Origin of the sequence: Neoroseomonas terrae (assembly GCF_018129025.1) — a bacterium.
GTDB lineage: Bacteria > Pseudomonadota > Alphaproteobacteria > Acetobacterales > Acetobacteraceae > Neoroseomonas > Neoroseomonas terrae.
In genome coordinates this window covers 1-110511 of sequence record NZ_JAAEDI010000012.1, presented here as the reverse complement: position 1 = coordinate 110511, position 110511 = coordinate 1, and the positions used below count along the sequence as shown (strand labels likewise).

Here is a 110511-nt window from a genome sequence, read left to right as displayed (position 1 = left end):
GCCGCCGAGGTAGATGACATCGATGTTCGCAGCCTTCATGCGGCTGACGATCGCGGTGTAGTCGCGCTCGCCCGGCGTGTAGGCGGCGTACATCGTCTCCTGCATGCCGCCGGCGTTCATCGCCTTCTTGGTCTCGTCCGCGAGGCCTTTGCCGTAGGCGGTGTTGTCGTGAAGGATCGCAACGCGCTTGCCGGCGAAGTTCTGCAGGATGTAGCGCCCGGCCACCTGGCCCTGCTGGTCGTCGCGCCCGCAGGTGCGGAAGGTGTTCCACTTGCCTTCGTCGGTGAAGCGCGGGTTGGTCGAGGCCGGGCTGATTTGCAGCACGCCTTCCTCGGCATAGACGTCGCGGGCGGGGATCGAGGAGCCGGAGCAGAAATGCCCGGCGACGAACTGCACGCGGCGGCTCGCGAGCTGGTTCGCGACGGACACAGCCTGGCGCGGGTCGCAGGCATCGTCGCCGATCTCGAGCACGAGCTGCCGGCCGAGCACGCCGCCGGCTGCGTTGATGTCCGTGACCGCCTGGGTTGCGCCTTCGCGCATCTGCGTCCCGAAGGCCGCGTATTGGCCGGTCATCGGGCCGGCCGTCGCGATGCGGATGGGGCCCGAGGCGCCCTGGGCGAAGGCGCCGCGCCCGGCCGCCAGCGTGCCTGCGCCGGCACCGAGCAGCAGCCTGCGTGTCAGCCTGGGAGACTTGAACATTCCGTGTTCCCTTCGTCGAAGCCGGCCGCCCGCAGCGTGATGGCGCAGGCGCCCCGTGCCGCAAGGTTAGGGCAGTTTTCGGTCGGCTGGGAATCATGTGATGCCCGCTGCAACCCTGTCGGCTGGCGTGATCTTGCGCACCGCGAACCATGCGGCGCTCTGGCATAGACTGTTTCGGCCTGATACCCTGTCTCGCGAACTTGCTTCGGGAGTTTTTTTGATGCGTTCCGCCCTTCGTCGACCGATCGCCAGCGTTACTGCTGCCGTCCTGCTTGCTGGCTGCGTCTCGACCCAGGCGGGCCGCATCGGCGTAGATGACGGGCGGGATGCGTGCCGGGCGTATGTCGTCCAGCTCGATTCGACCGGCGATTTCTATGGCGAGGACATTCTGCGCGGTGCGGCGATCGGCGCCGGCACCGGTGCGCTTGCGGGCGGCCTGCTGGCCGCGGCGACGGGGCGGCGCGGCAGCGACATCCTCGCCGGCGCCGCGATCGGCGCGGTGGCCGGCGGCGTCGTCGGCGGCACCGCCGGCTACATCACCGCGCGGCAGCGCCAGGCGCAGAATCAGTCGGCGCTGGTGCAGGCCGTCGGTGGCGACCTCCAGAACGAGAACCGCCAGCTCGCCGCGACGCAGCTCGCCTTCGACCAGGTCGTGGATTGCCGCGTGAATGCGGCGAACGGCATCCGCGCCGATGTGCGGGCGGGTCGCATCACCCAGGCGCAGGGCATGGCGCTGATGACCTATCAGCGCGACATGATGCGCCGCGACGTGGCGCTGGCCCGCACCATCAACGAGAAGATCGGCACCCGCGGCGCAGAATTCGACAGCGCCATCGAGACCATCGCGCCCGGCGTGAAGGGCCAGGTCCAGGCCCGCCGGGCCGTGAGCGTCCGCCCGACCACCGCGCGCGTGTCCGCGCCCATCCGCATCCGCCCCGACGCCGGTGCGGCCCAGGTGGGCCAGCTGAACCGCAACGAGTCCGTGAGCGTCACCCCGGCGCAGGGCAACTTCGCCCGCGTGGAGACCTCGTCCGGCGTGGTCGGATACGTGCCGGCGAGCTCGGTGGGCGTGCGCGGCCTCGGCTCGCCGGAGGCAAGCGTCGGCGGCCGCGGCGCGGATGGCGAGTTCCGCCAGCTCGCCGCGTCGAACATCGCGCGCCGCGACAACTTCTCGGAGAGCGTGCAGAACGCCGATCGTCTGGCGCAGGGCCAGGGCTTCGAACTGGCCAGCAGCTAACGCCATGGCCGGTCGCCGCCTGCTGCGGGCGCTGTGGCTCGCGGCGACTTGCTGCCTGTTCGTCCCCGCCTTCGCCCAGGCGCCGAACGAACCGCCGCAGCAGCCCTTCCTGCGGATCGAGGCCGGGGCGCATATCGCCCCGGTCGCGCGCCTTGCGACCGATGCGGCGGGCGGCACCCTCGCCACCGTCTCCGACGACAAGACGCTGCGGCTGTGGAACCTGCCGGAAGGCACGCAGCGGCTGGTGATCCGCCCGCCGATGGGGGCGGAGGCGGAGGGCGAGCTCTACGCCGTCGCGCTGACGCCGGATGGCGCGCGCGTCGCCGCCGCGGGCTTCACCGCGCGATCCTGGGACAGCAGCTTCGCGCTCTACATCTTCGATGCCGCCACCGGGCGGCTGCTTGCGCGCCTGCCCGGGCTGGCGGCGCCGGTGCAGCATTTGGCCTTCTCGGCGGACGGGACACGGCTCGCGGCCGCCCTCGGCGGGCGTGCCGGCATCAAGGTCTGGGATGCCCGAAACGGCCGGCTGCAATTCGAGGACACGGCCTTCACCGGCCCCGCCCGCATGGTGGCCTTCGACCGCACGGGGCGGCTCGCCGCGAGTTCGGCGGACGGGTCGGTGCGGCTCTACGCACCGGACGGGCGGCGGCTGGCGCAGCGGACGCCGGTGCAGGGCGCGCGGCCCTATGGCATTGCCTTTTCGCCCGAGGGCTCGCTGCTCGTCCTGGGCTTCGAGGACCGGCTGCGCGTCGAAGTGCTGTCCACCGCCGACCTTCGCACCGTGTTGGTGCCGGATGTCGCGGGGCTGGCGGGCGAGGGGCTTCCCGCCGTCGCCTGGGCGCATGACGGACGGGGCGGGCTGCAGCTCTATGCCAGCGGCTATGCGCGGCATACCCGGGCGCCGGCGCCGCAGGGCGGCACGCGCGTCGCACCGCCGGCCAATGCGCCCCAACAGCAGCCGGCGGGGCCGGCCTCGTCATCCTCCTCCTCAGCGCCGGCTCCCGGCAGCCGCGGGCTGGTGGTGCGGCAGCAGCAGCCGTCGGCGGAGGCGATGCTGGACCCGGCGCTGGTCTCCCCGCCAGACACGCAGCGCGAGTTCCTGATCCGACGCTGGGCGGATTTCGGCTTTGGCGCGGCCACCGACATCCCGGCGGCGCGTGACGCGATTTCCCACATGCTGCCCCTGCCGCAGGGCGGGCTTGTCTATGCCGCGGCCGATCCGGGCTGGGGGCGCATCGCGCCCGAGGGAACGCTGGCCGCCGCGCCACGGCCGCCGGGTGGGGATTTCCGCAATACCGGCGTGACGCTGGCGCTGTCGGCCGACGGGACGCAGGTGCAGTTCAGCCTGCGCGCGAATGGCGTGCCTGTCGTCTTCGACCCGCTGACCGGCAGCCTGAGTGCCTGGCGGGGCGAGGGCGGCTTCGCCACCGCGCGTACGGAGACTCCGCGCATCCGTGTGCTGGACTGGCGCAATTCCAACCGCCCGCGGCTGAACAACGTGCCGTTGCGCCTGGGTGAGGGCGAGTTCGCCCGCAGCCTCGCGATCCTGGTGCGGGAGGACGGGTTCCTGCTCGGCACCGACACGCATATCCGGCTGTTCGATGCGCAGGGGCGGCTGGTCGATTCCATCCCGACGCCGGGCGCCGTGTGGGGGCTGACGGTGGCAGGCGACATGGGCATCGCCGCGCTCGGCGATGGCACCATCCGCTGGTACCGCTTCGAGGCTGGTGCGCTGCGCGAGCAGGCGGCGCTGTTCGTCCACGCCGAGACGCTGCGTTGGGCGCTGTGGACGCCGGAGGGGCTATTCGACCACGGCGCCAATGGCGGGCAGGAGATGGTCGGTGTCCATCTCAATGGCGGGCGGAACCAGACGCCGGAATGGGCGTCCTTCCAGCAGGCTTATCGCGCGCTGTATGCGCCGCGGGCGGTGCGAGCGCGCATCGCGGGGGATTTCCAGGCGGCGCAGGAACGCCTTGCGCAGCTTGGTGAAGTGCGCAGCCGCATCGGCCGATTGCCCTCCCTGGCGCCGGGGTCGCTCTGCGTCGTGGTGGGCGGGGATTGCCGCGAGCTGGCATGGGATGCGCGGGCGCTGCCCGAGGGTTCCACGGCGCTGCGCATGAGCTTCACGGCAACGGATCGCGGCCTGGGATTCGGGCCGCTCGACGTGCTGGTGAATGACCGCATCGCGGCGCGGGCGGAGCCATCGGCGGGAGATACCGCCGTCGAGGTGCCGCTCGACCCCGGCAGCAACCGCATCGTGACGCGGCTCTATGGCAGCGACGGCACGCTGTTCGCCGAAGGCCCGACGATGGCGCTGCGCCGCCCGGGCGAACCCGATGCGCCGCAGGGCGCGGGGCGCCTGGTGGTGCTGGCGATCGGCGTGAACGACTATGCCAATTCGGAGCTGAACCTACGCTACGCCGAGCCGGATGCGCGCTCAGTCGGCGATGTGCTGCGTGCCGCCGGCGGTGGGCTGTTCCGCGACGTGGACCTGCGCTTCCTGCCGAGTTCGCGCGCCACGCGCCAGGGCGTGCTGGAGGCGCTGGCCGCTGTCGCGCGGGACACTGGGCCGGCGGATACCTTCATCCTGTATCTGGCGGGGCACGGCATCGTCTCGCAGCCCGGCAACCACTTCCTGTTCCTGCCGTCGGATGTGCGGGACACGAGCAACTTCCAGGTGCTGCGGCAGCAATCGCTGGACGACACGACGCTGGTCGCGGCCCTCGCACGCATCCGGGCACGCGACGCCTTCATCCTGATCGACACCTGCTATGCCGGTCAGATCGACATCGACCAGCTCGCCGCGATCGGCAACGACACCGGTCGCTTCCTGCTCGCGGCGTCGTCCTCGGTGCAGGAAGCGCTGGATTCCTACGACGACCGCAACGGCGTCTTCGCCTACGCCCTGATGGAGGGGCTGCGCGGGCGTGCGGCCGTCGATGCGGAAGGGCGGGTGACCGCGCTGGCGCTCGGCGAATGGGTGATGCGGCGCGTGCCGCAGCTCGCGCGTGAGAAGGGGCACCAGCAGAATGCGGTGTTCCGCGCGGCGCAGCGGGACCTCAGGTCCTTCCCGCTGGCGGTGGTGCAGCGGTAGCGGGCGCCGGGTCGGGTTCGGTTGCGACGCAGCCGCCGCCGGCGCGGGTGAAGGACATCACGCGGTCGGCGCGGATCTCGAAGGTCACGCGGCACGGTGGTGGCGGCGCGTAGCCCGGATAGCCGAGACCCCAGCCCCAGCCCCAGCCGCCCGCATAGGGCCCCCGCCAGCCGAAGCCGCCAAGGCCGATGCCCATGGTGGGTGCAGGCGTCGGCGCACTGGTACCAAGGCGTTCGTATTGCAGGAAGCGGCGGCCTTCCGGCGTCGTGAAGTCGCTGTCGGGGACACCGATGCGTTGCACAAGGTCGCCGACCGGCAGGCCCACGAGAGACTGCATTCGTGCATCGAAGCCGGCCTGGCTGGCGCAGGCGCCGAGCATCAGTCCGGCGAGGAGAGTCACCTTGCGCATGCATTGAGAATGGGATGCGAGTGCGGCGGTTTCTAGGCGGCCTCGCCGGCGGCCCAGCCGCTCGACCAGGCCCACTGGAAATTGTAGCCGCCGAGCCAGCCCGTGACGTCCACGGCTTCGCCGATCACGAACAGGCCGGGGACGGCCGTGGCGGCCATGGTCTTGGATGAAAGCGCGGCGGTGTCGATGCCGCCCAGCGTCACCTCGGCCTTGGCGTAGCCCTCGGTGCCGGCGGGCTCCAACCGCCAGGACCGCAGCAGCGCGCCAAGCGCCTTCAGCGCTGCGTCGCCGAGCTCGCCCATGATGCGCGGCGGCAGATGGGACGCAGCCATGGACTGGGCGAGACGCTGCGGCAGCCAGTCGGCGAGGATGGTGCGGGGTTCCGCCTTTGGCCGCGCGCGCTTCGCCGAAAGCAGCAATGTCGTCGCGTCCTGCCCGGGCAGCAGGTCGATGGTCATGGGCCCGCCGGGTTGCCAGTAGGAGGAGGCCTGGAGGATCGCCGGGCCGGACAGGCCGCGATGAGTGAACAGCATCGCCTCGGGGAAGGCGGCGCGGCCGGCGCGCGCGACCACGGGCAGGGCGACCCCGGCGAGGGGGCGCATCAGGTCCAGCGCGCTGCCGTCGAAGGTGAGCGGCACCAATCCTGGCGCCGGTGTCACGATCGGCAACCCGAAGCGGCGCGCGACGTCATGCGCGAAGCCCGTCGCGCCCATCTTCGGGATGGACAGGCCGCCGGTCGCCAGCACCAGCGATTCCGCGCGGAAGGTGCCGTGGTCGGTGGCGATGGTGAAGCGGTCGGCGCGCGCGACGTCGGTGACGCGGTGCCGCAGGCGCAGATCGACGCCGGCGGCCTCGCATTCCGCCAGCAGCATCTGCACGATCTGCCGCGCCGATCCGTCGCAGAACAATTGGCCGAGCGTCTTCTCGTGGAAGGCGATGCCGTGCTTGCGCACCAATGCGATGAAGTCGTGCTGCGTGAAGCGCGCCAGCGCGGAGCGCGCGAAATGCCGGTTCGCCGAGATGAAGCGGTCCGGCACGCAGCCGGTATTCGTGAAGTTGCAGCGCCCGCCGCCGGAGATCAGGATCTTCTTGCCCGGCTCCTCCGCATGGTCCAGCAGCAACACGCGCCGCCCGCGCTGCCCCGCCCGCATCGCGGCGAACAGCCCGGCCGCGCCGGCGCCGAGCACCACCACATCGAAATCGCTCACGCCGCGGCTGCGCTCCGGCCCGCCATGTCCCGGCCAACCGCCTCCGCCACGCGGATGCCGTCCACGGCGGCGGAGAAGATGCCGCCTGCATACCCGGCGCCTTCGCCGGCCGGGTACAGGCCGACGGTGTTCACGCTGTGGAAATCCGCGCCGCGGCGGATGCGGATGGGGGAGGAGGTGCGCGTCTCCACCCCCGTCATCACCGCATCCTCCATGTCGAAGCCGCGGATCTGGCGGCCGAATTCGGGCAGCGCCTCGCGGATCGCGGCGACGGCGAAATCGGGCAGGCAGCGCGCGAGATCGGTCGGGGTCACCCCCGGCTTGTAGGACGGCACGACGTCGCCGAGCGCGGTGGAGGGATGTCCCGCCAGGAAATCCCCCACGCGCTGCGCGGGTGCGCTGTAGTCGCCGCCGCCGGCGATGAAGGCCTGTTCCTCCCAGTGGCGCTGGAAGGCGATGCCGGCGAGCGGATGGCCGGGATAGTCGCGCTCCGGCGTGATGCCCACCACGATGCCGGCATTCGCGTTGCGTTCGGCGCGCGAATACTGGCTCATCCCGTTCGTCACGACGCGGCCCGGTTCCGATGTTGCGGCGACGACCGTGCCGCCGGGGCACATGCAGAAGGAATAGACGTCGCGCCCCGTCCGACCGTGATGCACCAGCTTGTAGTCCGCAGCGCCGAGGATCGGGTTCTTCTCGAGATCCCCGAAGCGGGCGCGGTCGATGATGGATTGCGGGTGCTCGATGCGCACGCCGATGGAAAAGGGCTTGGCCTCGACGAGGACGCCGCGGTCGTGCAGCGTCTGGAACGTGTCGCGGGACGAATGGCCGATCGCCAGCACGACGTGGTCGGTCTCGATGGTCTCGCCGGCTTCGGTGACGACACCGCGGATCATGCCGCGATCGATGAGGAAATCCGTCACCTTCGTGCCGAAGCGGTACTCGCCGCCCAATGCGGTGATCTTCTCGCGCAGGGATTCCACCATCGTCACCAGGCGGAAGGTGCCGATATGCGGCTTCGCCACATACAGGATCTCCTCCGGCGCGCCGGCCGCGACGAACTCGGTCAGCACCTTCCGCGTCACCGCCTCCGGCGCCTTGATGCCGGAATAGAGCTTGCCGTCCGAGAAGGTGCCGGCACCGCCTTCGCCGAACTGCACGTTGCTCTCGGGCGTCAGCTCGCGCCGCCGCCACAGCGCCCAGGTGTCCTTGGTGCGTTCGCGCACCACCTTGCCGCGGTCGAGGATGATCGGGCGAAAGCCCATCTCGGCGAGGATCAGAGCGGCGAGCAGGCCGCAGGGGCCGGTGCCGATGACGACCGGACGCTTCCATCCGCCCGACGGCGCGCGGGCGACGTGCCGGTAGGTCGTGTCCGGCGTGAGGCCGAGCGTGCGCGCCAGCACCTTGTCCCGCGCTGCGTGGCGCAGCAGGGCGGCCTCGTCGGCGACCTCGATATCGACGGAATAGACGAGGATGATGTTCGACCGCTTGCGGGCATCCCAGGCCCGACGCGCGATGTGCATGGCGCGAAGCTCGTCGCCGCGCAGGCCGAGGCGCGCGCGCACCGCCGCTTCGAGCGCGTCGGGCGGGTGGTCGAGCGGGAGCTTCAGTTCGGTCAGGCGCAGCATGAGGGGCGTATAGCACGCGTTGGTTCTTGGACGATGTGCGCAGGTGGCGACCGCACAGGGCCTTGTTCCTCTTTGGACCTCTCCTCATCGGGGAATGGTGCGTGAGAGCCGGCGGTGGTCTTCCGACTGCCCGTCGCGCACGGCGCCAGGTCAAGGTTTCCAAAGGCCTTTCGGCCTTTGGCGGGGAGGGTTCGGGAGGGGCGGAGCTCCTCCCGTCTCCGTCAGTGCCCGCCGCCGAGGTAGGCGTCGCGCACCTCCGGCATCGCCAGCAGTTCCCGTCCCGCGCCGCGCAGCGTGATCCGCCCGTTCACCAGCACGTAACCGCGATGTGCCAGCCGCAGCGCCTGGTTCGCGTTCTGCTCCACCAGCAGAACGGTCAGGCCTTCCTTCTCGTTCAGCTCGCGAATGGCGGCGAAGATCTGGCGTACGATCAGGGGTGCGAGGCCGAGGGAGGGCTCATCCAGCAGCAGCAGCCGCGGCTTCGACATCAGCGCGCGGCCGATGGCCAGCATCTGCTGCTCGCCGCCGGACAGCGTGCCGCCGCGCTGCGTCTGGCGCTCCTGCAGCCGGGGGAACAGGGCAAAGACCTGGTGCAGCAGTGGCGCCGGGTCGTGGCCCGCGACTTGCGCGCCCATCAGCAGGTTCTCCAGCACAGACATGCGCGGGAAGACCCGGCGGCCTTCCGGCACCTGGGCGAGGCCGAGGCGCATGATCTCGTGCGTCGGCAGGCGGGTGATGTCGCGGCCTTCGAAGACCACCTGGCCGGTGCGCGCGCGCGGGTCGCCGCAGATCGTCATCAGCAGGGTGGATTTGCCGGCGCCGTTCGCGCCGACGAGGGTGACGATCTCCCCCTGCGCGACCTCGATCGACACATCGCGCAGCGCCTGCACCGCGCCGTAGCCCGTGGAGACGGCATCGACCCTCAGCATTCGTCGTCGCCCTCGCCGAGATAGGCCGCGATGACGCGAGGATCGGCGCGGACCTCGGCGGGCGTGCCGTCGGCGATCTTGCGGCCGTGGTCGAGGACGACCACGCGGTTGGAGATGCCCATCACCACGCCCATGTCGTGTTCGATCAGCAGCAGCGAGCAGCCGCCGTCGCGGATGCCGCGCAGCAGGGTGGAGAGTTCCTCCGATTCCCGAGGGTTCAGCCCCGCGGCCGGCTCGTCGAGGCACAACAGGACAGGATCGGTGCACATGGCGCGCGCGATCTCGAGCCGCCGCTGCTGGCCATAGGGCAGGGCACCGGCGGGGTCGTCCGCGCGGGCGATCAGCGCGGTGCGTTCCAGCCAGTGGACCGCCCTGGCGATCGCGGCCTTCTCCGCCCGGCGATAGGATGGCGCACCGAGCAGTGCACCGATGCCGAAGCCGGTGGCTGCCATCAGCGTGTTGTGCTGCGCGACGAGCAGGTTCTCCAGCGCCGTCATGCCCGGAAACAGCCGGATGTTCTGGAAGGTGCGGGCGACGCCCGCACGGGCGATGCGATGGCCGGCGAGGCGGTGCAGGTCGACCGGCGCGCCGTCCCGCTGCAGGCGCAGCGCGCCACCGCTGGGGCGGTAGAACCCGGTGATGCAGTTGAACAGCGTCGTCTTGCCGGCCCCGTTCGGACCGATGATCGCGGTGATGTCGCCGTGATGCGCCGTGAAGGATACGGCATCGACGGCGACCAGGCCGCCGAAGCGCATGGTGAGGTTCTCGGCTTGCAGGATCGGCGCGGCCATCAGCCATGGCCCTCGGCGACGTGCTCGGCGCTGATCATGCGCCGCTCGCCCAGCGCGACCGAGGGCGTGCGGTGGCCGACCAGCCCACGCGGGCGCAGCACCATGATCATCACCATGACGAGGCCGAAGACGAGCATCCGCCATTCGTCGAGGTCGCGGAACACCTCGAACCCGCCGATCATCACCAGTGCGGCGATGGCGATGCCGATCTGGCTGCCCATGCCGCCGAGCACGACGATGGCGAGGATGATCGCGCTCTCGATGAAGGTGAAGGATTCCGGGCTGATGAAGCCCTGCCGCGTGGCGAAGAAGGATCCGGCGATGCCGGCGAACATGGCACCCAGCGCGAAAGCGGTCAGCTTCGTCGTGGTGATGTTGATGCCGAGGGCGCGGCAGGCGATCTCATCCTCCCGCAGTGCTTCCCAGGCACGGCCGAGGGGCTGGCGCCGCAGGCGGATGCTGATGACGTTCGTGATCAGCGCGAGCGCGAGGATGAGGTAGTAGAGGAAGATCACGCGATGCGAGGGTGAGGGCTCGAGGCCGAAAAAATCGGCGAAGGAGCCAGGCCCGCCGCCGGCGCTGAAGGTCAGGCCAAAGAAGGTCGGGCGCGGGATGCCGCTGACGCCGTTCGGCCCGTTGGTCAGGCTGACCCAGTTCAGCAGCACGATGCGGATGATCTCGCCGAAGGCCAGCGTGACGATGGCGAGGTAGTCGCCGCGCAGCCGCAGCACCGGGAAGCCCAGCAGGATGCCCCAGAAGGCGGCCAGGATGCCGGCAAGCGGCAGGCAGACCCAGAAGGACAGGCCGAAGGTGGTGGCGAGCAACGCGTAGGAATAGGCGCCAACCGCATAGAAGGCGACGTAGCCGAGGTCGAGAAGGCCGGCGAGCCCGACTACGATGTTCAGCCCCCAGCCGAGCATGACGTAGGTGAGCACGAGGATGCCGAGGTCGAGTTCATAGCGGCCCGTGCCGGGCATGAAGGGCAGCAGCACGGCGACGGCAAGCAGCAGCGGCGCGACCAGCCTGCCGGCGCGGCGGATCGCCTCCGCGCGGGCCGTCGATTGCGGGCGCGGTTCGCCGCGCGCGGCGCGCCAGGCCAGCAGCGCAAGCCGCCCCGCGAAGGCGAGGCCGACCAGGATTGCCACATCCCCCCAGCGCTGCCGCAGCACCAATGCGCCGCTCGGCCCGACATCGGTCCGCAGGCCGACCATCGGCGCGAACAGGCCGAAAGCCACCAGTGCCGTCAGCACCGCATCCTTCAGCGCCTGTGGCATCATACCTTCTCGACCTCGGCCCGGCCGAGCAGGCCGGTCGGCATGAAGATCAGCACGATGGCAAGGATCGAGAAGGCCGCGACATCCTTGTATTCCACGCTGAAATAGGCGGACCAGAAGGTCTCGATCAGCCCGATCAGCAATCCGCCCAGCACTGCGCCGGGCAGTGACCCGATGCCGCCGAGCACCGCCGCGGTGAAGGCTTTCACCCCGGCGAGGAAGCCGATGTAGAAGTCGATCACGCCATAGCGGAACAGGTACATCGTGCCCGCCACGGCGGCGAGCGACGCGCCGATGACGAAGGTCAGGCTGATCGTGCGGTCGGTGTCGATGCCGAGCAGCGAGGCCATCTTGCGGTCCTGCTCGCAGGCGCGCATCGCGCGGCCGAGCGGCGTTCGCGTGACCAGCCAGGTGAACACCGCGAGCACGCCCAGCGTCAGCGCGATGATCAGCATCTGCATGTAGGAGAACTGCACGACGAAGGATTCCGCGCGCAGCACGGTGACGCCGCCGGGCAGCACGGAGTCGATCGGCTTCACCCGCGCGCCCTGCGCGACCTGCACGTAGTTCTGCAGCACGATCGACATGCCGATCGCCGAGATCAGCGGCGCGAGGCGGAAGGAGCCGCGCAGCGGGCGGTAGGCAACGCGTTCGACCGTCCAGCCATACAGCGCGGTGACGCACATCGAGACGAGCAACACGATGAGGATCGCCGCAGGGCCATCCATGATGCCACCTGAGATCAGCATCACGACGGAGATCAGCGCGATGAAGGCGCCGATCATGAAGATATCGCCATGGGCGAAGTTGATCATCCCGATGATGCCGTAGACCATCGTGTAGCCCACGGCGATCAGCCCGTAGATCATCCCGAGGCTGATCCCGTTGATCAGCTGTTGCAGCGCATAGGCCACGGGCCCCCCAACTTCTTTCCCAGCGAAGGGACGCTAGGGCAGGGATGCCGAGGCCGGAAGCGGATTCGCGCTCTGCAACTTGATTCCATGCATGGCGTTCGTTCCGTGAAGACGAGACACGGAGGTGAAAATGCGACGGATTGCCCTGGCCGGCGTGGCCATGCTCGCGGTGGCGGCCTGTACCCAGACGGCACCTGGCGTTTCCCGCGCGGCAGAGCAGACGGTGGTGGTCCCAGGCGCGATTCCCGGCACCAGCCAGCAGGCCGTGGTTTCGGGCGAGATGAACACGCTCCGCGTTCCGGTCCAGGGCAACACGGCGCCTCGGCATGACCTCTACATCCGGGTGAACGGTCAGCCGGCGGTACAGGGTACGCTCGTGACATATGGCGCGACGACATTGCAGGGCTACGCCGGGACGATGCCGGTCACCGCGGTGTGCCAGTCGCGGGAGCTCGCCAAGGCCGACCGCCAGTTCGACTGCAACATCACGCTGAATAACCGGCAGACGGTGCCGATGTCGTTCCGCGCGACGCCGACCGGCCCGCAGCAGCCGGTCGACCGGAGCTGACGAGAGCCGCGCCACCGGCCGGCGGCGTGCTGCAGGTCACGTTCTGGACGCGGAAGGTCTTGCGCGTCGCCGGCAGGGTTGTAGGAGGGCGGTCCCGAGCTGTCCGGAGCCGCCATGATCCGCCGCCTTGCCGTCGATGTTCCTCGTGTCCTGCTGGGATTGCTGTTCCTGGTGGGCGCGCTGGACGGATTCTACTGGATGGCCACCGGGCAGAGCCTGGTGCAGCCGCCGACTTCCGCCGCCGGTCTGCGCTTCGAGGATGCGCTGAAGGACAGTGGCTTCCTCTGGCCCCTGATGAAGGTGGTCGACCTGATCGCCGCGATCGGCCTGCTGACCAACCGCGCACCGGCTGCGGCGCTGCTGCTGCTGTTGCCGATCATCACGGTCATCATCCTGTTCCACATCGTGCTGAACCCGCAGGGCATGCCGGTGGCTATCCTGCTGGCCTTGATGACCGGCACGATGCTCTACGCCTATCGTGATCGCTACGCGGCGCTGCTGCGGTAGCTACTGCGCGTATCCGCCGACGACCGGCAGGATCTCGCCCGTGATGTAACTCGACATCTGGGGGGAGGCGAGGAAGACATAGGCTGGCGCAAGCTCCTCGGGCTGCGCCGGTCTTTTCATCGCGGTTTTCGAGCCGAAGCTCTTCGCCTTCTCAACATTGTCGCTGGGGTTTAGCGGGGTCTAGACCGGCCCGGGGGCCACGGCGTTCACGCGGATGCCCTTGGGCAGCAGGCTGCCGGACAGGGCTCGGGTGAAGGCGTGTATACCGCCCTTCGTCATCGAGTAGTCGACGATCGCCGAGCTGCCCTCGAAGCCGGTCACCGATCCGGTATTCACGATCGAGGACCCCGGCCGGAGGTGCGGCAGGCAGGCCTGCACCATATGGAAGTAGCCGTAGAGGTTGGTCTTGATGGTGAGGTCGAAATGCTCGGCCGTCAGGTCCTCGAAGCGCGAGACATGAAGCTGGAAGGCGGCGTTGTTGACCAGGATGTCGATCCCGCCGAGTTCCGCAGCGACGCGCCGCGCGGCTTCCATGCAGAACTGCCTATCCGTGACGTCACCGACAATGCCGAGGAAGCGACGCCCTTCGCCCTCCACAGCAACGCGCGTCGCGTCAGCGTCGGCCTGTTCCTCCTCCAGATGGATGATGGCGACGTCCGCGCCCTCGCGTGCGAAGAGAACCGATACCGCGCGGCCGATGCCGGAATCGCCACCGGTCACGATCGCCTTCATGCCATCGAGCTTGCCCGAACCGCGATAATAGGGCGCCTCATACATCGGAGGGAGCTGCTGCTCGGCTTCAATCCCCGGCTTCCGCAGTTGCTGATCCGGGAAGGGCGGCTCGGGGTAACGTCGCGCCCCGGCCTGCATCGCAGCCGCCATCTCCTCGCGCGGCCGCGCTTCATCGGCCTTGCGCACCTGCTCCTGCACCGCGCGCTGCTGTTCGGTCACCTTCATCATGGTCCTCCTGCCCGGCGGAGGGGCCGCGCCCGCCGCCGGCGATGCAATCACCGCTTAACGCTGCGGGACTGCGTGGCGGCCGACCGCTTCTCGGCATTGTCATCGTTGCCCGCCGCCGTGGATGAAGGCTTCACGCGCAGCGGACGTGCTTTACGCCGGAGACTGTCTCCGCGACGTCCTCAGCGCTACCGACGGTTCTGCCAGCTGCGGCGCCACGCGGAATGGCCTTCCGAATCACCGAAGCAGCCGCCCTGGCCGCGGGAACAATCATCGTCGTCGCGAAAGCGTCCGCCCCCGCCGCACCGGCCCTCCCAACCCATTCGAGAGGCGACAGCGGCTCCGGCTGCCGCCGCACTGCTTCACCACATCGTCCGCGCGGCGCGGGCCGGCCATTCGCGGTCATAGACCTCGCCGCCGGTTTCGCCGCGGCTCATCACGGCGAGGATGCGTCCAGGCGTCGGCAGGCTGCCCGGCGGGACGTGGCGGTCGGCATCCCACAGCCCGGCGCGCACCACAGCGCGGGCGCACTGGAAGAACAGCTCCTGCACCTCGATGACCGCGACGGATCGCGGCGTGGCGCCCTCGACCGCGAAGGATGCCAGCAGGTCGGGGTCGATCGACAGATGGGCGCGCCCGTTGACACGCAGCGTGGTGCCGGAGCCGGGGATCAGGAACAGCAGGCCGACGCGCGGGTCGCGCACGATGTTGCGCAGACTGTCCACGCGGTTGTTGCCGCGGCGGTCGGGCAGCAGCAGCGTGCGGTCGTCGGCCAGGCGCACCAGGCCACGGGCATCCCCGCGCGGCGAGGCGTCCAGCCCCTCCGGCCCGACCGTGGCCAGGACGAGGAAGGGGGATGCCTCGATCAGCCGGCGGTACTCGGGGGTGATGCGATCCGCGACCTTCGCCGTGGAGGCGAGGTTCGGCGCGCCGTAGATCGCTTCCAACGCGTCCACCGTCTCGATCCGCATGGCCGGGTCTCCCTTGCTGCCGTCGCGGCGATACGCCCCGGGGTCGGCCGTCGGTAGACGGAGGACCGTGCCACCTCTCCACGTTCATCGAGGCTTCATGCAGCGGCGCAGGACTGGCGGCATCGGGTTGGCCCTCCCGCGGCTGCCTGCGGTCCGTGGCGCTACGGCGGGCCTGCCGCATAGCGACGGCGCTCGTGATGTGATCGGAAGGCGAGCGCGATCCCGCACGGATGCGGCAGGATGCGCCCCGGCGACGGTGCTGCGCGGGCCGCGACCGCTCGGGGGATGATCGATGGCGCGGGGTTGGGTGGCGATCGGTTGGGCATTGACGCTGGCAGCGCTGCCGGTGGCGGCGCAACGTGCGCCCGACCCGGCGCGGCCCCTACCGGCCGAACGTGCCTGGCTCGAAGCGTGCGTGCTGGGCGCGCTGGCGCATCCGCCGCGCGCGGCCTTTGGTCGCTGCGCCTGGCGGCTCGCCGCGGTCTGCCAGGGCGAGCCGGGAGAGGGGCTGCTAATCGCGCGCCTGCCGGCGCTGCCTGGGCGGCCGCAATCCGCCGCCATCTGCGCCCAGGTCGAGACGGCGCTGTGGCAGCAGCAGATGGAACGCTGGGCTCGCGAGGTCGCGCTGCTTGCGCCGACTGCGCAGCAGGAAACGCTGCGGCGGCTGCAACGCGCCTTCATCGGCTATCGGGACGCTGCCTGCGCGCTGGAAGGAACATTGTCGCCGCCGGCCGAGGCGGAAGCGAACCGGCTTTCCTGCCGGCTGGAGCAGACGGCGATCCGCGCGCTGGAGCTGAAGCGGTTGCGTGACGAGATGTGGCTGGCGGTCGGCTTCGCTTCGGTCGAGGGGCCCTGACCGGTGCAGGCCGGGAGAGGGACTCCCCCCTCTCGGCCTCACCGTCGCGCCCTTGGCTCAAGCGGCCTTGCGCGCCTTGATCGTCAGGCGCTCGGCGATCTGCACCGCATTCAGCGCGGCGCCCTTCAGCAGCTGATCGCCGCAGAGGAAGAAGTCGAGCCCGCGATCCCCGAACACCGGGTTCGCCCGGATGCGGCCGGCCTCGACGTCGTCCTGGCCCGTCGCGTTGATCGGCATCGGGTAGAGGCCCTGCTCGGGGTCATCCACCAGCTTCACGCCCGGGGCATTGCGCAGCACCTCGCGCGCCGCTTCCGGCGTGATGGGGCGTTCCGTCTCGATAGTCACCGCTTCCGCATGCACGCGCATGGTCGGGATGCGGACCGCGGTGCACGAGATCGGGAGATCGGGCATGCCCATGATCTTCCGGCTCTCCCACGTCACCTTCATCTCCTCCTTCGTGTAGCCGTTCGGCTGGAAGGCATCGATCTGCGGGATGACGTTGAAGGCGAGCGGCCAGCGGAACACCTCGTTCTCCGGCTTCACGCCCTCGACCAGCACGCGGCGCGTCTCACGCTCGAGTTCCGCCATGCCCTCCGCCCCGGCACCCGAGGCCGCCTGGTAGGTGGACACGATCACGCGCTTCAGGCCGAAGGCCTTGCGCAGCGGTTCCAGGGCGACGACCAGGATCGCGGTCGTGCAGTTGGGGTTCGCGATCAGCCGGGCGTCGCCCGCGGCCGCCGCATTCACCTCGGGCACCACCAGCGGAACGTCGTCCTGCAGGCGGAAGGCGGAGGAATTGTCGACCACCGTGACGCCCGCCGCGACCATCGCCGGCGCATGGGCCTTGGCGAAGTCACCGGACACAGCGAGCAAAGCGAGGTCGAGGTCGCGCACGGCGGCGTCCGAGAATTCCTCGATCGTGACGTCGCCGAAGGGCGTTTTCGTTTTCGTGCCGGCGCTGCGGGCGGAGGCGAACAGCCTCAGGGAGGTGACCGGGAAGGCCCGGCGCCCCAGAACATCCACAAGCTCGCGGCCCACCGCCCCGGTGGCGCCGACAATACCGACACGCATGTCCCTCTTTGTCCTTTCGACGGTTGGAAGGGGGCGGGATGCTTAGCGCAAAGCCGGCTGAGGACCAAAGCATTGTTGCCGGGCGCGGGTGCCCCGGCCCGTCAGCGCGGCATCCCGAGAGCGATCAGCCCATCCAGGATGCGCCCCTCGGCAACGCGCTCGGCCTCCTCGCAAAGGGGAGGCCGCGCCATCGTGATCTGCGCGAGCGTGAGGCGTGGGTGGGCCTCGCGAAGCCGTCTGACCGACGCGGCGGCAGCCGTGCGGTCGCCAAGGGCCAGATAGCAGGGCGCCAGGTTGCGGTTGAGCCAGACGGCGCCGGGGTTCTCGGTGAGGGCGCGATTGATCCAGCGGGCGGCCTCCGCAAAGCGGCCCGCGCTGAAATACGCAGCCCCGATGCCGGCCAGGCAGTTGCCGATCGGCGCGCGCGGTCCTTTCAGCGGCAGGGCGCGGCGGAACTGCCCGAGGGCTCCTTCGCCGTTGCCCTGGTTCGCCAGCACCCAGGCGCTGCGCTCCCAGGCCCAGCCGAAGCCGGGATCGATCGCCTTGGCACGCGCCAGCAGGACCAGCGCTTCATCGCGGCGGCCTTCCGCCATGGTGACGCCGCTGCGCGCCGTGAGCACCCACGGATCCGCGAGGTGATCGAGCGCCGCCGCGCGATCGGCCAGTTGCCGGGCCCGCCTGCGTTCCGCGGCCGGATCGGCGACGCCGTCGTAGAGGACACGCTGGCTGCGGCACCACGCCGCCAGCGCGACGGGTCGCGCATCGTCGGGATCGAGGCCCATGGCGTCTTCGAGCATGCCGAGCGCCAGCGTCGCGCTGGTCGGGTCGGCCGCCAGGACGAGGGGCAGGGCGCGCAACACGAGGTCGCCGGCGCGCGGAACAGCTGGCGGACCTCGCCGCGCGCATTCGATTGCCGTCCCGTCGGTGCCTGGCTGCACCGCGCTGACCACGTCGCTGACCACACGACCCAGCAAGCCGGCGAGATCGTCGATCGTCCCATGATGGGCGTCGCCCCAAACGTGACATTCGCCATCCGGACGGTCGCGCAGCTGCGTCACGACCCGCACCGTGCCATCCGCAAGGCGCGCAACATGTCCGGTCAGGCAATAGCGGTCGCTTCGCCCGGCGCCGCCGAGGCGGGCCGCGAATCCGTGAAACCGCCTCAACCCGGCGGTCATCTGCTCGGTCAGCGATTCTGCGAATCTCGCCAGATCGGGATCGGCGGTATCGGCGCGGAAGTGGAGCACCGCGAGCTCTGCTGCGATGCGCCTCGGCGAGGGGCAGAACAAGGCGTCGTCCATCCGTTCCGGTCGTGCGCCGAGCGCATTGCCGGCGGCGCCCGAATCGGCCACGGCCGCCCTGGCCCGCGAGAGCGTCGCCGACGGCGGCTCGCCGAATTGCTGCCGGTATTCCGCTGCGAAGCGCCCCAGATGCAGAAACCCGAAACCAGTCGCGACCCGGGTGACCGTTGCGCCGCCATCCGGGGCGAGCAGTGCGTCGCGCACCGCCGACAGGCGCATCCGACGGAGGTGCTCGAGCGGCGGCCGGCCGACGAAAGCGACGAAATGACGATGCAAGGTACGTTCGGGCACCCCGCAGAGCTGGGCCAATTCAGGCATCGTCATGCGCAGCGCCAGCGCCCGGCGCAGGTAGGCGAGCGCGATCCTGACGTCGCGCGGCGCGGCGATGCTCGGCGTCGGTGCCTCGGCAGGATGCTCGTATGGCGCCATGCGATGCTGCTCCAGGCGCGGTCTCGCAACCACATGGCAGGATAGCGCTCTCAGCCCCAGATCTGCGTGGGAATCCTCCGGATGGCCGATCCGAATGGCTGGAACCGGATAGGCCGCCGCCGCGCGGATGTTGTCCCCTACGCATCCGCTGGCGGGCCGGCTGAGCCGGTCGGCTGCCCGAGGGGAGGGAGGCCGAGGGAGATGCTGCGCAGGAGTTTTGTCGCGACTGCACTGGCGGGCGCATCGTCGTCCCGGCCCGCCGTTGCCCGGAGTGCGGGCGGCGCCGTGGACCTGCTGCTGGCGCTTGCCATGGACGTTTCCGGCAGCCTCAGCGATGAAAGGCTGACGCTTCAGCGCTCTGGCCACGCGCGGGCCGTCGCGAGCGACGCCTTCCTCGATGCGGTAGCGTCCGGGTTTCATGGCAGGGTCGCTCTCGCCGCGATCGAGTGGACCGATCGTGAGCGCCAGTCACTGGTCGTTCCCTGGAGCGTCGTCGAGACCGGCGCCGACGCGCGGCAATTCGCCACCGCGCTCCTGCGCGCATCCCGGCCGATCCCGGGCTACACATCGATCAGCGGCGGCATCGACTTCGCGGTGGCGTTGCTCGACCGGGCACCTTATGCGGCGATGCGCCGCGTGATCGATGTTTCCGGCAATGGACCGAATAATGACGGCCGGCTGGCGAGCGAGGCGCGCGACGACGCGGTCGCCGCGGGCGCGACCGTGAACGGCCTGCCCATGCTGGATGTCGTGAGCGATCTCGCCGGCTATTTCGCTCAGAACGTCATCGGGGGGCCGGGCGCCTTCATGGTCGTGGCGCAGGACGCAGGGAGTTTCGAGCGGGCCATCCTTCGGAAGCTGGTGCTCGAAGTCGCGCACGTGCCGGGGGAGGGCCCGCGCGATCCCATATTCGCGGGGAGCCCCATGCGGCCCGGCTCATAGGCTGCCCATGGTCCGGAAAAACCCGTCCTTCGCCCGGGGCGCCGGACCTTCGGCCGTCCTGCCGGAACGACGCCCCGGGGGGCTCAGGGGTCGCGCGGTCCCGCCTATCACCGTATAAACCCCGGCCTTATCTGCCGTTGAGTTCAGCCATCGTGACGATCCCCACCGTTCCCGACCTCACGACCGTGAAGGCATGGCCTTTCGAGGAAGCGCGCAAGGTCGCCGCGCGGCTGGCGAAATCGGGCAAGGACGTCGCGTTGTTCGAGACGGGCTACGGCCCGTCCGGCCTGCCGCATATCGGTACCTTCGGGGAGGTCGCGCGCACCTCCTGGGTCCGGCATGCCTTCACCCTGCTGACGGGGCTTCCGTCCCGGCTGATCGCCTTCAGCGACGACATGGACGGGCTGCGCAAGGTGCCGGACAACGTGCCGAACAAGGAGATGCTGGCCGAGCATCTCGGCCGGTCGGTCACCGCCATCCCCGACCCCTTCGGCACGCATGAGAGCTTCGGGCACCACAACAATGCCCGGCTGCGGGCGTTCCTCGACGCCTTCGGCTTCGACTACGAATTCGCGAGCTCGTCCGACTACTACAAGTCCGGACGCTTCGACGACGCCCTGATCCGCATGGCGGAGAAGCATGAGAAGGTCCGCGCGGTCATCCTGCCGACGCTGGGCCCGGACCGCCGCGCGACCTACTCGCCATTCCTGCCGATCCACCCGAAGACCGGCGTTGTGATGCAGGTGCCGATGGAGGAGGTGCGCCCCTCCGAGGACCTGCTGATCTGGCGCGACCCGGCGGATGGCACGCGCCACGCGACGCGGATCACGGGCGGGCATTGCAAGGCGCAGTGGAAGGCCGATTGGGCACTGCGCTGGTACGCGCTCGGCGTCGACTATGAGATGTCGGGCAAGGACCTGATCGATTCCGTGCGGCTATCCTCGGCGATCTGCCGGGTGCTCGGCGCCGAGCCGCCCGATGCCTTCACCTACGAGCATTTCCTGGACGAGCAGGGCCAGAAGATCAGCAAGTCGAAGGGCAACGGGCTGACCATCGACGAATGGCTGCGCTACGCGCCGGCGGAAAGCCTGTCGCAATACATGTACAACCAGCCGCAGCGGGCGAAGCGGCTGTTCTTCGACCAGATCCCCCGCGCGGTGGACGAATACCTCCAGCACCGGGCGCGGCTGCGCACGGCGCCGGATGCGACGAATCCGGCTTGGCACATCCACGCCGGGGCGGTGCCGAACGACCCGGAGCCGCCCGTCTCCTTCACCATGCTGCTGAACCTCGCCTCAGTGGTGAACGCGGATGATCCGGCGATCCTGTGGGGGTTCCTCGCGCGCTACGCGCCGGGGGCGACGCCGGCGACGCAACCGCTGCTCGGCAAGCTCGTTGAGCATGCCGTGCACTATTACCGGGACTTCGTCGCACCGACGAAGCGCTTCCGCCTGCCGACCGAGCCGGAGCGCGAGGCCCTGTCAGCGTTGATGAGCGCGTTGCGCGACCGTGCCGTGGACCTCGAAGCCATGCCGCCCGAGCAGCGCGCGAAGGAGATCCAGGACCTGGTCTACGATGCCGGCCGTCGCGAGCCCTTCCAGCAGCCGAACAAGGACGGCTCGATGGGCGTTTCGCGCGCCTGGTTCAACGCGCTGTACCAAGTTCTGCTCGGGCAGGAGGAAGGGCCGCGCTTCGGCGGCTTCGTGGCGCTCTACGGCATCGCCGGCACGATCGGGTTGATCGAGACGGCCCTGGCGCGGCGGCAGGAGAACCCGGCCGCGTGAGCATGGGTGCGCGCCTGCTCGCCCTCGTGAAGCGGCACGGGCCGACCGTCTTCGGCCTTCTGCTGCTTGGCGGCGCCCTCTATGTCGTGCAGCGCGAGTTCCGCACGCTCTCCTGGGCGGACATCAAGGGTGCGCTCGATGCCACGCCGGCGGTCGCGCTCTGGGCGGCCGCGGGCTTCACGCTGACAGCCTACATCGTGCTGACGGCCTATGACCGGCTGGGCTCGGTGTATGCGGGGCATCCGGTGTCCTATGCACGGACCTCGCTGGCCTCCTTTGTCGCCTATTCGCTGGCGAACAACCTCGGCTTCGCGACCGTGTCGGGGGCGGCGGTGCGGTACCGCTTCTACGCGGCCTGGGGGCTGCCGCCGCTTGCCATTGCCAAGGTCGTCGCCTTCACTTCGCTCACCTTCGGCCTCGGTGGCTTCGCGCTCGGCGGCCTGGTGCTGATCGTCGAGCCGGAGGTGCTGCCCTTCTTCGGAGACGGTACGCCGCGCTGGATGATGCAGGCGGTCGGCGCCGTGATGTGGATCATCGTCTGTTCCTACATCCTCGCGGCGCGCTTCGTGTCGCATTTCCGGCTGTTCGGGCACCAGATCGACCTGCCGGGCTTCCGCATGGCGGTGGGCCAGACGGCGCTGGCCTCGGCGGATGTCGCGGTGACGGCGCTGATCTTCTGGACGCTGCTGCCGCATGCGGAGGGGCTGACCTTCCTGCACTTCCTTGCGATCTACGTGCTCGCGCTGTCGGCCGGCATCATCGCCAATGTCCCCGGCGGCATCGGCGTCTTCGACGGGGCCATCCTGATCGGCCTTGCGAACTACCTGCCGGCGCCGGTCGTGATCGGCGCGCTGCTGCTGTTCCGGCTGTATTACTACATCGTGCCGCTGTTCATCGCCGGGCTGATGTTTGCGGCCTTCGAGATCAGTCAGCGGCGTCACCTGATGGAACGCATCGCGCCCGAGCGCGGCGTCGCGATTTCCTTCGAGGTGCCGGCAATGGCCGCGCTCACCGGCCTCGCGGCGATGACGATGATCATCATCGGCGCGCTGCCGCCGAAGCCGAACGCGCTCGACGGCGTCTTCGACTTGCTGGACGACGCGGCGAGCCATTTCGCCGCCTCGGTGGTCGGCTGCCTGCTGCTGGTCGCAGCCTATGGGCTGATGCGGCGGCTCGCCATTGCCTGGTGGGCGGCGCTGCTGCTGCTGCTGAATGGCGCCTTGGTGGTCTGGCTGCGGGGGGAGCCCTGGTGGCTGACCGGCGGTTTCCTGCTGCTGATGCTGCTGCTGACGACGGTGCGCCCGGCCTTTTATCGCCGCGCGCGGCTGACCTCGGAGGCGCTGGCGGGCGAGACGGTCGCCGCCCTCGCCGCCCTGTCGTTCAGCGGCCTGACCCTCGCGGGCATCGCCTATGCCGGCCCCTATGCGGATCTGTCCTGGTGGGGCGTGGTGCTCTCGGCCGAGGTGCCGGATTCGCTGCGCTTCGCGGTCGGCCTCGCCGCGGTGCTACTGATCGCGGCGGCCGCATCGCTGCTGCGGCCGGCCCGCATCGCGGTGCTGCCCTATGATGAGGCGGTTCGGCAGCGCCTGATCGCGCTGGGCGCCACGGCGCCGGTGGTGGGCGGTGCGGACGGCGCGATCTTCGGGGAGGCCGGCCGTGCCGGCTTCGCCTTTGTGAAGCGGGAGGAGACTTGGCTCGCCCTTGGCGATCCGGCCGGGGAGGAGCGGGACCGAATCTCCGCGATCTGGCGTTTCCGGGACCTGTGCGAGAGAAACCGCGTCGACCCCGCCTTCTGGCGCGCCGGGCCCGCCCTGCTGCGCGTCTATGCCGATATCGGCCTGACGCCGTTTCCGCTGAAGCCGGGCCCGACCGGGCCACTCTATCTTCTTTGCCGTCCGGAGCGGGACATGGAAGGGCTGCTGTCCCTTCTGCCCGCCGAGGACGAGGTCGCGTGATCCGCTTGCAAGACCTATCGCGACGCGTCATTCCAGCCGTGCCTCACCCCATCCGCGAGGGATCCTCATGCGAATCGCCATGATCGGCGCTGGCTATGTCGGACTCGTCTCAGGCGCCTGCTTCGCCGAGTTCGGCGTCGATGTGGCGGTGGTGGACGTCGATCCCGACAAGATCGAGGGGCTGAAGGCCGGCCGGATGCCGATCTACGAGCCCGGCCTCGACAATCTGGTCGCCGAGAATGTGCGGGACGGCCGGCTGACCTTCACGACCGACCTCGTGGCGGCGGTGAAGGGGGCGGATGCGGTGTTTCTTGCCGTCGGCACGCCGACCCGGCGGGGGGATGGCCACGCCGACCTGTCCTATGTCTACGCGGCAGCCGAGCAGGTGGCGCGGGCCGCCGAGGGGCCGCTGGTGCTGGTGACGAAGTCGACCGTGCCGGTCGGCACGGGCCGGGAGGTGCAGGCGATCGTCCGCCGCGCCCGGCCCGATGCGCCGATTTCCGTCGCATCGAATCCGGAATTCCTGCGCGAGGGCAACGCGATCGGCGACTTCATGCGGCCCGACCGCGTGGTGATCGGCGTCGATGACGACCACGCGACGACCGTGCTGAAGCGGCTGTACCGGCCACTCTACCTGATCGAGACGCCGGTTCTCGCCGTCTCGCTCGAGAGCGCGGAACTGATCAAGTACGCTGCCAACGCCTTCCTCGCCGTCAAGATCACCTTCATCAACGAGATCGCGGACCTGTGCGAGAAGGTCGGTGCGGACGTGCACGACGTGGCGCGCGGCATGGGCCTCGACGGGCGGATCGGGCGGAAGTTCCTGCATCCCGGCCCGGGCTATGGCGGGTCCTGCTTCCCCAAGGACACGCTGGCGCTGGCGCGGACGGCGCAGGATGCCGGCAGCCCGATCCGGCTGGTCGAGACCACCATCGCGGTGAATGACGCACGCAAGGTGCAGATGGCCGAGCGCATCCTGGCGGCGTTGGGGCCGGACCCGAAGGGCCGGCGCGTCGGTGTGCTCGGCGTGACCTTCAAGCCCGAGACGGACGACATGCGCGATGCACCGTCCCTCGTCATCCTGCCGGCGCTCGTCGCGGCGGGGGTGGACGTGCGCGCCTACGACCCGCAGCCGGGCCACGCGCGGCAGGCGCTACCGGCGGCGGTGGACTTCGCCGGCACCGCGCTCGCCGCGGCCGAGGGGGCGGACGCCGTGGTGGTGCTGACGGAATGGAACGAATTCCGTGCATTGTCACCTGACCGCCTCAAGGCCGCCATGAAGGGCGACGTTGTTCTCGACCTGCGCAACGTGTGGGACCCGGCGGCGATGCGCGCTGCCGGCATCACCTATTCTTCCATCGGCCGCCCGTGAACGGAGTGACCATGCCCGCCTTCAACCACCGCTTCGACCCGACCGTTCTTCGTGAGTACGACATCCGCGGGATCGTCGGAAAAACGCTGAAGCCCGAGGATGCCTTCGCGATCGGCCGTTGCTTCGGGTCCGTGGTCGTCCGCGCCGGCGGCAAGCGCGTCGCGGTGGGCTATGATGGGCGGCTGCATTCGCCGGAGCTGGAGGCGCAACTCGTCGCCGGCCTGCGCACCTGTGGGCTGGAGGTCGTGCGCATCGGGCTGTGCGCGACGCCGATGCTGTATTTCGCGGCCTACGACCAGGAGGCCGACGGCGCCGCGATGGTCACCGGCAGCCACAACCCGCCGGACTACAACGGCTTCAAGATGATGATCGGCAAGAAGCCGTTCTACGGCAGCGCGATCCAGGAGATCGGCCGCATGGCAGCCGAGGGCGACGTGGTGCCCGAGGCTGTCGGCACAGACCGCGCCGTGGACATCGCCGGTGCCTATGCCGACCGCGTGCTGCGGGACTGGGATGGTGGCGACCGCAAGCTGAAGGTGGTGTGGGACCCCGGCAACGGTTCGGCCGGGCCGATCGTGAAGGCCCTGACCGCCCGGCTGCCCGGCACGCACTACGTCATCAACGGCGATGTGGACGGCACCTTTCCCAGCCATCACCCCGACCCGACGGTGGCGAAGAACCTCGAGCAGATCATCACCGAAGTGGCGCGGGAGAAGGCCGATCTCGGCATCGCCTTCGACGGCGATGGCGACCGAATCGGCGTGGTGGACAATGAGGGCCACATCCTGTTCGGCGACCAGCTGCTGATCGTGCTGGCGCGGGATGTCCTGAAGTCGAAGCCGGGCGCGACGGTCATCGCCGACGTGAAGGCATCGCAGGTGCTGTTCGATGAGGTGGCGAAAGCTGGCGGCGATCCGCTGATGTGGAAGACCGGCCACTCGCTGATCAAGGCGAAGATGGCCGAGACCGGCAGCCCGCTGGCCGGCGAGATGTCGGGCCACATCTTCTTCGCGGACAAGTGGTACGGCTTCGATGACGCACCCTATTCCGCCGTCCGCCTGCTCGGCATCGTCGCACGGATGCAGGAGAGGCTTTCCGCCGTGCGCGCTGCCCTGCCGCAGGTGATCAATACGCCCGAGCTGCGCTTCAACTGCGAGGAGCAGCGGAAGTTCGCCGTGGTGAAGGAAGTGAAGGACCGCCTCGCCACCGAAGGTGCCAAGGTTCAGGACGTGGACGGCGTCCGGGTCCTGACCGAGGACGGCTGGTGGCTGCTACGGGCCTCCAACACCCAGGCGGTGCTGGTCGCGCGCTGCGAGGCGAAGACCGAGGCCGGGCTGGAACGGCTGAAGGGGCAGCTCGTGAAGCAGCTCGTGGCCAGCGGCCTGGAAGCCCCGGACTTTTCGGCGGAGAACGCAGGGCACTGAAAGGGAGGGGGCTCCGCCCCCATTCCCCGCAGCCGGCGTATCGAAGCATCCCTTGCGCAGCCGCCCGGCTCGCGCCAGATGTTTTCGATGGCTTCCTCCATCGACCCATCGGCTGACAAAGACGGCACCTACCTCACCGGCCACCTGCTGATTGCCATGCCGGGCATGCAGGACCCGCGCTTCGACCACTCCGTCGTTTGCCTGTGTGCGCATTCGGCGGATGGCGCCATGGGGCTGGTGGTTAACCGGCCGTTGCCGGGCATGGTGTTCGACGATCTGCTGCGCCAGCTCGAGGTCGCGCCGATGCCTCCGCAGCGGCGCATCCGCATGCTGGAAGGCGGGCCGGTCGAGACCGGTCGCGGCTTCGTGCTGCACAGCGACGACTGGTCGACCGATGGCAGCCTGCCGGTGATGAAGGGGCTGACGCTGACGGCCAGCGTGGACATCCTGAAGGCGATCGCCGGCGGTGGCGGGCCGCGGGATTGCGTGCTCGCCCTCGGCTATGCCGGTTGGGCGCCCGGGCAGTTGGAGGATGAGATCCAGCGCAATGCCTGGCTGAACGTGCAGGCCGATGCCTCGCTGGTGTTCCATGGTGACACCAGCCATACCTGGGGGGCGGCGCTCGCCAAGCTGCGCGTCGACCCGGCCCTGCTGTCAGGTACGGCCGGCCACGCCTGAGGAAGACCTGCCCGATGCAAATGGCTGAGATCCCGTTCGACACGACCGACTGGTCGGCGGTGGAGCCCAGCCGCCATGCGGGGGATGTGGGAGAGGCGCTGTGGCGCACCCGGCATGTCGGGCCGGCGGAGAACCCCATCCGCGTCCGCATGGTCGAGTATTCGCCCGGCTACGTCTCGGACCATTGGTGCCAGAAGGGGCATGTCCTGCTGGTGCTGGACGGCGAGCTGGAGACGACGCTCGCCGATGGCCGCGTTTTCACGCTGAAGCCCGGCATGTCCTACCAGGTGGCGGATGGCGCCGAGCCGCACCGGTCGCGCACCGCGACCGGGGCCAAGCTGTTCATCGTCGACTGACTACTGGCGGACGCTGTCGCGCGTCACGCCGTTCGCCCAGGCGATGCCGATCACCGCGCCCTTGATGAAGGGCAGGGTGCCCAGGGTGATGCCCACGATGATCGGCATCCAGATGGCGAATTGCAGCCACAGCGCCGGCGCCCAGACTTTGTCCGACCAGAAGACGAAGGGGAATACGATGTGCCCCACGAGCAGGAGTGACAGGTAGGGCGGCGCATCGTCGGACGGGAAGACGCTGTTGTCCTCGCCGCAGACTTCGCAATGGGCGCGGACCTTGAGAAACCCGGCGAAGAGGCGGCCTTCGCCGCAATGCGGGCAGCGGAGCCGCGCGCCCCTCAACACGCCCTCGACGATCCTCGATCTCCCGGCCATCGCGTGTCTCCATCCGGCGGTTCCGGCTGCATCGCGTGCTTGCCATACAATCCACATTGATATACATACAATCAATGCCGCCTTGCGCGATTTATATGGATTGCATGGCTCGATGACAAGATGAGTTCTATCTGGCTGCCGCACCTCGGGGGACATGACGGCCCGATCTATCGCGCCATCGCGGATGCGATCGGGGCGGCCGTGGCCGACGGCACGCTGCGGCCGGGCCAGCGACTGCCGACGCACCGCGCGCTGTCGGAGGCGCTGGGCCTCGACCTGACGACCGTCACACGCGCCTATGCGGAGGCACGGCAACGCGGATTGCTCGATGCCACCGTCGGTCGCGGCACCTTCATCCGCGGCGCCGCGATGCCTCGCGCGGAGGCTGCGGAAGGGCCGGTCGATCTTGGCATGAACCTGCCGCCGATCCCGGCCGATCCGTCCCTGCCGGACCTGCTGCAGCGTGGAGTCGCGCGGCTGCTGGCGGGGCCGGAGGCGGCGGGGGTGCTCACCTACCGCACCGGCGCCGGCAGCGGGCCGGAGAAGGCGGCCGGCGCGGCCTGGCTGGCGCCGACGCTCGGCGCCGTGGCACCGGAGCGCGTGCTGCTGTCCCCCGGCGCGCAACCGGCGCTGGCGGCGGTGCTCGGCGCCCTCGCGGCCCGCGGGGATGTCGTGCTCACGGATGCGCTGACCTATCCCGGGCTGCGCGCCGCGGCGGCGCATCTGGGCTTGCGGCTGCACGCCATCGCCGGGGATGCGGAGGGAATGTTGCCGGCCGCCTTGGACGAGGCCTGCCGGGATCACGCACCGAAGGCCGTTTACCTGGTGCCGACCATGCACAACCCGACCGCGATCACCATGCCGATGGCGCGGCGGGAGGCGATCGCGGCCGTCGCGCTGCGCCGTGGCCTGCCGATCATCGAGGACGATGCCTACGGCCTGCTGCCGTCGCACTCCATTCCGGCGGTCTCCAGCTTCGCGCCGGCACTCGGCTTCCATATCGCGACGCTGTCGAAGGTTCTGTCGCCCGCGCTGCGGCTGGCCTGGATCGTCGTGCCCGATGCGCGTTGGGCGGCGACCCTGACGGCGGCGCTGCGGGCGAGCGTGCTGATGGCCTCCCCGCTGGCGGCCGGCGTGGTCATGGGCTGGGTCGGGGACGGCACGGCAGCGGCGATCGTGGGTGCCATCCGGCGCGAATGCGCGGCAAGGCAGCGCCTGGCGCGCGAGATTCTGCCGGGGGCGGCAATCAGCGCCCATCCCGAAGGCATCCATGTCTGGCTCGCGCTGCCGCCGCATTGGGACCGGCTGCATTTCGCCACGCAGCTTCGCCGACAGGGGCTCGCGGTGGTGCCGAGCGACGCCTTTGCGGTGGATGCGGCAGTGCCGCCGCCGGGGGCGGTCCGGCTTTCCCTTGGGGCCGCGTCGAGCCGGGCCTCGCTGCGGGCGGCGTTGCGGGCCGTGGCCGAGACGCTGAGCATCGAACCGGGCACGGCCTTCGCCGGGATCGTCTAGGTCAGCCTTCTGGCAGCGTGGCCGCCACCCGCTTCGGGGCTGTCATCCGCCACGACCGCGTGACCAGCGCGGCGACCTCCTTCCAATCGGTGGCCCGGTCGAGCACAAGCCCGATCCAGCCCTTGGGCCCGACATAGGGCGGGCGGAAGAATCGCGCCGGGTCGGCCTCCACCAGCATCTCCTGCACGCCGCGCGGCGCCTTGCACCACAGCGCGCCGGTGCCGTCATCCATCGGGCGCCACATGCAGAAGATCTTGCCGCGGATGCGCCAGGTCGGTGCTTCCCAGGTTTCCTGTTCCGCTGCCTCGGGCAGGGCGAGGCAGATTGCGCGCAGACGCTTCTGCGCGGCGGCACTCACCAGCGCAGGCTCCGCAGCGCGGCGATGGGGCGCACGCCTTCCTCATGCGCGACCTCGGCGAGGCGTGCCGGCGCCGGGTCGTCGCCATGCGCCTCGGCGGCGAGGCCGGTCAGCGCCCAGAGCGCATCAAGCCCGGCGGCCTGCGCGCCGGCGAGGTCGGTGTGCGGCGTGTCGCCGATGGCGACGACGCGATGCCGCTGCGGGTTGCCCAGCACCTCCAGCACCGGCTCGTAGACGGCGGGGTCGGGCTTGCCGATTTCCATCACCTTCTGGCCGAGCTCCAGATAGATGTCGGCCAGCGCGCCGGCGCAGATCACCTTCCGCCCGGCGACCATCACGGCGCGGTCGGGGTTCACGCAGATCATCGGTAGGCGCGCCTTGGCGCAGGCCTCGAGCATCGGGCGATACGGCTCGCTGCTGGTCGGGCCGAGCCGATCGTCCGGGCCGGTGTTCAGCAGGAAATCGGCCTGGTCGGGATCGGTGACGATCTCGGCAACGTCTTCCTCGACGACGGAGAGGTCGCGCTCCGGCCCGATATGGATGCAGCGGTGGCCGAGCGCTGCGAACCAGGGGTGCTTCCGGTCCTTCAGCATCCGCCAGGACGCCTCGCCCGAGGACATGATCCCGTCATACAGCGCGCGGTCGAGGCCCATGCGGTCAAGCATCTCCGCCACGACCCAGGCGCGCCGCGGCGCGTTGGTCAGGAAGCAGATCGCCTTGCCGCGCGCCTTCAGTTCGGCGAGCGCCTCGGGCACGCCGGGATAGGGCTTGCGCCCGTCATGCACGACGCCCCAGAGGTCGAGCACGTAGCCATCGTAGCGGTCGGCGATCGGCGCGATGCCGTCGAGGATTTCCATCACGCATCCTTGCCGACGGCGTCGGCGACAGAAGTGAAGCCGTCGCGCTTCAGCAGCACGGCGAGGCCATCGGCGATCCGCCTCGGCAGCGCCGGCCCGGCATAGGCGAAGGCGGAATAGAACTGCACCAGCGAGGCGCCGGCGCGGATCTTCGCGTAGGCCTGCTCGGCGGTCGCGATGCCGCCGACGCCGATCAGCACCAGCCGCCCGCGCGCGATGCGGAACACCTTGCGCAGCACCTCGGTGGAGGGTGCGAAGAGCGGGGCGCCGGACAGCCCGCCCGCTTCCTTTGCGTGCGGGGAGGTCAGCGGAGGCCGTGCGATGGTGGTGTTGGACACGATCAGCCCCGCCACACCGCGCGTCAGGCAGGCCTGCACGATCGGCGGCAGCGCGTCGTCGGCGAGGTCCGGCGCGATCTTCACCAGCAGCGGCGGGGTGCGCGGCAGCGTCGCGCGCGTTGCCGCAATGGCATCAAGAATCGCGGCCAGCTTCTCCTCCCCCTGCAGGTCCCGCAGGCCCGGCGTGTTGGGGGAGGACACATTCATGGTGACGTAATCAGCGAACGGCGCGACGGCGGCATACAGCGCCGGGTAGTCGCGTTCCGGATCGGCGCCTTCCTTGTTGATGCCGATGTTCGCACCGAACACCGCGGGGCGTTCCGCCGGCAGGTCGCGCAGCCGCGCGACATAGCCGTCCAGCCCGCCATTGTTGAAGCCCATGCGGTTGATCACCGCCTGGTCCTCGGTCAGCCGGAACAGGCGCGGGCGGGGATTGCCGGGCTGCGGGCGCGGCGTGACGGTGCCGGCCTCGACGAAGCCGAAGCCGAGCCGCATCAGCGGCAGCACCGCCACCGCATCCTTGTCGAAGCCGGCGGCCAGGCCGATCGGATTGCGGAAGCGCAGGCCGAGCGCCTCCGTCGCCAGCACCGGGTCGTCGCGGCCCGAATCACGACCGGCAAGCCCCGCGGCGAGCGCTTTCAGCGCGATCCCATGTGCGGTTTCGGCGTCGAGGCCGCGCATCAACGGCATGAGGGCGGAGGCGAGGGAAGGGATCATGGCGGCTGTCTTGTGCCTCGGCACGCCGCGCGGGGAAAGCCCGGTTGACGCCGGCCGCGGCCCGCGGCGAGAAGCCAATGGTCACACCAAGAAAGCACGCCGGTGCCACCCGCCCCCAGACCCCGGCCCGATGCCGCGCATCGGGCCGCGAGCGCACAGCGCGAGCGCCCAGACCGCATACCGCGCCGGACGCGACAGTGCAGGGCGCGCAAGCCAGGCCGCCGGATGTTGAGGCGAAAAGAATGAAAGGCCCCGCCTTCATCGTCGTCGCGATGGCGCTGTTCGCGCTGCTGGACGCCAATTCCAAGCTGCTGTCAGGGCGCTACCCTGCGGACCAAGTGATCGTGGTGCGCTACGCGACGCTGCTGCTGGCGCTGTTCGCCGCGCGCGCCGTCCTGCCCGGCCTCGGCGGCCGGCTCTCCACCGCGCACCCCTGGCTGCACCTGACGCGCGCCGCGATGATGATCGGCTCCGGCTTCGGCTTCTTCCTCGCCCTGCGCGAGATTCCGATGGCCGAGGGCTACCTCGTCTACTTCACGGCGCCCTTCATGACGCTGGGGCTGGCGGCGCTGGTGCTCAAGGAGCGCACCGGGCGGGCCGTCTGGGCCTGGTCCCTGCTAGGCTTCGCAGGGGTACTGGTCGCGATGTGGCCGGGGCTCGCCGCCGGCGGGCCGGTGCGAGCCTATCTCTGGGCGTTCTTCGCTACGGTCTGCTACGCGATGGTGCTGACGGCGAACCGGCTGCTGCGGCATGAGACGGGCGTCGCCGTGCTGATCCTGTGGTCCTCGCTGCCGGGGCTGATCCTGGTCTCGCCCTTCGCGGCGATGTCCTGGGTCGCGCCATCCGCGCTCGATCTCGCTGCGCTGGCGGTGAACGGGGTGTTGGCGGGAGGCGCGACGCTGTGCCTTGCCATCGCCTTCCGCCACGACTCCGCGGCGCGGCTCGCGCCGCTGGAATTCAGCGCGCTGGTCTTCGCGCTCAGCTTCGACCTCGCCATCTGGGGCGTGTGGCCGAGCGCCTGGACCATGGTGGGCGCCATGATCGTCGTCTTCGCCTGCCTGATGAGCCAGCGAGCGGCTCAGGCGAAGCCGTCGGGAAAAACGTGACTTCCGTCGGCGCCGAGCGGCAGTGCCACCACGCGCCGCACCGTCGACAGCGGCAGCGGCGCATACAGATGCGGGAACAGTCCCGGCCGCGACCCGCCGGCGGCCGGTTCCCAGCGCAGCGCCTCGCCGAGCACGGCTGCCTCCGCCTCGACCAGCAGCAGGTCGGCGATGCCCGCGCGATGCTTCGCCGCGCTCGCCCGCACCTGCCCGGCGGTCGAGAAATGCAGGAAGCCGTCCCGCCGGTCGTCCGCGCTGCCGGCATAGGCGCCGGCCGCTTCCGCCGCGCGCCAATCCGCTTCGCGCACCAATGTGTAGATGAAGGGTTCCATGCCCGGTCTCTAGCCTAGGTCTTCAGCCCGGTAGAAGCACAGCCCGCCGATCTCGGCCGCTGCCGGCCGGCCGAGGGCCCATCCCGGCAGCGCCAGCGCATCGTGGAAATGCGTCGCGCCGCCGGTGGGGTCCGGCAGCGACCCCGCGATCGCCCGCGCCGCCACCCGCCGGCAGATCGCCAGCGCTCCGTCACCCGCCGGCACCTCCCGCAGCGCGGCATGGCGCGGGTGGTTGCGGTTCCAGCACGTCTGCGGGAAGTATGGTCTACTAAATTGAAATAATGGATTTTTCTGACAGGCGACCATTGCTTGTCCACAATCCTGTCCACGGCCGGCCGGTCTCCTGGGGCGCGGCTGGATCAGGCGGGCGGCTGGGCGGGCTCAGCGGCAGCTCAGGGCACTCTAGGCGGTGCTGGGGTGCTCTGGCGGGCGCTGGGGCGGCTCGGGCGGGGCGCTGCGGGACACGGCTCGGCTCGTCAGGCAGGCGCATGGACGGCTGCGGCGGGCTGGGGAGGGCGCTACAGGGCAACAGGCGGGGGCGGGTCGGCAGCAGGGTCCGCGACCTGTCCAGGCGGCACAGGCGCCCACGGATTGTCAGGCCAGGGCGACAGAGGCGGGGGCAGGACGGGCGACGCGCTAGTGCGGCGGAGGGAACGGAACCTCATCGAATTCGATCTCGACCCCGTCACGTTCCTCGGTAACGGGGATGACCCCCCAATCGGACCAGTCCGTTCGCTCGGGCTGGTTCGCCATGATGGCGCGTGCTGTTTCGCGAGCCACCTGCTCGACATGTGCTTCGTCGCGCACAACGGTCCCAATATCGTCAGACACGCTCGCCTCGCCATCTGTGGCGTAAAAGAACACGCGGACCGGGAACTCCGGCTCTGTGCTGTCGAAGTCCATGCTGCCCCCCCGACTGGCATCGACGTCCGATCCATCCTAGCCGCGAGGGCGGCATGGGGGGCAAGACGCGGAACGTGCCGCCAATCTCGCAGGCGCTGATTGCGAGGTCGGACCTCATGGTCCGCGGCGCCTATGATAGGCAGGTAAGGGTTGCCTCCTAGGTCGGGTCCAGCGTGCCCGGCCGGGGCGGCCAGCGTGCCTTCACGGCCGACAACTCGGTGTGCAGCTTCAGGATGTCCTGTTCCCCCAGCGCGTTGCCGAAGATGTCCCTGGAACCGAGAAGTAGCCCGAGGGTCATGTTGGTGGCGGTGGCGGCCGTGTGACACGCCTCCGATACTGACGGCTCGGGGTAGGGGATGAGTTCTCTGGCGCCAGACTGCTGAAGGAGGATGTGGCGGGCAAGTGAAGCGACGGTGGCATGCGCCGCATCGTCCGACAGAAGGCTGTATGTCGCCATGGCCCCTTCCGCGAATGTATCCGCGGCGAGCCGTGTCTGATTTAGGTAGCTGGTCTTCGGGTGCCGCCCTCTGAGGTCTGAAGCGAATGCCTGTAGTCGGGCCAGTTGCTCCGGCTCGATCACGTCACTTCCTCCCTTGGCGAGGATGTCCGCGCGCACGACCCGGCTTTTGACGAAATCCCGCTGAAGCTCTTCCAGCGTCCGGTCCGGCCGAGCGTAGATGCTGGCCAACAAGACTAAGTTCTCGACGAGGCATCGGGTGATGGTCCGCGCCTCCACAATCCGCTCGGCCCGGAGCAGCAGGTCCACACCTTGAAGATTTCCCACTGATCGGGCGACCAGCCCGAAGACGGTCTGCTTCGGCACCGAGAAGTCGTTTAGGTCCGTGGCCCCCATCGCGTCGATCATCGCGAGGCAGGCTACGCGAGCCTGAGGAACAAGGTTCAGGTGTGCGCGCAATCGCTCCACTTCGTTGGGGTCAACCTTCGGCGGCGGAGGATGATCGGAAGCCATTGCGCCAGGGTACTCAATCGGGCCCCATACGAAAACGAATAGGCAGGGTGCCCATGGACCTCGCGAAGAGCACCATCGGCCTCCATCGCCGCCGCTAAAGGCATCCTGATGTGACGGAAGCAGTAGCGGGTGTGCCCGGCCGCTAAGAGCGCGTTACTCTTGATGATCGTCAGTCGGCGTTTCCAACTTCGCGAACAGCTTGCCTCGCTGCTGCTCCGCCCATTTGAGGTAGAGCGCGCCCAGCGGCCTGGCAAAGATCGACTTAGCCATCGTTAACCAGCTCTCAAACTCGTCTTTCGGCAGGCAACTCGCCCCCCAGACGAAGCAGGATTGCTCCATATCGGACAACTGCCCGAAGCCGGTCTTCCCTCGCCGGAAATACAGGCGATCGCGGATACGCCCACGGATCAGGTGGAGTTGGCGGCGATCTAGCGGCGAAGAGAGTGTCTCCAACCTCTTCACGCCGGAAGCGTCTATCGGAACCACCCCACGCACGAAGAGCTCCATAAGCCAAGTTTTGATTGTTTGAATGCTTGATGAAGGGGGCGACAATATAGTATCTATCACCGTTTCGGTAAGATCCGCAAAGCACCCGCGATTGTCATTCTGTAGAGCCTGCATTAATATCGTCATTTCTTTCGCGAATACCACAAGTTCAGTAAAATTATCTCGGATATATTCCACGGCTTCAGATGGCTTTGCGAGGGTCAGGGCGCGAAAAATGACCTTGATGCGCCCCATATCGAAGGCTTCTTCGCCTACTTCCTCCTGCAGGAACCCTAAGAGGTTCATGCTCTTTAGTGCCTCGAGGTCCGCCGCATCAGGTTCATCATCGAAGTAGATATCGCTAGTAAGAGCCTCGAGCGCAGCTCCTTCGGCTTCTTCCGCAACGTCCGCCACAAGATGCCGGAGGCGCGCAAGAAACTCGGCCCGCGTTTCCACTTTAGTTTTCGCCGCGTTTAACGATAGGCCTTCGCTCAGTCCCAGTTGCTCTGCCAGCAACGCCAGAGCGTCATAAGGATCCTCATGCGCTTGTAGGAAAATCCGAAAATCATCGACAAACCGCGTTGAAAGTAGACCTTCCTGCCTGATCGCGAGGTCTGTGTCGGCGAGCGCGAGTTCAGCCAATAATCGCGCAGCACTTCCGCCGACCGGAACCCCGAACGACTGCTTCGCTCGAATGACTTTGATGTGCTTCAAAATGTATCTCGCTGCACCGTGCTTTGGTGCAACTTCGGCAAGCAGGTTCTCAAGTCGATGGTAGTTTACCCGCGCGTAGAAGTCCGAAATGTCCGTGCTGATGATATTTCGGATCTTCAAATTGGCCTTCACAAGTGCAAGCTGAGCTTGAAGCCAAGCCCTGAACGTCCGGTCCGGGCTGAAGATAGCTCCGTTGCCGTCCAATGCGAAGCGATACGAGAAGGCACGGTGTTCCTCGGGAGGCTGCCGATGTGCCTCAATGGACGGGCCGATCTCAACGACGGCCGCGAGGAGCAACACGGTATCGAGCAGCGGCATCTGGTGCACGATCCGGAAGCTAAAGCGGCTCTTGGGTCCCAGGGCCTCAATGGCGCCGACCGGATCAAATGTATCGAGGTCCAATTGAGCTAGCTCTTTTACTACCGCATTTTCTTGTTCTCTAAGAAAAGCCAACTCGGGCAAGTGAGGGAACACGTCCGTGTCGCCATAGCGACAGAGATGTTTGATGGCGTTCGTCAGGGACGCTTCACTAAGACGAAAGGTCACGTTCCCTCCGACATGCTTCGTAGCGATGCTATCAGTCCACCCGGATAGAGCGATAGAGCGGCCACTCCGGCGGCGGCGCCGTCTATTTCTGGTTAGGGTTTCCGGCCCTCGTCCGGGGGCAATGCCTTACTCGTCAATGCAGTGGAGATGGATCGACCAAGACCCATCCATGTCGGTGTTCCAGCGTGCCCTTCACGCGGATTGCCTGCCCCTCCTGATGTGCGCGGATGGCAGCTAGATAGTCTTCGGCGCTGACCCGGACCTGCGTCCTGATCTCGCCGTGCTTCGGGCTCGTCCACTTCACCGTAAGGACCTGACTGCCGCGCGGGTCCAGCAACTGCGGATTTTGCTCGCTTCGTAGCGTCACGACCATTCCCACGATCTCAACGAACTCCGGCGTCAGGCGCCTCCTCAACGCTCTTCCCGCTTCACGCGCAACCTCCGCATGGATGGGGGCGAGAGATACGCTTGCTTGCTTGCCAATGTCCGGTGGCGCCAGCCATTCGGGGCTCAGGCTTACGTCTATCGCGAAACCCACACCCGACGTCTCGATCAGGCTCGCAACAGCCTCGTAGGCGTTAGCGCCGAACCCATGTTCTGGGCCGTCCATCAACGGTTCCAGATCTCTCGTTGAGCCAGCAGCCGCCACCGCGCGAAGACCTCGCACGAAGCGCGCTACAACTCGTCTCTCAAACGGAGGCGTCGGTTCTACATCCGCCAACAGCGGATCACCGTCACGCCGTTCCAGCGGGCTTTCGATGCTGAACCCGAAGCTTCCCCGGAACGTGTGTCCGAACCGACAGGCCTCCGCGTAGTCCGTCGCGGCCTTGCTCGGCTGATCATAATGCGAGACGGGACGATGCTCTGTCATAGCCGTGCTAACGAGCGCGGACTTGAAGGCAGCAATATGATCCGTTGCTGTCTTCAGGCTCACGGTGTCGCTTTGGACCATGATGTCCGGCAGGCGACTGAACATTGCATCGAACCCGACCGAACGGATCGCGCGTGCCACCACGCCGGCTGCGCGACCCTCAATCGCGGCGAGAAGCCGAACAGCCCGGTCGATGCGAGACAGGAAATCCGGGCCCTTCGTATCGACAGGTACAACCAACTTGACGCCCGCTAGACCGTCCGCTGGGTTGACCATCAACCGATAGTCCACGTGGGCCGCACTACGTGCCTCTAGGAAGCTACGGAAGGCTTCTTCCCCATCGCGAGACACCTCAGGTGACGCTACCTCCGCACGCGTCGCGTTTCGCCAGCCCTGCGCGCGGACATACCGCTGGAGTAGCTCCAGCGGCACCGTCGCGGGGTCTATGCGATCACTGTCGCTCATGGGGAGGTCGTTGAGCAGCGCGCCTGCTCTAGCGCCAGAAGTTTCTTCAGCGCCTCCGGAGAAAACCGCTGGCTGGTTGGCACCTTGATGCGCACCGATGATGTGTTTCCGGTTTCCGGTCCGGGAGGGAGAACGAACCAGTAGCAGTGATCTCGAAGCACGGTCCCGGCGGTCGTTAGCTCATGCCAATCCGACCGGCTGCGCGGCAGACAAAGCAATATGAGGATGAGGGTGGTTCGGTAGGTCCCCCGCCGGACAAGGTTGTTGTATGCGCGAGCGTCCAGATCATAGGCGATGTGGTTCTGCTCCCGCGTGAATACCGTCGTCGCCTTCGCCTGAAAATCCAGCGATACACCCGCATCGACATGCTGGCCATTTGGCAGCACCTGCACTTCTCTAAAGTGCCCATCGACACCGTAGTCGTGATCAGTTTTGCCTACCAAGACGCCGGCCATTGCAGCGACGGCTGCAATGTGGGCCCGCGACATTCCCTCCTTGGCGTGTTCTTCCGTGATAGGCACTTCGCGCCTAAATCCCCGCACCCTGTATTCGCAACCGTATGCGGCGGCATTCGCAGTATCAAGGGTCTCACGCGATGGCCCGCATCCTTCTCCGGGCCCTCATCACTGCGGTTCGCGCTCTGCACGGATGGCGGTCAGCATGCCGATCAGGCGGTGCCGATCCTCGATCAATCGGCATGCCGCCTCGATGTGGCCGACCCGGCCGGCGAAGGCGGCGGGGAGCACCGCGGCCAACAGCCTGTCCAGCCTGCCTAGGTCGAGTGTGGCTTCCTCCATCCGCAGCGCTGGTGACGCATGCGACCGGGCCGATCGAAGCGCCTCATGCACGCCCTGCCGGCCGGCGTAACCCAGGGCCGCCGCGATCTCGTCCAGCGTGAAGCCGGCGATCCTCAGCCGCAGCGCCTCGGCCTGACGCAGCCGGGCGCGAACATGCACCGGGTGCGACAGGCCGAATGGATGGCCACCGGTGCGGCGGCGGCGCGGGGCGGTGGTCATTCGCGGATCGCCATGCCGCCGATCGAGAACGCTGCAAGCTCCCCGGCCTTCACTCGCGCCCAGGTGGCGTCGTCCGAGACGTACATCGTGACCAACCAGCCCGTGCGGCCGAAATCCACGCCCAAGGCCTTCTGCACCGCTTCGTCGGCAACGAAGGTCTCGACCACCTCCGCCACAGCCTCACCGGCGTGGTTCAGGAGAGCGGGTCGCGACCCCCGGATATAGTCGTGTGCGGCTGCGCGGATTTCCTCGATCGACAGGACGTCACCCTGAAGGTCGATCACGTCCTTCCCACCCATCGTGGCGACGCTGGCCCAGCCGGTGATCAGGCGCTTCTCCGTGTTCACCGCCGTCTTGGTGACGCTCAACACGGCGGCGGCCCTGGCGGTGCGTCGTGCGTCATGGGCAGCAAGGACATCGAGGAACATCTTTGGGCCGGACTTCCGGGTTGACCGCGGGTATAGCCGCGCCATCGTCTGAGCGAACATCTCCATCACGCGGCCTCCTTATGCTGGCTGGTGCTGCCGGCGGCGGCGGTGCGCGCCGTGTCGAGGAGGCGACGCAGGTCGGCGGCCTGCTCGCTGGTCGGACTGGCGACGGGCGGCGTCATGCCCAGCATGGAGCCGATCTCCATGACGCCCTCCCCGCTGTCCAGTAGTGATCGGACAAGGCGGAGCCGTATCGCTGCTTCAGTCAGGTGCAGCGCACCTGCCTGGTCCGCCACCGCTACGAACCGGGCGATGATCGACATGGTCGCGTCGGCCGCCGCGCGGTACTCCCGGTCGATCGCTACAAGCTCGGTATCGAGCCATTCGATGCTCCCGACACGGCCGACTTCGATTAGTGGCCCCAGGGCAGCGCGCGCCGTCTCTGCCTGCTCCCCCAGCGCCGCGGTGATCCGGCTCATGCGTGCCGCCTCGACCTCGGCTGCGTTCAGACGATCGCCGGCTGCTACGGTGACATCCACGCTGCGGCCGTTGCCGTCGATCGGGCCTGCGGCTTCTTCCCGGGCCAAAGCTGCACGCGCATCCGCAACCTCGCGCCGCACGACGAGCAGCCGATCCTGCGCATGACGGTGGCGCTGCTCAACATCGCGGAGGGCACCAAGGGCGGCGCGCAACGGCATCACCCAGGCGGGATCAGGCGGAGGCTTGGGCGCGGCCTTGACCGCGTCGAGCGGGGCGGCGGCGGGCGCGCCTACCGGCGCCGTGATGCGCCTGCTGGTGGCCGGCGTCCTGCGCGGCATGATCCGCGAGGCGTTGCTGGTCGGCGTGGTGTTGGGCGGCATGGTCGGGCTCCTTGGTGTGGATGGGCTCGGGGTCGTCCGCTTCGGGAGGCACGCATCGACTGGCGAAACTGCAACCGCGCGCGATGCGCCAGCCGGTGACGGCCAGTTCCTCGCGGGGGGCGCGGCGGCGTCGCCTGGACACGTCAGCCGTCCTTCATGAGCCGGGCGCGCTCGCGAGCGGCCTGGATGAAGAGCTCGGCTGGCGACAGGTTGGCCTTCGAGACCGGCGGTGTGTCACGCTGCTGGGCCTGCTGCGCGGCGCGGTGCGCCTCCGCGATGGATGCAGCCTTCGAGACAAGACGGGCGCCACCGCCAGCATCCTTCGCGACCTGCGTCGGCGGGAGCGGTGCGCTGTATGCGCGACCCTCTACCTGCGCACGAATGCGATCACCGGCCACGGCCGCAGCCTTCAGCAGCCGGGCCGGCGCGCCATCCAGCGACCGGCGCTTTTGCAACGCATCGAGGCGCGCTGCGATATCGGCCTGCTGCGCGACGAGGTCGGCGGCCGTGGTGTCGGCGCACTTCGTCATCAATGCGACGGCGTGGACATTGGCCGGCCGGGCGACCAGCGAGATTTCGTTGATGCGGATCGACTTCAGCCTGCGCGGTGCGCCGGGTCTGTTGCTCATGGTACCGGACATAGAGGCATGCTCCTTCGCGAATGATGATGGCCTAACCATAACATTCTGGTATGGAGATGTTGGCGCGCGTTCTTCGTCCTCTCTCCGCGTGCCCCCCAAAGTCCCCACCGCCGTGACCCGGAAGAGACCGGCGGCGGGGCATCCCATCCCACGGCGCCGTAGCTCGGCGCGGGCGCCGTGGGTGGACCCCCAAGCCTCCCCTGGCCGGCGCCGGTCTCCTCCGGCGACACCACGGCCGGGGGAGGCGCCCCCTCCCTCAGCGACGCCTTGGACGCCACCGTCAGCCTCACCGTGTCGGAGAACGACGCCATCGCGATCATGGCGCTGTGCCGGGCGTACGGTCCTGTGCACGCCAACCGCCGCGTCGGCCGCGGTCGCGGAGCCAGTCCACGAATGCGTGATCGGGGTCCTGGATGGGGTGGTTGAGCGCGATGGCGACGAAGTGGAATGTTCGCGCCTGTGCTTCGACGTCCAGGCCAAGCGACCGAGCCTGGGCGTGATGCTGTGGCTTGATGGTCCAGCCCGTGGCCCAGGCGTCGCTATGGGCCGGCGGCGGCATCGGGATCGCCCTGATTGCTCTGGATGTTGCGGTCAGCGGCATCAACTCCCTCCTTCTCTGGACGATGTGAACGTGATGCTTTGGATCGCTGCTGGCGTTGCTTCAGCCGGCGCGAGGGAGCCGGGGGACTGGCCTGTCGTTCGGCCCAGCTTCGAAGCGCGTCCGCGCTGGACATCATCAGCCGCCGGCCCTGGATCGGGCGCGCGCCCTCCTTGCCGATCACCTCGGCGCCGCCGGCCGCGATGATCTCGCCGGGCTCGGGAAGCGCAGCCAGCACGTAGCCGACCCATCCACGCAGCCGGCCGCCGGGGCCATCGTGCATCAGGGCTCGGGTACGCCGGTCGCCTGAAGGCTCCTTGGCCCCCAACGCGCTGCCGTCCGCGCACCAGTGGATGGCGTATGGCGGGAGCTTCGACACGTCAGCGAAGCGGCAGACCGCGCGCTCTATGGCGCGTCTAAGAGGTCCAGCGAGGAAGGGCTGGACCAGCAACGCGGCATGAAGGTGAGCACCGGAACGGGCCTGCATCTGGACCGAGGCGATCGACGCGACCGGCTGTTCCTTCACCCGCTTCCGCAAGAAGTCGCGGGCAGCGGCTGCCACTGCGGTCCACAGAACTCGCGTGCGGGCGGCATCCCAGGCGCCAGGAAGATCGCGGGGCCTGATCGTGCAACCGATCCACCAGCGGCGACCAAGCGCGGCTGCGGCATCGAGCAGGGTGACAGCGCGGTGGATCAGGGCGGCGGGGCTAGATTGTTCCCTATCTACGTATCGGCCCTTTGACCGCACCAAAACTGGCGGCCGGCCGCGCTTTTTGCCCCCCTCGGACTTCCCGCAAGTCGGGAAGGTCGTTTGGATGTCGCAACGCGCGCCGCCAGGCCCTGGCGGGTGCGGTTGAGGCTCGGTGCTGCCGGTGCGCGCGGCCATGGCGGTGCCGGCCGGCGACGCTGGAAACCGAGGTCGCGATCATGCTAACCGGAGACCGACCCTGTGCGACGGGCGTCGATCTCCGGCCGGCGTGTGCGAGTTGGTTCGCGCCGCCGGCCGTTCCTTTTCGGGTCAGGCCGATGCGCTGCGCCGTGCGGGCTTCCGGCGAGCCGCGGGCGTGGAGGGCGGCCTTGTCGGATCGGCAGCCTTCTTCCGGCGCGCTCCACCATCAGGGGCCGCGCCGGCAACCACCGCCACGGCCTCACGCGCGCAATGCTGTGCCAAGACTGCGGTGCGGATGAAGACGGTCCCACCGACTTTGACCAGCAGCGCTTCTCCGCCGGCCGCCATGATGCGTTCATTCCAACGACGAAGTGTCGCGCGGGATGGCGCGATGCCGGAACCGTCCTGGGGCAAGAGGTCTAGGCCGGGGATCATCGATGCGCGCCGAGCGGCGCCCACAACTGTGGCGGTCTTACCCGCCTTCTCCGCCTTGTCGGCGGCCGGCTCGGACTTTCGCTTCAGCATTTCAACCCCGCTCAATGTGGTTCAGCGGGCATCCATCTATCGCTGGCGCCGACACCGAGCGAGAAGAGATTAATCGGACTTTTCCTCTATAGCCTCGCCCAGCCTAGCGAACGCGAAATACGCTATGCCGAAGTCGTCGAAGCTGCCGGCTTTCGCGACGAGCGAAAGCGTCCAGGCAACGTTGCCGATGAGATAGGCGGGGGTGCTCGGCGGGACGATCAGCGTCTCCGCTTCGACGCTGCCGATGTCGCCAGAACGACCAAACCGAACGTCGCCAATATCCTTGGCGTCGAGGTCACCGCGCGCGAACCTGTAGACGGGATAGAGTGGATCGTTTTGCGGGGTGTAGTCCGGCTTCCCGCGGAGGGTCGCGGCCTCCCATTCCCGCAAATGGCGTACGATGTCACGCGCCTGATCCCTTACCGTGAAAGAGGTGGAGGCCTCCTTAGTGGCGATCAGCCCCGATCGTATTGCGGCGACGGCGGCACCATGCTCGCCGCGCCGGCTCGCACAATACTCCCTCATGGCCTCCGGCGTGATCCCGTGATCGATGGCCGATTGCTCGTCGCCGCTTAAAAGCGCAGCGATAGCGGCGCGGGCACGGGCCGGAAGGAAGGGCTGCGTTCGTGGTCGGCCCCTCCGGCGGGCGGCGGTGTCACTGTTGGGAGGGATCAACTTCATGATGCCCGCGACTTCCGCCGCAGCGGCACGATCTTCGCTGTCTGGCCCAGACAGTGCTGCGCCCAGCGCTCCATCACGGGGCGGCGCTGCTCGATTAGGTCACTTCGCTGATAAGCGCCCTCGACACCGCGGACAACGTGGGCAAGGGCCGCTTCAGCTAATGCGTCGGACACGCCGCTCTCCGCGCACCACACCCTGAAGCTCGACCTGAAGCCGTGGGGCGTAATTGGGCGATCCCGCTCGTCACGCCAGCATGGCAGCGCATCGTCCGCGTCCGTCTCGGCCGGGTTCGCGGCGTCCAACGCCTTCCTTAGTGTCCAATCGCTCATCGGCCGGCTCGGATGCACGCCTGGAAACAACAGGTCCATCGCCCCGGTGTCGGTCGTGATGCGGTCCTTCAGGATCGCCAGGGCCGGCGTGCTGAGCGCGACGCGGTGCATTCTGCCGGCCTTCATGCGCCCCGCCGGTATGGTCCACGTCGCGGTGTCGAGGTCCACCTCCCGGCGCCTCATACCCCGCACCTCGCCCGTCCTGCTGGCGCACAAGATCAAGAACCTCAGCGCAACGTTCGACTTCGCCTTGCGCTCCGCCAACGCGGACCAGAACGCCGGCATCTGCTGCCAAGCCAGCGCCGGATGGTTCTCGGTCGGCTTCACCTTGCGCGGCGCCGGGAGGATGCCCTGAAGGTGCCCGCGCCATTGCGCCGGGTTCTGACCTTGCCGGAGATTGCGCACCGATGCTGCGGTCAGTACCGCCTCGATCCGCTGCCGGACCCGGGATGCCGTCTCGGGAATGCGGGTCCAGATCGGGCGCAGCACGGCCAGCACGTCATCGGTGACGATGCCCTCAACGGGCTTCTCGATCAGGTCGGCCGCATATCTCGACAGGGTCGCGCGCCACTGTGCCCGGTGCCTCGCGGATCGGTTCGAGGACACCTTGTCGTCCATGACGATCGTCAACACGTCGCCGAAGGTCACGGTGGCCGGCTTCGCCTTCTCGGCCTCCGCGATCGGGTCCAGGCCATCCCGCAGCATGGCTCGGGCCTGTTCGGCGCGAAGGCGGGCATCAGCGAGACCAACGCCGGTCAGGCGGTCGCCCTGGACGCCTACGCCTCCGAGGCCAGCCTCACGGGCGCGGCCGTCGCGCTGATATCGCAGGGTCCATCGGGCGGACCCCGGCCCTGCTACCCGCAGGCTAAGGCCGGCTCCGTCGCTTGTGGCGCCCGGTCTGCCAGCCCGGATGAGGGCAGCCGCCTCCCTCACTGTCAGCACGTTCTGTTTCGGCATCGCGACCCCTGTCCACGGTCCTGTCCACAACCAGATTGTGGACTAGGGTGAGCGGGAATGGAACGCGGTGAGCGAGCGTTTGGGGGAAAATGAGGTAATTGCGGGCATACAGGCTCATGCGTGAGCGGCCATGAGCGGGCATGAGGTGTGGTTGCGCAGACAGCACGGGAACTGGAACGGCGCGCGGCACACCGCCGCGACGTCCCGCCCCCAATGTGCCGGCCCGCCGGGCACCGCCGCCTGCCGCGCCCGGTTCATCACCAGTGCCGCCATCGCTTCGATCGCGCGCACGGGGCGCCCGGCTGCCTCTCCCCAAAGGTCAGGGCGAGGATCTCGACGCCGCCATCCTGGCGAAGCGCCGCGCTCACTCCCGTTCCTCCATCCGGCGCGCCGCCTGCGCCACAGCGATCCCGGCGCGCGACACCTCCTCCAGCTTCTCCTCGATCCGCACCAGGTGGTCGGACATCCGCCGGTCGAGATCACGGATCAGCGACAGCGGCACATAGGTCCGCGCCACCTCGATCTTGAACTGCGCCAGCTCATCCCGTGTGCGCGTCAGCGCATCGGATTCGCGCTGGTCGCCGCGCTCGAAGCGCTGCTGCATGTCGTTGCGCAGGCCATGGATCATCCAGAACAGCGCCGCCACGACAGGCGCCTCCACGGCCGTGATCCACCACAACGGTTCGATCTGGATCGGCATTCTCTGATCTGCCTTCTGCTGAAACCTTGAAGGGGAAGCGGCAGCAGGCCACCCTTGGGGGAACACCCCATGGGAAGCCGACGCCAACACATGTGGAACGAGCCCTATCTCGAGACCTGCTGCCGGTCCGCGCTGCACCGGCTGACGCTGGTCGGACCGCACGGGCGCCCGCCGGGCCTCAAGGACGGGCCCTGCCTGAACCGGCTGACCGGCATGGGCCTGGCCCAGCCGCGCGAGGACGGGCGCTTCGAGATCACCGAAGCCGGGTTGAACCGGCACGAGACCGAGATCCTGAAGCGGCACGCCGCGTGAGGAAGGCCGGGGGAGGGAACTCCCCCGGACCCCCTCCTTTTTCTGTCTGTCACCGGGACAGCGACGACGCGGAGCGACGGCCCATCTAGGCGCGCCAGGAAGCGGGGCGGGCGGGGGGGGCGGCGCGCACCAGGCGAACGGGTTCGGCCAGCAGGCATCCGGCCACGGCATCCAGCGCATCGTCGCGGGCACCGACCGCATCGGGGCGCCATTCCGCTATCTCGCCCGGGAAGGACGTGCGGAATACGCTCTCATGCGCATGCAGCCGCCTTGCCGCCAGCGCCGGCTCGATCGCGCCCAGGATGCGATCCGCCTTCGCCCGCGTGCTGACGTGCTCCACCACCGCGCAGGCCACGCCCGCCCGCGCAAGCTCGCGCCGCAGCAACGCCGGCAGGAACTTCCCGAGGCCGTTCGTCTCCACCCGCACGGAGGGCAGCAGCGTCTCCTTCAGCACCGCCGCCACCGCCCGGCATTGTTGGGTCGCCGGGTCGTCCGCCGCTGCCGGATCGTGCGTGAGATAGGCGAGGCGGTGGAGGAAGTGATGTCCCTCCGGATCGGCATAGGTGCAGGCCAGGACCGAAGCGTCACCCGTCCCGGGCCGCCCATAGGCCGGGTCCCAGAACGCTCCCCCGGCGACCAGGCGCCGCCCGAGCAGCGTCAGCACGCCGCGCCCTTGGGCCTCGCGATAGTCCGGTTCGTCGCCGTACCGGACCATCGCCGCCGGATCGAGCCGCACCGCCGACGAGGCCACCGCCTGCAGCATCATCTGCCGCTGGAACTGCAACGGACCGACACGGTCGCGCAGCGCGGCAATGGCGTCGCGCGAGAAGCGCTCCGGCCAGGCCGCGACGCCCGCCGCATTCATTACCGGCACCGCGAGCCGGCGATAGCCGCGCAGGAACGCGCCTTCCTCCGCCGGGGGGCGATACAGGCTGTCCTCGCAGTGTGGCGTGCCGACGAACAGGATCGTGCCGCCGGGTACGAGGATGAACTCGGCTTCCGCCAGTCGCTCGCGCAGCTCCGCGCGCTTGCCCGGGGTGTCGCAATTGCCCGCGACTTCGACATCGTCACAGACGATCACCTCGGCGCGGTTCCCGGTAACATTGCCGCCGATGCCCTGCGCCAGCATCGACGGATCGCGCAGCGCGCCATCCCGCGCGACGGTGAAGCGGTCCGACGCCCAGGCCTCCGACCCATCCGGAAGCAGGTGCCTGCACAGTGGATGCCGCTCGACGATGCGCCGCACGGACGCCACCATCTTCACGGCCAGCGACGCATCGGCAGCCAGCACCAGGATGCGCGTCTGCGGCCGCTGAGCCAGCAGCCATGCGCACCATAGCCCGACCAGCGTCGACTTGCCGCAGCCCCGGAAGGCCATCAGCAGCAGGCGGCGTTCGTCGGCCGCGTCGCGCGCCTCCAGCCAGCGCGCGATGCGCCGGTGCACCGACGGCGTGTCGTTGTTCAGCCGCCGGTTCCAGACCCAGACGAATTCGAGGAAGCCGGCGTCAGGACTGCTCTTCCTCGCCATGCGGATCCTCCTCCTGCTCGAATGCGGACAGCGCCTGGCGGGCCTCGATCAGGAAGGTCGTCACTTCCTCGACGCCGCTGTCGGGCTCGCCCATTGCGCGGGCCAGCTTCAGCAGATGTTCGAGATGCGCGAGCGCCGCCCGGCACGCCGCGTGATGCGCGGCGAAGGCCTTGGTGTCGTCGCCGGTGCCCGGTTCCGGCCCGCCTTGAAGGAAGCGGAAGTACTCCTCCGCCACCACACCCATCGCCGCGCGCAGATCGGGCCTGCGCGGCCCGGCCTCCGGCCCGCCGCTCATGCCTTCACCACGCGTGCCCGCACCGTCCCGGCGTTCAGATCGACCGCGGCGGCGGTCCGGTTCCAGGCGGTGACGGTCACGACATCCGTCGCCCCCACCTGGGCGAGGAACACCACGCCGGAGGTCGCCAGCGAGAACGCTGCCGAAGCGAAATCCCCCGGCCGTGCGCCGACCAGCGGCACGCTCACCGTCGCCGAGCCCCCCGCGGCGATCGACGGCGCGTCCCAGACCGTCTCTGCCACCAGCTCGCGCGCCCCATGCGGCAGCCCGGGCAGGCCGTACAGCAGCGGCGGTGCGAACAGCGGATCGCAGCCGAGGCGCATCGCGCGCACCTCATAATCCGTGCCGATGCGCGCCAGGCCGATGATCGCGTAGGCGACCTGCGGTTCGAGATGCACGACCTGCGGGCGCGTCAGCGTCGCATCCGCCATGTCGGCCGAGCCCTGGTACCAGCGTGCCGCCGCATTCCATACCAGCGACTGGCCCGAAGCGCGGACCAACGGCGTGCCGCCGTCGCTTAGCAGGTTGCGGTTGGCGTCGAAGCACATCACCGCCACGCGCGGCGCGTCGGCATCCACCGCCAGTGCGAAGTCCCGGCAATTGCGGGCATCGACGACGAAGCCGAGGCCCCGCCCGCCGGTCAGCACGACGCCCTGGTCGGTGAAACCGTAGGAATCGAGCGCGGCGAAGGCGAAATCGGCGAGCGTCGCCGGGCTGCCCGACACGTTCGATGATAGGCAGGCCAACCTGTCGAAGCCCGATTCGCTGTTCGACCAGCGGATGCGCGCCGCGCGCAGGTTCGGCACGCTGCCAACCTCACGGCTCGATTCACGGAAGGCGGCCGACTGGTGGTAGGCGCGCACCACTGCGCCGGTGCGCGTTGCCGTCGCCGTGTAGTCGACGCTGACGAGATAGGCTTGGCTGGCCCAGGCCACCTCATAGACATGATCCTGCGCGCCGGCCGTGTGACGCGCCGCGAAGGCGCTGCAGCTTTCCATCCGCATGCCGCGCACCCAGACCGAGCGGCTGTTCACCTCGCAGAGCACCGGGATGCCGCTGATCGGCCTGCCCGTCGCCTGCAATTCGAAGCCGGGTCCGTCGAACAGGTGCCGGTTGTGCGCCACATAGGCTCCGGGCGCTGCGGAGAGGCGAATCCCGAACCGGTCCTTGTCGGTGTGGACGGCGCTTCCGATGGCGAAGTGCCCACCGTAGTAGCGGACGGAGGTGTTCCACGCCGCCGCCGTCTCCGTGCGCACGTCGAGGCCGATCCGGTTGTTCACGATGCGGCCGAGCATCAGCGTCGTGTCCTCGAAGCCGCGCTCGACGCCCTGGGTGCGGATGCCGATCGTGAAGCCCTCGACCTGGCGGATCTCGACGAAGGATGCGTCGAGATTGCGCATGACCAGACCGATATCGGCCTCGTTCATCCAGTCCGAGATCACGGCGCGGATCACCCGCAGCCCCTCATATCGCTTGGATGCGTTGCGCACGGCGGCACCGTCGCCGAGCGTCAGCGCCGCGTGCCCGTCCGGCCCGGCATAGAGGATCGATCCGTGCATGATCAGCCCGGCCGCCCCGCCGCCGAGAACCAGCGGCTGTGTGGTGCGGTGCGTGCCCTCGCCGATCACCAGCACGCGTCCCGAGGCCGCGGCCGCGGCCATGGCGGCGGCGAGCGCCGGCCCGTCATCCGTCACGCCGTCGCCGGTCGCGCCGAAATCCCTGGCGGTCAGCCGCTCGGCGAGCTTGTCCTCCACGCTGCGAGGCACGCCGCCGGGAAAGGGGACGCCGAGCAACCCCGTGCCGCGGTCGAACACGGCCAGGTCGCCCGAGCCATCGAAGCCGAGCACACGGTTCGCCCGCGCCCCGCGCAGCGGTAGGATGAGATTGCCGGCCTCCGACGGATCGATCCGCAGCGCGCCCGCCACATCGTCTGCCACCTGCTGGATCGCCGCCACCTGGTAGTCGAGCTCATCGTTCAGGCTGCGCGCGCGCAGGATGCCGTTCGCCTGGAAATCCGTCGCGCGGGCGATCTTGAGCCGGCGGCGCAGCGTGATGCGCGTGCCGGCTGCCGGTGCCTCCGGAAAGACGACGCTGCCGCCCTCGGCGATGCCGGCGCCCGCGATGGTCGCACCGCCGGCCAGCACCGCGCCGTCGAGGCGGATCTCGAGATCCGCCTCCTCGAAGATCGGGAACGGGTAGGTGAATTCGGCCAGCACGCCGTCCGCGACATACTGCACGCGCGGCGCGACATCGCCGATCGTGATGTGTTCGCTCATGGTGATCCTCGATGTCCTGGGGTGGCTCAGAGCCGTGCGGGCTGGCGCCAGCCGGCGCATGCCTCGGCGCTGCAAAGCGGTCCGGCGCGATGTCCTGCACCGGGCCGGGAACGTGCTGTGCGACGGCACCCGGACCGTCAGCGGTGTCCGGTGCAACAGCGCCTGGCGCGACAGCTAGGCCGCCTGATGGCGGCGGCGGCCTCCGAGGCAGAAGAAGGCTGATGACGGCGGCCGAGAAACGCGGCCGCCGTCATCATACGAGCAGGTTGCGTACCGCGCCGCCGAGCGTCTGCCCCGCGCGCAGAAAGCTGTTGAAGCTGCCGTCGGAGGCGAGCAGCGAGCGCCGCCCGCTCGCAAGCCGCGCGCTCATCAAGGAGGCATCCTCCGCGGCCTCCTTCGCCGCATCCGAACGCAGCCCGCCCGTCAGCGCGGCGGCCGATCCCTCGTCGGGCGCGATGCCGCCGGCCGCTGCCCGCGCACGGGCGGAGGCGATGGTGCTGGCGAGCTTCTCCTGCCGCGCACGCTCATTCGCCGCCGCCTGCACCGCGGCCTGTTCCTGCTGCGCGGTCTGCTGGGCGCGCAGGTTCTCCTCCTGCGCCCGGTTCGTCGCCTTCTGCTGCTGTCCCTGTCGGACCTGGCCGTAGACGGCGAGACCGGTGCCGGCGAGCGAGGCGATGGTGGCGAGCTGGGCCATCAGTCGGTGATCCTGATCTCGGTGGTGACGGAAAGCAGCGTCATCGGCAGCGGCACGTCGCTGTCGATGCGCCACAGCGGGCGCAGCCGGTCGCGCCGCCAACCGAGGCCGCGCAGCGTGACGTCACCGGTGAAGCTGGGCGGCGCGGCGTCCAGCAGCGCGGCGTCCAGCCGTCGGAACGGCACGGGTTCCGCGCCACGGCCGAGATCGACGGCGAGCGCGGCCGTATCCAGCAGCCGGAACGTCACGGCGACCAGCCGCAGCGGCCCGGTCGCCGCGCTGCTGGCGGCAATCAGCTCGGGCGGCAGCGGCTCGATCTCGTGCCGGAAGGTCAGGCCGACCTGCACCGCGGTGGCCGGCGGGTCGAGCACCACGGCACCGCCCGACACGGCCGTCGCCGCACGCGGTGCCCCTTCCGCCAGCACGCCGACCTGGCGTCCTTCGAGATGGCCGAGCCCGCTCCATTCGTCCTGCGGCACCGATGCCGCGCCGGTCAGCGCGGCATCCAGCGAGAGGCCGGCCTCGAAGCGTTCCAGCATGAAGGCGCCGGCGCGTTCGACGACGGCCCAGACCGTACCTTCGGCCTCGGCGACGGTGCGGAAGGCGCCATCCGTCTCCTGCCGTGTCCAGGCCGTCACCTGCTCGGCGCGATAGATCGTCAGCGTCGCCAGGCTGCCATCGGCAATGACCATGTGCAGCAGCCGCATCCCCTGGTCGTAGGCCATGGAGACCGGCGTGCGGACGAGATGCCGCGCGAGGATGGCGAGGTCGTTCGCCTGATAGACCTGGTTGAGATCCGTATAGGCGAACTCATGCACGCCTTGCCCACCACGCGCGATGAAGACGGTCGATCCGTCCACGTCGACCGGCGGCACCAGCCGATCCACCGGCGAGCCCACGCGCGTCTGCCGGTTGAGCTGGATGTTGCCAGGCGTCAGCGGATCGCCTGTGACCATCCACTCGGCGCCCGAGGTGAACACCTGCAAATGCCGGCCCGAGAACAGCCCACGGATCGCATTCACCTGGTCGGACAGAAGTCCGAACTCGATCGCCTGGTCGTCGAGGCCCGTGCCCATGTCGAAGTTGAACAGTTCCCCGGTGCGCGACAGCCACAACCGGTTCGGCAGATCCCGCGATCCGCCGACGACCAGCCGATCCTGATGGAAGCAGCATGTCACCGGCCAGCCCCGCGCATCGCTGAAGGCGGATTCATCCCAGTCCGCGGTGGCGCCGGCCGCCGACAGCGTCTCCTCCACCGTCGCGATGATGCGCGTCGACGAATGCACCGCCGTCACCAGCACCTTCTTCCCCTCGACCCGCAGCCGCGCACCGAGATGTCCGGCCGAGAAGACCGCCGCCGTTGCATCGACCACGATGCTGCCGCTCGTCGCACTTGGCACGACAGCGACATCGCCGCCGGCGAACCGCGCGAACGGCTCCGCCGCGAACGACCACGCGCCGATCGTCCAGCCCGAGGCCGTTCGCGTCACGCGCTGCGGCCGCATCTCCGGATGCGTCAGCAGCAGTGTGTCGGCATTCTGCGTGAAGCCGATCTGCGGCAGCATCGCGCCCGACCACGGCCCGCCGAGCGCTGCGATCTCCGCATCGCCCTGGAACACGCGCAGCAGGCCCGCCGTCAGCACGATCAGGTAGGTCTGCTCGGTATTGAACTCGAACGGGATCAGCCGCGCCGGCCCGGGCAGGCTCGTGACATGGCGCAGCCCGGGCCGCCGCGTCACGCCCCCCGTCGGCTGGATGAACACGTTGCGCAGGCGCCGCGCCCCGTTGTCGAAGGCCCCAAGATCACCGCGCCCGAGCAGCTCCGGCGCCAGCTCCCCTGCCGCGAAGCTCGTCTTCGCTCGCTTCACCGCCGGCATGGCTCAGCCCCGCACGCTGATGAGGGGGAAGTTCTCGATCGTCCGCGCGCTCGCCTGCTGGCTGTCGGCCTGGCGCGCAACCCGCAGCTCGGCGTCGGCGAGGCGATACAGCATCTCGGCCCGAGAGCTGTTCTCCGTCAGCGGAATGCAGAACTCCGCCGCCAGACGCGCCACCAGCGCACCGGCGAAGAACGGCGGAAAGGTGCCTTCGTCTGGCCGGAAGACATAGGTCAGCGCGACCTTTTCCGCATCCGTGAACAGCCGGTCCTCCTGCAGCCGGTACACGATGCCCCGCGCCCGCCCCGCAGATCCCGCCGACAGCGCCCGCAGGAAGCCGGCCGGCAGTTGGAAGGCATGCGCGAAATCCGCGCGCGGCACCGCCGCCAGCCGAGCCAGCGCCGCCTGCGCCGTCGCGAAGGACCACGGATGCGCCGACAACAGCGCATCGCGAATGCCCGGATAGAGATTGGCCGCCACCTCGGCCTCGGCCGTGCCTTCATCGAGCGAGGCGACAGGCTGCGCGCCGATCTTCAACAGCGCGCGCGAGCACAGCGCGAGGGCGGAGAGCGCCATCGGGGGATTCCTCCTAAATGGAAAAGAAAGGTCGGGGGAGATGAACTCCCCCGATCCCCCTCCTTTTTCTATCTGTTTGGAGACTGACCGCCGGGGCCGGTGCCAATGGACAGAAAAAGGAGGGGGGTTTGGGCGGAGTTCATCTCCCCCCAACCTTCAGCTCACTCCTTGGCGCGCATCCGCACGACGCCGGTCGGGTCGATCATCACCGCCCCCTGCGACATCATGTTGTTCACGAAATGCGCGGCGCGATCGCCATGCCAGGTGATGTCCGTGACGACCTCGGAAGCGACCGCATGACCCACCGCGGTGCGGTGGTAGAAGTAGCAGTAGCGTAGCGTCCCCGCCTTGGTCAGGCCGGAATGCGGCATCCACAGCGCGCCGAGCCAGCGCTTCGCCTGCGTGCCCTTCCACGGCAGCGCATCGTCGCCGACATAGTCGGCACGGGCGAACTCGTCGATCTGCAGCAGCTCCGACCACTGCTTCCAGCCGACCACCGCGAAGCGGTTGCCGTCATCCGGAACATCGGCTGCACCCAGCATCTCGAAGGCCATCAGCACCTTCTGCTTGGTGAGGCCGTCAGTGTCGGTCAGGCCCGAGCCGACGCCCACCGCCTCGGCCGTCGCGGTGTCGAGGGCGGCGACGATCAGCTCATCGGTCTTGCGGCCGAGCGCATAGGCGCCGGCATTGGCGATCACCGTGCGCTCGTCGATGCTCGACTTGATCTCGTCGAGCCGGTCGATCCACTCGCCGGCATAGTAGTCCTGCAGGAAGCATTCGGCGTTGGCGTATTCCAGGTTCATCACCGGCACGACGCCGTTGCGCGCCTTGGCCGCCGCCGTCCCCTTGCCGACGCGCGGGAAGATGGTGCTCGCACCCTTCACGCCGCTCTTGGAGCGCACGGTCGGGCGCAGCTTGCTGCCCTGGCGCTGATAGGCCTCGGCGACCTCGGCCTCAAACTGCTTCACGAAAGCCTGTTCGATGGTGCCCGACATTCGGGTGTCCCTTTCGATCTGTCGTGGATGGGAAGACGACGCCACCCGGTTGACCGCGAAGGGCCGGGTAGCGACGCGGCCCGCGCGCCGGGAAGCCGGTTATGCGCGGGCGGAAACGGACGGGGCGGGCAGCACGAAGCCGCCCGCCCCCGGGCGCGGCGAGCGTCACGGGGGGGCACGCGCTCAAGCCGCACCGTTTGGTAGGGAGGGGCCGCAGCCCTCGCCTCAGCCTTTCACGAGCCGACGGAATCCATCGGTCACACGGCGCACGAATTCCGGCTCCCGCGTCCGCCAGTAGCGCGGGTCGCGCATCATCGCGCGGAGCTCGGTCTCATCCGTCGTGGCGTTCGCATCGGCGCGCGGCGCCAGGCCTGGCTCCTTCGCCTCCATCATCCGATGCAGCGCGATCACGCCCTCGGCGGTGCTGGACAGCGCTTCCATCACCGGCGCCGGCAGGTTCGCCCGACCCCAGGCGGTGATCTGCCCGGCGATCCGACGGAAGCGTTCCTCGCCGCCGAAATGCGCGCGCAGCGTCTCGATCTGCCGCTCCGCTTCGAACTGGCTCGCGGCCTCCGCGATCAGCGGCAGCAGGCGTTCGGCCGCCAGGTCATAGACGAGCTGCGCCTGTTGCTGGCTGAATCCCGCCTCGTGCAGCCGCGCATTGATCGCATCATCCGCGCAGCAGAGATCGTGCTTCGCCTCGATCGCATACTCCTCCGGCGCATCCGGCACGCCGACGGCACGACGGAAGCGCAACCGCTCCTCTACCGGCGCATCCTCGCCCGGCGGGGCGACGCGCTGGGACAGCCGCTTCTCCAGCTCGCGATAGGATTTCAGCAGCGCCTCGACGCGGATCGCGTTCGCCTCGGCATCCCAGAACTTCTCGGGCACATCGTCCGGACGGCCGCCCTTCTGCGACGCGGCATCGTCGGCGAGCGCGGTCTCCAGCAGATCCTCGGGCATGGCTTACTCCTTGTCGGCCTGAACGGGGGGAAGAAGGATCTCGGCGGGTGCGGACAGCGTCCGGCCCAGCCAGCGGGCGGCGGCCGGCAGGTCGACCTGCGCCAGCGCGGCATCGCCCATGCTGCGCACCGCCTGCAGGAACAGCAGCGTGTTCGCCGCATCGGTGCGGCCCTGCACCTGGGCCAGCGGGCTGCGATACCGCAGCACCGCCTCCCGCCCATCGAGCAGCAGCGGCGGGATCTCCCCGCGCCGCCGCAGGATGCCGAGGCAGCGCGCGACGAGCGGCGTCAGCAGCTCCGATTGCAGCCGCCCATACGTCGCGCCGAGCAGCCGCGCCGTCTCGGCGGCGCGTTCCAGCACCTCGGTCGCCGTCATGTTGTCCTTGCGCTGCGGCCCCAGCCGGTCCGCCAGCAACGCCCCGCGGATGCGCGCCCGCAGATCGGTCAGCACGAGCTGCGACACATCGAAGTTGCCCGGTGCCGCGAGTGGCGTGAGCCCCGACGACCCCGGCGCCTTCGGGATGATGGCACCCGGTTCGAGCCGCACCGTGGCCGGGTTCAGCACGCCGTCATCATCGGCCTGCCAGATGCCGGTCGCGGCGATGGAGGCATTCTTCAGTACCAGCTCAACCACCTTGTTGGCGGTGCGGATGTCGGGCAGGGCCTTCGCGACCGGCCCGCGGCCATAGATCTCGCCCGGCGCCTTCAGCCAGCGGAAGGCGATGAATGGGCTCTGCGAAAAGCGCCCTTCCGCCAGCACCACCGGGCCGGCGTCGGTCGCGGCGATCGCCATGAAGCGCGTGCCGTCGCAGTCGGGCCATACCGCCTCGACCACCCGATGCTGCCTCTCCTCGGCCTCGTCCCGGGACGCGGGCGGCAACGGCGCCGCCGGATAGCGCCGGCGCAGTTCCGCCTCGGTCAGCCGCGCCGCGCGATAGACGGTGTCGAGCCGCCCGGACGGTCCTTCCTCCAGCACCGCCTCGCCCAGCGGCACGGCGGTGAAGCGCAGGGCGGAAGGCTCGCCCGGCGGCGCTTCCTCGACCAGCAGCACGCCGGTGCCGGCGATCACCAGGTCCAGGAAGGCCTGATGCATCTCGAGAGTGAAGTTCGAGCGATCGAGATGCCCTTGCAGCGTCTCCGCCGCTTCCTCCAGCGCAATGCTGGCTTCGGCATCGCCCTCCAACGGCCGCCCCGGTGCCAGTCCGAACCAGCGAGACCAGGGGGGCGTCAGCTCGGCGAGCAACGAGGCGGCCAATTGTTCCGCCGCATCCGCCGCCGTCGCGTCATAGATCGCGACCCGTTCGGCGGGCATCGCCGGCAGGACGTGGTCGTAGCAATCCTGCCAGAGCGCGTCATAGGCGCGCCGCTGGTCGATTGCGCGGGCGTGCCGCGCAAGGATGTCCTCGGGCGTCATGGCATCATTCCCCCAGCAGCGATTTGCGCGTGGCGCCGAAATCCGCCCGCGCGCCGAGCAGGCCGCGGGCGGAGGTGGCGACCGTGCCCGCCAGGCCGTTCCGGCTGCGGGCGCGTGTCTCGGCCCGGGCGGTAGCGGCGGCCTGCTCGGCCGCCTGGGTGGGATCGGTGGTGACAGTCGTCGCCGGCGCCGGCGCGGGGGCGACGACGACAGGCTTCGGGGCGCGGAACAGGCCACCCATGCGCGCGCAGCTCCTTCTCGGATGCGAGGAACTCCCGCCGACATCCCCGAAAAGCAGCGAGCCCGCCCTCCGATGAGGAGGACGGGCTCGCGCAAGGTCATGGGGGATCGGAGGAAGGCCATCGGGCGCAGTACGCCCCTTGGCGAGAGGACTAATGACCTAATATTGGCGAGCGGTCAAGAATTTTTTCTTATCATCGCGAAGAATCTTCGCGAGGCGGCGGAACAGCCCCCAGGGCGTCACCGCGCGCGGCGCGCCGGCTCCGAGGACCGCGCGGCATAATCCGACGCAGGTAAAGGGCAGCAGCGCCGGCAGCCAGGCCACCCGCGCGGGCCCCGGCGCGAAGGGTCCGACGACTGCCAACCCCGCGCGTCGATAGAAGCCAGGCAGGTCATAGCCGGAAGCCACCGCCAGCCGCGCGATGACGAGCCGGCCGGAGAGCGGTTCCAGCACAGTCCAGCCCGCTTCGTCTCGCAGCGCGGCGAAACAGTGGCGGAAGCCGCGGCGCAGCGGGCGCAGCCAGACCTGGTCTGCCTCGCCGCCAAAGGCGATCCAGACCTCCTGCGCCGCCTCCCGGGCCGCGCGGAGCCGCGGGGTCGCGCCGTGATTCTGCGGCGTCGTCACATCCCGATGCCCGGGCGTCGTCACGCCACGATCCCCTTCACTCGCAGCGGCCATTCCAGCCGGTTCATCGCCTCCCGCCACTGCGCCGCATCCGCGCGTTCGGACAGGTGCCGAGGGTCGGGGGCGGTGCCGCGCTCGCCCCAGATCCGCATGACGCGGGCGTGGATCAGGTCGATCCGCCGGTGGCGGTACAGTCGGTCCAGGCACTTGATCACGTCGTCCGGTTCGCAGGGCCGGACCTTCTCTCCCTTGCCGGCGGAGATGCGGGCGCCGTCGCGGCGCGCGGTCAGCGCGGCCATGGTCCAGAACCAGGCCTCCTCGGCCGAGCGGAACGGCTCGGCTGCGGCGATGCTGGCGAAGCGGGGGGTATGAGCGCTGCGGGGGGCAGGTCGCATTGGGGGTCTCGCCTATCAAGAGAACAATACAAGAACATTAACCGTGCTGGTTGTGGCGGGCAAGCCGCAAAAGGATCATTTTCCTATTGATTTCCGAAACAAAACCTAGGATAGCCTGCCCAGAAGCGGCACATCATCTGGAGTCGGATGGCCGCGTCACGGAAAGCGCACCCCCCATGCGGCATGACGACATCTGGCGCGCCCTCGACGCCCTCGCGGCCGAACACGGGCTGTCGGCCTCGGGCCTGGCCCGGAAGGCAGGGCTCGATCCCACCGCCTTCAACCCGTCCAAGCGCATCGGCGTGGACGGGCGCGCACGCTGGCCTTCGACAGAAAGCGTCGCCAAGGTCCTCTCCGCCACCGGCCGCGGCATCGAGGATTTCGCCTCGCTGGTCTCCGGACTGCCGGCCTTGCCGCGCGGCGGCGGTGGCCGCGGCGGCGTGGGTCGCCGGGTTCCGCTGATCGGCCTCGCCCAGGCGGGAGGGGAGGGGTATTTCGACGATGGCGGCTACCCCGTGGGTGGCTCCTGGGACGAGATTTCCCTACCCGAGATCGGTGACCCGAACGCCTACGCGCTCGAGATCTCGGGTGAATCGATGGAGCCCGTGTTCCGCGATGGAGACGTCGTCGTCGTCTCCCCCGCCGCGCCCGTCCGCCGCGGGGACCGCGTCGTAGTCCGCACCGCCAGGGGCGAGGTGATGGCGAAGGAACTTCGCCGGCAATCGGCCAAGCGCATCGAACTCGCCAGCCTGAATCCCGCCCACCCTTCCTACAGCTTCGAACTGCCGGAGATCGCCTGGATGCACCGGATCATCTGGGCAAGTCAGTAGAGCGTTTTCCCCGCACCCCGGACGAGCACCCGCCACAGCCCAATCGGCAGCCAGGGACATCGTGGTTGATGCCCTGGCTGGTTGCGGGTCGGAGCCGTTCGATCGGCCCTAACGCGCCATCGCTTCCAGCGCGCGCAGGGTCGCATCCCGCCCGAGCGTCTGGAGGTCGTTCACCAGCGCCACCGAGGCGGGCATGATCTCCTCAGGCACCGCCTTCGCCATCATCGCGAGCCATACCGCGCGGCCCGGCACCCGCCCCGCCCCGAAGGCGTCCCCGCCAAGAAACATCTCGTCCTCACGCCGTTCCAGCGCGCGCCGCGCCTCCTCATCGCCGGCCAGCGCGGCGCGGGCCAGCGCGACCCGATGCGCGAGCTCCTCACGCGCGGCCATCAGCACAGGATTCGCCGCCATCGCCGCTTCCAGCCGTTGCAGGCAGGCATGCTGGAACCGTTCGAGCAACGCCGGGTCGTCATGCGGCAGCGCAGCCATCGCCCGCGTCAGCCGCCGCAGCATGGCTGCGCGGCCCCGGCGGCGGCGCGCCAGCCAGCGCAGTCGCTGGTCGACCGCCGCCACCCAGTCGGGCATCGCCTACGCCATCGCGCCGCGCGCCGCGACCGGCCATAGGCATTCGACCCGCCCCTTCCGCACGCCGACATACCAGTCGTAGCGATCGACCGTGGGGTCGCAATGTCCCGGCGCCAGCCGCAGCTTCTCGCCCAGCGCCGGCGGCACACCGTCCTCGATGAGGATCTTGCCGTGCTCGTCCGAGGCGCCGGCGTATCGCAGCCCCGGCCGCTCCCAGACGCCCGGCATGCCGGAATCGACCGACACGCCCTTGTGGCCGCAATCCACCACGGCAACGCCCGGCGTCGCACGGCTCATGACCTGCGCCAGCACGAACAGCGACTGCCGGAACGGCGGCGCATCCTCGTTCTTCGCGTAGTCGACATCCATGAAGGCATAGGATCCGGCCTGGATCTCCGTATAGACGCCGCTCGCCGCCTCGTGCCGGAAGGTGCCGGTGCCGGCCCCACCGACGATCGGGCACTCAAGCCCGCGCTGCTTCAGCTGTTCTACTGTCCGGCGCGACCGTGCGACGGCCTCGGCGATCGCGGCACCACGCTGCTCCGGGCTGCGGATGTGCTGCGCACTGCCGTGATAGGCCTGCAGCCCGCCGAAGGTCAGATGCCTGCTGGCCGCGATGCGCTCGGCCAGAGCGACCGCGGCGGGCCCGTGCTCCACGCCGGCGCGCCCCATACCCACGTCGATCTCGACCAGCACGGGCAGCCGGACGCCGGCAGCCTCGGCCGCCTGCTCGGCCAAGGCAACCTGCGCAGGATCATCCGTGCACAGCCCGACCTTGCAGATCCTCGCCAGCGCGACCAGACGCGCCAGCTTGCGCGGCGCCACCACCTGGTTGGTCACCAGCACGTCCGGGATGCCACCCCAGGCGAGCTGCTCGGCCTCCGCCACCTTCTGCACGCACTGCCCCACCGCGCCGCGTGCCATCTGCAGCTTCGCGATCACCGCGGATTTGTGTGTCTTGGCATGCGCCCGCAGCCTTGCCCCGGTCGGCGCCAGCAGGGCCGCCATGGTGTCGAGGTTGTGCTCGAAGGCATCGAGGTCGATCAGCAGCGCCGGCGTGTCGACCTCGTCCTCGCGCATGCCGGGTTCGGCGGGCGGCGCTTGCAGCATGGTTCATCCCTTCGATCAGTCGCGGCATGATGCGGCGATGTTCCCAACCGATCCAGATGTGCTCGTCATCGGCGCCGGCTGCGCCGGCATCGCCGCGGCGCGCGAGCTCGCCGCCCGCGGCCGCAGATGCATCGTGCTCGAAGGCGGCCCGCGCGTCGGGGGGCGCGCCTTCACCGACGCGACGGGCCTCGGCCTGCCCTTCGACCATGGCGCCTCCTGGCTGCACGAGGCCAACGACAACCCGTTGACACCCATCGCCCGCACCCTGGGCGTGGAGCTGACCGACCACGACGCGATCCGCGACCGACGCCTCTTCGCGTTCGGCCGCTTTGCCACGGCTGCCGAGCGTCGCAGCTTCGCTGATGCCGAGGACGCCTTCTGGACAGCCATCGACGCCGCCGCGCATGACGGCGCCCCCGACCGCCCCGCCGCGGAAGCCGCCCCGCGCAAGGGCGTGTGGGACGCGGCCGTCGCGCATTGGGAAGGGGCGCAGATCTGCGCCGCCGAACTGTCGCTCATGTCCCTGCACGACTTCGCCGCCACCGCGCTGGAGGGGCCGAACCTCGTCACCCCGGGCGGCATCGGCGGGCTGGTTGCGCGCCTGGCCACGGGTCTTCCCGTCCGCCTCGGCGCGCGGGTGGACCGCCTGCGCTGGGGGGCACGCGGCGTGACGGCGGAAGGCACCTTCGGCGCCGTAACGGCAAGGTCGGCCATTGTCACCGTATCCACCGGCGTGCTCGCCGCCGATGCCATCGCCTTCGACCCGCCACTGCCGGTCCCGACGCGGGAGGCCATCCATGCGCTGCCGCTGGGCCTGCTGACCAAGATCGGGTTCCGCGCCGATCATCCCGCGGCGCCGGACCTTCCTGCCTTCGCCGTCGTGCGGCGGGCGGCCTCCGCTGAGGAAGACCGGCCGATGTCCTGGGTCTCCCGCCTGTTCGGGCAACCGTCCCTCATAGCCTTCTGCGGCGGCGCCCGCGCCTGGGAGATCGCCGGCGATGCCGCGGCGGCCGCCGAAGCCGCGCGGCAGGAGGCTGCCATGGTGTACGGCAGCCGCGCCGCGGCGGCGCTTGCCCGGCCGGTCGTCACCCGCTGGGCGGAGGATCCGCTGTTCCGCGGGGCCTACAGCCATGCGCGCCCGGGCGGGCAGGGGGCTCGGCGCGAACTCGCGCGGCCGCTCGCCGATGGCCGCCTCTGCTTCGCCGGCGAGGCCTGCCACCCCCGCTTCGCGGCCACCGTCGCCGGTGCCTGGCTCAGCGGCGTCGAGGCAGCGCGATCCGTGCCCTGACCCGGGCGCCCGATGACAGCCCGCCCGCCGCGCGCTACATCCGAAAGGGCAGTGAGGAGGACGACATGCCGATTAGCGTGGGCGATACGATTCCGGCGGTGAAGGTGACGCAGGCCACGGCCGAGGGACCCAAGGAGGTCGATACCGGCGAGTTCTTCAAGGGCCGCACCGTCGCGCTGTTCGGCGTGCCCGGCGCCTTTACGCCGACCTGCTCGGCCAAGCACCTGCCGAGCTTCGTGCAGAACGCAGATGCGCTGAAGGCCAAGGGCGTGGACGTCATCGCCTGCATGGCAACGAACGACGCCTTCGTCATGGGCGCCTGGGCGAAGGACCAGGGCATCACCGACCAGGTCGTGATGATCGCCGATGGCTCGGCCGTCTTCACCAAGGCGATGGGGCTGGAATTCGACCTGACCGCGCGCGGCCTCGGCGTGCGCGCGCAGCGCTTCGCCCTGGTGGCAAAGGACGGCAAGGTGACGCACATCGCGATCGAGGCGCCCGGCGCCTTCGAGGTCAGCAAGGCCGAGGCCGTGCTGGCGGCGCTTTGAACCCATTCGATGCATGGCGCTTCCTGAGTGAAGCGCAGGCCGTGATGTTCCGCCGCAGCCTCGCTCTGCTGTCGGCGGAACCCGCCATGGCGGGCACGGCGCTGATGCAGATGGCGGTGGAGAAGCAGCTCGCTTTCTCGCAGGGCGCGGCGGCGGCGGGGCTTGCCCTGGCGCGGGGTGCTTCCCCGGATGCGGTGATGAGCGCGGCACTGAGGCCGGCGCGGCAGCGCGTGCGCCGGAATGTGCGGGGGAAGGGGCTCGCCTGACGGCGGACGGTGCGCCGATACCCGGAGCAATCGCTCGCTAATCTCCCGGGAAGCGCTTCGGCTACTCGATGAGTCGCAGGCTGCTGAGTGCGTTGCCGATCTCGTTGAAGGCGCCGTCCAGCCTTGAGGCATCGGTGGCTTCGATGAAGTAGGGGCTGTCGGGATTGCTTGCGCAGGTCCGCAGCATGCTGAGGACGTTCGCCGCTGTGCCGGCGGTCGGGTTCCGGATCTCGAAGCCCACGATGTAGATCTGGATCTGGTGGTCCAGCGGGTTCGTGCTCGCGTGGTTGCTGCCCTTCATCTGGCGGCAGATCTCTGCGAAGCGCCCATCCAGCAAGGTGTCGGCGCGACCCTGTGTGGGCGAAGCAGTGAAGCCGGTCAAACTGGTCGATCCGAAATGGTCGTTCCAGTCTGCCGTGCGCCCATAGGCGTTGTAGAGCATCTCGACGCCGTTGTCCCGTGGACCGCCATCCGGCGTCGCCGCCCGGACGGGCGACGTCAGGCATGCGGACGAGGTGCCACTGGGCGCCGCCGAATAGGCGCACTGCCAGTTGTTGTCGCCATCCGTCAGGATGACGACGGCCTTTACCATGTTTCGCGTTCCGTAGGCCAGCGGCAAGGCCCCGTAGTCGGGGCTGGTAGCAACGCCGGGCCACAGCAGTCGCCAGTTCGGGCTCAGCGTGTACCAGGCGCCCTGCATGCCGGTGACGATGGTCGTGCCGCCACTGCGGGGGGGCGCCTGGATACCGTTCACCATGCTCACAACCGCGCTGCGGCTCGCGGTGAGCGGCATGATCGCGTTCATGGCGCAGAGCATGTTCGGCCCCGACGCGGAGGTGGCAAGCAGGCCGCGCGCGGTGGCGCCCGCGCTGATCAGGTTGGCATAGGATTCGTTGTAGTTGTCGTTGTTGGAACTCGTGTGCAGGTCGGCGTTGCCGTAGTCGTTGTCCCCGTGACAGAAGCGCACCGTATAATCGGTCAGCGAATTCGTTGTATTGTTGGCGTAGAGCCTGACCGTTATCGTCGGGTAGGCGATGGCGTCGTTGTTCGAGACTGTGCAGGCGCCGGCGCCTTGATAGGGATCGACCGCGCCGTTCACGTTCGCGCCGCGGGCGGGGCTTCCATGAGTCCCAGTGGTTGCGTCGCGCCAGCGTGTCCTGTTGCGCTCCAGCATGACGACGGTATTGCTCGGCGGGTTGGTGTTGCCGGAGGAGCTCTGGGCGCTCGCCCAACCCACCCGTCGATAGGTGTCCGGGTAGTAGTAGGGAACAAATCGAGCCGACCCTGTCGGAGCTGCGTCGGTAACGTCCTGGCCGCCCCGCACCGCTTCGACGCATCCGCTCCAGTTGTTGCGATTGTATCCGGCCGGCATGCCGATGTCGTTGATGAAGCCGGCATTGCCGGTGCCGATATTGATCGTTCGGGCGAAGGGCACCACCGAGACGAAGACGTTCCGCGCGGTGTCGTTGGTCTCACCGTAGATCTGGCGCAGCAGCGTCCCGACGGCGGATTGCGCGGCCGCAAGCTTGCTCGAGAAGCCTGTTGCCGAATCCCGCATCGAGGAGGTCTGGTCCAGGACGATGGCGAGTTCGAGACCCGTGCCGCCACGCTCCGCGACGGTGGTCTCCCGGAGCGGCGTCGTCTCCCGGCTGATGATGCTGAACAGCGTGGTGTTCAGGCTCGCCGTCGCGGTCACGCGGATGCGCGTCTCGCTCCCGGTGATCGGCTCGATGACCGGCTGCGCCGTGGTCGATCCGAGATAGCTGTTCGACCAGCCATTCTGCCGGAAGTTCGCCCAGAACAACTGGCGCGTTGCTGCCTCGTCGGTGGTGACTGTCCTGACGCCATTGACCGTCGTCACGCGCATGGTGCGCGCCGCGATCAGGCTGGCAGCATCGACGGATGTCTTGAGTCTCGCGCTCAGGAGCCAGACCCTGGACAGATCGATTGCCAGCCCGGCGAAGCCGATGACCGGGACCATGACGACGGCAGTCAGAGCCGCGATGGCGCCGCGCCGGTTCAGCTTGGTCTTCATGCGGTGCAATCCGGTGTTGCGCTGTTCGTCGGCGTGGTCTGGACCGAAACGGCGTTGGGCGTGCGGGACAGGAACAGCGTCGTGCCGTAAATGATTGAATCAGTGACGGTGCCGATCAGCCCTGCGCTGAGCGGGAAGGGCTGGACGAACGCGAATACCTCGGTGACCAGCAATGTCTGGTTAGCCGGCACAACGAAGCCGTCCGAGACCGTAGCCGTGCCGTTGACTGTCGTCCCGAGCCGGCTCGTCTGCGTCACATTGCCCGTCCGCATCTGCCACGACAGCCGGTTCGTGGGATTGGAGCCGGTAGTGCGGCTGACGGCGCTGATGATCACGGCACCGCCCGTCGCGCTGTTCACATCGATGATGCCGCCGGCGATGCGCTGTGCATGCGCCCAGAAATTGTCGCGGTCGCCCGGGGTGGTGATGGTGCGACACTGCGATACGATCTGCCCGATCTGCACCGCGATCGTCTCCGCGCGCAGCTGCGCGCGGAACAGGCGGATCAGATCCGTCGTCGCCAGGACAACGATGAAGAAGAGCGGCACGACGAGCGCGAATTCCAGGGCCACGGCGCCCCGGCTGCACGCCCGGTAGCGATCAGCAGGTTGCATTCTCGAATGGCTCGTTCTTGACCATGAGGAAAGCCCGGTGGGTGAAGGCATCCTTGCCGAACAACAGGGTCGCGATGCCGCCGGTGATGGAGGGCTGCTCGTAGGACAGGGTGTAGGAGATGATCTGGCCGCCGGCGCCCGCGCCTGTGCTGCCGGTGCCGGTGCCGGCACCGGCCACCCCTGGCCACATCGTCGTGGTGACCACCAGATGGCTCTGTTGCAGCAGGCCGTTGGTCGATTGGCTCACCAGCCACGCGATGTTCTGCGTCCGGCAGGTGGGGACATTCTGCTGGCCTGTCGTCTGCCAGGCCGGGGGGGTGTTGCTGCCGGTGATGCCATACCGACTGGCACGCAATGCCGCATGGTCCAGCGCCGCCCCCGTCATCAACTGCCAGGACGCCTCCATGATGCCGATGATCATGATGAAGAACGGAATGGCGATGATCGCGAACTCCGATGCCGCGGCCCCGCGACGCCCGAGCGCCCAGCGCTGTGGCCTGCCATCGCGAGGCGGGTCGTGCGGTCCGATGACGGACATGGTGGAGTGCGCCATTTTGGAGGAGGAAGCGAAACGGTCCTATAAATTGACAATTTTCTCTAAAAAATCCAACAAATGATGTCGACAGAAACTCACAAAATCGTGATTGAATACGTTGTGCGCCGCATCACGCGCCCGGACTGGCGCCGCCACGCAGGATCTCTAGTCTCCGCCCCGACTTGAGGCCGGCCAGCGGACCCGCCGGCCGCCGTCGCCACACGTCGCAAGAAGGAGCCGCGAGGCATGGTTTGGGTGATCCTCGGCATCGTCGTGGTGCTCATCATCTGGCTGGTGATCATCTACAATCGCCTCGTCTCGCTGCGGCAGGTCACTGGCCAGTCCTGGTCGGACGTCGACGTCCAGCTCAAGCAGCGCCACGACCTGATCCCGAACCTCGTCGAGACGGTGAAGGGCTACGCGGCCCACGAAAAATCCACCCTCGACGCGGTGATCCAGGCGCGCAACGCGGCCGTCTCCGCCCAGGCGCAGGGCCCGGCGGCGGCAGGCCCCGCTGAAGGCCAGCTCGGCGCCGCCCTCGGCCGTCTCTTTGCGTTGTCCGAGGCCTATCCCGACCTCAAGGCGAACCAGAACTTCCTGTCGCTGCAGGCGGAGCTGTCCGACATCGAGAACAAGATCGCCGCCGCGCGTCGCTTCTACAATTCGTCCGTCGCAGAATACAACGCGATGACCGAGAGCGTGCCGGCAGTCTTCTTCGCCCGTTCGATGGGCTTCCAGCAGCGCGGCTTCTTCGAACTGCCGGAAGCCGAGCGCGCCATCGTCCATACAGCCCCCCAGGTGAAGTTCTAAGGAGGCCGCCATGCAGGCCTTCGGCCTGCGCACGCATGCGTGGAACACCGCGCTGCGGTCGATGCTGCTTCTGGCCGGCTTCCCGCTGCTGCTGGCCGTGGTCGCGCTCGGTCTCGGCCTGATCGTCGGCGGGGAACAGCACGACCTCGGCCGCGCCTTCCGCAATGCGCTGCGCAACCTGCCGCTCCTCTACCTGATGTGCTGGGGTGCCGCGCTCGTCTGGTTCGCCATTGCCTGGGTGGCGCACAACAGGATTCTCGACTGGGCGACCGGGGCGCATCCCGTCACGCGCGCCGAGGAACCCCGGCTGTGGAACCTGCTCGAGAACCTCTGCATCTCCCGTGGCATGCGCATGCCGCGCTTGGCCATCATCGAGACGCCGGCGATGAACGCCTATGCCGCTGGCCTGTCGCGCGAGACCGGCTCCGTCACCGTCACACGCGGCCTGATGAATGCGCTGGACGACCGTGAACTTGCCGCCGTGCTCGCCCATGAACTCGCCCATATCCGCAACGGCGATGCCCGGCTCGGGCTGATCGCCGCGGTTTTCGTCGGCGTCATCTCGCTCGGCTTCGACATGATGACGCGCACCCGCCGCGTCGCCCGCGCCGGCCGCGGCTGGCGCGTCAACACCAACTCCCGCAATGCCGGCTGGGCGGCGATCATCGGCGTGCTGATGATCGCCCTGGCCTGGGGGCTTGCGACGGTCCTGCGCATGGCGCTATCGCGCAACCGCGAATTCCTCGCCGATTCGGGTGCGGTGGAGCTGACCTCAGACCCTGACGCGATGATCACCGCCCTGCGCAAGGTCGAGGGCAACGCCGACATGCCCGAGGTTTCCCCCCAGGTCCGCGCCCTGTTCCTCGAGGATGCGAGCGACAGCGCGCTCTCCTCGCTGATGGCGACGCATCCGCCGATCGGGGATCGCGTGGCCGCGCTGGTGAAATTCGCCGGCGGCCGCGATCCGGGGCCGATCGCCGTGCCACCGCCGGCTGCGGAGCCTCCCGCGCAGGCACTGCCGGAAGCAATGGACGAAACCGTACGCATCAGCGACGGCGCCGCGCCATCACCGGCGACGTGGTGGACCGGTCCGGCACAGGGCGGCGGCCCGACCGGCTCGCCCTGGGCGAAGCGGTAACCCGGCTTGGCCCTATGCCAACGGCCTGATGGCCCGCATCAGGCCGGCAGCGCAAAGGGCGACCGCGCCTAAAACCGTCAGCCGCGACCCGAACGACAGCGCGCGGCCAGGCATGCGGATGATGCGTGCGCCGGCGCTTGAGGCATGGAAACTGCCGCCGGCCCTCAGGCGCCGAGCAGGCGCTTCAGCTTCAGTACCGCGCTGTCGGGCGTCGTCAGCACCGCTTTGCCGCCGATTGCCGCTTCCACCAGCGGCTTCGCTCGCGCCAGGCTGAATTGGCCAAGCGCGACGGCATCGCAATCTGCCAGATCCTTCGCCGCTTCCGCTGCCAACCGGTCATGTGTCGCCACATCGCCGGCATCCAGCGCCGCGAGCGCTCCCTCCGCAACCTTCGGCACGACGGTGATGCCGGCCGGAAACTCGGGCGTCATGGACGGGATCGTGCCCGGAAACGTCACCAGCAGTCCGATGCGCTTTCCCGCCGTCACCGCTTCCTCGATCATCGCCTCGTTCGGCTTCAGCACCGGCATCGGCGCGAGCTCCGCTGCGCAGGCCTCGATGCACGGCCCGAAGGCCGAACAGGTGAACAGGATCGCATCCGCCCCCGTTCCGGCCGCATAGCGCGCGAGTGTCAGGAACCGTTCGGTCATCCGCGGCGTCAGCGCCCCCTCCCGCGCCAGATCTGCCGAGAGGCTGTCGTCCATCAGGTTCATCAGAACCTGCCCGGGCCAGAGCCGCGCGAAGGCGGCCTCGATCGGCGGCGGGGAGTGCCGCAGCGCATGGATCAGCGCGATGCGCCGCGGTGCACTCACCGGTTCGGGCTCCCGCAGCGGCGGAGCGGGGAGGGCATCTCGCGGCAGTTGGGGAAGGCGATCTCGTCCGGCCCGACCTGCTCGACCTCGAGGGAATCGGGCCCCCCCGGGCAACCGAAGCCGATCTCGGGCGGCACACGGCTACCGCTCGGCCCGGCCGGGACGAAGCGGAAGGAGGTCGCGCCCGCTCCGGTCGCCACCGTCTCGATCAGCCGCTGGCGATAGGCCGGGTCGAGGATGCCGGTGCGCATCACCACCTCACGGGTGAAGATCACCGTGGGCTGGGCGAAGCAGCGCGCCCCTTCGGTTTCGCCGGCGGGAAACAGCCCGCCCGTCCAGGACCCGAACAGCCATTCATGCGGCACCGGCGTGCGCGCGGCGGGCGCGGGCGCCGCCGGTGCGGGCGCCGGGGCAGGGGATGGCGCCCGCTGCGCCGACGCCGCAGTGGCAATCAGCGGAGCGGCGAGGATCAGGCAGCGGGCAATTCGTCGCATGGGCATGCTCCTTCCGGCGCGGGATTGGCGGTATGGCCCGGTGCGCGGGTTCGCCGCAAGTCGGGTCGCGGCGCGGCGCGACCGCCGCGGGCAAGCGCGGTTGACGGAACCGGGCTGACGGACGTATCTCCCGCGCCTCCGGTGGCGGCCATAGCTCAGTCGGTAGAGCGCCAGGTTGTGGTCCTGGATGTCACGGGTTCGAGTCCCGTTGGTCGCCCCACCCTTCCCCCGAGATACCGGTTATCCGCCAATTTTCAGGCGGGTTGGAAGCTCCAGGAGGGCAAGGTTGGAAGCCCCACCCCCGATTCGATCCATCCCCTGGGCGGCCATACGGGCCTGTTCCGCGGCGCGCGTGTAGGTCTCGACTTCCTTCAGATTCTTGTGGCCGGTCACCGCGGCGATCTGATGAGTCGTCGCGCCGGCCTCAGCCAAGGGCCTGCAGCGCGCTTTTCGCAGGCCGTGCGGTGCGAGGCCTGACGGAATGCCGGCTTCCCGCGCCACTCGATGAAGCGGTTGTAGAAGCCGCCCGAGGTGAAGCCCTTCGTGCGGCCACGCTCGGCCGTCTCTTAGCGGTCTGGCAAATCGCGCCAGGGCGCACCTGAGCGCAGCACCCAGAAGGTGCCGGTCGGCCTCTTACGCCCGGCTCGTCGCCCTAGTAGGTCCCTGTCTTCGCGGGGGTGATCTCGCCCTTCGCGGCTTCCCCTGTAAGCATGGCGCGCATGCCGGCGCCGTTGGTGCGCCACCAATCGTAGAGAATTCGCACATCCCAACCGATGCAGAAGTGCTTTACCCCCATCTCCAGATAGGGCTTCGCGCCCGAGATGTCGGCCAGTTCCACGCGCGGGTGCTTGCCCAACCTCAGCGCTGTCTCAATCGTCTTGCGCTCGGCCTTGACCACGTCAGGGTGCGACCGCTGCCCGGTCAGCCCCAGACTCATCGAGTAGTCGGATGAGCCGAACTGCACCATGTCGATGCCCGGAACCGACAGGATCGCTTCAAGGTCGTCTACGCACTCGCGCTTCTCGACCATGATGGCGACCACAACCTCATTCAGCGCGTCGACGTAAGCCGGCGAGCCGCCCTGCAACACGGTGCCGACATCGCGCCGCATCCCAACGCCGAGCCGCCCACCCGTGCCGGGTGTTTCGGCGCGCACCGCGGCAACGCACAATTCGGCATCGGCTACCGTTCGGATATCGGCGAAAAGCACGCTCTGGAAGCCAGATCCAATCGCGCGCATCGCTTGATGCGTGTATTGCTTCTGCTCAACCTTGATCATGCCAGCGAGGTTCTTCAACTCGAAGGCGCGGCCGAGATTATCCAAGTCGTGCATGGTGAACGGCGCGTACTCGGCGGTGAACTCGACATAGTCATAGTTGTCGGCGTCGCCGATGAGTTCCACGAGCGTGGGCCAGCTGGATAGGATGTGCGTGCCGATCGTCGGTTCCCCGGCGTTCAGCTTCTGGCGTAAGCGGTTGACGCGCATGATATCGCTTTCCCCCACAGATCAAGCTTTGCGCAGAGTGTGGTCCGATCAGCAGGTGCACGCAATCCAGGCAAGGCCAGCCGGGCGCCCGCGACCGTCTGGACTGCATCAAAGCTACAGGACGTTTTCGACCGCCGGCTGACCCGCCGCATCGCGCTTCGCCCCGCGCGAGACGATGACCAGCGACCCGGTGGGCAACGGTCGCTACAGTTCCTTTGCTATTTCCCGGGGTGCCGTCATCCACGTCTCGATGTCATCGGGCGACGTCAGAATGACCGGCATTGCCCTCGGGGGAATTGGGGCCACCTCCGCGTTCCTCCCACGCATCCTCGAGGTCGTCGGGGCAGGGTGCGGCGATCACCGGCAAGGGTCACGGCCGGCGCCCCAGTCACTCGCGACGGCGTTGACGGGGGGTTGCAGCGTCACCTTGCTCAATGGCGGCGGCGGTGCCGCGTAGTGCGAGGCAAGGCAGGCCTGGTCGATCGCCATCTGATGCCCAAGCGGGCCGGCAGCCGCCATATCGCTCGCCGGCTCGGTGCTCAGGGAAGGTCTGGGGATGATCGTCCAGGGGAACGGCGAGGGTCCCGCTGTGCTAAAAGCGGCGAAGGAGTTGCAGTATTTCGTGCTAGGGAACCAACCGAAATAAGCCGCGCAAGCAGTAGCCTGCGCGGCGTATGCTACACTGATGCGGTATAGTTCTGGTTGATGCTGGCGCTACGCAGCCGCCACCAATCTCTTGGAACTCTCAAGCGCACGTAGTCGGTCCAGAATGTCGCTGATGAACTTGCCGCAGCTCCCTTGCACCATGGCCGGGCGGAAGTTCGCTGACATTTCGTTCATGTACGTGTCACAAGCCGCAAGTAGTATTGCTGACTTTATGTCCCGCGGCTGGCCCAGCATCAGCGCAGCCGTGCTGTCTCGCACGTCGACTTCTGACATTACCTGTCCCTCACCACCCTGGCACTGCGCCAGTCCTCCGAAACTAGCACTGCCAATTCAAACAAACCGCAGGAGTCTCCATGAGAGGGAACGGGACTGCGTGAATTCGGAGGCTCCTCTCACCGCCGGGGAAACTTGGGGTTGAGCGCGGCATGGGACATAGCGGCAAAGTCGAACCGGTGCCGAGCGGCCCCGCCGCGACCAGTGGCACGGCATCCGGTCGCCGGCGCGCCCCTGCCGCCAGCCACGTTGCACCAAACGATCGGTGCCCGCCCACGGCGCCGGCCGTCCGCCCCCGGCCGCGTCGGCGCGATCCGAAACGCTTCATCGCGAATGATCGCTTCGGCCCTAGCCCGCGGCCCTACCCCTTTCTTGTTTGTTCCCCGTTACGACAGGATAGCCGCGACCGATTGAGGGAACATCCATGCGGATCGCGCTGAAAGGCCGCGGGGCAGTCACCACCGGCGGCTCGAAGGGCCTCGGCCTCGCCATGGGCGAGGGCATTGCCCCAGTGCGGCGGCAACGTCGCCGGGGCGGCGCGCGGCGCCGAATCCCCGGCCCAGGCCGATGCCGAGCCGGTCGATGCTGCGCGGACCGCCAAGGCTGCCGCCATGGTGCCGCTGCCTGCGTCCGGCATGGGCTTCCACTTCATCGGCATGGCAATCAACGTGGATACCGGTCGCAGCCCGGTGGTACGATGTCGCCGCGCATGGTGCCGTTCCCCGTGCAAGGAGGCATCCGGATGGGGCAGGCAAGCAGGCGGCGGCGTCATCCTGACGCCCCGGCCCCGGAGGCTCGGTCATGACCGATGCCGACGCCAAGCCGCGGTACATGGCCGGCTGGGCCATGCCGGTTCTGGTGCTGGTCGGCTATTGGTGCCTCGGCGCCTGGCTGCAGTACCGCGCCGGGGCCTATGTCAGCGAGTTCGGCTACGATGAGAGCTCGCACTACGTCACCGGGCTCCTCGTGCGCGACTGGCTCCTGTCGCTGCAACTCACCGAGCCACTGGCATTTCTTGAACGCTTCCACAGCTCCTATCCACTCGTCGGCATAGGTCACTGGGGCCCGTTCTTCTATGGCATCGGAGGGGTGTGGTTCATCCTGTTCGGCAGCGAGCGGATCGCGGTCGTGCTGTTGCCGCTCCTCATCAACACGAGCACTGCTTGGCTGATATCTCGGATCGCCTTGCCTCATGTCGGTTGGCCCCTGGCCGTGGCTGCGGGCGCGCTGTTCCTTCTTTCGCCCGTCGTGCAACTCGATACGGCGAGCCTGATGCTCGACGGGATCGTCGGGCTGCTGTGCCTGATCGCGGCGCTGGCTTGGGCGCGATTCATGTCGAATGCCCGCGCCGGGCCGGCCCTGGGGTTTGGGCTCGTTGCCTCGGCCGCCCTGCTCGTCAAGGGCAATGCCGGGTGCCTCGCCCTGCTGCCCGGGCTCGCGGTGCTGATCGGCCGGCGCTGGTCGCTGCTGCGGCGGTGGACGTTCTGGCTTCCCGTGCCGGTTGTTGCCGTGCTCGCCGGTCCCTGGACAGCTCTCACCTACGGTGATGTCGCAGCCGGGTTCCGGTATGCGTGGGGATGGGACTACACCTCCGTCGCCGTCCCCGCTTATCTGCGGATACTGGTCGACGCGCTCGGCCCTGCCGTGCTGCTGCTCGGGGTGGTGGGGCTGGTGCTGGCCTGCATCCGGTCCGGCCGTTCCCCGCACGATGCCGTGCCGTCTTCACTCGCCGCGCTTGGCCTCAGCGTCCTGATCTTCCAGGTGGTGGCGCCTGCCGCGATCCAGGACCGCTACCTCATCCCTGCCTTTCCCCCGTTGATCTTCTTTGCGGCCCTGACGCTGCGCGCGGCCGCCGATCGGCTGGCCGGGTCCGCCCGCCGTCTCGATGGCGCGGTGACGGCCCTGCTCATCCTCCTGGTCCTGCCGGCGGCGTTCGATGCACCGCAGAAGCGCCGCTACCACGTGGTCACCGCGGCGGCGCAGGTCTGGGCGCATCGCCTGCCGGACAACCCCGCCGTGCTGATCGCCGCGCATGACGGCGCAGAAGAGGCGGTCGTCGCGGAACTCGCCATGAACGACCCGGCGCGGCCGAGCCTCTTCGCCGTGCGTGGGACAAGGCTGCTCGGTGGGGGCGGATACAACACGCACGACTACCTGCCGCGCTTCGAGACGGCCGCGGAAGTCCAGGCGGCGATCGACGACTACTCGATTCCGCTCGTGCTCCTGCACCGTAGCGCCGCGCCGAGCCCCTGGCGGCATGTGAATCTGGTGGAGGAGGCGAGGGCGCTCGCGCCGGAGCGCTGGATCCGGCTTCATGCCGAGGACCGCGATGGCGAGCGGGTCGAGCTATACCAGATCCGCGGCAACGACGCCGCCAAGGCGGATGTCGAGCGCCTCATCGCACTGAGCGCCCCGCGAAGGCTGCGACCGGCCGCGGGCCCTGCGTCGTGAATTCACGCCGCAGCCGACAGGGGCTCGCCTGAGGCGTCGCGGTTCCGGAGGAGCCGTCCCGCCGCATCGCCACGCCTGCCAAAGCGCCTCCGGTCACCGGCGCGCGGCCCTTCCTTGCGCGATCCCACCGCTGCGGCAGGATGGCGGGAACCGATTGAGGGAACATTCATGCAGATCTCGTTGAACGGCCGCGGGGCGATCATCACCGGCGGCTCGAAGGGCCTCGGCCTCGCCATGGGCAAGGCCTTCGTCCAGGCCGGCGGCAACGTCGCCCTGGTGGCGCGCGGCGCCGAATCGCTGGCCCAGGCCGAAGCCGAACTGCGGGAGGCCGCGCCGACCGCCAAGGTCGCCGCCATCGCCGCCGACATCCGCACCCCGGAAGGTTGCGAGCAGGCCTACAACGGCGCCGTCCGCGCCCTCGGCCAAGTCGATATCCTGGTGAACAACGCCGGCACCTCGCAGCGTGGCCCCTTCCTCGAGGTCTCCGACGCGCTCTGGCAGGACGACCTCGACCTCAAGCTCTTCGCCGCGGTGCGGCTGTGCCGCCTCGCGCTGCCCGGCATGCGGGACCGGAAGTGGGGGCGCGTCATCAACGTGCTGAACATCGGCGCGAAGGCACCCAAGGCCACGAGCACGCCGACCTCCGTCTCCCGCGCCGCCGGCATGGCGCTGACCAAGGCGCTCGCCAACGAATTCGCGCCACACAACGTACTGGTGAACGCGATGCTCGTCGGCATCATCGAAAGCGACCAGTGGGTGCGGCGCCACGCCGCCGACAAACGCAACATCACCTGGGATGAATGGAAGGCCGAGCAAGGCAAGCCCGTCCCGCTCGGACGCATCGGAAAGTCCGAGGAATTCGCCGCCATGGCGCTGCTGCTGGCCTCCGACATGGGCGGCTATGTCACCGGCACGGCGATCAACGTGGATGGCGGATCGAGCCCCGTGGTGTGATCCGCCGCGCAGCCGGCCCCGCCCGGGCCGGCTGTAGAAGCTGCGCGACGCGTGCGCGCTGCGCCGCGGCCGGGAGGGAAAGAAGATGCTGGAACTCATCGCGCTCATTGGGGCGCTGATCCTGATCGTCTGGCTGCCGATCGAGACCCGCAAGGTCGCCGGTGGCTGGGTGCGCCCGAAGCACAAGGGCACGCCGGAGGCGTTCCGCACCCAGTACCGCCGCCAGCTCACCATGTTCCTCTGGGTCGGGCTGGTGCTCGGCCTCGGCAATTTGGGCCTCGCGGCGCTGCCCGACCAGGATGACGCGCGCCGCATCGGCAAGATCGTTGTCGGCGTCGCCTGGATCGCCGCGGGCATCTCGGCTGGCCTGTCGCGCCGCCGCCTCGACGCCGCCCTGGCCTGAAGGCAGTCCGGCGCCGGACATGGAAACGCGCCTTCAGGCGCGCTTCCGGACGGACTCTCAGGCGGCCACGCCGGCCTTGGTCCCGTACAGCTTGCGCGCGATGTCCTGCTTCACGTGGGCGAGCACCGCGGCGCGCAGTTCCGGCCGCGCGTCCAGGAAGACGCGCAGCCGCCCCACTGGCCAGCGGATGTAGCGCCCCCGCGTCGCGAACCGCGCATCGACCGGCGAGGGCTCGCCGATCAGCACCATGGTCACCCCGACGAGCTGGCCAGGCATGAGCACGCCAAGGTTCTCCCCGCCGCGCGACATCGCCACGGTGCCGTCGATCGCGATGCAGACCTCCTCGGCGGGCTTGCCGGCCTCGAGCAGGCGCTTGCCCTCGGGTGCGTCCTCCCACGCGCCGAGCATGGTGAGCGAGAGGAAATCGCGCGGCCTGATCGAATCGAAGCCGAGCGCGTAGAGCCGCTGCTCGTCGCCAGTGAGCCGCACGGGCCGGCGCTGCAGATAGATCCGCCAGATCTGCGCGAGGTTGATGGCGGTGAAGACGCAGGCCCACATCACCGGCGGCCAGAGAACCGTCTCCTGCAACAGGAAGAACGGGATGTTCGTCAGCGCGGCAGCGACGGCGAACCAGCGCAGCCAGAGGATGTCTCGCACCGAATAGGCGACGAGAAGCAGGATGTTCGAAGCGTGGACGAGAATGTCCAGCGGCGCGATCGGCATGGGGTGGCCTCCGGTTTCATGGACGGGGGTCTCCGGCTGCGGGCTGTGGCGCGCCCAAAGCGATTCTAGGCCGGATCGTCCGGCGGATCGACCCCGGCCGCCCCTTCGGAGGCCCCGCGCCGCGTGCTAGGGGAGCGTCACATTGACCGGAGGGGATGATGGCGCAGGCACTTACCGTTGGAATCGCGGGTCTCGGGGCGATCGGGCTGCATCTCGCGCGCACGCTGGATGCGGGCGTGGACGGGCTGCGCCTCGCCGCCGTCTCAGCGCGGGACCTGAAGAAGGCGCGGGCCAATACGGGCGGCTTCAAGACGCCGCCCATGGTCGTCTCCAACGCCGAGCTCGCCGCCTGCGACATCATCGTCGAAGCAGCTCCCGCCGCGGCCTTCGAGGAGATCGCCACCGCCGCGATCGAGGCCGGCAAGGTCTTCGTCCCGTCCTCCGTCGGCGCGCTGCTGCCCCGCATGCACCTGGTCGGGCGCGCGAAGCAGACCGGTGCGCGCATCGTCGTGCCGACCGGCGCGCTGCTCGGCCTTGATGCCGTCCGCGCCGCCGCCGAAGGCGATGTGGAATCGGTCACGATCGAGACGCGCAAGCCGCCGCGCGGCCTGGAAGGCGCGCCATACCTGAAGCAGCATGCGATCGACGTACTCGCCATCACCACGGCCACGCGCGTCTTCAAGGGCAACGCCTTCGACGCCGCGCAGGGCTTCCCGGCCAACGTCAATGTCGCCGCCGCGCTCGCGCTCGCCGGCATCGGCCCCGAACGCACGATGGTCGAGATCTGGGCCGACCCCGGCGTGACGCGCAACACGCACACGATCCGCGTCGAGGCCGCCGCCGCCCGGCTGACCATGACGATCGAGAACGTCCCGAGCGAGGAGAACCCCCGCACCGGCAAGATCACGCCACTGTCGATCGTCGCCTGCCTGCGCGGGCTGACGAGCACCTTGAAGGTCGGTTCCTGACCGGGGTGGGCAGTTCTCGGAGAGGGGCGTTGCACCTCTCGGGAACGCCCTCCTCGATCACCCGAGTCCGATAGCCGCCCGCCCATTCTCGACGACCAGCTTCGCCGCCGTTTCGCGCGGCGCGCCTTCGCGCGTCACGAAGGGCAGGGCGACGTACTCCGTCACCATCCGATCCGGCGTCGCCTCGCTGACGCAGTAGCCGCGCTGCGCGTGATACAGCGCCATGTGCGGATTCCGCCACAGTGCATCCTCGCCGGCCGGCGTCATCACTGCACCGTCGCCGCCACTGCTGACGGAGGTCGCGGTGAACTCCACCGCGACGGCCCGGCTGTCCATCGCGTCCGGCTCTCGCCCGAGGGTCGCGGCCAGCGCAACATGCACGTCACCCGACAGCACGACGGGGTTGGGCGTCCGGCGCTCGGCGATGCCGTCCAGCAGCCGCTGCCGGGCGGCCGGGTAGCCATCCCATTTGTCCACGGCGATGCCGTCGCCGCGCAGCAGGCGCCGCATCATCGGTACTTGCTGCGCCAACAGGTTCCACCGCGCCGGGCTGTTCGCCATGCCGCCCAATAGCCAGGCTTCCTGTGTCGGCCCGAGCATCTGCGCATCCGGCCGCGACACCTCCGCGCAGGCCGCGCCGCTGCGGTCCCCGCAGGGCTGGTCGTCGCGGAACTGGCGCGTGTCGAGCACGTTCACCCGCGCCAGGGTGCCGAAGTCCAGCCGCCGGTACGCGATGATGTCTGCCCCCCGCGGCAGGGCGGTACGGCGCACCGGCATATGCTCGTACCACGCCTGGAAGGCGGCGGCCTTGCGCAGGGCGAAGACCTCGGGCGGCACGGCGACGGGGTGGCGCGCGCCGCCGTCCTTCTCGCTATGTGCGCCGGCCCAGTTGTTCTCCACCTCGTGGTCGTCGTAGCTCGGCAGGAAGGGGTGCGCCGCATGCGCGGCCTGGAGGGCGGGGTCGATGCGGTACTGCGCGTAGCGTTGCCGGTAGTCGGCAAGGCTCACCGTCTCGCCGCCGATATGCGGGCGCACCCGGGTGCCCCAGCCCGGCTGGCCCGGCATGCGCCCACGCTGTTCATAGATGTAGTCGCCATAGTGAAAGACGAAGTCGAGATCCGGCTCGTCGGCAATGCGGTCCCAGGCGGTGAAGAGGCCCTGCTCATAGTGCTGGCAACCCGCGAAGGCGAAGCGCAGCCTCGCCGGTCTCGTACCCGGTGCGGGGGACGTGCGCGCGCGCCCGACCCGGCTTGCCTCCGCCCCAAGGCGGAACCGGTAGAAGTATGGCCGGGCCGGGGCGAGGCCCGCCACCTCGACATGCACGCTGTGGCCGAGTTCCGGCCGCGCCGCGGCCGTGCCCTGCGCGGCGACGCGGGTGAAGCCGGGGTCCTCGGCGACCTCCCACGCCACCGGCACCGGCAGTGGCGCCATGCCGCCATCCGCCGCCAGCGGATCGGGTGCGAGCCGCGTCCAGATCACGAAGCCGTCCGGCGCGGGCTCGCCGCTCGCCACCCCCAAGGCGAAGGGATAGCCCTGGTGGCCTGATTGCGCCCGCGCCCCCCGCGGTGCCGGGGCGAGGACGGCGAGCGCCGCCATCCCGACGGCGCCCCGCAGCAGCCCGCGGCGGGACAGGTCGAGGATGTGGCGCGTCTTGCTGTCCATGGGCGACTCCCGGCCGGTCGGCCGGACCATGGCGCATCCGGCAGCGGGGCAGGCGTGAAGCCTGTGTCATCCGGCATCCGGCCTCGGCTTTCCCGGACCGCCGGCCTGTGGCCAGATGGCCAGACTAGACCTGGGAGGCTCCTAGAATGACCCTGTCCCGCCGCGCCGCCCTGGCGCTGCCCGGGCTCGCGCTGGCGCCGCGCGCCGCGCGCGCCGCCTTCCCCGACCGGCCGGTGCGTATCATCGTTCCCTTCGCCGCGGGAACCTCCTCCGACCTCCAGGCAAGGATGATCGGGGAGAGGATGGCCGCGACGCTGGGCCAGCCCGTGGTCGTCGAGAACCGTGCCGGCGGCGGCGGCACCGTCGGCGCCGACGCGGTCGCCAAGTCGGCGCCCGACGGCCACACCCTGCTGCTCGGGTCGAACGGCCCGCTGACCAACGCCCCGGTCCTGCAGGCGCGGCTGTCCTATGACCCGGCGAAGGACCTCGCCGCCGTGGCGATGATCAGCCGTTCCCCGCTGACGCTGACCGTCCGCGCCGACAGCCCCTGGCGGACCGTCGCCGACATGCTGGCTGCCGCCCGCGTGGAACCGGGTCGGATCGCCATCGGCTCCTCGGGGCAGGGGAGCGCGACGCACTTCCTGATCGAGCAGGTGATGGCCGTGACCGGGGTGCGCTTCACCCACGTCCCCTATCGCGGCTCCTCCGTCTCGGTGCCCGACGTCATTGCTGGCAACATCCCGCTGGTGATGGCGGAGATCTCGACCGTGCTGCCCACCGCCCAGGGCGGCCAGACGCGCATCCTTGCCATGAGCTCGGCCGGGCGGATGCCGATCGCCCCGGAGGTGCCGACCCTGATCGAGAGCGGCATCGACCTGACCGGCGGGTCCTGGGCCGGGCTGGTTGTCGCGGCGGGCACCCCGCCCGGGGCTCTTACCGCGCTGGCGGCCGCGGCGCGGACGGGCCTGGCGAACCAGGCCTACCGCGACCGGCAGGCGCAGCTCGGTGCGGAGATCGTCGCCCCGCAGGAACAGTCCCCGGAAGGCTTCGCGGCCTGGCTTGACCGGGAACGGGCCTCGATCCGCGCCACCGCCGACCGCGCCGGCATCCGACCGGAGTAGACCCGGCCCATGGAGGCCAAACCAAGTGTGCCCTTCATCCGGCACTGCCTGCCTTCCGGGGCGGCTCGAGGTTTCCAAAGGCCCTTCGGCCTTTGGCGGGGAGGGTCCGGGAGGGGCGGCGCCCCTCCCGCCTACCCCTTGCCCCGCGCCGCGCTTTCCGCCATATCCCGCCCCGCCGGACGGGGTTCGCCCCGCCCGGCAAATCCGCACGCGGCGCGCCCTTCCCGACAACAGGCAGGGTCCGGTCCCCGGCAACGGGGGATGCGCCGCGGAGGCTCAACCGGACTATTGAGGAAGGAGGCTCGCCCCATGGCGATGCGCGAAGTCACTCTGCGTGCCCTGCTCGAGGCAGGCGTTCATTTCGGTCACCACACGCGGCGCTGGAACCCGCGGATGGCGCCCTACATCTTCGGCGTCCGCAACCAGGTCCACATCCTCGACCTGCAGCAGACCGTGCCCATGATGGATCGCGCGCTGCGCGCCGTGCGCGACACCGTCGCCGCCGGCGGCCGCGTGCTGTTCGTCGGCACCAAGAAGGCGGCGGCCGACTACGTGGCTGAGGCCGCGACCCGCTGCGGCCAGTACTACGTCAACCACCGCTGGCTCGGCGGCATGCTGACCAACTGGAAGACGATCACGGGCTCGATCAAGCGCCTGAAGCAGATGGACGAGCGTCTTGGCACCGACACGAGCGGTCTGACCAAGAAGGAAGTCCTGATGCTCACCCGCGACAAGGAGAAGCTTGAGCGGGCTCTGGGCGGCATCAAGGAGATGGGCGGCCTACCCGACATCATCTTCGTGATCGACACGGTGAAGGAGAAGCTGGCGATCGAGGAGGCCAACAAGCTCGGCATCCCGGTCATCGCCGTGGTCGACTCCAACGCCGATCCCGCCGGCGTGACCTTCCCGATCCCGGGCAATGACGACGCGATCCGCGCCATCACGCTGTACTGCGACATGGTCGCCTCGGCGGTGCTGGACGGCATCTCGGCCGAGATGCAGGCCTCCGGCGTCGATATCGGCGGCGCCGAGGACCTCGCCCCGGAGGAGCTTCCCGAAGCCCTTCCCGAGGCCCTGCCGGAAGCCTCGGTCGAGGCCGCGCCCGACGCGCAGCCCCAGGCCTGATCCTGACCGGCCGGGACCCCGTGAGGGGTCCCGGCTTCCCTGTTTCCACCTGGCAACCACGGAGACGTCCGATGGCCGAGATCACTGCGGCGATGGTCCGCGAGCTGCGCGAGAAGTCCGGCGCGGGCATGATGGACTGCAAGAAGGCGCTGGTTGAAGCGAACGGCGACATGGAGGCCGCGATCGACTGGCTCCGCAAGAAGGGCCTGTCCGCCGCCGCGAAGAAGTCCGGCCGCGTCGCCGCCGAGGGCCTCGTCGCCGTCGCCTCCGCCCCCCGCACCGCGGCGATGGTCGAGATCAACGCCGAGACCGACTTCGTCGCCCGCAACGAGCATTTCCAGGCGTTCTGCGCCGCCGTCGCCGAGCTGGCGCTCACCGTCGGCGACGACATCGAGGCTCTGAAGGCCGCCCGCTATCCGGGCTCCGTCGACCTCATCGAGGGCGGCACGGGTCACCGCACGGTCGCCGACCAGCTCACGCACCTGATCGCGACGATCGGCGAGAACATGTCGATCCGCCGCGCGAAGCGCCTCCACGTCTCCGAGGGCACCGTCGCCACCTATGTCCACTCGGCGGTGAAGCCCGGCATGGGCAAGATCGGCGTGCTCGTCGCGCTGGAAGGCGCTTCCGAGGAAGCGGTGCTGGAGACGCTCGGCCGCCAGATCGGCATGCACGTCGCCGCCGCCCGCCCCGAGGCGCTGGACATCTCCTTCGTCGAGCCGGCCGCGCTGGAGCGCGAGAAGGCCGTTCTGACGGAGCAGGCCAAGTCCTCCGGCAAGCCGGACGCGGTCATCCAGAAGATGGTCGAGGGGCGCATCCGCAAGTACTACGAGGAAGTGGTGCTGCTGGAGCAGGTCTGGGTGCATGACGGCGAGAGCCGCGTGAAGGCCGTGGTCGAGAAGGCCGGCTCCAAGCTGGCCGGCTTCGCCCGCTTCCAGCTCGGCGAGGGCATCGACAAGCAGACCTCCGACTTCGCGGCCGAGGTCGCGGCCGCCGCCGGCCAGGGCTGACGCCCGAAACCCAGGGCGCGGGCCGCGGTCCCGCCCTGGCGCCATATTGTTGCCCTGCGGGCGCGGCGAGTATGCTGCCGCGCCAGCCCACCTCCACGGAACGTGAATCCCCCAGAATGAGCGACAAGCCGGTGTACAAGCGCGTCCTGCTCAAGGTGTCTGGGGAAGCCCTGATGGGCAGCCGGGACTACGGCCTCGACACCGCCGTCTGCCGGCGTATCGCCGAGGACGTGCAGGGCGTCGTCTCCCTCGGGGTTGAAGTCTGCCTCGTCATCGGCGGTGGCAACATCTTCCGCGGCGTTGCGGGTGCGGCCTCCGGCATGGATCGCGCGCAGGCCGATTCCATCGGCATGCTGGCCACAGTGATGAATGCCCTCGCCATGCAGGCGGCGCTCGAGAAGGCCGGGGTGCCGACGCGCGTGCAATCCGCCATCTCCATGCAGTCGGTCTGCGAGCCCTTCATCCGCCGCCGCGCCACGCGGCACATGGAGAAGGGCCGCGTGGTGATCTTCGCCGCCGGCACGGGCAACCCGTTCTTCACCACCGATACCGCCGCGGCCCTGCGCGCCGCCGAGATGGGCTGCGACGCGCTGCTGAAGGGCACGCAGGTCGACGGCGTCTATTCCGCCGACCCGCGCAAGAACCCGAAGGCCGAGCGCTACACCAGCCTGACCTATCTCGACATGCTGGCGCGCGACCTTGCCGTGATGGACGCTGCGGCCATCTCGCTCGCGCGAGAGAACAAGCTGCCCATCATCGTCTTCAACATCCACGAACCCGGTGCCTTCACCGCGGTGATGAAGGGCGAAGGCCGCTTCACCACCGTCCACGAGAACCAGATTTGAGGGAGAAGGCACCATGCCCGCCGACTTCGCTGCCCTGAAGCAGGACCTGACGCGCCGCATGGACGGCGCGATCGAGACACTGAAGAAGGAGTTCCAAGGCCTGCGCACCGGCCGCGCCAGCCCGGCTCTGCTCGAACCCGTGCGCGTCGAGGCCTACGGTTCCGTGACGCCGCTTAACCAGGTCGCCAACGTTTCCATCGCCGGGCCGGGCCTGTTGTCCGTGCAGGTCTGGGACAAGGGGCTGACCAAGGCCGTCGAATCCGCGATCCGCGAAGCCAATCTCGGCCTCAACCCGCAGGCCGAGGGCCAGGTCATCCGCGTGCCGCTGCCGCCGCTGACCGCCGAGCGCCGCAACGAGCTGGTGAAGGCCGCCGCCCGGTATGCCGAGAGCACCCGCGTCGCCATCCGCGGCGTCCGTCGGGACGGCATGGAGCAGGCCAAGGGCTGGATCAAGAAGCACGAGGCTAGCGAGGACGAGGTCAAGCAGGCCGAGACCGAGATCCAGAAGCTGACCGACCAGTATGTGAAGCAGGTCGATGCGTCGCTGGTCGATAAGGAGAAGGATATCCGCACGGTCTGATTGCCGTCGGAGTCGCAGGGGGGTCGGAGGGCGTGTTGCAGGTGAGCCTGGTCGAGACCCGTTGCCTGGGGGCAGGGGGGGCATGAGCGCCGCCTCCGGCCCGGCGCGCGAGGCTGCCGGCCCGGCCGAGCCGCCGACCCATGTCGCCATCATCATGGACGGCAACCGCCGCTGGGCGCAGGCCCGGGGGCTGCCTGTCGCCCTCGGCCACAAGGCCGGGGCCGAGGCCGTCCGCCGTACCATCGAGGCGGCGGCCGACCAGGGCGTCACCTGGCTGACCCTGTTCGCCTTCTCCTCCGAGAACTGGCGCCGCCCGCTCGAGGAAGTCTCCGCCCTGACCGGCCTGCTGCGGCTCTACCTGCGCTCCGAGGTCGCAAGCCTCGTGAAGGAAGGCGTGCGGCTGCGGGTGATCGGGGACTATGACCGCTTCGGGCCAGAGATGACCCGTTCGATCCGCATGGCGGAGGAAGCGACCGCCGGCGGCACGCGCCTCAACCTGAATGTCGCGCTGTCCTATGGCGCGCGGGACGAGATCCTGGCCGCTGTTCGCGCCGCGGCCCGCGCCGCGGCGGAGGGTCGCCTGACGCCCGAGGCTATCGATGAAGCCGCCTTCGGCGGCTTCCTGCAGACCGCGGGCATCCCGGACCCGGATCTCATCATCCGCACCTCGGGCGAGCAGCGCCTCTCGAACTTCCTGCTCTGGCAGGCGGCCTATGCCGAGTTCGTCTTCCAGGATGTGCTGTGGCCCGACTACGATTCCGGCCACCTGGCCGAGGCGGTGGGCACCTATGTCCGGCGCGAGCGCCGCTACGGGGCGAGGCCCTGACCGCCGCTACCGCCCTGGCGGCGGAACCGAAGCGCTGGCGGGACCTGCGCAAGCGGTTCCTCTCCGCGCTCGTGCTCGGCCCGACGGCGCTCGCCTGCATCTGGCTGGGCTCCGAGCCCTGGACGATGCTGGTCGCGGTCGCCGCCGCGCTGCTGTCGTGGGAATGGGTGCATCTGTGCGGCTATCGCACCCGGGCACTGCCGGGGCTGGCGGTGCCGGTCGCGGTCTTCGCCGCCGGCACGCTGGCGGTGGTGGAGCACCCGCATGCCGCGCTGCTGCTGCTGTTGGCTCTCTGGGTCGTCGCATGGTGGACGGCGGATCGTGGCCGCGACAAGCGCGGCCAATCCGCGGGCTGGCTGGCGGCGGGCGTGCTCTATATTGGCCTTGCCGGCATCGCGCTGATCGAGCTGCGGCACGACAATGTCGCCGGGGAGGTGAACGTCCTGTTCCTGTTCCTCGTGGTCTGGGCGTCGGACATCGGTGCCTATCTGGCCGGGCGGCTGTTCGGTGGGCCGAAGCTTGCGGCCGCTGTCTCGCCCAACAAGACCTGGTCGGGCGCGGTGGGCGGGCTTGCCGCCGCCATGCTGGTCGGCGCTGCGACGGCGATGGTCCTCGCGCCGGACGGGCTGGCGCGCGCCGCGGCGGTCGCGGCGATACTGGGCGTGTTCTCGCAGGGCGGCGACCTTCTGGAATCCTGGATCAAGCGGCGCTTCGACGTGAAGGATTCCTCGGCGCTGATCCCGGGCCATGGCGGGTTGCTCGACCGGCTTGACGGCGTGCTCGCAGCAGCGCCGGTCGCGGCCCTGCTGGCGCTGGCGCTGGGGCAGGGGCAGCCGCTGTGGCAATGACGGTGGTTCCTGGCGGCGAGAGGTTCAAAGAAGGGCGGCGCCAGTCTCCAGTTCCGCCAGCCGCCGGGCTTCACGTACAAGGGCTGGTGCCGCCGCCCGGTCGCCAGCCATGATCCGCACCCTCTCCATCCTCGGGAGCACAGGCTCGGTCGGCCGCAGCACTGTCGCTCTCCTGGACGACGCCCCCGCCGGTGCGTTCCAGGTCGAGGCGCTGGTCGCCAATCGCGACGTCGCTCGCCTTGCGGCCCAGGCGCGACAGTTGAACGCCCGGCTGGCCGTCGTCGCCGACCCCGCCTGCTACGGCGCGCTGCGCGACGCCCTGGCCGGCTCGGGCATCGAGGCCGCCGCCGGCCCTGACGCCGTCATCGCTGCCGCAGCCCGGCCGGTGGACTGGACCATGGCGGCGATCGTGGGCGCGGCGGGCCTGCCGGCGACGCTTGCTGCCCTGTCCCGCGGTGGCGTCCTGGCGCTCGCCAACAAGGAAAGCCTCGTCTGCGCGGGGGACATCGTGCTTGCCACCGCGCGGGCCGCCGGCGCCACGTTGCTGCCGGTCGATTCCGAGCACAACGCCATCTTCCAGGCGCTCGAAGCGCGGGGCGGGGGCGCCGACCCGTATGCGGCGGTCGAGAAGATCGTGCTGACCGCCTCCGGCGGCCCCTGCCGGACCATGTCGATGGCAGAGATGGCCGCAGTCACGCCGGAAGCCGCCGTCCGTCACCCGGTTTGGTCGATGGGGGCGAAGATCTCGATCGACTCAGCCACCATGATGAACAAGGGGCTGGAGCTGATCGAGGCCGTCCGCCTGTTCCCCGTGCCCGAACAGCGCGTCGAGGTCCTGGTCCACCCGCAATCGACCGTGCATGGGCTGGTGCAGTACGCGGACGGTTCCGTCGTCGCCCAACTCGGCACGCCGGACATGCGCACCCCGATCGCGCACGCGCTGGCCTGGCCGGCGCGCATGGCGGCCTCGGTGCCGCGGCTCGACCTCGTTGCCCTGGCGCGGCTCGACTTCTTCGCCCCCGATGCCGTGCGTTTTCCGGCCCTGCGGCTGGCCCGGGAGGCCTTGCGGGCGGGGGGCGGCGCGACCACCATATTGAACGCTGCAAACGAGGCGGCAGTCGGGCTTTTCCTCGACCGTCGGCTTGGCTTCCTGGACATCGCCGCGGTGGTTGAGGAGACGCTGACCCGTCTCGGCGCGCCGGCGGTGGCGGATCTCTCCGCCATCCTGGCGCTGGATGGGGCAGCGCGCATCGAGGCGGCGCGGATCGCCGCGGAACGGGCGGCGGCCTGACGGGCGCCGCGCCATCGGAACACGGACCCCATGGAATTCCTGCCTGAGCCCTTTCGCACCGTGATCGCCTTCGCCGTGGTCCTCGGCGTGCTGATCTTCGTGCACGAACTGGGGCACTACCTCGCGGCCCGCTGGCGCGGCGTGCATGTGGAACGCTTTTCGATCGGCTTCGGGCGTGCGGTCTGGACGCGCACCGACAAGCGCGGCTGCGAGTGGCGGGTCGGCTGGATCCCGCTCGGCGGCTACGTGAAAATGCACGGGATGGAACACGCAGGGGAAGCGGAGGGTGCGCCCGAGGCCGGCTATCGCCCCGGCGAGGCGTTCCATGAAAAGAGCGTCGGCGACCGCGCCATCGTCGTCGCTGCCGGCCCGATCTTCAATTTCCTCCTCGCCGCGCTGCTGTTCGCCGGCATCTTCATGACCGCCGGCCAGCCGGTGGGGTCCACGGCGATCCAGACCGTGGTCGCCGGCTCGGCCGCCGACCGCGCCGGGCTGCAGCCGGGTGACCGCATCCTGGCACTGGACGGGGAGCGCGTGGCGCGGTTCGACGAGCTGCAGCGCCACATCCAGCCGCGCGCCAACCAGCCCGTGGAGGTGCTGGTCCGTCGCGGCGAGGCCGAGGTGAAGGTCATCGCCACCCCCGCCGCGCGGGCGGAGGACGGCCGCGGGATGCTCGGCGTGACCGGTGGCGCGATCGATCGCGAGCGGCTCGACCCGTTCAGCGCCCTGGTGTCGGGCACGACGCACATGGTCTCGCTGTCCGGGCAGACGCTTGTCGGGGTGTGGCAGATGATCACCGGCAGCCGCGGCGCCGACGAGATCGGCGGCCCGCTGCGCATCGCCCAGATGTCGGGGGAGGTGGCCCATATGGGCGTGCTGTCCCTCGTCACCTTCATCGCGCTGCTGTCGATCAACCTGGCGCTGATCAACCTGTTCCCGATCCCGATTCTCGACGGCGGGCACCTCGTCTTCTACGCGGCCGAGGCGATCCGCGGCCGGCCGCTGACCGCGCGCGCCCAGGAATATGCGTTCCGCGGCGGCTTTGCCCTGCTGGCGACGCTGATGATCCTGGCGACGTGGAACGACCTGACCCAGCTTGGGGTCGTGCGCTGGGTGACCTCGCTTATTGGGTGACCCTCGGACGGCGGCCCCTTGCCGTCGCGCCGCGTACTGGCGCGCCGGGGGAGGCTGGTGGTCGGGGCGCGCGGTGCCCGGATCGCGGTTTCGCCGCGGTCCGTGGTGGGGCGGGCCGGGCGAGGGGTCGGCGGAGAGGCCGGCGATGCCGCCGTCAGCCCACGGACGGCGTGGCATTTCCGCCAGTTCCGCCTTGTTCCCGCCGCGATCCGGCGCCAAGGGGTGACGGAAGGCGGGGACGTCGGGTAGTGTCCGCCGCCTTCGCCCGCCCACAAGATCAGGTGCCGATTCGTTGACCAGGCTGCGCACCCTCCTCCTCGTCCTCGCCGCGTTGCTCGTGGCGCTTCCCTCCTCGGCGCAGGCGCCCGGGCGCGTGACCGCGATCGAGGTGCAGGGCAACCAGCGCATCGAGGCGGACACCATCCGATCGTACATGCTGGTCCAGCCCGGCGGCACCGCCGACCCCGATGCGCTCGACCGCAGCCTGCGCGCGCTGTTCGCGACCGGCCTGTTCCGCGACGTGACCATCCGCCCCGAAGGCGGCCGCATCATCGTCAACGTCGTCGAGAACCCGCTGGTCAACCGCGTGGGCTTCGAGGGCAACCGCCGCATCACCACCGATGTCCTGCGCAATGAGGTGCAGCTTCGCACCCGCTCGGTCTTCACGCCCGCCGCCGCCCAGGCCGACCGCCAGCGCATCCTCGAGATCTACGCCCGCCGCGGCCGCTTCGGCGCCACCGTCGAACCTAAGATCATCGAGCTCGACCAGAACCGCGTGGACGTCGTCTTCGAGATCAATGAGGGCGAAGTGGCGCTGGTCGCGCGCATCAACTTCGTCGGGAACACCGACTACTCAGACAGCAGGCTGAAGGAGGTCATCGCGACGCGCGAGCAGGCCTGGTACCGGATCCTGTCGACCTCCGACACCTACGACCCCGACCGGCTGAACTTCGACCGCGAGCTGCTGCGCCGCTTCTACCTGCGCCAGGGCTATGCCGACGTGGAGATCACGGGCGCGACGGCGGAACTCGCCCCTGACCGCAGCGGCTTCTTCCTGACCTACACGATCAACGAAGGCCCGCGGTACCGCATCGGGGAGGTGAACGTGACCAGCACCCTGCGCGGGCTCGACCCCGCCTCGGTGCAGCGCGACATCCCGATCTCGCCCGGCGAGTGGTACGATGGCGACGCGGTGGACCGCGCCGACAACCTGTTGACCGACCTGCTCGCCACGCGCGGCTTCCCCTTCGCCAATGTCGAGCCCCGCGTCGTGCGCCATCGCGAGCAGCGCACGGTCGATCTGACCTTCGAGATCACCGAGGGGCCGCGCGCCTTCGTCGAGCGCATCGAGATCACGGGCAACACGCGTACGCTCGACCGCGTCATTCGGCGCGAGTTCCGCCTTGCCGAAGGCGATCCGCTGGTCACCCAGCAGGTTCGCCGGTCGCGCGACCGCATCCGCAGCCTCGGCTTCTTCTCGGATGTGCAGATCAACTCCTCGCCGGGCTCGGCGTCGGACCGCGTCATCCTGAACACCCAGGTGGCGGAACGGGCGACCGGCGAGTTCACCCTCGGCGGCGGCTACTCGACGGATGCCGGCTTCCTCGCCGACGTGGGCCTCCGCGAGCGCAACCTGCTCGGCACCGGCATCGATGCCCGCATCAACGTGACGCTCGCGCAGTACCGCAGCCAGGTCGACATCTCGGTGACCGACCCGCAGTTCCTCGAGCGCAACCTCGCCGCCGGCACCGACGTCTTCCTGGTCCAGCGCGACCTGCAGTCTACCTCCGGCTACAATGAGCGCCGCGCCGGCTTCGTGCTGCGCATGGGCTACGAGATCAACGAGCGTCTGCGTCAGTCGTGGTCCTACTCGCTGGTGGATCGCGAGCTTTACGACGTCGACCCGAGCACCTCGCGCTTCATCCAGGAACAGGCCGGCTCGACCCTGCTGAGCCAGCTCTCGACCACCATCACCTACGACCGCCGCGACAGCCGCATCGAACCCCGCGACGGCTACGTCATCCGCGGCGGTGGCGATCTCGCGGGTCTCGGCGGCGATGTCTACTATGTCCGCCTGCGCGGCGACGGCCAGTACTACATCCCGTTCGAGCGCATGCTGGGCGACCCGGACTACGTCCTGGTGCTCGCCGCAGGCGGCGGCTGGCTGCTGCCCTACAATGGCGGCGACACGCGCATCGTCGACCGGTTCTTCCTCGGCGGCGAGAACCTGCGCGGCTTCGCCCTGGGCGGCGCCGGCCCGCGTGACATCTCGACCAACGACGCCCTTGGCGGCCAGATCATCTGGACCTCCTCGGCGGAGTTCCGCTTCCCGCTGCCGCTGCCCTCTGAACTCGGCTTCGTCGGCCGCGTCTTCGTCGATGTCGGCGGAAACTACGAACTGCCGACGAATGTGAATAACTCCGGCTGCCCGGCCACGCTGCCCAACTGCGTGCGCGACGACGCCTCCCCCCGCGTTGGCGTGGGCTTCGGCGTGTCCTGGCGCAGCCCGATCGGCCTCATCAACATCGACCTGGCCCAGGCCGTGGTGAAGAAGTCCTACGACGAGACGCAGGTCTTCCGCCTCGGCTTCGGCACCCGTTTCTGATCCGGGATCACAGCTGACATGGCACGTACCCTTCCGGCCGCGCTCGCGGCCATGTTCCTCGCCTTTCCCGCCGCGGCGCAGCAGAATCAGCAGTGGTTCGTGCCGGGCCAGCAGCAGGGTGGTCAGCAGGGGCAGCGCCCCGCGCAGCCGAGCGGCCAGCGCCCCGCCCAGGCGCCCGCTCAGCGTCCGCCCCAGGCCCCGCCGCCGCTCGCAGCCGGTCAGCCGCCGCCCGCGCCGGTCATCGGCATCGTGGATGTGCCCGAGATCCAGCGCGTGTCCTCCGCCTTCACCCAGGTGCGGGAAGCGATCGAACAGCGCCGCGGCCGCCTGAACGAAGACCTGCAGCGCGAGCAGCAGCGCTGGCGCGACGAGCAGCAGCGCCTCGCCAATGACCGCGCCAACCTGTCGCCCGAGCAGCTCCGCAACCGTGAGCGCGACCTCCAGGACCGCATCACGGACAGCCAGCGCGTGCTGCGCGACCGTGCCCGCGACATCGAGCAACTCGCCCAGGGCGCGCTGCGCGAGATCGAGCAGGCACTCGGCATCGTCATCCGCCAGGTCGCATCGACCCGTGGCGTGAACCTCGTGCTGCCGCGCCCGCTCGTGATCTTCAACGAACCGCCCTTCGACCTGACCGAGGAAGTTGCGGCGCAGCTCAACCGCATGATCCCCAACGTGACGCTGCCGGCGGAGGCCGGCGAGACCCCCGCGCCCGCCCAGCAGCGCCCGGCCAACCCGCCGCGCCAGGGGCAGCAGGCGCCGGCCCAGGGCCAGCGGCGGAACTGACGGGGATGGGCGCGGATCCGCGCTTCTTCCCCGCTCAGGGGCCGATCGCCCTGTCGGCCATCGCGATGGCCGCCGGCTTGTCGGTGGACGACGGTGAGCGCCTGTTCACCGATGTCGCATCGCTTGCCGAAGCGGGGCCGACCGAGATCGCCTTCCTGGAAGGTCGCCGGATGTTGCCGGCGCTGCGGGAAACGCGCGCCGGCGCCGTCTTCGTCTCCGCGGCTGCGGCGAAGGACGTGCCGGCGGGCTGCCTTGCCCTGGTAACGGAAACGCCGCAGCTCGCCTATGCCCGCGTTGCCGCGCTGTTCCATCCGAGCCCGGCGCCCGTCCCCGGCATCCACCCGACTGCCGTCGTCGCGCCCGATGCGCGCATCGGGGAGGGCACGGAGATCGGCCCCCACGCCGTGATCGGCGCGGGGGCGGAGATCGGGGCAGGCTGCATCATCGGGCCGCAGGCGATCGTCGGTGCCGGCTGCGTGCTCGGGCCTGGCTCGGTGCTGCGCGCGCAGGCCTCGATGGAACACTGCATCGCCGGTGCGCGCGTTGTGCTCGCGCAGGGCGCTCGGGTCGGCAACGAGGGTTTCGGCTTCATCACCACCAGCACCGGCGAGCACGTCACGGTCCCGCAGGTCGGCCGCGTCATCCTGGGCGACGGCGTGGAGATCGGCGCCAACTCCTGCGTCGATCGCGGCGCCGGCGGCGACACCGTGCTGGGGCCGGGCACACGGCTCGATAACCTTGTCCAGATCGGCCACAACGTGAAGACGGGCCGAGGCTGCGTTATCGTCGCGCAGGCCGGGATAGCCGGCTCCGCGGAACTCGGCGATTTTGTCGTGATCGCGGCGCAGGCGGGGCTGGTCGGCCACATCACGATCGGCGACAAGGCGCGCGTCGGGGCGCAGGCGGGGGTGATGAACGACGTGCCCGCGGCGACCGACGTCGTCGGCAGCCCGGCGTGGCCTGCGCGCGAGACGCTGCGCGCCTTCGCCAAGCTTCGGCAACTGGCCGCAACCAAACGGGACGGAACATCAGGCGGGACGCCATGACCACCGACAACGACAAGCCGGCAGAAGCGCCGCGCGTGATCGAGGCCTTCGACATCGCGCAGATCATGCACGCGATCCCCCACCGCTACCCTTTCCTGCTGGTGGACCGCGTGGTGGACATGCGGCTGGGTGAATCCTGCACCGGCATCAAGAACGTCACGATCAACGAGAACTTCTTCCAGGGCCATTTCCCGACCATGCCGGTGATGCCCGGCGTGCTGATCATCGAATGCATGGCGCAGACGGCGGCCGTGCTGGTGGTCACGACGCTCGGGCCGGACTGGGCGGGCAAGCTCGTCTATTTCATGACCGTGGACAGCGCGAAGTTCCGCAAGCCCGTCGTCCCCGGCGACCAGATGCGTGTCGAGGTCGTGAAGCAGCGCCAGCGCGGCAACATCTGGAAGTTCGCGGCCGAGGCCAAGGTCGACGGCAAGATCGTCGCCGAGGCGACCTACGCCGCCATGATCCTGGATCGCTGACCACATGACTGACATCCATCCCGCCGCGATGGTTGCTGCAGGCGCAGTCATCGGCGAGGGCTGCCGTATCGGCCCGGGCTGCGTGATCGGACCTGACGTCGTGCTCGAGGCCGGCGTCGAGCTCATCGCGCATGTCATGGTCGAGGGGCACACCCGTCTCGGCGCCGGTGTTAAGGTGTTTCCCTTCGTCACCATCGGCATGGCGCCGCAGGACCTGAAGTACAAGGACCAGCCGACCCGCTGCGAGGTCGGCGCCGGGACGCTGATCCGCGAAGGCGCGACGATCCATCGCGCCAGTGTCGGCGGCGGCGGCGTCACGAGGGTCGGCGCCAACTGCATGCTGATGGCCGCCGCCCATGTCGCGCATGACTGCGAGATCGGCGACGGCGTGATCCTGGCCAACAACGTGATGCTCGGCGGGCATGTGCATGTCGATGCCGGCGCCTTCATCGGCGGCGGCGCCGCCGTGCACCAGACCGTGCGGGTCGGCCGGCTGGCGATGGTCTCGGGCCTCGCCGGCGTGACCAACGACATCCCGCCCTTCGGCTACGTCTTCGGCCTGCCCGCGCGGCTCGTCGGCTTCAACCGCATCGGGCTGCTGCGCCGCGGCGCGTCGCGCGACCAGCTCCGTACATTGCGGCTGGTGCACAGCCTGTTGTTCAAGGAACCGGGCGAGTTCGCCGGTCGCCTCGCGGACGCCGAGCAGCGCTTCGGCCATGAGCCGCTGGTGATGGAGATCATCAGCTTCGTGCGCGATCCCGCACGGCGGCGGCAGCTCGTGCGACCTGGGCGGATGGCGGCGCCGGAACTCGGTGGGGTGGACGAGGAGAACGGGGACGGGGCGTGAGAGCGCCCCGGGCCGGCATCATCGGAGGGGCTCTGCCCCTCCGAACCACCCCGCCAGGATGCTGGGCATCCTGGACCGCAATTCGTTGGCGCAGGGCATTATGATCACATCCCCCCCTCCGGGCGCGTTTTGTGCGTCGAAGCGGGGCCCGTTATTGTTCCCTCCCGCATCGCCCGGTGCCAGATCAAGGTTTCCAAAGGCCCTTCGGCCTTTGGTGGGGTGGCTTGGAGGGGCAAAGCCCCTCCAACTGCGACAGTGCCATCAGGAAGGGCCGAGCCCTGGAGAGTGGCAGATCCTCTCCCCGATCTCCCCATGACGCCCCTCGGCATCATCGCCGGCGGCGGCACGCTCCCGCTGCGCGTCGCCGAGGCCGTCGCCGCCTCCGGCCGCCCCGTCGCCGTGGCTGTTCTGGACGGCCATGGCGATGCCGCGACGTTCGCCGCCTTTCCTTCCCGCGCCTTCCGATGGGGCCTCGCCGCGACGATGCTGGCCTGGCTGAAGGAACACGGCGTGCGGCAGGTGGTGCTCGCTGGCACCGTATCGCGCCCCTCGGTCCTGTCGCTGCGGCCGGATGCAGCGGGCCTGAAGCTGCTGGCTCGGATCGGCCGTGCAGCCTTCACCGGGGATGATTCCATCCTGCGCGCCGTCATGAAGGTGCTGGCCGAGGATGGGTTCGAGGTGATCGGCGCCCAGCAGGTCCTTGCCGACCTGCTTCCACCGGCGGCGCTCCTGGCCGGCCTCGAGCCCGACGATCTCGCCCGCGCCGACATCCGGCGCGGCATCGCGGTCTGCCGTGCCCTCGGCGTCGCCGATGTCGGGCAGGGGTGCGTGGTGCAGCAGGGGCTGGTCCTCGCGGTGGAGGCGATCGAAGGCACAGACGCCATGCTGGACCGCTCCGGCCCGCTGCATCGGGATGGGCCGGGCGGCGTGCTGGTAAAATGCGTGAAGCCGGACCAGTCGCGCCTGGCGGACCTGCCGACCATCGGGCCGCGCACCGTCGATCACGCGGCCTCGGCGGGTCTTCGCGGCTTGGCCTTCGAGGCCAACGGCACCATCCTTCTGGATCGCGAGACAACCATCGCGCGGGCCGAAGCGGCGGGAATCTTCCTGCTCGCCTTCGATCCGGCCGCTTTCAGCGAAGGAACGACAGCATGAGCACCGGCCGCTTCCTGCACACCATGATCCGCGTCGGCGACCTGGACCGAAGCGTGAAGTTCTACACGGACCTGCTCGGCATGAAGGAACTGCGCCGCCGCGACGTGCCCGACGGCAAGTACACGCTCGCCTTCCTCGGCTACGGCGAGGGCAACGCCGAGGGCCAGGGTGAGATCGAGCTGACCTACAACTACGGCGTCGAGAAGTATGAGCAGGGCACTGCCTTCGGCCATCTCGCGGTGGGCGTGCCGGATGTGGCCGGAGCCTGCGAGAAGGTGCGCACGGGCGGCGGCAAGGTGACGCGCGAGGCCGGGCCGGTGAAGTTCGGCACCACCATCATCGCCTTCGTCGAGGACCCGGACGGCTACAAGATCGAGCTGATCCAGCGGTAGGGCTTGGACCCCTTCGCCCTGATCCGCGGCGTCGTCGGCACCACCGAAGACGCCGCCCGCGCTTTGGTCGGCCGCGAGCGCCTGCGCCTCGCGGTCACCGGCCTGTCGCGCGCCGGGAAGACAGTCTTCCTCACCTCCCTGATCGCCAACCTGCTGGCCGCCGGGCGCGGCGCGCGCACCTTGCCCGCGCTGGATGAAGCCGTGGGCGGCCGCATCCGGCGCGTCCGCATCATTCCGGCCGGCACCGAGACCATCCCGCGCTTCGACCCCGAGGCGCATCTCGGCGCACTCGCCGCGGACCCGCCCCATTGGCCCGAACGCACCGAGGACTTTTCCACGCTCTCTATCGCCATCGATGTCGAGCGGCGCACGTCGCTGGGCGGGCTGCTGCCGGAGCGGCGCGTCACGCTCGACCTGCTAGACTACCCCGGCGAGTGGCTGCTCGACCTGCCGATGTTGCGCCAGGACTACGCGGCCTGGTCGGCGGCGACGCTCACCCGATTGCGCCAGGGCATCCGGGCCGAGGCGGCACGCGACTTCCTCGCCTTCATCGACGCCCTGCCAGGCGATGCCGCTGCCGAGGACGCGCTCGCGAAGCGCGGCTTCACCCTGTATCGAGACGCGCTGCGCGACTGCCGTGACAATCACGGCCTGCGCTTTCTCCAGCCCGGTCGCTTCCTGAACCCCGGCCCACGTGGCGAGGCGCCGCTGCTGTGGTTCTTCCCGTTGCCGCCGACCGCGCAGGGCGGCCTCGCGGCGCTGTGCGCCCGCCGCTACGCGGCCTATCTCGAGGATCAGCGGACGGCCTTCCTCGATCCCTTCTTCACGCGCTTCCACCGCCAGGTGGTGCTGGTGGACGTTCTCGGCGCGCTGCATGCCGGGCAGGAGGCCTTCGAGGATACGGCCGAGGCGCTCGCCGCCGTCGCGGCGGTGGTCTCCGGTGGCAACTGGCTCGAACGCATGCTCGGCGCCGCGCCGACGCGCGTGGCCTTCGCCGCGACCAAGGCGGACCACGTGCCGACCCGCGCGCGGGATGCGCTGGCCGCGTTGCTGGAGCATCTGGCGCTCGGCGCGCGCGGCCGGGCGGAGGCATCGGGCGCAGCCACCTCATTCCACGCCCTGGCCGCCATTCGCTGCACCGAGGACGCGGTCGCGATGCTGGAAGGCCAAGCCTTCGCCGCCGTGCGCGGCGTCCTTTTGAATGAGGGCCGGGGCGCCACCATCTATCCGGGTGAGGTGCCAATGAAACCGCCCGAACCCGCCTTCTGGCAGACCGGCTTCTTCCGGATGCCCGAATTCCGTCCGCCCCGGCTCGACCCCGCCGGCAGCGTCGGCGTGCCGCATCTCGGCATGGACGCGCTGCTCGCCCGGCTGCTGGGGGATGCGCTGTGAATGCCGCCACGCCCCCGCCGCGGGTGATCATCGAGGAACCAGGCAAGCCCGCGCAGCGGCTGGATTTCGGCTGGGAGGCCGCAGTCGCCGCCCCGTTGCCGGCCGATCGAGGGTGGTCGACTCTGTCCCTGCTCGGGATCGGCCTCGCCGTGCTGCTGCTGGGCTTCTCGGTGCTGGAAGCCGGGAACTTCGTCGCCGCACAATTCGCACAGGCCGCCTGGCTCGGCTGGGTCACGCTCGCTGTCGCCGTCGCCGGCTTCGGTCTGGTGTTCGCCGCGATCGGGCGGGAGGTCAGGAGCTATCTTGCCCTCGCCACAGTGGACCGCGCGCGCGCGGCCCATGCGCGGGGCGACGCCGCCGCAGTGAAGGCAGCGCTGGTGGACTGGCAGGCGCGGCTGCCCGAAGGCCGTGCCCGCGCCGAAGGCCTGGCCGAGATGCCGATCGACGCCGCGCGCGCCCTGGTCGAGGCGACCACCCTTGCCCCCATCGCGCGGGAGGCGGAGGCGTTGGGCCGCAACGCCGCGATCCAGGCCTTCGCGATGACCGCCATCAGCCCATCCCCCGCACTGGACGTGCTCGCCTTTTCCTGGCGAGGCATCCGGTTGGTGCGGCAGGTGGCCGCGCTGCATGGGTTCCGGCCGGGCATCGCCGGCACCATCACCCTGCTGCGCCGCGTGGCGCTGGACGCGGCGACGGTCGCCGCCACTGATGTCGCGGTGGAAGCGGTGCTGCGCGGTGCGCTCAGCAGCCGCTTCGCCGAGCAGATCGCCGGCGAGACGGCTGCCGGCGCGGTCGCGGCGCGGCGGATGATCCTGCTGGCACGGGCGGCAGATGAGGCGTGCCGGGTGTTGCCCCGCGGGTGACGTGCCTGTTGCAGCCAGGGCTCGACACCCGGTGATGCCTCGCCTGCTTGCACCGATCCTGCCGTCGTAGAGTTGGAGGGGCTTTGCCCCTCCAAGCCACCCCAGCAAAGGCCGAAGGGCCTTTGCAAACCTCAATCTGGTGCGGTGCGGCGCTGGTGGAATTGCTGTCGGAACCCGCCCTTGCGCACGAAGCGCGCCGGAAACCGCCGCGCTCGATACCAACAGATTGCGGTCCAGGGGGTCTAACCCCCTGGCGGGGTGATTCGGTGGGGCAGGGCCCCTCCGATCTTCGACGACGGAAGCAGGGAGGCAATCACGAAGGCCGTTGCAATCCGCCACTTGGCGCCGTGCAGCAAGACCATGAATGGCGTCGAAACACCGACTAGCGCCGAACGCATGCTTTGAGAGACCGAATAACTCCTTTGCCAACGCCAGGTGCCGACCGCCCCTTGCGAAGCGAGGTCCGGAAAGCGGCGGCGCCCTTCTTCGTGCACGCCGATGGGGCAGGGCCTCCCCGGCGCCGGAACAAGCCGTTGGAACTACAGGCGCCGCATCCCTGTCGGATAGAAGCGGCCGTTTGCCCCCCGCATGGCGTCCAGTGCGAACCCGCCCGGCAACTCGACCGTCTCCTGGTCCGGCACCGCATCCCCTGCCGCGTGCAAACCGGCCAGGAGCGCGCGCCCCTCCATGCCGTCGGCGGGCAGGCCCAGCACGTGCAGCACGGTTGGTACGATGTCCGTCAGGTCCGCGGGTTCCTGCGCCACGATGCCACGGCGGAACGGCCCGCCCTGCATCACCAGCACGGTGGCCAGCTCCGACCGGTGCAGTCCCCCGTGCATCCCGCCGCCCTCGGGCACGTCGGGCGCATCGAAAGGCGCGGTGCCGGGCAGCCCCCATTCGTCATTCGCTTCCGAGCCCGCGAAAGTCGCGACCAGATCGGCGCTGCGTGCGTGGCCGCTGCCGAGCAGCGACAGGGGAAGGGCGCGGCCGGCCGCCAGGATCGCGGGGTCACGGGCGAGCAGGGGACCCGCCCAGGGCTGCGTCGCGAGGAAGTCAGCAATCTGCGGCGCCAGCCCCCGGTCGCGCAGCCAGATCCCCGGCGCCGCGGCCGGCGCGACGACGACGTCGATATCGGCCCCCATGCCGGTGCCGGCGCGAAAGCCGGCCTGCTGGAGCTCGGTGCGCAGGCAGCGCTTGCCCCGCCCGGTGACATGGCCATGGTCGGACAGGACGATGATGGCGATGTCGGTGGCGTCCGGCTGCGCGTCCCGCCAGGCGCGCACACGGCCGAGCACCGCGTCGGCGGCGCGCAGTGCCTGCTGTGTGTGTGGTGCGCGCAGCCCGCCCCAGTGGAAGGACACGTCGGGCTCGGACAGCCACAGCAGGGCGACGTCGGGTCGGTGGTGGGGCAGGACGTGCTCGATGAGCACGCGGCCGGCGAAATCGACGCGCGGGATGTTGGGCACGGCAGCATCGGGCGTGGCGCCGAGCGCCTCGCGGACCTCTGCAGCGGCATCGCCGTCGATGTCCTCGACGTTCCAGCGGAACGCCCCCAGCCGGTCGGCGGCGGGGTGCAGCAGCCTCGCGGCACCGGCAGTGCCGGCGCTGACCAGGGCGAAGCGCAGGCCGAAGGGCGACATTCGCTCCGCCAGGCTGCTGCGCTGGAGCGGCGTCTCGCCGCCGGCGGCCATGGCCAGCACGTCCTCGACGAGCTTGGTGCGGAGCAGCCGGTCGGGCGCCACGGACGCGTCGAACAGCGTGTTCGCCACCATGCCGTGGCCGCCGGGCCTGCAGCCGGTGATCAGGGAAGGGGTGGCGACGCGCGTCTCGGAGGGGAAGACGCTGCGCGCATTGGCGAAGCGCGTGCCCTCCGCCGCAAGGGCGAAGAGGTTCGGGGTCGCGGTGGCGTCCACCATGTCCGGCCGCAGCCCGTCGAGCGCGACCATGATAACGCGGGTCACGGCGTTCGGCCGGTCAGGCGGGTCACGGGCTGCATCGGCATCGGCTCCCTCGCGTTGGACGCGGCGCCATCGCACGGGCACCGGGTTCGGCGGATGACAGAACGATGAAGTCGAGGCGACGCCGGGTCAGGGCAGGCGGTAGAAGCGCGTCGCGGAACGCCAGAACAGGTCGGCCTTCTCCTCCGCGCCGGCGCCGGCGGCCAGCCGCTTGAAGGCGTTCCAGCCGGCGGCGTAGCCATAGCCGCCCTTGTCCACCGGGAAGTTGCTCTCGAACATGCAGCGGGACACGCCGAACACCTCGATGATCGGCTCCATCCAAGGCTTCCAGGCGGCGGCGAGGGTCTCGGAGGAAGGCGCGATCGGCTCGCCTTCCAGCCCGAAGCCCGGCAGGCGCATGCCGAGCCCGCCCACCTTCACCATGACGTTGGGGCAGGTGGCGAGGTCGCGCATGTTCGCCGACCAGGTCGCGAAGACCTCGTCGCGCATCTTGGCGTAGCGCCCGATGCCGAGGATTCCGCCGCAGTGGTTCAGCACCATCGGCACCTCGGGGAAGGCGCGGGCGAGGGCGGTCAGCTTCGGGATCTGGTGGAAATACATCCAGGAATCGAAAGACAGGCCGCGGCGCGCCAGTTCGGCGATGCCGGCGCGGAAACCGTCGCTGTCCAGCATGTGCTCTGACGGGGTGTAGGCCGGGTTCAGCATCTCGGGATCGGGGTCCCAGGTGGCGATGTGGCGGATGCCGCGGAAGCGGCCGTTGCCGGCGGCGAGATGCGCATCCAGCACCGCTCCCGCCGCCGTGCCGCGCGTGAGGTCGGCGAAGCCGACGATGCCGGCGCAGACGCGGACATCGCCATAGCCGCCGCTTTCGCACATGGCGGCGACGCCGGCGGCGTATTGCGTCTCGCCGACCGGGCGCAGCTCCTCCGGCCCGTCGGCGCGGTGGAAGGCGCGCGCCTGCACCAGCACGGTCGCCCGCACGTCATGCCCCGTGCGGATATCGGCGAGGATGTCGTCGAGCCGGTAACGCCAGCCCGGCCGTTCCCACAGGTGATGGTGCGGATCGACGATGCGCTGGCCGGGATCGAGGATCTCCTCCTGCCGCGCGGCGAGCCATTCCTCGCGGACGGGAAGGTAGTGCTGGCTCATGCGGCTCTCCTCGGCGGGTTCAGGCTGGGGCGGGCGTTGAGCGTCGCGGGCTCGAAGCCGGCGAGGCGCTTGTAATGCGCGGCGATCTCGGCGCGCTCGGCATGGGGAAAGACGGTGTCGATGTCGTCGAAGCCACGCGGCGCGCGCGCCTCGGCGATGTCGAGCACGACATCCGGCCCGTCGCCGCGCGTCGCGGCCACCAGCGCGGCCGTGGCCGGTCGGCGGATCGCCTCATAGTCGTTGAGTCCCGCGACGGCGTCAGCGCCGGTCGCGAGTGTCAGCGCCAGGGTGCGCGCATCGAGGATCGCCTGCGACGCACCATTCGACCCGATCGGATAGAGCGGATGCGCCGCATCGCCGAGCAGCGTGACGCGCCCATGCGTCCAGCGCGGCAGCGGGTCGCGATCGACCATCGGGAATTCATAAACCGCCTGCGCGGAGCGGATCAGCGCCGGCACGTCGAGCCACGGAAAGCGCCATTCCTCGAAGGCGTAGAGGAAATCCTCGATCCTCCCGGGGCGATTCCAGTCCTCCCGCTTCCAGGTCTGGTCGGCGGGGACGCGGATCTCGGCGATCCAGTTGGTCAGCTTGCGGCCATCCGGCGCGTCGGCGATCGGGTAGACGACGAACTTCACGTCGCGATTGCCGATGCCGACCATGGTGGCACCGGTCAGGAACGGCGCGGCGATGCTGGTGGCACGCCAGAGGATCGGCCCCTTCCAGATCGGCGGCCCTTCATCCGGGTAGAAGGTGCTGCGGGCGACGGAGTGGATGCCATCGGCGGCGACAAGCACGTCGCCCCGCGCACTGCGCCCATCGGCCAGGCGGAGCGTCACGCCGGCATCATCCTGCTCGAACCCCAGCATCGATGCGTCGAGGTGAATGCGCTCATCCCCGAGCCGCTCCCGTGCCGCCGCCAGCAGTTCCAGATGCAGTCGGCCGCGATGGATGGAGACCTGCGGCCAGGAGTACCCGGCGAAGCGGCCGCGCGGTTCGGACCAGATCATCTGGCCGAACCGGTTCGCATAGGCGAGTTCCTGGGTGACGATGCCCGCGGCCGCGACGCGCTGGTGCAGCCCGAGTTCCGTGAGTTCGCGCATCGCATGCGGCAACACGTTGATGCCGACGCCGAGCGGGCGGATCTCGGGGGCCTGTTCGAACACCTCGGCCTCGATGCCGGCAGCGTGCAGAGACAGCGCTGCCGCCAGCCCGCCAATGCCTCCCCCGGCGATCAGTACGCGCATGGCCGTTCCCCCATGGCGCCGAAGGATAGCGACAGGGCGGGCAGGGGCAACCAGGACCCCGGTACCATTCCCGCAGGCCCGCCGCCCGGCTATCGACCCGGCTGGCGGGGGCCGGACGACGGGCGCTGGCCACGATCGGTCGCGGCTCAGCGATCCCGCGCACCAGGTACAAGGAGACGATGATGGTGTTTCATCTGGGCGTGGGCTTCATGGCCATGATCCTATCCATGGCAATTCATTTCGTGGCGACGATCTTCATCGTCAGCTCCGTCAGGAAGGTGCACCACGTACTGATCAAGTCGCCTTACATTTTTATTTTCCTGGTATTGGTCCTGATCAATACGGTCCTGTTCATCACGCATCTGACGGGTGTGTCGATCTGGGCGAGCCTGTACGTCTACCTCGGGGCCGTCGATAACTTCGCCGATGCCTTCTATTCATCCTTCATCATGAACACGACGCTTGGTCTGGGGGACATCGCGCAGGATGCCGGGACCCGCCTGCTGGCGCCGCTGACGGCAACCAGCGGAATCATGATGATCGGCTGGTCGACGGCCGTGTTCGTCTATGTGATCCAGACCTACCTGCCGCATATCGCCCGCAGCGAGTAGCGACGCCGGGACCGGGCCGGTCACCGCCGTAGTTGCGCCGCGATCGCCATGGCCGCGGCGGCCGTGCCGTCCCGGCCGCCGATATCGGCCGTGCGCAGGCCGCGCGCGAAGGCTGCGTCGACTGCCGCATCCAGCTCGGCCGCCGCATCCGAATAGGCCTGGCCCGCGCCCTTGCCAGCCAGCCAGTCCAGCATCATCGCGGCGCTGAGGATCGTCGCCGTGGGGTTCGCGAGGCCCTTACCCGCAATGTCCGGCGCCGTGCCGTGCGCGGGCTGGAACACGGCGTGCTCGTCGCCGATATCCGCACTCGGCGCGAAGCCCATCCCGCCGACCAGCCCCGCGCCGAGGTCGGAGAGGATGTCGCCGAACATGTTCTCGGTCGGCAGCACGTCGAAGGTCCAGGGCTTGCGGACGAGGTCCAGCGCCATCGCATCGACGTAGTGCGCGCCATGCGCGACGTCGGGGTGGTCCGCGGCAATCTCGGCGAAGATGCCGCGCATGAAGGCGAAGGCGCGGAAGACGTTCGCCTTGTCGACCAGCGTGACCGTGCCCTGCCGCCCGCGGCGCCCGGCGCGCTGCTGCGCCAGGCCGAAGGAGAAGCGCGCCAGCTTCTCCGTCACGCCGCGCGTGATGCGCAGCGTCTCCTCCGCCATGTCGTGCGTGACGATGCCGCGGTCGCGGGAGAAGAACAGCCCTTCCGTGCTCTCCCGCACGATCACGAGGTCGATGTCGCGCGCCCGCGGATCGGCGAGCGCGACCGGCACGCCCGGCAGCGCGCGGAACGGCCTGACGCCAGCATACAGGTTCAGCCGGAAGCGCAGGTCGAGCTGCGGCGCGATCTCGGTGCCGTCCTTCGCACGGATTTCCGGCCAGCCCATCGCGCCGAGCAGGATGGCATCGGCCTTCGATGCGCGCTCGAAGGTCTCCTCGCTCATCGCCGTGCCGGTGTCGCGATAGCAGAAGGCACCGGCGCGCAGTTCCTCGAAGGCGAGGCCAATGCCGTGGCGCTTCGACAGCGGCTCGAGCACGGCGAGCGTCGCCGCCGTCACCTCCGTGCCGATGCCGTCGCCGGGCAGGACCGCGATGCGGTGCGTATTGGAGGGCAGGGGCATGGCACTTCCTCGGGGATTTGGTTGCCCGGACTGTTCCACGTCGCCCGGCGCACCTTCAACCCGGTGGTAAGCATCGGATGGCAGGATCGGCGGCGCCATGTCCCGCCATCCTCTCGACATCCTGGCCCGGCTCCGTTGCATCGAGGTCGGCGCCGCGCAGCGCCGCCTCGCCGAGGCCCGCAGCGCGACAGTCGCACAGCAGCGCGCCGCGGAGGCCGCCGACGCCGCGCTGCGCGCCGAGCAACCCGGCGGCCTGCCCATCACCTATGGCGCCTTCCTCGCCCATGGGCTGGCGGCGCGCCAGGCGCAGCGCGCTGCGCTGGCCAGCGCCGAGGCGGCCGAGGAGGCCGAGCGCGACGCCCTGGCCCGCAGCCGCGCCGCGGAGAAGGTGGTCGGCATCCTGCGCGACCGCCGCGCAGCGCAGCGCCGCCGTGACACGCTGCGGCGCGAGCAGGCCCGGTTGGATGATGCGCTGCCCCGCGGATAGGATGCCTTCGTTTCGGGAGGAATCCGCATGAACAACACCATTCGCCGCCGGGCGCTGCTCGGCGCCGCCAGCCTGCCGCTGCTGCCCGTCGTGGCGCAGGCGCAGGCCGATTGGCCCAGCCGTCCGGTCAAGATCATCGTGCCGTTCCCACCGGGACAGGCCGCCGACATTCTGACGCGCCTGGTCGCGGATGAACTGTCCAGGCGCTGGCCGCAGCGTGTGGTGGTGGAGAACCGGGGCGGCGGGGCTTCCGTGCCTGCCATGGAAGCCGGGGCGCGCTCGCCCGCCGACGGGTACACGCTGATTGCGGGGTCGTCCGGGCCGCTCGGCGTGAACCCCTCCGTCCTGCCGCGCCTGCCCTACGACGCGGAGAAGGATTTCGTCGGCATCTCGAACGTCGCGATGGTGCCGCTGCTGCTCGTGGCCCATCCGTCGCTACCCTACAACACGATGCAGGAACTGGCCGCGGCCGCGCGGGCGGCACCGGGCACGATCAACATGGCCTCCGCCGGCCCGGCCACCAGCCAGCACATGGCGGCCGAACTGCTGATGCTGCGCGCCAACATCCGCTTCAACATCGTGCATTACCGCGGCTCGGGCCCCGGCATTGCCGACGTCATCGCCGGCAACGTGAAGCTGATGACGGATTCCGTCGCCTCCTCCCTGCCGCATATCCGCGAGGGCCGCGTGAAGCCGATCGCGCTGTGTTCCGCGCAGCGCGTGCCACAGCTTCCCGAGGTGCCGACGATCGCCGAGACCCTGGTGCCAGGCTATGCCGCGGCGGGCTGGAGCGCGCTTGTCGCCCCCACCGGCACGCCGGCCGAGGTCGTACGGAAGATCAACGCCGACGTCGTCGCCGTGCTGCGCGACCCGGGGATCAATGCGCGCATCACCCAGATGGGGGCCGTGGCCGACCCGCAGACGCCGGAGGAATGCGCGGCGTTCATCCGATCGGAGATCGCGAAGTGGCGGGAGGTCGCGCAGGCGGCCAACGTGCGGCTTGAAGGGTAGGGCCCAAGGGCCGGAATCCGGCGAGTACCGCCGCGGAGAATCGTTTCGATACGCGACTTCATGCGCCGGTAACCTTTCCGTGCCACTATGGGTGCTCACGCAAAAGGGACACCATCGTGCTCCGGTCGAGGCTGGCCTGGTTGGCGATCGGACTGCCGCTGATGCTGACCCCCGGCGGCAGCCGCGCCCAGGGGGTCGCACAGGGTGGTTTCGGCGTGGGCGCCTATGTGCCCCACGCTATCGGGCCGACAACGTCGGCGCGGCGCGGCGCCGCACGAACGCCGCCTGCGACGCAGGCGAGAACAGGTGTCGGGCAGCCATCAGGTACCCGGCGTGGCTGCGACGCGCCGGCGGGAAGCGCGGCGCCCGCCGAGGCCTGCAGCCTGGCACGCTGACGTCTGCGCTACCCGCGGCCGGACCCTTCGCCGATGCAGGGCGAAGTTCGCAAATCCGATCGGGGAGCCCGTCGGCGGCGTGGTCGACACGCGCCCCGGGGCGGCATCCCCGATTGGCGTCGGGCGCCAGCCGAAACTGAGCCAATCGTCATCATCGCGGTGCTTCTGACGGGTTGCCGGTACGACGTCGCCACAAGCACTGCGCCGGAGCAATCCCGTAAGCCGCCGTCGGTAAAGAAACCGTGGCCGTACGCATCCCAACAACTTGTGATGCGTTAGCGGCTTGCGAGGTTGTGGTGAATCTGGCGAGTCACACGTTAAAGTTGTATCGACGAAATCAGTAAGCCACCGGACTCCAATCGTGGGGTCCACTTCAGTGCGGTTCTCAAAAGGTGAGAGATCAACATGGCATGCCCGAATAAATCGGCGTCCGCTGCACCCATCTTCATTGCCCTCGCGGCGGTCGTTTGTTCGGCCGTGTACGCCCCTGCGCGCGCGCAAACCGCAACGACCACGTTCCAAGTCACGGCTACTGTGCAAGCGACCTGTCTCATTACCGCCAATCCATTGGCGTTCGGGACCTACACCGGTACGCAGACGGACGCGACCACGACGATCTCCGTCACCTGCACCAACACCACGGCCTACAATGTTGCGCTCAATGCCGGCACGGCGCCGGGCGCCACCGTCACGACACGCAGCATGACCGGGCCAGCCTCGGCCCTGCTCGGCTACAGCCTGTTCAGCGACGCGGCGCGGACGGTGGTCTGGGGCACTACCGTCGGCACCAACACCGTCGCCGGCACCGGCACCGGCAGCGCCCAGGCCCTTACCGTCTATGGCCGCGTGCCGGCCGGCCAGTTCGTCGCCCCGGGCGCCTATGTCGATACCATAACGGCGACGGTCTCCTTCTGAATGGGCGCGCCGGTCACGCGGCGGCTGGCGGCGGCGCTGGGGACAGCGCTGGTTGCCTGCGCCGCGCGGCCGGCCAGGGCGCAGTCACTTACCGTCCTGCCCGTGAACATCCGGATGGCGCCGGGCCAGATGACGGCCGTTCTGACCGTCATCAACCAAGGCGCCGACGAAAGCTCGTTCCAGGTCCGCGCCTACACTTGGTCGCAACCCGCCGGCGACAACGAGCTGAGCCCGACGCAGGACCTGCTGGTCAGCCCGCCGCTCGGCACCATCGCGGCGGGGGCAAGCCAAGTGGTCCGCGTCGTCCTACGCCGACCGGCCCAGGATAAGGAGGCGAGCTACCGCATCCTGCTCGACCAGATTCCGGGCACCGCGACCCCGGGCATGGTCCGCATCGCCGTGCGCCTGTCGATCCCCATCTTTGCGGCGCCACCCAACCGCCCGATCGCTCCAAGGCTTCGCTGGCGCATCGACAACGAAGGCGGCCGCGCCTTCCTTGTCGCCGTCAATGACGGCACGCGGCACGAATCGGTCCGCGACATTTCACTCGCCGGCCGCTCCGGCATCCGGCTGGGCGGTGATGCGCTGCCCTACATCCTTGCGGGCGGGACGCGGCGCTGGCCGTTGCTGATCCCGGGTCGGTCGCTGTCCGGCGGCAGCGTGCGCCTGTCCGCCCAATCCGATGCGGGGCCGATCGACCAGGCCGTTGCCGTGAATGCGGGTCGTTGAGGCACATGGCTCTGCGGCAACCGCGCTCGTCTCGCTCCTGATCGCGGCGTTGCTCTCGCTGGCGCTGCACCGCGACGCGAGGGCCCAGGACCAGACCCTTCTGCTCGAGGTGATGGTCAACGGCGTTTCCATCGGCAAGATCGGTGAGTTCACCTATCGCGACGGCGCTCTGCTGGCCCGGCCGGAAGAACTGCGCGGCCTCGGCTTCCGCGTGCCTGACGGCGTCCAGCCGCAGGCGGACGGCCTTGTGCCGCTGGCCGAGCTTTCCGGCATCACCTGGCGGCTCGATCAACCCGGCCAGGCGCTGCACGCGACGGCGCGCAACGAAAGCCTGCTGCCCGCGCTTCTGAGGACCGGCGTCACGGATGGACCGGATGGCGTCTATGCCAGCGCCGTTGGTGCGACGATCAACTACGATGTCGCCGCGGTGTCGGTGGATGGGTCGAACACGGTCACGGGGCTGCTCGACGGCCGCATCTTCTCGCGCTGGGGCGTGCTCAGCTCCGGGATGCTCGGTTCCACCGGAAACGGCTATGGCGGCTTCGACGCGAACCGCGCGATCCGGCTCGACTCCACCTATACCTACTCCGACCCCGCTGCGATGCGGCAGTACCGCGTGGGCGACTTCATCTCCGGTGGGCTGAGCTGGACGCGTCCGATCCGCATGGGTGGCGCGCAGATCACGTCGAACTTCGCGCTTCGGCCAGATCTCGTCACCTTCCCGCTTCCGGCTGTCGGCGGTACCGCTGCCGTGCCGTCCACTGTCGATGTCCTGGTGAACGGCGTCGCCCTCCTGTCGCGGGAGGTGCAGCCCGGCCCGTTCGAGATCCCGCAACTGCCGGTCGTGACGGGGGCGGGTACGGTCGCCATGACCGTCACCAATGCGCTCGGCCAGCAGGTCGTCACGACGCTGCCCTTCTATGCCAGTTCGGCCCTGCTTGCCCCTGGCCTGTCGACCTACTCGTTCGAGGTCGGCGCCCTGCGCCTGAACTGGAGCGTCGAGAGCGACGACTATGGCGAGGTCGTCGGTGCCGCGACCTACCGCCGCGGCGTGTCGGAGATGCTGACGCTCGAAGGCCATGCCGAGGGCGGGTCGGACTTCGCGATGGGCGGCGGCGGCTTCGTGATCAATGTCGGCAATCTCGGCGTCCTGAACATCTCGGCTGCAGCCAGCACGGCGATGGGCCAGACGGGCACTCAGATCGGCATCGGCATCCAGCGCATCGCGCCGCGGCTGAGCTTCGGCATCTCGGCGATCTTCGCCGACCGCAACTTTCGCGACATCGCCTCGCTGAACGGCGATCCGGTGCCCCGGCGGCAGATCAATGCGAGCGTCGGTCTCTCCCTCGGTCGCTACGGATCGCTCGGCATCGCCTATGCGGGCATCGAGCGCGACGAGGCACCGCTGCCGATCCGCTTCTACGCGCCGCCGGGAACGGTGGTGGTGAATGGACAGGTGCAGGACCAGGCCGGCCAGGTGCTCGTGCAGCCGGCGCAGAACGCGCATGTCGTCTCGGCAAGCTACAATGTCCGTGTCGGCGACTTCACCGTCTACGCGACCGGTTTCCGGGACTTCGCGCGTGGCGGCGGCTCGGGTTTCCTCGCCGGCATCGCCGTTCCCCTCGGCCCGCGCAGCTCGGCGAGCGTCGCCGGCGGTGCGAATGACGGCCGCGCCTACGGGCAGGTGCAGGCGTCGCAGACACCGGTGGAAGTCGACCAGTGGGGCTACCAGGCCTACGCCTCGGCCGGCTATGTCGACCGTGCCTTCGCCGACGTGCAGTACCGCTCGCCCTGGGGCGAGGTGGGCGTGGGCGTCGACCGCAGCGATGACCAGGTGGCGGTGCGGGCGCAGGCGCAAGGTGCGCTGTCCTTCGTGGATGGCAGCGTCTTCGCCTCCAACGTCATCAACGACAGCTTCGCCGTGGTGGACACCGGCGGCGTCGGCGGCGTGCGGGTGACGAGCGAGAACCGCCTCGTCGGACGGACCGGCTCCGGCGGCCGGATCATCGTGCCCGACCTGCGATCTTACGACGTGAACCGCATCGGGATCGACCCGACCGACGTGCCGCCCGACGCCGTCCTGCCTTACACCTCGCGTGAGGTGCGGCCGCAGGACCGGTCGGGGATCCTGCTGGAGTTCCCGCTCCAGGCGAGCCAGGGGGCGCTGCTCCGGCTCGTGGACGGGGCCGGCGATCCGCTGCCGGTCGGCAGCATCGCCTCCGTGCAGGGCGGTGCGCGTGTGCCGGTGGGTTATGACGGGGAAGCGTTCCTGCAGGGCCTGGACCCGATCGAGCATGTCGTGACGGTCGATGCGCCGAGCGGCCGCCGCTGCATCGCCCGTTTCACCTACCGGCCGGTGGCCGGGGACATCCCGACCATCGGGCCACTGACCTGCCAGGATGAAGCGCCATGAAGCGTGTGCTGACCGCCGCCGCTTTCCTGATGGCCCTGCCGGTCGCCGCGCGCGCGCAATGCTCGGTCACGGCGGTGCCGGTCACCTTCGCGACCTATCAGCCCTTTGCCGCCACATCTCTCGATTCCACGGGCAGCATCACGCTTTCCTGCCTGCTCGCCATCGGCAACTACACGGTCACCCTGGGGCCGGGCGGCGGCAGCGTGGCGGCCCGGCGCATGGCGAACGGGCCCACCCTGCTGAGCTACCAGCTCTATACGACCGCTGCCCGCACCACGATCTGGGGTGACGGGACGGGCGGCACGGTGACGGTGCCCGGAAGCTGCCTGCTCGCCTGCGTGCGCACGCTCACGATCTATGGGCGCGTCCCTGCGCGCCAGGTGGTGCGGCCCGGCGCCTATCTCGACACGATCCTCGTGACGATGAGCTACTGACACGGCACCGGTCGAACATCGGTGCCGCGCCGGCGCATGTACGAGGAGATCTGCCGTCCTACTCCGCCACCCGTGTCCAGCCGTCGCCAGGGTCGAAGCTGGCGATCCGCGCGGCCGCTCTCGCCGTCTCCGGACCCAGATCCCGCTCCCACACCTCGCCGTGGTAGCTGACCATGAAGGTCTTGATGCCGGACACGCCGTACTGCGCCGGCCAGGCGATGGCCGCGAAGCCGCCGATCATCCGCCCGTTCACGACGTAATCCGTCGCGCCGCCCGCCGCGGCGGCGCCCTGCGATTCCAGCATGCGGAACAGGTAGCCATGGAAGGGCTGCGGCGTGTCGCCGCGGCTGCGCGCATAGCCGCCCGCGCTCGCGGCCGCGAAAAGCGGCCCGAGCGGGCTGTCCGGCTCGCCGGGCGCGCTTTCCCAGTACAGCCCGTCATGCTGCCCGGGCGTCGAGAAGAAGCGCCGCGCATAGGCCCGCAGCGCGCCGGACCGGCCGGCCGTGCGGGCGTAGTCATCCTGCGCGCGCGCCAATTCCCGCAGCGTGTCGATGGTGTCGAGTTCGTTGCGGCCGATGCGTCGGTCGACGATTTCCTGTGTCGCGGCGGCGGTGTCGAAGCGCCAGGCGTCACCGAGCCGGACCAGCACCAGTGGTAGCGGCCAGCCGTCATCGCCGACCTGCAACTCGGCGCGGTCGGGGCCGGGCCGCAGGATCTCGGCCTTCTCGTCATAGGCGGCGAGGAAGCGTTGCCGCGCCATGCGGTCCTCGACCGGGTCACCGGAACGGATCAGCCGCGTCCCGGCCGTGCCGAGCACGCGCAGCGCCTGCGCATTGCCCGGTGCGCGCAGTGCGGCGACGAGGGCAGCAAAGCCCTGTTCCGGCGTGCGGAAGCTGGCCGGCGGTATGGGGCGCTGCGCGGCGGGGCGCGCCTCGGCCGGGGCCTCGGCGCTCGGGGCGGGCTGGGCTGCCGCGGGCTGGGCGGCGAACAGGACGGCGAGGCCGCCGATCAGGCCGATTCTGGTCATCGCGTTGCTCCTCACCGCCGCCGCCCGCCACCATGGGCCCGTCCGCCCCCACCGCCGCCTCGCGCCGCCATGCCCTGCCGGCTGGCGGCGCCACGATGCGCGGCGGCACGGTCCCGCCCGCCGCTGCCCATGCCCTGGAAGCCCTGCGGCTGGTGCGTCCGCGCCGGCGTGGCCTGCGGGCGACCGCTTGGCCTCTGCGTCACGGCGGGCCGCTGACCCGCCGCACCGGCCGAAGGACGGTTCCCGCCAGGAGGCCGTGCACCGCCGCCGGGCCGGGCGGCACCGTCGCCACCGGCCCTGCCGCCGCCGCCCACGTTCGGCC

The 110511-nt window shown here is 69.5% G+C and carries 111 protein-coding genes, 1 tRNA gene and 2 pseudogenes (1 of these 114 only partly in view); 52 read left to right on the top strand and 62 right to left on the bottom strand.

Going from position 1 to position 110511, the window contains the following annotated elements; all coding sequences use genetic code 11:
* Nucleotides 1-699, bottom strand: the 5' portion of a protein-coding gene (locus tag GXW78_RS12545) for a branched-chain amino acid ABC transporter substrate-binding protein (RefSeq protein WP_211869156.1). The gene continues 435 nt to the left of window position 1, outside the view; the window shows 699 of its 1134 coding nt (coding positions 1-699); it begins with the start codon at nucleotides 697-699; the stop codon falls past the left edge of the window.
* A gap of 220 nt (nucleotides 700-919) precedes the next feature.
* Here GXW78_RS12545 and GXW78_RS12540 point away from each other — a divergent pair, with 220 nt between their 5' ends.
* Together GXW78_RS12540 and GXW78_RS12535 are read left to right on the top strand one after the other, a co-directional pair.
* Nucleotides 920-1936 (top strand): SH3 domain-containing protein, encoded by a 1017-nt coding sequence (locus GXW78_RS12540; RefSeq protein WP_211869155.1) that lies wholly within the window; start codon nucleotides 920-922, stop codon nucleotides 1934-1936.
* 4 nt (nucleotides 1937-1940) lie between these two features.
* The gene (locus GXW78_RS12535; protein ID WP_211869154.1) at nucleotides 1941-5030 is read left to right on the top strand and encodes a caspase family protein; all 3090 of its coding nucleotides are present in this window, start codon (nucleotides 1941-1943) and stop codon (nucleotides 5028-5030) included.
* On the opposite strand, the gene GXW78_RS12530 is transcribed toward GXW78_RS12535, so the two are convergent.
* The 7 genes from GXW78_RS12530 to GXW78_RS12500 all read right to left on the bottom strand — a co-directional run bounded on the left by GXW78_RS12530 (nucleotide 4996) and on the right by GXW78_RS12500 (nucleotide 12183).
* Nucleotides 4996-5439 (bottom strand): hypothetical protein, encoded by a 444-nt coding sequence (locus tag GXW78_RS12530; protein ID WP_211869153.1) that lies wholly within the window; start codon nucleotides 5437-5439, stop codon nucleotides 4996-4998. The two genes, GXW78_RS12535 and GXW78_RS12530, sit on opposite strands and share 35 nt — an antisense overlap.
* Before the next feature lie 32 nt (nucleotides 5440-5471).
* Nucleotides 5472-6647, bottom strand: coding sequence for a BaiN/RdsA family NAD(P)/FAD-dependent oxidoreductase (locus tag GXW78_RS12525; RefSeq protein WP_211869152.1), 1176 nt, complete (start codon nucleotides 6645-6647; stop codon nucleotides 5472-5474).
* On the bottom strand, nucleotides 6644-8275 hold the full coding sequence (locus tag GXW78_RS12520) for an NAD(P)/FAD-dependent oxidoreductase (protein WP_211869151.1): 1632 nt from the start codon (nucleotides 8273-8275) through the stop codon (nucleotides 6644-6646). Before GXW78_RS12520 ends, GXW78_RS12525 begins: the two co-directional genes overlap by 4 nt.
* A gap of 221 nt (nucleotides 8276-8496) precedes the next feature.
* On the bottom strand, nucleotides 8497-9204 hold the full coding sequence (locus GXW78_RS12515) for an ABC transporter ATP-binding protein (RefSeq protein WP_211869150.1): 708 nt from the start codon (nucleotides 9202-9204) through the stop codon (nucleotides 8497-8499).
* Entirely contained in the window at nucleotides 9198-9995 is a 798-nt protein-coding gene (locus GXW78_RS12510) for an ABC transporter ATP-binding protein (RefSeq protein WP_211869149.1), read from the bottom strand. Before GXW78_RS12510 ends, GXW78_RS12515 begins: the two co-directional genes overlap by 7 nt.
* Nucleotides 9995-11272, bottom strand: a complete 1278-nt coding sequence (gene livM, locus GXW78_RS12505; protein ID WP_456307081.1) for a high-affinity branched-chain amino acid ABC transporter permease LivM — start codon at nucleotides 11270-11272, stop codon at nucleotides 9995-9997. The genes GXW78_RS12510 and livM overlap by 1 nt, the downstream gene beginning before the upstream one ends.
* Nucleotides 11269-12183, bottom strand: a complete 915-nt coding sequence (locus GXW78_RS12500; RefSeq protein WP_211869148.1) for an ABC transporter permease subunit — start codon at nucleotides 12181-12183, stop codon at nucleotides 11269-11271. The genes livM and GXW78_RS12500 overlap by 4 nt, the downstream gene beginning before the upstream one ends.
* Nucleotides 12184-12313: 130 nt before the next feature.
* On the opposite strand from GXW78_RS12500, the gene GXW78_RS12495 reads away from it, so the two are divergent.
* Both GXW78_RS12495 and GXW78_RS12490 read left to right on the top strand, forming a co-directional pair.
* A complete protein-coding gene (locus GXW78_RS12495) occupies nucleotides 12314-12751 on the top strand; it encodes a hypothetical protein (RefSeq protein WP_211869147.1) in 438 nt (145 codons plus the stop codon).
* A 114-nt stretch (nucleotides 12752-12865) separates the two neighbouring features.
* On the top strand, nucleotides 12866-13258 hold the full coding sequence (locus tag GXW78_RS12490) for a hypothetical protein (RefSeq protein ID WP_211869146.1): 393 nt from the start codon (nucleotides 12866-12868) through the stop codon (nucleotides 13256-13258).
* On the opposite strand, the pseudogene GXW78_RS12480 reads toward GXW78_RS12490, so the two are convergent.
* Together GXW78_RS12480 and GXW78_RS12475 are read right to left on the bottom strand one after the other, a co-directional pair.
* Nucleotides 13259-13990, bottom strand: a pseudogene (locus GXW78_RS12480) (SDR family oxidoreductase). It lies immediately after the preceding gene.
* Nucleotides 13991-14577: 587 nt separating this feature from the next.
* Nucleotides 14578-15186, bottom strand: coding sequence for a pyridoxamine 5'-phosphate oxidase family protein (locus tag GXW78_RS12475; protein ID WP_211869143.1), 609 nt, complete (start codon nucleotides 15184-15186; stop codon nucleotides 14578-14580).
* 292 nt (nucleotides 15187-15478) lie between these two features.
* Between GXW78_RS12475 and GXW78_RS12470 the strand changes: the two genes are divergently transcribed.
* On the top strand, nucleotides 15479-16042 hold the full coding sequence (locus GXW78_RS12470) for a lysozyme inhibitor LprI family protein (protein ID WP_211869142.1): 564 nt from the start codon (nucleotides 15479-15481) through the stop codon (nucleotides 16040-16042).
* Nucleotides 16043-16099: 57 nt separating this feature from the next.
* Here the strand turns inward: GXW78_RS12470 and GXW78_RS12465 are convergent, their stop codons facing one another.
* Nucleotides 16100-17113 carry an aspartate-semialdehyde dehydrogenase gene (locus tag GXW78_RS12465; protein WP_211869141.1) on the bottom strand — a complete coding sequence of 338 codons (1014 nt, stop codon included), beginning with the start codon at nucleotides 17111-17113 and terminating at the stop codon, nucleotides 16100-16102.
* A 101-nt stretch (nucleotides 17114-17214) separates the two neighbouring features.
* Nucleotides 17215-19263, bottom strand: a complete 2049-nt coding sequence (locus tag GXW78_RS12460; protein ID WP_246522093.1) for a helix-turn-helix domain-containing protein — start codon at nucleotides 19261-19263, stop codon at nucleotides 17215-17217.
* On the opposite strand from GXW78_RS12460, the gene GXW78_RS12455 reads away from it, so the two are divergent.
* The 7 genes from GXW78_RS12455 (at nucleotide 19153) to GXW78_RS12425 (ending at nucleotide 27354) form a co-directional block, all read left to right on the top strand.
* Nucleotides 19153-19785 (top strand): DUF1194 domain-containing protein, encoded by a 633-nt coding sequence (locus GXW78_RS12455; protein ID WP_246522118.1) that lies wholly within the window; start codon nucleotides 19153-19155, stop codon nucleotides 19783-19785. The genes GXW78_RS12460 and GXW78_RS12455 overlap by 111 nt on opposite strands.
* A gap of 152 nt (nucleotides 19786-19937) precedes the next feature.
* Nucleotides 19938-21569 (top strand): lysine--tRNA ligase, encoded by a 1632-nt coding sequence (locus tag GXW78_RS12450; protein ID WP_338147740.1) that lies wholly within the window; start codon nucleotides 19938-19940, stop codon nucleotides 21567-21569.
* A 2-nt stretch (nucleotides 21570-21571) separates the two neighbouring features.
* Nucleotides 21572-23524: a phosphatidylglycerol lysyltransferase domain-containing protein gene (locus GXW78_RS12445; protein WP_211869233.1), complete on the top strand. Its 1953-nt coding sequence runs from the start codon at nucleotides 21572-21574 to the stop codon at nucleotides 23522-23524.
* A 67-nt stretch (nucleotides 23525-23591) separates the two neighbouring features.
* On the top strand, nucleotides 23592-24896 hold the full coding sequence (locus tag GXW78_RS12440) for a UDP-glucose dehydrogenase family protein (RefSeq protein WP_211869139.1): 1305 nt from the start codon (nucleotides 23592-23594) through the stop codon (nucleotides 24894-24896).
* 11 nt (nucleotides 24897-24907) lie between these two features.
* A complete protein-coding gene (gene pgmG / locus GXW78_RS12435; RefSeq protein ID WP_211869138.1) occupies nucleotides 24908-26320 on the top strand; it encodes a phosphoglucomutase/phosphomannomutase PgmG in 1413 nt (470 codons plus the stop codon).
* 87 nt (nucleotides 26321-26407) lie between these two features.
* A complete protein-coding gene (locus tag GXW78_RS12430; RefSeq protein WP_246522092.1) occupies nucleotides 26408-26998 on the top strand; it encodes a YqgE/AlgH family protein in 591 nt (196 codons plus the stop codon).
* A gap of 20 nt (nucleotides 26999-27018) precedes the next feature.
* Nucleotides 27019-27354 (top strand): DHCW motif cupin fold protein, encoded by a 336-nt coding sequence (locus GXW78_RS12425; RefSeq protein ID WP_338147739.1) that lies wholly within the window; start codon nucleotides 27019-27021, stop codon nucleotides 27352-27354.
* Here GXW78_RS12425 and GXW78_RS12420 read toward each other — a convergent pair whose 3' ends face one another.
* Nucleotides 27355-27726, bottom strand: a complete 372-nt coding sequence (locus GXW78_RS12420) for a DUF983 domain-containing protein (RefSeq protein WP_211869135.1) — start codon at nucleotides 27724-27726, stop codon at nucleotides 27355-27357.
* A 120-nt stretch (nucleotides 27727-27846) separates the two neighbouring features.
* On the opposite strand from GXW78_RS12420, the gene GXW78_RS12415 reads away from it, so the two are divergent.
* Nucleotides 27847-29238, top strand: coding sequence for an aminotransferase-like domain-containing protein (locus GXW78_RS12415; RefSeq protein ID WP_211869134.1), 1392 nt, complete (start codon nucleotides 27847-27849; stop codon nucleotides 29236-29238).
* Between the two features lies 1 nt (nucleotide 29239).
* On the opposite strand, the gene GXW78_RS12410 is transcribed toward GXW78_RS12415, so the two are convergent.
* The 3 genes from GXW78_RS12410 to GXW78_RS12400 are packed head-to-tail and all read right to left on the bottom strand — an operon-like array spanning nucleotide 29240 to nucleotide 31508.
* Nucleotides 29240-29596, bottom strand: coding sequence for an MmcQ/YjbR family DNA-binding protein (locus GXW78_RS12410; protein ID WP_211869133.1), 357 nt, complete (start codon nucleotides 29594-29596; stop codon nucleotides 29240-29242).
* On the bottom strand, nucleotides 29593-30453 hold the full coding sequence (locus GXW78_RS12405) for a TIGR01459 family HAD-type hydrolase (RefSeq protein ID WP_211869132.1): 861 nt from the start codon (nucleotides 30451-30453) through the stop codon (nucleotides 29593-29595). Before GXW78_RS12405 ends, GXW78_RS12410 begins: the two co-directional genes overlap by 4 nt.
* Entirely contained in the window at nucleotides 30453-31508 is a 1056-nt protein-coding gene (locus GXW78_RS12400) for a quinone-dependent dihydroorotate dehydrogenase (protein WP_211869131.1), read from the bottom strand. Before GXW78_RS12400 ends, GXW78_RS12405 begins: the two co-directional genes overlap by 1 nt.
* A gap of 242 nt (nucleotides 31509-31750) precedes the next feature.
* On the opposite strand from GXW78_RS12400, the gene GXW78_RS12395 reads away from it, so the two are divergent.
* A complete protein-coding gene (locus tag GXW78_RS12395; protein ID WP_246522090.1) occupies nucleotides 31751-32614 on the top strand; it encodes a DMT family transporter in 864 nt (287 codons plus the stop codon).
* On the opposite strand, the gene GXW78_RS12390 is transcribed toward GXW78_RS12395, so the two are convergent.
* The 10 genes from GXW78_RS12390 to GXW78_RS12345 form a co-directional block, all read right to left on the bottom strand.
* Nucleotides 32587-32943, bottom strand: a complete 357-nt coding sequence (locus GXW78_RS12390) for a DUF952 domain-containing protein (protein ID WP_211869130.1) — start codon at nucleotides 32941-32943, stop codon at nucleotides 32587-32589. The two genes, GXW78_RS12395 and GXW78_RS12390, sit on opposite strands and share 28 nt — an antisense overlap.
* Before the next feature lie 9 nt (nucleotides 32944-32952).
* Nucleotides 32953-33147, bottom strand: a complete 195-nt coding sequence (locus GXW78_RS12385; RefSeq protein WP_338147738.1) for a hypothetical protein — start codon at nucleotides 33145-33147, stop codon at nucleotides 32953-32955.
* Nucleotides 33148-33579: 432 nt separating this feature from the next.
* Entirely contained in the window at nucleotides 33580-33846 is a 267-nt protein-coding gene (locus GXW78_RS12380) for a DUF6894 family protein (RefSeq protein WP_211869128.1), read from the bottom strand.
* A 157-nt stretch (nucleotides 33847-34003) separates the two neighbouring features.
* A complete protein-coding gene (locus GXW78_RS12375) occupies nucleotides 34004-34711 on the bottom strand; it encodes a DUF5677 domain-containing protein (RefSeq protein ID WP_211869127.1) in 708 nt (235 codons plus the stop codon).
* Between the two features lie 258 nt (nucleotides 34712-34969).
* Nucleotides 34970-36562 carry a reverse transcriptase domain-containing protein gene (locus tag GXW78_RS12370; protein WP_211869126.1) on the bottom strand — a complete coding sequence of 531 codons (1593 nt, stop codon included), beginning with the start codon at nucleotides 36560-36562 and terminating at the stop codon, nucleotides 34970-34972.
* A 133-nt stretch (nucleotides 36563-36695) separates the two neighbouring features.
* The gene (locus GXW78_RS12365; protein WP_211869125.1) at nucleotides 36696-37898 is read right to left on the bottom strand and encodes a hypothetical protein; all 1203 of its coding nucleotides are present in this window, start codon (nucleotides 37896-37898) and stop codon (nucleotides 36696-36698) included.
* Entirely contained in the window at nucleotides 37895-38386 is a 492-nt protein-coding gene (locus GXW78_RS12360; RefSeq protein WP_211869124.1) for a DUF4365 domain-containing protein, read from the bottom strand. Before GXW78_RS12360 ends, GXW78_RS12365 begins: the two co-directional genes overlap by 4 nt.
* 135 nt (nucleotides 38387-38521) lie before the next feature.
* Nucleotides 38522-38914, bottom strand: coding sequence for a hypothetical protein (locus GXW78_RS12355; RefSeq protein WP_211869123.1), 393 nt, complete (start codon nucleotides 38912-38914; stop codon nucleotides 38522-38524).
* Complete coding sequence (locus tag GXW78_RS12350; RefSeq protein ID WP_211869122.1) at nucleotides 38911-39408, bottom strand: XkdF-like putative serine protease domain-containing protein; 498 nt, start codon at nucleotides 39406-39408, stop codon at nucleotides 38911-38913. Before GXW78_RS12350 ends, GXW78_RS12355 begins: the two co-directional genes overlap by 4 nt.
* Nucleotides 39408-40040, bottom strand: a complete 633-nt coding sequence (locus GXW78_RS12345) for a hypothetical protein (protein WP_211869121.1) — start codon at nucleotides 40038-40040, stop codon at nucleotides 39408-39410. The genes GXW78_RS12350 and GXW78_RS12345 overlap by 1 nt, the downstream gene beginning before the upstream one ends.
* Nucleotides 40041-40122: 82 nt before the next feature.
* Here GXW78_RS12345 and GXW78_RS12340 point away from each other — a divergent pair, with 82 nt between their 5' ends.
* Nucleotides 40123-40362 carry a hypothetical protein gene (locus GXW78_RS12340; protein ID WP_211869120.1) on the top strand — a complete coding sequence of 80 codons (240 nt, stop codon included), beginning with the start codon at nucleotides 40123-40125 and terminating at the stop codon, nucleotides 40360-40362.
* On the opposite strand, the gene GXW78_RS12335 is transcribed toward GXW78_RS12340, so the two are convergent.
* The 7 genes and pseudogenes from GXW78_RS12335 to GXW78_RS12310 form a co-directional block, all read right to left on the bottom strand.
* Complete coding sequence (locus tag GXW78_RS12335; protein ID WP_211869119.1) at nucleotides 40346-40843, bottom strand: hypothetical protein; 498 nt, start codon at nucleotides 40841-40843, stop codon at nucleotides 40346-40348. The genes GXW78_RS12340 and GXW78_RS12335 overlap by 17 nt on opposite strands.
* Nucleotides 40844-41382: 539 nt before the next feature.
* A complete protein-coding gene (locus GXW78_RS12330) occupies nucleotides 41383-41967 on the bottom strand; it encodes a hypothetical protein (protein WP_211869118.1) in 585 nt (194 codons plus the stop codon).
* A 957-nt stretch (nucleotides 41968-42924) separates the two neighbouring features.
* The gene (locus GXW78_RS12325) at nucleotides 42925-43536 is read right to left on the bottom strand and encodes a hypothetical protein (protein WP_211869117.1); all 612 of its coding nucleotides are present in this window, start codon (nucleotides 43534-43536) and stop codon (nucleotides 42925-42927) included.
* The gene (locus GXW78_RS28485; protein ID WP_338147737.1) at nucleotides 43533-44513 is read right to left on the bottom strand and encodes a tyrosine-type recombinase/integrase; all 981 of its coding nucleotides are present in this window, start codon (nucleotides 44511-44513) and stop codon (nucleotides 43533-43535) included. The genes GXW78_RS12325 and GXW78_RS28485 overlap by 4 nt, the downstream gene beginning before the upstream one ends.
* 27 nt (nucleotides 44514-44540) lie before the next feature.
* A pseudogene (locus tag GXW78_RS28630) lies at nucleotides 44541-44822 on the bottom strand (Arm DNA-binding domain-containing protein); the annotation flags it as partial.
* Nucleotides 44823-44936: 114 nt separating this feature from the next.
* Complete coding sequence (locus tag GXW78_RS12315) at nucleotides 44937-45113, bottom strand: hypothetical protein (protein WP_211869115.1); 177 nt, start codon at nucleotides 45111-45113, stop codon at nucleotides 44937-44939.
* A 73-nt stretch (nucleotides 45114-45186) separates the two neighbouring features.
* Nucleotides 45187-45522 carry a hypothetical protein gene (locus GXW78_RS12310; protein ID WP_211869114.1) on the bottom strand — a complete coding sequence of 112 codons (336 nt, stop codon included), beginning with the start codon at nucleotides 45520-45522 and terminating at the stop codon, nucleotides 45187-45189.
* A 90-nt stretch (nucleotides 45523-45612) separates the two neighbouring features.
* On the opposite strand from GXW78_RS12310, the gene GXW78_RS12305 reads away from it, so the two are divergent.
* Nucleotides 45613-45834, top strand: coding sequence for a hypothetical protein (locus GXW78_RS12305; RefSeq protein ID WP_211869231.1), 222 nt, complete (start codon nucleotides 45613-45615; stop codon nucleotides 45832-45834).
* Between the two features lie 85 nt (nucleotides 45835-45919).
* On the opposite strand, the gene terL is transcribed toward GXW78_RS12305, so the two are convergent.
* The 12 genes from terL to GXW78_RS12245 all read right to left on the bottom strand — a co-directional run bounded on the left by terL (nucleotide 45920) and on the right by GXW78_RS12245 (nucleotide 57708).
* Nucleotides 45920-47362, bottom strand: coding sequence for a phage terminase large subunit (gene terL / locus GXW78_RS12300; RefSeq protein ID WP_211869113.1), 1443 nt, complete (start codon nucleotides 47360-47362; stop codon nucleotides 45920-45922).
* Nucleotides 47340-47657 (bottom strand): hypothetical protein, encoded by a 318-nt coding sequence (locus tag GXW78_RS12295; RefSeq protein WP_211869112.1) that lies wholly within the window; start codon nucleotides 47655-47657, stop codon nucleotides 47340-47342. The genes terL and GXW78_RS12295 overlap by 23 nt, the downstream gene beginning before the upstream one ends.
* The gene (locus GXW78_RS12290; protein ID WP_211869111.1) at nucleotides 47654-49933 is read right to left on the bottom strand and encodes a glycosyl hydrolase family 28-related protein; all 2280 of its coding nucleotides are present in this window, start codon (nucleotides 49931-49933) and stop codon (nucleotides 47654-47656) included. Before GXW78_RS12290 ends, GXW78_RS12295 begins: the two co-directional genes overlap by 4 nt.
* A 253-nt stretch (nucleotides 49934-50186) precedes the next feature.
* On the bottom strand, nucleotides 50187-50627 hold the full coding sequence (locus GXW78_RS12285; protein WP_211869110.1) for a hypothetical protein: 441 nt from the start codon (nucleotides 50625-50627) through the stop codon (nucleotides 50187-50189).
* Entirely contained in the window at nucleotides 50627-52504 is a 1878-nt protein-coding gene (locus GXW78_RS12280) for a hypothetical protein (protein WP_211869109.1), read from the bottom strand. The genes GXW78_RS12285 and GXW78_RS12280 overlap by 1 nt, the downstream gene beginning before the upstream one ends.
* A 3-nt stretch (nucleotides 52505-52507) precedes the next feature.
* Nucleotides 52508-53077: a hypothetical protein gene (locus GXW78_RS12275; protein WP_211869108.1), complete on the bottom strand. Its 570-nt coding sequence runs from the start codon at nucleotides 53075-53077 to the stop codon at nucleotides 52508-52510.
* Nucleotides 53078-53238: 161 nt separating this feature from the next.
* Complete coding sequence (locus tag GXW78_RS12270) at nucleotides 53239-54072, bottom strand: phage capsid protein (protein ID WP_211869107.1); 834 nt, start codon at nucleotides 54070-54072, stop codon at nucleotides 53239-53241.
* Between the two features lie 225 nt (nucleotides 54073-54297).
* On the bottom strand, nucleotides 54298-55035 hold the full coding sequence (locus tag GXW78_RS12265) for a capsid assembly protein (RefSeq protein ID WP_211869106.1): 738 nt from the start codon (nucleotides 55033-55035) through the stop codon (nucleotides 54298-54300).
* A 3-nt stretch (nucleotides 55036-55038) separates the two neighbouring features.
* Complete coding sequence (locus tag GXW78_RS12260) at nucleotides 55039-56448, bottom strand: portal protein (RefSeq protein ID WP_211869105.1); 1410 nt, start codon at nucleotides 56446-56448, stop codon at nucleotides 55039-55041.
* A 4-nt stretch (nucleotides 56449-56452) separates the two neighbouring features.
* Entirely contained in the window at nucleotides 56453-56689 is a 237-nt protein-coding gene (locus tag GXW78_RS12255; protein ID WP_211869104.1) for a hypothetical protein, read from the bottom strand.
* A gap of 159 nt (nucleotides 56690-56848) precedes the next feature.
* Entirely contained in the window at nucleotides 56849-57337 is a 489-nt protein-coding gene (locus tag GXW78_RS12250; protein WP_246522089.1) for a hypothetical protein, read from the bottom strand.
* Nucleotides 57334-57708, bottom strand: a complete 375-nt coding sequence (locus GXW78_RS12245) for a hypothetical protein (protein WP_211869103.1) — start codon at nucleotides 57706-57708, stop codon at nucleotides 57334-57336. Before GXW78_RS12245 ends, GXW78_RS12250 begins: the two co-directional genes overlap by 4 nt.
* Nucleotides 57709-57884: 176 nt before the next feature.
* Between GXW78_RS12245 and GXW78_RS12240 the strand changes: the two genes are divergently transcribed.
* Nucleotides 57885-58538 (top strand): S24 family peptidase, encoded by a 654-nt coding sequence (locus tag GXW78_RS12240; RefSeq protein ID WP_211869102.1) that lies wholly within the window; start codon nucleotides 57885-57887, stop codon nucleotides 58536-58538.
* A 108-nt stretch (nucleotides 58539-58646) separates the two neighbouring features.
* Here GXW78_RS12240 and GXW78_RS12235 read toward each other — a convergent pair whose 3' ends face one another.
* A complete protein-coding gene (locus GXW78_RS12235) occupies nucleotides 58647-59123 on the bottom strand; it encodes a hypothetical protein (RefSeq protein ID WP_211869101.1) in 477 nt (158 codons plus the stop codon).
* A gap of 3 nt (nucleotides 59124-59126) precedes the next feature.
* Nucleotides 59127-60233 (bottom strand): DSD1 family PLP-dependent enzyme, encoded by a 1107-nt coding sequence (locus tag GXW78_RS12230; RefSeq protein ID WP_211869100.1) that lies wholly within the window; start codon nucleotides 60231-60233, stop codon nucleotides 59127-59129.
* Here GXW78_RS12230 and GXW78_RS12225 point away from each other — a divergent pair.
* From GXW78_RS12225 to GXW78_RS12215, 3 genes are all read left to right on the top strand, one after another.
* Nucleotides 60232-61521 carry a flavin monoamine oxidase family protein gene (locus GXW78_RS12225; protein WP_211869099.1) on the top strand — a complete coding sequence of 430 codons (1290 nt, stop codon included), beginning with the start codon at nucleotides 60232-60234 and terminating at the stop codon, nucleotides 61519-61521. The genes GXW78_RS12230 and GXW78_RS12225 overlap by 2 nt on opposite strands.
* Nucleotides 61522-61586: 65 nt before the next feature.
* Nucleotides 61587-62069 carry a peroxiredoxin gene (locus GXW78_RS12220; RefSeq protein ID WP_211869098.1) on the top strand — a complete coding sequence of 161 codons (483 nt, stop codon included), beginning with the start codon at nucleotides 61587-61589 and terminating at the stop codon, nucleotides 62067-62069.
* Nucleotides 62070-62110: 41 nt separating this feature from the next.
* A complete protein-coding gene (locus GXW78_RS12215; protein ID WP_211869097.1) occupies nucleotides 62111-62335 on the top strand; it encodes a hypothetical protein in 225 nt (74 codons plus the stop codon).
* 61 nt (nucleotides 62336-62396) lie between these two features.
* On the opposite strand, the gene GXW78_RS12210 is transcribed toward GXW78_RS12215, so the two are convergent.
* From GXW78_RS12210 to GXW78_RS12200, 3 genes are read right to left on the bottom strand one after another with little or no spacing between them, the layout of a single operon-like run.
* The gene (locus GXW78_RS12210; RefSeq protein ID WP_211869096.1) at nucleotides 62397-64370 is read right to left on the bottom strand and encodes a TadE/TadG family type IV pilus assembly protein; all 1974 of its coding nucleotides are present in this window, start codon (nucleotides 64368-64370) and stop codon (nucleotides 62397-62399) included.
* Entirely contained in the window at nucleotides 64367-64942 is a 576-nt protein-coding gene (locus GXW78_RS12205; RefSeq protein WP_211869095.1) for a TadE/TadG family type IV pilus assembly protein, read from the bottom strand. The genes GXW78_RS12210 and GXW78_RS12205 overlap by 4 nt, the downstream gene beginning before the upstream one ends.
* Before the next feature lie 28 nt (nucleotides 64943-64970).
* Nucleotides 64971-65522, bottom strand: coding sequence for a TadE/TadG family type IV pilus assembly protein (locus tag GXW78_RS12200; protein ID WP_211869094.1), 552 nt, complete (start codon nucleotides 65520-65522; stop codon nucleotides 64971-64973).
* Between the two features lie 243 nt (nucleotides 65523-65765).
* On the opposite strand from GXW78_RS12200, the gene GXW78_RS12195 reads away from it, so the two are divergent.
* Together GXW78_RS12195 and GXW78_RS12190 are read left to right on the top strand one after the other, a co-directional pair.
* Nucleotides 65766-66329 carry a LemA family protein gene (locus GXW78_RS12195; protein WP_211869093.1) on the top strand — a complete coding sequence of 188 codons (564 nt, stop codon included), beginning with the start codon at nucleotides 65766-65768 and terminating at the stop codon, nucleotides 66327-66329.
* Between the two features lie 10 nt (nucleotides 66330-66339).
* Nucleotides 66340-67467 (top strand): M48 family metallopeptidase, encoded by a 1128-nt coding sequence (locus GXW78_RS12190; protein ID WP_211869092.1) that lies wholly within the window; start codon nucleotides 66340-66342, stop codon nucleotides 67465-67467.
* A 164-nt stretch (nucleotides 67468-67631) separates the two neighbouring features.
* On the opposite strand, the gene GXW78_RS12185 is transcribed toward GXW78_RS12190, so the two are convergent.
* The gene (locus tag GXW78_RS12185) at nucleotides 67632-68279 is read right to left on the bottom strand and encodes an aspartate/glutamate racemase family protein (RefSeq protein ID WP_211869091.1); all 648 of its coding nucleotides are present in this window, start codon (nucleotides 68277-68279) and stop codon (nucleotides 67632-67634) included.
* Nucleotides 68276-68773 carry a hypothetical protein gene (locus GXW78_RS12180; protein WP_211869090.1) on the bottom strand — a complete coding sequence of 166 codons (498 nt, stop codon included), beginning with the start codon at nucleotides 68771-68773 and terminating at the stop codon, nucleotides 68276-68278. Before GXW78_RS12180 ends, GXW78_RS12185 begins: the two co-directional genes overlap by 4 nt.
* 144 nt (nucleotides 68774-68917) lie before the next feature.
* Here GXW78_RS12180 and GXW78_RS12175 point away from each other — a divergent pair.
* Nucleotides 68918-68993 (top strand) — tRNA-His (locus GXW78_RS12175).
* A 20-nt stretch (nucleotides 68994-69013) separates the two neighbouring features.
* On the opposite strand, the gene GXW78_RS12170 is transcribed toward GXW78_RS12175, so the two are convergent.
* Together GXW78_RS12170 and GXW78_RS12165 are read right to left on the bottom strand one after the other, a co-directional pair.
* The gene (locus GXW78_RS12170) at nucleotides 69014-69274 is read right to left on the bottom strand and encodes a tyrosine-type recombinase/integrase (protein ID WP_338147736.1); all 261 of its coding nucleotides are present in this window, start codon (nucleotides 69272-69274) and stop codon (nucleotides 69014-69016) included.
* A gap of 151 nt (nucleotides 69275-69425) precedes the next feature.
* Nucleotides 69426-70259 (bottom strand): HpcH/HpaI aldolase family protein, encoded by an 834-nt coding sequence (locus GXW78_RS12165; RefSeq protein WP_211869089.1) that lies wholly within the window; start codon nucleotides 70257-70259, stop codon nucleotides 69426-69428.
* A gap of 1740 nt (nucleotides 70260-71999) precedes the next feature.
* Here GXW78_RS12165 and GXW78_RS12160 point away from each other — a divergent pair.
* The 3 genes from GXW78_RS12160 to GXW78_RS12150 all read left to right on the top strand — a co-directional run bounded on the left by GXW78_RS12160 (nucleotide 72000) and on the right by GXW78_RS12150 (nucleotide 75006).
* Complete coding sequence (locus GXW78_RS12160; protein ID WP_211869088.1) at nucleotides 72000-73649, top strand: glycosyltransferase family 39 protein; 1650 nt, start codon at nucleotides 72000-72002, stop codon at nucleotides 73647-73649.
* Between the two features lie 168 nt (nucleotides 73650-73817).
* Complete coding sequence (locus GXW78_RS12155; protein WP_211869087.1) at nucleotides 73818-74603, top strand: SDR family NAD(P)-dependent oxidoreductase; 786 nt, start codon at nucleotides 73818-73820, stop codon at nucleotides 74601-74603.
* Nucleotides 74604-74688: 85 nt separating this feature from the next.
* Nucleotides 74689-75006, top strand: coding sequence for a hypothetical protein (locus GXW78_RS12150; RefSeq protein WP_211869086.1), 318 nt, complete (start codon nucleotides 74689-74691; stop codon nucleotides 75004-75006).
* A 57-nt stretch (nucleotides 75007-75063) separates the two neighbouring features.
* Here the strand turns inward: GXW78_RS12150 and GXW78_RS12145 are convergent, their stop codons facing one another.
* The gene (locus GXW78_RS12145; RefSeq protein ID WP_211869085.1) at nucleotides 75064-75729 is read right to left on the bottom strand and encodes a cyclic nucleotide-binding domain-containing protein; all 666 of its coding nucleotides are present in this window, start codon (nucleotides 75727-75729) and stop codon (nucleotides 75064-75066) included.
* Between the two features lie 158 nt (nucleotides 75730-75887).
* Here GXW78_RS12145 and GXW78_RS12140 point away from each other — a divergent pair, with 158 nt between their 5' ends.
* Nucleotides 75888-76697 (top strand): aspartate dehydrogenase, encoded by an 810-nt coding sequence (locus GXW78_RS12140; RefSeq protein ID WP_246522088.1) that lies wholly within the window; start codon nucleotides 75888-75890, stop codon nucleotides 76695-76697.
* 57 nt (nucleotides 76698-76754) lie between these two features.
* On the opposite strand, the gene GXW78_RS12135 is transcribed toward GXW78_RS12140, so the two are convergent.
* A complete protein-coding gene (locus tag GXW78_RS12135; protein WP_211869083.1) occupies nucleotides 76755-78359 on the bottom strand; it encodes an alkaline phosphatase D family protein in 1605 nt (534 codons plus the stop codon).
* Nucleotides 78360-78505: 146 nt separating this feature from the next.
* On the opposite strand from GXW78_RS12135, the gene GXW78_RS12130 reads away from it, so the two are divergent.
* The 18 genes from GXW78_RS12130 to GXW78_RS28480 all read left to right on the top strand — a co-directional run bounded on the left by GXW78_RS12130 (nucleotide 78506) and on the right by GXW78_RS28480 (nucleotide 96704).
* Nucleotides 78506-79480, top strand: coding sequence for a Bug family tripartite tricarboxylate transporter substrate binding protein (locus GXW78_RS12130; RefSeq protein ID WP_211869082.1), 975 nt, complete (start codon nucleotides 78506-78508; stop codon nucleotides 79478-79480).
* 309 nt (nucleotides 79481-79789) lie between these two features.
* The gene (gene rpsB / locus GXW78_RS12125) at nucleotides 79790-80605 is read left to right on the top strand and encodes a 30S ribosomal protein S2 (protein ID WP_211869081.1); all 816 of its coding nucleotides are present in this window, start codon (nucleotides 79790-79792) and stop codon (nucleotides 80603-80605) included.
* A gap of 71 nt (nucleotides 80606-80676) precedes the next feature.
* A complete protein-coding gene (gene tsf / locus GXW78_RS12120; RefSeq protein WP_211869080.1) occupies nucleotides 80677-81615 on the top strand; it encodes a translation elongation factor Ts in 939 nt (312 codons plus the stop codon).
* Between the two features lie 116 nt (nucleotides 81616-81731).
* Nucleotides 81732-82460: a UMP kinase gene (pyrH, locus tag GXW78_RS12115; protein ID WP_211869079.1), complete on the top strand. Its 729-nt coding sequence runs from the start codon at nucleotides 81732-81734 to the stop codon at nucleotides 82458-82460.
* 13 nt (nucleotides 82461-82473) lie between these two features.
* Nucleotides 82474-83040 carry a ribosome recycling factor gene (frr, locus tag GXW78_RS12110; RefSeq protein ID WP_211869078.1) on the top strand — a complete coding sequence of 189 codons (567 nt, stop codon included), beginning with the start codon at nucleotides 82474-82476 and terminating at the stop codon, nucleotides 83038-83040.
* A gap of 82 nt (nucleotides 83041-83122) precedes the next feature.
* Nucleotides 83123-83866 (top strand): polyprenyl diphosphate synthase, encoded by a 744-nt coding sequence (gene uppS, locus GXW78_RS12105; protein ID WP_211869077.1) that lies wholly within the window; start codon nucleotides 83123-83125, stop codon nucleotides 83864-83866.
* Complete coding sequence (locus tag GXW78_RS12100) at nucleotides 83782-84714, top strand: phosphatidate cytidylyltransferase (protein ID WP_338147735.1); 933 nt, start codon at nucleotides 83782-83784, stop codon at nucleotides 84712-84714. Before uppS ends, GXW78_RS12100 begins: the two co-directional genes overlap by 85 nt.
* A 109-nt stretch (nucleotides 84715-84823) precedes the next feature.
* Nucleotides 84824-86005, top strand: coding sequence for a 1-deoxy-D-xylulose-5-phosphate reductoisomerase (dxr, locus tag GXW78_RS12095; RefSeq protein WP_211869076.1), 1182 nt, complete (start codon nucleotides 84824-84826; stop codon nucleotides 86003-86005).
* A gap of 30 nt (nucleotides 86006-86035) precedes the next feature.
* Nucleotides 86036-87139, top strand: a complete 1104-nt coding sequence (gene rseP, locus GXW78_RS12090) for an RIP metalloprotease RseP (RefSeq protein WP_211869075.1) — start codon at nucleotides 86036-86038, stop codon at nucleotides 87137-87139.
* Between the two features lie 292 nt (nucleotides 87140-87431).
* Complete coding sequence (gene bamA, locus GXW78_RS12085) at nucleotides 87432-89744, top strand: outer membrane protein assembly factor BamA (RefSeq protein ID WP_211869074.1); 2313 nt, start codon at nucleotides 87432-87434, stop codon at nucleotides 89742-89744.
* 18 nt (nucleotides 89745-89762) lie between these two features.
* Nucleotides 89763-90530, top strand: a complete 768-nt coding sequence (locus tag GXW78_RS28290) for an OmpH family outer membrane protein (RefSeq protein WP_211869073.1) — start codon at nucleotides 89763-89765, stop codon at nucleotides 90528-90530.
* 5 nt (nucleotides 90531-90535) lie between these two features.
* Nucleotides 90536-91576, top strand: coding sequence for a UDP-3-O-(3-hydroxymyristoyl)glucosamine N-acyltransferase (gene lpxD, locus GXW78_RS12075; protein WP_211869072.1), 1041 nt, complete (start codon nucleotides 90536-90538; stop codon nucleotides 91574-91576).
* Nucleotides 91573-92055, top strand: a complete 483-nt coding sequence (fabZ, locus tag GXW78_RS12070) for a 3-hydroxyacyl-ACP dehydratase FabZ (RefSeq protein WP_211869071.1) — start codon at nucleotides 91573-91575, stop codon at nucleotides 92053-92055. Before lpxD ends, fabZ begins: the two co-directional genes overlap by 4 nt.
* A 4-nt stretch (nucleotides 92056-92059) precedes the next feature.
* A complete protein-coding gene (gene lpxA, locus GXW78_RS12065; RefSeq protein WP_211869070.1) occupies nucleotides 92060-92902 on the top strand; it encodes an acyl-ACP--UDP-N-acetylglucosamine O-acyltransferase in 843 nt (280 codons plus the stop codon).
* Between the two features lie 312 nt (nucleotides 92903-93214).
* On the top strand, nucleotides 93215-94057 hold the full coding sequence (locus tag GXW78_RS12060) for an LpxI family protein (protein ID WP_211869069.1): 843 nt from the start codon (nucleotides 93215-93217) through the stop codon (nucleotides 94055-94057).
* On the top strand, nucleotides 94054-94449 hold the full coding sequence (gene gloA / locus GXW78_RS12055) for a lactoylglutathione lyase (RefSeq protein WP_211869068.1): 396 nt from the start codon (nucleotides 94054-94056) through the stop codon (nucleotides 94447-94449). The genes GXW78_RS12060 and gloA overlap by 4 nt, the downstream gene beginning before the upstream one ends.
* Nucleotides 94450-94452: 3 nt before the next feature.
* Nucleotides 94453-95841: a YcjX family protein gene (locus GXW78_RS12050; RefSeq protein WP_211869067.1), complete on the top strand. Its 1389-nt coding sequence runs from the start codon at nucleotides 94453-94455 to the stop codon at nucleotides 95839-95841.
* Nucleotides 95838-96704, top strand: coding sequence for a DUF697 domain-containing protein (locus GXW78_RS28480; protein WP_211869065.1), 867 nt, complete (start codon nucleotides 95838-95840; stop codon nucleotides 96702-96704). The genes GXW78_RS12050 and GXW78_RS28480 overlap by 4 nt, the downstream gene beginning before the upstream one ends.
* A gap of 539 nt (nucleotides 96705-97243) precedes the next feature.
* On the opposite strand, the gene GXW78_RS12040 is transcribed toward GXW78_RS28480, so the two are convergent.
* The 3 genes from GXW78_RS12040 to GXW78_RS12030 all read right to left on the bottom strand — a co-directional run bounded on the left by GXW78_RS12040 (nucleotide 97244) and on the right by GXW78_RS12030 (nucleotide 101055).
* Complete coding sequence (locus GXW78_RS12040; RefSeq protein ID WP_211869063.1) at nucleotides 97244-98665, bottom strand: alkaline phosphatase family protein; 1422 nt, start codon at nucleotides 98663-98665, stop codon at nucleotides 97244-97246.
* 126 nt (nucleotides 98666-98791) lie between these two features.
* Entirely contained in the window at nucleotides 98792-99811 is a 1020-nt protein-coding gene (locus GXW78_RS12035) for an amidohydrolase family protein (protein WP_246522087.1), read from the bottom strand.
* Nucleotides 99808-101055 carry a flavin-dependent oxidoreductase gene (locus tag GXW78_RS12030; protein ID WP_211869061.1) on the bottom strand — a complete coding sequence of 416 codons (1248 nt, stop codon included), beginning with the start codon at nucleotides 101053-101055 and terminating at the stop codon, nucleotides 99808-99810. Before GXW78_RS12030 ends, GXW78_RS12035 begins: the two co-directional genes overlap by 4 nt.
* 182 nt (nucleotides 101056-101237) lie before the next feature.
* Between GXW78_RS12030 and GXW78_RS12025 the strand changes: the two genes are divergently transcribed.
* Entirely contained in the window at nucleotides 101238-101666 is a 429-nt protein-coding gene (locus tag GXW78_RS12025) for an ion channel (protein ID WP_211869059.1), read from the top strand.
* A gap of 20 nt (nucleotides 101667-101686) precedes the next feature.
* On the opposite strand, the gene GXW78_RS12020 is transcribed toward GXW78_RS12025, so the two are convergent.
* On the bottom strand, nucleotides 101687-102778 hold the full coding sequence (locus tag GXW78_RS12020) for an isocitrate/isopropylmalate dehydrogenase family protein (RefSeq protein WP_211869057.1): 1092 nt from the start codon (nucleotides 102776-102778) through the stop codon (nucleotides 101687-101689).
* A gap of 97 nt (nucleotides 102779-102875) precedes the next feature.
* Between GXW78_RS12020 and GXW78_RS12015 the strand changes: the two genes are divergently transcribed.
* From GXW78_RS12015 to GXW78_RS11990, 6 genes are all read left to right on the top strand, one after another.
* Complete coding sequence (locus GXW78_RS12015) at nucleotides 102876-103265, top strand: flagellar FliJ family protein (RefSeq protein WP_211869055.1); 390 nt, start codon at nucleotides 102876-102878, stop codon at nucleotides 103263-103265.
* Nucleotides 103266-103292: 27 nt separating this feature from the next.
* Nucleotides 103293-104276, top strand: coding sequence for a Bug family tripartite tricarboxylate transporter substrate binding protein (locus GXW78_RS12010; RefSeq protein ID WP_211869053.1), 984 nt, complete (start codon nucleotides 103293-103295; stop codon nucleotides 104274-104276).
* 800 nt (nucleotides 104277-105076) lie between these two features.
* Entirely contained in the window at nucleotides 105077-105586 is a 510-nt protein-coding gene (locus GXW78_RS12005) for a Csu type fimbrial protein (protein ID WP_211869051.1), read from the top strand.
* Nucleotides 105587-106315, top strand: a complete 729-nt coding sequence (locus GXW78_RS12000) for a fimbrial biogenesis chaperone (protein ID WP_211869049.1) — start codon at nucleotides 105587-105589, stop codon at nucleotides 106313-106315. It begins immediately after the preceding gene.
* Entirely contained in the window at nucleotides 106302-108728 is a 2427-nt protein-coding gene (locus tag GXW78_RS11995; RefSeq protein WP_211869047.1) for a fimbria/pilus outer membrane usher protein, read from the top strand. The genes GXW78_RS12000 and GXW78_RS11995 overlap by 14 nt, the downstream gene beginning before the upstream one ends.
* Nucleotides 108725-109162 carry a Csu type fimbrial protein gene (locus GXW78_RS11990; protein ID WP_211869045.1) on the top strand — a complete coding sequence of 146 codons (438 nt, stop codon included), beginning with the start codon at nucleotides 108725-108727 and terminating at the stop codon, nucleotides 109160-109162. Before GXW78_RS11995 ends, GXW78_RS11990 begins: the two co-directional genes overlap by 4 nt.
* A 58-nt stretch (nucleotides 109163-109220) precedes the next feature.
* On the opposite strand, the gene GXW78_RS11985 is transcribed toward GXW78_RS11990, so the two are convergent.
* Both GXW78_RS11985 and GXW78_RS11980 read right to left on the bottom strand, forming a co-directional pair.
* The gene (locus tag GXW78_RS11985) at nucleotides 109221-110189 is read right to left on the bottom strand and encodes a DUF2950 domain-containing protein (protein WP_246522085.1); all 969 of its coding nucleotides are present in this window, start codon (nucleotides 110187-110189) and stop codon (nucleotides 109221-109223) included.
* 11 nt (nucleotides 110190-110200) lie between these two features.
* Nucleotides 110201-110392, bottom strand: coding sequence for a hypothetical protein (locus GXW78_RS11980; RefSeq protein ID WP_211869043.1), 192 nt, complete (start codon nucleotides 110390-110392; stop codon nucleotides 110201-110203).
* Nucleotides 110393-110511: the final 119 nt, after the last annotated feature.

Bases quoted from the DNA above. Each gene is read 5' to 3' on its own strand.
- GXW78_RS12030 (WP_211869061.1), bottom strand. From the start codon at position 101,055: ATGCGCGTACTGATCGCCGGGGGAGGCATTGGCGGGCTGGCGGCAGCG.
- GXW78_RS12445 (WP_211869233.1), top strand. From the start codon at position 21,572: ATGGGTGCGCGCCTGCTCGCCCTCGTGAAGCGGCACGGGCCGACCGTC.
- GXW78_RS12465 (WP_211869141.1), bottom strand. From the start codon at position 17,113: ATGCGTGTCGGTATTGTCGGCGCCACCGGGGCGGTGGGCCGCGAGCTT.
- GXW78_RS12245 (WP_211869103.1), bottom strand. From the start codon at position 57,708: ATGCGACCTGCCCCCCGCAGCGCTCATACCCCCCGCTTCGCCAGCATC.
- GXW78_RS12360 (WP_211869124.1), bottom strand. From the start codon at position 38,386: ATGTCGCGGGCCCACATTGCAGCCGTCGCTGCAATGGCCGGCGTCTTG.
- GXW78_RS12210 (WP_211869096.1), bottom strand. From the start codon at position 64,370: ATGAAGACCAAGCTGAACCGGCGCGGCGCCATCGCGGCTCTGACTGCC.
- GXW78_RS12005 (WP_211869051.1), top strand. From the start codon at position 105,077: ATGGCATGCCCGAATAAATCGGCGTCCGCTGCACCCATCTTCATTGCC.
- GXW78_RS12530 (WP_211869153.1), bottom strand. From the start codon at position 5,439: ATGCGCAAGGTGACTCTCCTCGCCGGACTGATGCTCGGCGCCTGCGCC.
- GXW78_RS12515 (WP_211869150.1), bottom strand. From the start codon at position 9,204: ATGCTGAGGGTCGATGCCGTCTCCACGGGCTACGGCGCGGTGCAGGCG.
- GXW78_RS12520 (WP_211869151.1), bottom strand. From the start codon at position 8,275: ATGCTGCGCCTGACCGAACTGAAGCTCCCGCTCGACCACCCGCCCGAC.
- GXW78_RS12140 (WP_246522088.1), top strand. From the start codon at position 75,888: ATGGCGCAGGCACTTACCGTTGGAATCGCGGGTCTCGGGGCGATCGGG.
- GXW78_RS11985 (WP_246522085.1), bottom strand. From the start codon at position 110,189: ATGACCAGAATCGGCCTGATCGGCGGCCTCGCCGTCCTGTTCGCCGCC.
- GXW78_RS12220 (WP_211869098.1), top strand. From the start codon at position 61,587: ATGCCGATTAGCGTGGGCGATACGATTCCGGCGGTGAAGGTGACGCAG.
- GXW78_RS12400 (WP_211869131.1), bottom strand. From the start codon at position 31,508: ATGATCCCTTCCCTCGCCTCCGCCCTCATGCCGTTGATGCGCGGCCTC.
- GXW78_RS28290 (WP_211869073.1), top strand. From the start codon at position 89,763: ATGGCACGTACCCTTCCGGCCGCGCTCGCGGCCATGTTCCTCGCCTTT.
- GXW78_RS12395 (WP_246522090.1), top strand. From the start codon at position 31,751: ATGAAAGGCCCCGCCTTCATCGTCGTCGCGATGGCGCTGTTCGCGCTG.
- GXW78_RS12295 (WP_211869112.1), bottom strand. From the start codon at position 47,657: ATGAGCGGCGGGCCGGAGGCCGGGCCGCGCAGGCCCGATCTGCGCGCG.
- GXW78_RS12475 (WP_211869143.1), bottom strand. From the start codon at position 15,186: ATGCGGATCGAGACGGTGGACGCGTTGGAAGCGATCTACGGCGCGCCG.
- frr (WP_211869078.1), top strand. From the start codon at position 82,474: ATGCCCGCCGACTTCGCTGCCCTGAAGCAGGACCTGACGCGCCGCATG.
- terL (WP_211869113.1), bottom strand. From the start codon at position 47,362: ATGGCGAGGAAGAGCAGTCCTGACGCCGGCTTCCTCGAATTCGTCTGG.
- GXW78_RS12165 (WP_211869089.1), bottom strand. From the start codon at position 70,259: ATGCGCGTCAACCGCTTACGCCAGAAGCTGAACGCCGGGGAACCGACG.
- GXW78_RS12305 (WP_211869231.1), top strand. From the start codon at position 45,613: ATGTGGAACGAGCCCTATCTCGAGACCTGCTGCCGGTCCGCGCTGCAC.
- GXW78_RS12025 (WP_211869059.1), top strand. From the start codon at position 101,238: ATGGTGTTTCATCTGGGCGTGGGCTTCATGGCCATGATCCTATCCATG.
- gloA (WP_211869068.1), top strand. From the start codon at position 94,054: ATGAGCACCGGCCGCTTCCTGCACACCATGATCCGCGTCGGCGACCTG.
- GXW78_RS12430 (WP_246522092.1), top strand. From the start codon at position 26,408: ATGGCTTCCTCCATCGACCCATCGGCTGACAAAGACGGCACCTACCTC.
- GXW78_RS12260 (WP_211869105.1), bottom strand. From the start codon at position 56,448: ATGACGCCCGAGGACATCCTTGCGCGGCACGCCCGCGCAATCGACCAG.
- GXW78_RS12460 (WP_246522093.1), bottom strand. From the start codon at position 19,263: ATGAAACCCGGACGCTACCGCATCGAGGAAGGCGTCGCTCGCGACGGC.
- GXW78_RS12325 (WP_211869117.1), bottom strand. From the start codon at position 43,536: ATGAAGTTGATCCCTCCCAACAGTGACACCGCCGCCCGCCGGAGGGGC.
- GXW78_RS12035 (WP_246522087.1), bottom strand. From the start codon at position 99,811: ATGAGCCAGCACTACCTTCCCGTCCGCGAGGAATGGCTCGCCGCGCGG.
- GXW78_RS12420 (WP_211869135.1), bottom strand. From the start codon at position 27,726: ATGGCCGGGAGATCGAGGATCGTCGAGGGCGTGTTGAGGGGCGCGCGG.
- GXW78_RS12280 (WP_211869109.1), bottom strand. From the start codon at position 52,504: ATGCCGGCGGTGAAGCGAGCGAAGACGAGCTTCGCGGCAGGGGAGCTG.
- GXW78_RS12145 (WP_211869085.1), bottom strand. From the start codon at position 75,729: ATGCCGATCGCGCCGCTGGACATTCTCGTCCACGCTTCGAACATCCTG.
- GXW78_RS12470 (WP_211869142.1), top strand. From the start codon at position 15,479: ATGGCGCGGGGTTGGGTGGCGATCGGTTGGGCATTGACGCTGGCAGCG.
- GXW78_RS12380 (WP_211869128.1), bottom strand. From the start codon at position 33,846: ATGGACTTCGACAGCACAGAGCCGGAGTTCCCGGTCCGCGTGTTCTTT.
- GXW78_RS12455 (WP_246522118.1), top strand. From the start codon at position 19,153: ATGGACGTTTCCGGCAGCCTCAGCGATGAAAGGCTGACGCTTCAGCGC.
- GXW78_RS12495 (WP_211869147.1), top strand. From the start codon at position 12,314: ATGCGACGGATTGCCCTGGCCGGCGTGGCCATGCTCGCGGTGGCGGCC.
- GXW78_RS12135 (WP_211869083.1), bottom strand. From the start codon at position 78,359: ATGGACAGCAAGACGCGCCACATCCTCGACCTGTCCCGCCGCGGGCTG.
- GXW78_RS12355 (WP_211869123.1), bottom strand. From the start codon at position 38,914: ATGACCACCGCCCCGCGCCGCCGCCGCACCGGTGGCCATCCATTCGGC.
- GXW78_RS12020 (WP_211869057.1), bottom strand. From the start codon at position 102,778: ATGCCCCTGCCCTCCAATACGCACCGCATCGCGGTCCTGCCCGGCGAC.
- rpsB (WP_211869081.1), top strand. From the start codon at position 79,790: ATGGCGATGCGCGAAGTCACTCTGCGTGCCCTGCTCGAGGCAGGCGTT.
- GXW78_RS12275 (WP_211869108.1), bottom strand. From the start codon at position 53,077: ATGGCGCTCTCCGCCCTCGCGCTGTGCTCGCGCGCGCTGTTGAAGATC.
- tsf (WP_211869080.1), top strand. From the start codon at position 80,677: ATGGCCGAGATCACTGCGGCGATGGTCCGCGAGCTGCGCGAGAAGTCC.
- GXW78_RS12345 (WP_211869121.1), bottom strand. From the start codon at position 40,040: ATGCCGTTGCGCGCCGCCCTTGGTGCCCTCCGCGATGTTGAGCAGCGC.
- GXW78_RS12535 (WP_211869154.1), top strand. From the start codon at position 1,941: ATGGCCGGTCGCCGCCTGCTGCGGGCGCTGTGGCTCGCGGCGACTTGC.
- livM (WP_456307081.1), bottom strand. From the start codon at position 11,272: ATGATGCCACAGGCGCTGAAGGATGCGGTGCTGACGGCACTGGTGGCT.
- GXW78_RS12285 (WP_211869110.1), bottom strand. From the start codon at position 50,627: ATGGCCCAGCTCGCCACCATCGCCTCGCTCGCCGGCACCGGTCTCGCC.
- GXW78_RS12255 (WP_211869104.1), bottom strand. From the start codon at position 56,689: ATGGGTGGCCTGTTCCGCGCCCCGAAGCCTGTCGTCGTCGCCCCCGCG.
- GXW78_RS12490 (WP_211869146.1), top strand. From the start codon at position 12,866: ATGATCCGCCGCCTTGCCGTCGATGTTCCTCGTGTCCTGCTGGGATTG.
- GXW78_RS12060 (WP_211869069.1), top strand. From the start codon at position 93,215: ATGACGCCCCTCGGCATCATCGCCGGCGGCGGCACGCTCCCGCTGCGC.
- GXW78_RS12440 (WP_211869139.1), top strand. From the start codon at position 23,592: ATGCGAATCGCCATGATCGGCGCTGGCTATGTCGGACTCGTCTCAGGC.
- fabZ (WP_211869071.1), top strand. From the start codon at position 91,573: ATGACCACCGACAACGACAAGCCGGCAGAAGCGCCGCGCGTGATCGAG.
- GXW78_RS12200 (WP_211869094.1), bottom strand. From the start codon at position 65,522: ATGTCCGTCATCGGACCGCACGACCCGCCTCGCGATGGCAGGCCACAG.
- GXW78_RS12265 (WP_211869106.1), bottom strand. From the start codon at position 55,035: ATGCCCGAGGATCTGCTGGAGACCGCGCTCGCCGACGATGCCGCGTCG.
- pgmG (WP_211869138.1), top strand. From the start codon at position 24,908: ATGCCCGCCTTCAACCACCGCTTCGACCCGACCGTTCTTCGTGAGTAC.
- lpxD (WP_211869072.1), top strand. From the start codon at position 90,536: ATGGGCGCGGATCCGCGCTTCTTCCCCGCTCAGGGGCCGATCGCCCTG.
- GXW78_RS11995 (WP_211869047.1), top strand. From the start codon at position 106,302: ATGCGGGTCGTTGAGGCACATGGCTCTGCGGCAACCGCGCTCGTCTCG.
- GXW78_RS12290 (WP_211869111.1), bottom strand. From the start codon at position 49,933: ATGAGCGAACACATCACGATCGGCGATGTCGCGCCGCGCGTGCAGTAT.
- GXW78_RS12015 (WP_211869055.1), top strand. From the start codon at position 102,876: ATGTCCCGCCATCCTCTCGACATCCTGGCCCGGCTCCGTTGCATCGAG.
- rseP (WP_211869075.1), top strand. From the start codon at position 86,036: ATGGAATTCCTGCCTGAGCCCTTTCGCACCGTGATCGCCTTCGCCGTG.
- GXW78_RS12540 (WP_211869155.1), top strand. From the start codon at position 920: ATGCGTTCCGCCCTTCGTCGACCGATCGCCAGCGTTACTGCTGCCGTC.
- GXW78_RS12350 (WP_211869122.1), bottom strand. From the start codon at position 39,408: ATGGAGATGTTCGCTCAGACGATGGCGCGGCTATACCCGCGGTCAACC.
- lpxA (WP_211869070.1), top strand. From the start codon at position 92,060: ATGACTGACATCCATCCCGCCGCGATGGTTGCTGCAGGCGCAGTCATC.
- GXW78_RS12180 (WP_211869090.1), bottom strand. From the start codon at position 68,773: ATGCGACGAATTGCCCGCTGCCTGATCCTCGCCGCTCCGCTGATTGCC.
- GXW78_RS12010 (WP_211869053.1), top strand. From the start codon at position 103,293: ATGAACAACACCATTCGCCGCCGGGCGCTGCTCGGCGCCGCCAGCCTG.
- GXW78_RS12230 (WP_211869100.1), bottom strand. From the start codon at position 60,233: ATGCTGCAAGCGCCGCCCGCCGAACCCGGCATGCGCGAGGACGAGGTC.
- GXW78_RS12365 (WP_211869125.1), bottom strand. From the start codon at position 37,898: ATGAGCGACAGTGATCGCATAGACCCCGCGACGGTGCCGCTGGAGCTA.
- GXW78_RS12235 (WP_211869101.1), bottom strand. From the start codon at position 59,123: ATGCCCGACTGGGTGGCGGCGGTCGACCAGCGACTGCGCTGGCTGGCG.
- GXW78_RS12270 (WP_211869107.1), bottom strand. From the start codon at position 54,072: ATGTCGGGCACCATCGAACAGGCTTTCGTGAAGCAGTTTGAGGCCGAG.
- GXW78_RS12375 (WP_211869127.1), bottom strand. From the start codon at position 34,711: ATGATCGACGCGATGGGGGCCACGGACCTAAACGACTTCTCGGTGCCG.
- GXW78_RS12240 (WP_211869102.1), top strand. From the start codon at position 57,885: ATGCGGCATGACGACATCTGGCGCGCCCTCGACGCCCTCGCGGCCGAA.
- GXW78_RS12225 (WP_211869099.1), top strand. From the start codon at position 60,232: ATGGTTCATCCCTTCGATCAGTCGCGGCATGATGCGGCGATGTTCCCA.
- GXW78_RS12190 (WP_211869092.1), top strand. From the start codon at position 66,340: ATGCAGGCCTTCGGCCTGCGCACGCATGCGTGGAACACCGCGCTGCGG.
- uppS (WP_211869077.1), top strand. From the start codon at position 83,123: ATGAGCGCCGCCTCCGGCCCGGCGCGCGAGGCTGCCGGCCCGGCCGAG.
- GXW78_RS12150 (WP_211869086.1), top strand. From the start codon at position 74,689: ATGCTGGAACTCATCGCGCTCATTGGGGCGCTGATCCTGATCGTCTGG.
- GXW78_RS12160 (WP_211869088.1), top strand. From the start codon at position 72,000: ATGACCGATGCCGACGCCAAGCCGCGGTACATGGCCGGCTGGGCCATG.
- GXW78_RS12510 (WP_211869149.1), bottom strand. From the start codon at position 9,995: ATGGCCGCGCCGATCCTGCAAGCCGAGAACCTCACCATGCGCTTCGGC.
- GXW78_RS12000 (WP_211869049.1), top strand. From the start codon at position 105,587: ATGGGCGCGCCGGTCACGCGGCGGCTGGCGGCGGCGCTGGGGACAGCG.
- GXW78_RS12310 (WP_211869114.1), bottom strand. From the start codon at position 45,522: ATGCCGATCCAGATCGAACCGTTGTGGTGGATCACGGCCGTGGAGGCG.
- GXW78_RS12335 (WP_211869119.1), bottom strand. From the start codon at position 40,843: ATGTCCGGTACCATGAGCAACAGACCCGGCGCACCGCGCAGGCTGAAG.
- GXW78_RS12425 (WP_338147739.1), top strand. From the start codon at position 27,019: ATGGCTGAGATCCCGTTCGACACGACCGACTGGTCGGCGGTGGAGCCC.
- GXW78_RS12390 (WP_211869130.1), bottom strand. From the start codon at position 32,943: ATGGAACCCTTCATCTACACATTGGTGCGCGAAGCGGATTGGCGCGCG.
- GXW78_RS11990 (WP_211869045.1), top strand. From the start codon at position 108,725: ATGAAGCGTGTGCTGACCGCCGCCGCTTTCCTGATGGCCCTGCCGGTC.
- GXW78_RS12415 (WP_211869134.1), top strand. From the start codon at position 27,847: ATGAGTTCTATCTGGCTGCCGCACCTCGGGGGACATGACGGCCCGATC.
- pyrH (WP_211869079.1), top strand. From the start codon at position 81,732: ATGAGCGACAAGCCGGTGTACAAGCGCGTCCTGCTCAAGGTGTCTGGG.
- GXW78_RS12155 (WP_211869087.1), top strand. From the start codon at position 73,818: ATGCAGATCTCGTTGAACGGCCGCGGGGCGATCATCACCGGCGGCTCG.
- dxr (WP_211869076.1), top strand. From the start codon at position 84,824: ATGATCCGCACCCTCTCCATCCTCGGGAGCACAGGCTCGGTCGGCCGC.
- GXW78_RS12405 (WP_211869132.1), bottom strand. From the start codon at position 30,453: ATGGAAATCCTCGACGGCATCGCGCCGATCGCCGACCGCTACGATGGC.
- GXW78_RS12195 (WP_211869093.1), top strand. From the start codon at position 65,766: ATGGTTTGGGTGATCCTCGGCATCGTCGTGGTGCTCATCATCTGGCTG.
- GXW78_RS12130 (WP_211869082.1), top strand. From the start codon at position 78,506: ATGACCCTGTCCCGCCGCGCCGCCCTGGCGCTGCCCGGGCTCGCGCTG.